This window comes from Streptomyces marokkonensis, from assembly GCF_008312835.1.
Classification (GTDB): Bacteria; Actinomycetota; Actinomycetes; order Streptomycetales; family Streptomycetaceae; genus Streptomyces; species Streptomyces marokkonensis_A.
Genome location: NZ_VSKS01000004.1, coordinates 167,092 through 282,434 on the forward strand (window position 1 = coordinate 167,092; position 115,343 = coordinate 282,434).

At 72.9% G+C, this 115,343-nt stretch carries 93 protein-coding genes, 1 tRNA gene and 3 pseudogenes (2 of these 97 only partly in view); 45 read left to right on the forward strand and 52 right to left on the reverse strand.

Annotated elements, in window-relative coordinates:
* A protein-coding gene (locus tag F1615_RS09165; RefSeq protein ID WP_149548388.1) for a phosphatase crosses the window boundary here: on the reverse strand, positions 1-388 show its beginning. Its footprint begins 404 nt before the window's first position; 388 of the gene's 792 nt are visible here — the first part of the coding sequence; the start codon lies at positions 386-388; the stop codon falls past the left edge of the window.
* A gap of 99 nt (positions 389-487) precedes the next feature.
* Complete coding sequence (locus F1615_RS09170; protein ID WP_208818277.1) at positions 488-2,020, reverse strand: PucR family transcriptional regulator; 1,533 nt, start codon at positions 2,018-2,020, stop codon at positions 488-490.
* A gap of 153 nt (positions 2,021-2,173) precedes the next feature.
* Here F1615_RS09170 and speB point away from each other — a divergent pair, with 153 nt between their 5' ends.
* The 4 genes from speB to F1615_RS09190 all read left to right on the forward strand — a co-directional run bounded on the left by speB (position 2,174) and on the right by F1615_RS09190 (position 7,510).
* Positions 2,174-3,142, forward strand: coding sequence for an agmatinase (gene speB / locus F1615_RS09175; RefSeq protein WP_149548390.1), 969 nt, complete (start codon positions 2,174-2,176; stop codon positions 3,140-3,142).
* Positions 3,139-4,824: a thiamine pyrophosphate-binding protein gene (locus F1615_RS09180; protein WP_149548391.1), complete on the forward strand. Its 1,686-nt coding sequence runs from the start codon at positions 3,139-3,141 to the stop codon at positions 4,822-4,824. Before speB ends, F1615_RS09180 begins: the two co-directional genes overlap by 4 nt.
* A 65-nt stretch (positions 4,825-4,889) precedes the next feature.
* The gene (locus F1615_RS09185; protein WP_149548392.1) at positions 4,890-5,309 is read left to right on the forward strand and encodes a hypothetical protein; all 420 of its coding nucleotides are present in this window, start codon (positions 4,890-4,892) and stop codon (positions 5,307-5,309) included.
* Positions 5,306-7,510 carry a tetratricopeptide repeat protein gene (locus tag F1615_RS09190; RefSeq protein WP_149548393.1) on the forward strand — a complete coding sequence of 735 codons (2,205 nt, stop codon included), beginning with the start codon at positions 5,306-5,308 and terminating at the stop codon, positions 7,508-7,510. Before F1615_RS09185 ends, F1615_RS09190 begins: the two co-directional genes overlap by 4 nt.
* Positions 7,511-7,538: 28 nt before the next feature.
* Here the strand turns inward: F1615_RS09190 and F1615_RS09195 are convergent, their stop codons facing one another.
* On the reverse strand, positions 7,539-8,360 hold the full coding sequence (locus F1615_RS09195) for an endonuclease I family protein (RefSeq protein WP_149548394.1): 822 nt from the start codon (positions 8,358-8,360) through the stop codon (positions 7,539-7,541).
* Positions 8,361-8,598: 238 nt separating this feature from the next.
* Here F1615_RS09195 and F1615_RS09200 point away from each other — a divergent pair, with 238 nt between their 5' ends.
* From F1615_RS09200 to F1615_RS09210, 3 genes are all read left to right on the forward strand, one after another.
* Positions 8,599-12,306, forward strand: a complete 3,708-nt coding sequence (locus F1615_RS09200) for an ABC transporter ATP-binding protein (RefSeq protein ID WP_149548395.1) — start codon at positions 8,599-8,601, stop codon at positions 12,304-12,306.
* 118 nt (positions 12,307-12,424) lie between these two features.
* Complete coding sequence (locus F1615_RS09205; RefSeq protein WP_149548396.1) at positions 12,425-12,811, forward strand: hypothetical protein; 387 nt, start codon at positions 12,425-12,427, stop codon at positions 12,809-12,811.
* 96 nt (positions 12,812-12,907) lie between these two features.
* On the forward strand, positions 12,908-14,341 hold the full coding sequence (locus F1615_RS09210; RefSeq protein ID WP_149548397.1) for a S28 family serine protease: 1,434 nt from the start codon (positions 12,908-12,910) through the stop codon (positions 14,339-14,341).
* A gap of 13 nt (positions 14,342-14,354) precedes the next feature.
* On the opposite strand, the gene F1615_RS09215 is transcribed toward F1615_RS09210, so the two are convergent.
* From F1615_RS09215 to F1615_RS09225, 3 genes are all read right to left on the reverse strand, one after another.
* Positions 14,355-14,999 carry a hypothetical protein gene (locus F1615_RS09215; RefSeq protein WP_149548605.1) on the reverse strand — a complete coding sequence of 215 codons (645 nt, stop codon included), beginning with the start codon at positions 14,997-14,999 and terminating at the stop codon, positions 14,355-14,357.
* Positions 15,000-15,153: 154 nt separating this feature from the next.
* Complete coding sequence (locus F1615_RS09220) at positions 15,154-16,998, reverse strand: glycoside hydrolase family 3 N-terminal domain-containing protein (RefSeq protein WP_149548398.1); 1,845 nt, start codon at positions 16,996-16,998, stop codon at positions 15,154-15,156.
* Positions 16,999-17,352: 354 nt separating this feature from the next.
* Positions 17,353-18,270: a LysR family transcriptional regulator gene (locus F1615_RS09225; protein ID WP_149548399.1), complete on the reverse strand. Its 918-nt coding sequence runs from the start codon at positions 18,268-18,270 to the stop codon at positions 17,353-17,355.
* A 147-nt stretch (positions 18,271-18,417) separates the two neighbouring features.
* Between F1615_RS09225 and F1615_RS09230 the strand changes: the two genes are divergently transcribed.
* Entirely contained in the window at positions 18,418-19,335 is a 918-nt protein-coding gene (locus tag F1615_RS09230) for an EamA family transporter (protein ID WP_149548400.1), read from the forward strand.
* A gap of 335 nt (positions 19,336-19,670) precedes the next feature.
* Here the strand turns inward: F1615_RS09230 and F1615_RS09235 are convergent, their stop codons facing one another.
* A complete protein-coding gene (locus F1615_RS09235) occupies positions 19,671-20,471 on the reverse strand; it encodes a sugar phosphate isomerase/epimerase family protein (protein WP_149548401.1) in 801 nt (266 codons plus the stop codon).
* A gap of 265 nt (positions 20,472-20,736) precedes the next feature.
* Positions 20,737-21,783: a LacI family DNA-binding transcriptional regulator gene (locus F1615_RS09240; RefSeq protein ID WP_149548402.1), complete on the reverse strand. Its 1,047-nt coding sequence runs from the start codon at positions 21,781-21,783 to the stop codon at positions 20,737-20,739.
* 248 nt (positions 21,784-22,031) lie between these two features.
* On the opposite strand from F1615_RS09240, the gene F1615_RS09245 reads away from it, so the two are divergent.
* Genes F1615_RS09245 through F1615_RS09255 form a run of 3 tightly spaced genes read left to right on the forward strand, consistent with a single transcriptional unit; the run spans position 22,032 to position 25,158 of the window.
* Positions 22,032-23,183, forward strand: a complete 1,152-nt coding sequence (locus F1615_RS09245; protein ID WP_167533696.1) for a Gfo/Idh/MocA family protein — start codon at positions 22,032-22,034, stop codon at positions 23,181-23,183.
* Positions 23,180-24,331, forward strand: a complete 1,152-nt coding sequence (locus F1615_RS09250; RefSeq protein WP_149548403.1) for a dihydrodipicolinate synthase family protein — start codon at positions 23,180-23,182, stop codon at positions 24,329-24,331. The genes F1615_RS09245 and F1615_RS09250 overlap by 4 nt, the downstream gene beginning before the upstream one ends.
* Complete coding sequence (locus F1615_RS09255) at positions 24,328-25,158, forward strand: sugar phosphate isomerase/epimerase family protein (RefSeq protein WP_149548404.1); 831 nt, start codon at positions 24,328-24,330, stop codon at positions 25,156-25,158. Before F1615_RS09250 ends, F1615_RS09255 begins: the two co-directional genes overlap by 4 nt.
* Before the next feature lie 201 nt (positions 25,159-25,359).
* Here the strand turns inward: F1615_RS09255 and rbsD are convergent, their stop codons facing one another.
* From rbsD to F1615_RS09280, 5 genes are read right to left on the reverse strand one after another with little or no spacing between them, the layout of a single operon-like run.
* Positions 25,360-25,749 carry a D-ribose pyranase gene (gene rbsD, locus F1615_RS09260; protein ID WP_149548405.1) on the reverse strand — a complete coding sequence of 130 codons (390 nt, stop codon included), beginning with the start codon at positions 25,747-25,749 and terminating at the stop codon, positions 25,360-25,362.
* Entirely contained in the window at positions 25,746-26,651 is a 906-nt protein-coding gene (locus tag F1615_RS09265; protein ID WP_149548406.1) for a ribokinase, read from the reverse strand. The genes rbsD and F1615_RS09265 overlap by 4 nt, the downstream gene beginning before the upstream one ends.
* A 23-nt stretch (positions 26,652-26,674) precedes the next feature.
* Positions 26,675-28,633 (reverse strand): substrate-binding domain-containing protein, encoded by a 1,959-nt coding sequence (locus F1615_RS09270; RefSeq protein WP_149548407.1) that lies wholly within the window; start codon positions 28,631-28,633, stop codon positions 26,675-26,677.
* A complete protein-coding gene (locus F1615_RS09275; protein WP_149548408.1) occupies positions 28,623-30,152 on the reverse strand; it encodes a sugar ABC transporter ATP-binding protein in 1,530 nt (509 codons plus the stop codon). Before F1615_RS09275 ends, F1615_RS09270 begins: the two co-directional genes overlap by 11 nt.
* Complete coding sequence (locus F1615_RS09280; protein WP_149548409.1) at positions 30,149-31,183, reverse strand: LacI family DNA-binding transcriptional regulator; 1,035 nt, start codon at positions 31,181-31,183, stop codon at positions 30,149-30,151. Before F1615_RS09280 ends, F1615_RS09275 begins: the two co-directional genes overlap by 4 nt.
* 512 nt (positions 31,184-31,695) lie before the next feature.
* Here F1615_RS09280 and F1615_RS37070 point away from each other — a divergent pair.
* Positions 31,696-31,866 carry an XRE family transcriptional regulator gene (locus F1615_RS37070; RefSeq protein WP_425385632.1) on the forward strand — a complete coding sequence of 57 codons (171 nt, stop codon included), beginning with the start codon at positions 31,696-31,698 and terminating at the stop codon, positions 31,864-31,866.
* Here F1615_RS37070 and F1615_RS36190 read toward each other — a convergent pair.
* Positions 31,841-32,158: pseudogene (locus tag F1615_RS36190) on the reverse strand (LacI family transcriptional regulator); the annotation flags it as partial. The gene F1615_RS37070 and the pseudogene F1615_RS36190 sit on opposite strands and share 26 nt — an antisense overlap.
* A 74-nt stretch (positions 32,159-32,232) precedes the next feature.
* Positions 32,233-32,718, reverse strand: coding sequence for a carboxymuconolactone decarboxylase family protein (locus tag F1615_RS09300; RefSeq protein WP_149548410.1), 486 nt, complete (start codon positions 32,716-32,718; stop codon positions 32,233-32,235).
* Positions 32,719-32,892: 174 nt separating this feature from the next.
* Here F1615_RS09300 and F1615_RS09305 point away from each other — a divergent pair, with 174 nt between their 5' ends.
* The gene (locus tag F1615_RS09305) at positions 32,893-33,834 is read left to right on the forward strand and encodes an RNA polymerase sigma-70 factor (protein ID WP_167533697.1); all 942 of its coding nucleotides are present in this window, start codon (positions 32,893-32,895) and stop codon (positions 33,832-33,834) included.
* A 1-nt stretch (position 33,835) separates the two neighbouring features.
* Here F1615_RS09305 and F1615_RS09310 read toward each other — a convergent pair whose 3' ends face one another.
* Both F1615_RS09310 and F1615_RS09315 read right to left on the reverse strand, forming a co-directional pair.
* Positions 33,836-35,188, reverse strand: coding sequence for an ankyrin repeat domain-containing protein (locus tag F1615_RS09310; protein WP_149548412.1), 1,353 nt, complete (start codon positions 35,186-35,188; stop codon positions 33,836-33,838).
* Between the two features lie 57 nt (positions 35,189-35,245).
* Positions 35,246-35,656 carry an ATP-binding protein gene (locus F1615_RS09315; protein ID WP_149548413.1) on the reverse strand — a complete coding sequence of 137 codons (411 nt, stop codon included), beginning with the start codon at positions 35,654-35,656 and terminating at the stop codon, positions 35,246-35,248.
* A 218-nt stretch (positions 35,657-35,874) separates the two neighbouring features.
* Between F1615_RS09315 and F1615_RS09320 the strand changes: the two genes are divergently transcribed.
* The 8 genes from F1615_RS09320 (at position 35,875) to F1615_RS09355 (ending at position 43,477) form a co-directional block, all read left to right on the forward strand.
* A complete protein-coding gene (locus F1615_RS09320; RefSeq protein WP_149548414.1) occupies positions 35,875-36,711 on the forward strand; it encodes a helix-turn-helix domain-containing protein in 837 nt (278 codons plus the stop codon).
* A 7-nt stretch (positions 36,712-36,718) separates the two neighbouring features.
* Positions 36,719-36,928: a DUF397 domain-containing protein gene (locus tag F1615_RS09325; protein WP_149548415.1), complete on the forward strand. Its 210-nt coding sequence runs from the start codon at positions 36,719-36,721 to the stop codon at positions 36,926-36,928.
* Positions 36,929-36,954: 26 nt separating this feature from the next.
* Positions 36,955-37,443, forward strand: coding sequence for a hypothetical protein (locus F1615_RS09330; protein ID WP_244328675.1), 489 nt, complete (start codon positions 36,955-36,957; stop codon positions 37,441-37,443).
* A 34-nt stretch (positions 37,444-37,477) separates the two neighbouring features.
* Positions 37,478-38,020, forward strand: a complete 543-nt coding sequence (locus F1615_RS09335; protein WP_208818278.1) for a DapH/DapD/GlmU-related protein — start codon at positions 37,478-37,480, stop codon at positions 38,018-38,020.
* Between the two features lie 231 nt (positions 38,021-38,251).
* The gene (locus tag F1615_RS09340; protein WP_149548418.1) at positions 38,252-38,995 is read left to right on the forward strand and encodes a hypothetical protein; all 744 of its coding nucleotides are present in this window, start codon (positions 38,252-38,254) and stop codon (positions 38,993-38,995) included.
* Positions 38,996-39,023: 28 nt separating this feature from the next.
* Positions 39,024-39,551 (forward strand): diadenosine tetraphosphate hydrolase, encoded by a 528-nt coding sequence (locus tag F1615_RS09345; protein ID WP_149548419.1) that lies wholly within the window; start codon positions 39,024-39,026, stop codon positions 39,549-39,551.
* Positions 39,552-39,684: 133 nt separating this feature from the next.
* Positions 39,685-41,955: an SF1B family DNA helicase RecD2 gene (gene recD2, locus F1615_RS09350; RefSeq protein ID WP_149548420.1), complete on the forward strand. Its 2,271-nt coding sequence runs from the start codon at positions 39,685-39,687 to the stop codon at positions 41,953-41,955.
* 232 nt (positions 41,956-42,187) lie between these two features.
* Entirely contained in the window at positions 42,188-43,477 is a 1,290-nt protein-coding gene (locus tag F1615_RS09355; protein ID WP_149548421.1) for a citrate synthase, read from the forward strand.
* A 600-nt stretch (positions 43,478-44,077) separates the two neighbouring features.
* Here F1615_RS09355 and F1615_RS09360 read toward each other — a convergent pair.
* From F1615_RS09360 to F1615_RS09370, 3 genes are all read right to left on the reverse strand, one after another.
* On the reverse strand, positions 44,078-46,327 hold the full coding sequence (locus F1615_RS09360) for a heavy metal translocating P-type ATPase (protein WP_149548422.1): 2,250 nt from the start codon (positions 46,325-46,327) through the stop codon (positions 44,078-44,080).
* A 108-nt stretch (positions 46,328-46,435) separates the two neighbouring features.
* Positions 46,436-46,675 (reverse strand): heavy-metal-associated domain-containing protein, encoded by a 240-nt coding sequence (locus F1615_RS09365; RefSeq protein WP_149548423.1) that lies wholly within the window; start codon positions 46,673-46,675, stop codon positions 46,436-46,438.
* A gap of 89 nt (positions 46,676-46,764) precedes the next feature.
* Positions 46,765-47,412, reverse strand: coding sequence for a TetR family transcriptional regulator (locus tag F1615_RS09370; RefSeq protein ID WP_149548424.1), 648 nt, complete (start codon positions 47,410-47,412; stop codon positions 46,765-46,767).
* A 209-nt stretch (positions 47,413-47,621) separates the two neighbouring features.
* On the opposite strand from F1615_RS09370, the gene F1615_RS09375 reads away from it, so the two are divergent.
* Positions 47,622-49,904, forward strand: a complete 2,283-nt coding sequence (locus tag F1615_RS09375; protein ID WP_149548425.1) for an MMPL family transporter — start codon at positions 47,622-47,624, stop codon at positions 49,902-49,904.
* Positions 49,905-49,946: 42 nt separating this feature from the next.
* Complete coding sequence (locus tag F1615_RS09380) at positions 49,947-50,990, forward strand: zinc-dependent alcohol dehydrogenase family protein (RefSeq protein ID WP_149548426.1); 1,044 nt, start codon at positions 49,947-49,949, stop codon at positions 50,988-50,990.
* A gap of 88 nt (positions 50,991-51,078) precedes the next feature.
* On the opposite strand, the gene F1615_RS09385 is transcribed toward F1615_RS09380, so the two are convergent.
* The gene (locus tag F1615_RS09385; RefSeq protein WP_037935437.1) at positions 51,079-51,279 is read right to left on the reverse strand and encodes a helix-turn-helix transcriptional regulator; all 201 of its coding nucleotides are present in this window, start codon (positions 51,277-51,279) and stop codon (positions 51,079-51,081) included.
* Between the two features lie 273 nt (positions 51,280-51,552).
* Complete coding sequence (locus tag F1615_RS09390; protein ID WP_149548427.1) at positions 51,553-52,086, reverse strand: hypothetical protein; 534 nt, start codon at positions 52,084-52,086, stop codon at positions 51,553-51,555.
* A 228-nt stretch (positions 52,087-52,314) separates the two neighbouring features.
* Between F1615_RS09390 and F1615_RS09395 the strand changes: the two are divergent.
* The 5 genes and pseudogenes from F1615_RS09395 to F1615_RS09415 all read left to right on the forward strand — a co-directional run.
* Positions 52,315-52,407, forward strand: a pseudogene (locus F1615_RS09395) (5-deoxy-glucuronate isomerase); the annotation flags it as partial.
* 197 nt (positions 52,408-52,604) lie between these two features.
* Positions 52,605-54,107: a CoA-acylating methylmalonate-semialdehyde dehydrogenase gene (mmsA, locus tag F1615_RS09400; protein WP_149548428.1), complete on the forward strand. Its 1,503-nt coding sequence runs from the start codon at positions 52,605-52,607 to the stop codon at positions 54,105-54,107.
* A gap of 131 nt (positions 54,108-54,238) precedes the next feature.
* The gene (locus F1615_RS09405) at positions 54,239-56,893 is read left to right on the forward strand and encodes an alpha/beta fold hydrolase (RefSeq protein WP_149548429.1); all 2,655 of its coding nucleotides are present in this window, start codon (positions 54,239-54,241) and stop codon (positions 56,891-56,893) included.
* Positions 56,890-57,780 carry an ABC transporter permease gene (locus F1615_RS09410; RefSeq protein WP_149548430.1) on the forward strand — a complete coding sequence of 297 codons (891 nt, stop codon included), beginning with the start codon at positions 56,890-56,892 and terminating at the stop codon, positions 57,778-57,780. The genes F1615_RS09405 and F1615_RS09410 overlap by 4 nt, the downstream gene beginning before the upstream one ends.
* Positions 57,781-57,944: 164 nt before the next feature.
* The gene (locus F1615_RS09415; protein WP_244328676.1) at positions 57,945-58,880 is read left to right on the forward strand and encodes a chaplin; all 936 of its coding nucleotides are present in this window, start codon (positions 57,945-57,947) and stop codon (positions 58,878-58,880) included.
* Positions 58,881-58,985: 105 nt separating this feature from the next.
* On the opposite strand, the gene F1615_RS09420 is transcribed toward F1615_RS09415, so the two are convergent.
* Together F1615_RS09420 and F1615_RS09425 are read right to left on the reverse strand one after the other, a co-directional pair.
* On the reverse strand, positions 58,986-60,251 hold the full coding sequence (locus F1615_RS09420) for an NAD(P)-binding domain-containing protein (protein ID WP_149548609.1): 1,266 nt from the start codon (positions 60,249-60,251) through the stop codon (positions 58,986-58,988).
* A gap of 2 nt (positions 60,252-60,253) precedes the next feature.
* The gene (locus F1615_RS09425) at positions 60,254-61,516 is read right to left on the reverse strand and encodes an ATP-grasp domain-containing protein (protein WP_149548431.1); all 1,263 of its coding nucleotides are present in this window, start codon (positions 61,514-61,516) and stop codon (positions 60,254-60,256) included.
* Between the two features lie 169 nt (positions 61,517-61,685).
* On the opposite strand from F1615_RS09425, the gene F1615_RS09430 reads away from it, so the two are divergent.
* Positions 61,686-62,999, forward strand: coding sequence for a glycoside hydrolase family 26 protein (locus F1615_RS09430; RefSeq protein WP_149548432.1), 1,314 nt, complete (start codon positions 61,686-61,688; stop codon positions 62,997-62,999).
* A gap of 32 nt (positions 63,000-63,031) precedes the next feature.
* On the opposite strand, the gene F1615_RS09435 is transcribed toward F1615_RS09430, so the two are convergent.
* From F1615_RS09435 to F1615_RS09470, 8 genes are all read right to left on the reverse strand, one after another.
* On the reverse strand, positions 63,032-63,682 hold the full coding sequence (locus F1615_RS09435) for a lipopolysaccharide biosynthesis protein (RefSeq protein ID WP_149548433.1): 651 nt from the start codon (positions 63,680-63,682) through the stop codon (positions 63,032-63,034).
* A gap of 15 nt (positions 63,683-63,697) precedes the next feature.
* Positions 63,698-64,834, reverse strand: coding sequence for a glycosyltransferase (locus tag F1615_RS09440; protein WP_149548434.1), 1,137 nt, complete (start codon positions 64,832-64,834; stop codon positions 63,698-63,700).
* On the reverse strand, positions 64,834-65,595 hold the full coding sequence (locus F1615_RS09445) for a polysaccharide deacetylase family protein (protein ID WP_149548435.1): 762 nt from the start codon (positions 65,593-65,595) through the stop codon (positions 64,834-64,836). Before F1615_RS09445 ends, F1615_RS09440 begins: the two co-directional genes overlap by 1 nt.
* Positions 65,579-67,246: a lipid II flippase MurJ gene (locus F1615_RS09450; RefSeq protein WP_149548610.1), complete on the reverse strand. Its 1,668-nt coding sequence runs from the start codon at positions 67,244-67,246 to the stop codon at positions 65,579-65,581. The genes F1615_RS09445 and F1615_RS09450 overlap by 17 nt, the downstream gene beginning before the upstream one ends.
* 458 nt (positions 67,247-67,704) lie before the next feature.
* On the reverse strand, positions 67,705-69,048 hold the full coding sequence (locus F1615_RS09455) for an O-antigen ligase family protein (protein ID WP_149548436.1): 1,344 nt from the start codon (positions 69,046-69,048) through the stop codon (positions 67,705-67,707).
* Positions 69,049-69,054: 6 nt separating this feature from the next.
* Positions 69,055-70,482 (reverse strand): exopolysaccharide biosynthesis polyprenyl glycosylphosphotransferase, encoded by a 1,428-nt coding sequence (locus F1615_RS09460; protein WP_149548437.1) that lies wholly within the window; start codon positions 70,480-70,482, stop codon positions 69,055-69,057.
* A complete protein-coding gene (locus tag F1615_RS09465) occupies positions 70,479-71,681 on the reverse strand; it encodes a glycosyltransferase (RefSeq protein ID WP_149548611.1) in 1,203 nt (400 codons plus the stop codon). The genes F1615_RS09460 and F1615_RS09465 overlap by 4 nt, the downstream gene beginning before the upstream one ends.
* A gap of 86 nt (positions 71,682-71,767) precedes the next feature.
* Entirely contained in the window at positions 71,768-72,853 is a 1,086-nt protein-coding gene (locus F1615_RS09470; RefSeq protein WP_149548438.1) for a DUF3344 domain-containing protein, read from the reverse strand.
* 320 nt (positions 72,854-73,173) lie between these two features.
* On the opposite strand from F1615_RS09470, the gene F1615_RS09475 reads away from it, so the two are divergent.
* Positions 73,174-73,929 carry a hypothetical protein gene (locus F1615_RS09475; RefSeq protein ID WP_149548439.1) on the forward strand — a complete coding sequence of 252 codons (756 nt, stop codon included), beginning with the start codon at positions 73,174-73,176 and terminating at the stop codon, positions 73,927-73,929.
* Between the two features lie 158 nt (positions 73,930-74,087).
* A complete protein-coding gene (locus F1615_RS09480) occupies positions 74,088-74,360 on the forward strand; it encodes a hypothetical protein (RefSeq protein WP_149548440.1) in 273 nt (90 codons plus the stop codon).
* A 158-nt stretch (positions 74,361-74,518) separates the two neighbouring features.
* Here the strand turns inward: F1615_RS09480 and F1615_RS09485 are convergent, their stop codons facing one another.
* Positions 74,519-74,758: a chaplin gene (locus F1615_RS09485; protein ID WP_149548441.1), complete on the reverse strand. Its 240-nt coding sequence runs from the start codon at positions 74,756-74,758 to the stop codon at positions 74,519-74,521.
* Between the two features lie 314 nt (positions 74,759-75,072).
* Between F1615_RS09485 and F1615_RS09490 the strand changes: the two genes are divergently transcribed.
* The 4 genes from F1615_RS09490 to F1615_RS09505 all read left to right on the forward strand — a co-directional run bounded on the left by F1615_RS09490 (position 75,073) and on the right by F1615_RS09505 (position 76,625).
* Entirely contained in the window at positions 75,073-75,345 is a 273-nt protein-coding gene (locus F1615_RS09490) for a hypothetical protein (protein WP_149548442.1), read from the forward strand.
* A 139-nt stretch (positions 75,346-75,484) separates the two neighbouring features.
* Positions 75,485-75,796 (forward strand): hypothetical protein, encoded by a 312-nt coding sequence (locus tag F1615_RS09495; protein ID WP_149548443.1) that lies wholly within the window; start codon positions 75,485-75,487, stop codon positions 75,794-75,796.
* Positions 75,797-75,957: 161 nt separating this feature from the next.
* The gene (locus tag F1615_RS09500; protein ID WP_149548444.1) at positions 75,958-76,227 is read left to right on the forward strand and encodes a hypothetical protein; all 270 of its coding nucleotides are present in this window, start codon (positions 75,958-75,960) and stop codon (positions 76,225-76,227) included.
* Between the two features lie 122 nt (positions 76,228-76,349).
* Positions 76,350-76,625, forward strand: coding sequence for a hypothetical protein (locus tag F1615_RS09505; RefSeq protein WP_149548445.1), 276 nt, complete (start codon positions 76,350-76,352; stop codon positions 76,623-76,625).
* A gap of 75 nt (positions 76,626-76,700) precedes the next feature.
* Here the strand turns inward: F1615_RS09505 and F1615_RS09510 are convergent, their stop codons facing one another.
* The 4 genes from F1615_RS09510 to F1615_RS09525 all read right to left on the reverse strand — a co-directional run bounded on the left by F1615_RS09510 (position 76,701) and on the right by F1615_RS09525 (position 80,094).
* Positions 76,701-77,669: an alpha/beta fold hydrolase gene (locus F1615_RS09510; RefSeq protein ID WP_244328678.1), complete on the reverse strand. Its 969-nt coding sequence runs from the start codon at positions 77,667-77,669 to the stop codon at positions 76,701-76,703.
* Positions 77,670-77,742: 73 nt separating this feature from the next.
* The gene (locus tag F1615_RS09515) at positions 77,743-78,927 is read right to left on the reverse strand and encodes a cation:proton antiporter (protein ID WP_149548447.1); all 1,185 of its coding nucleotides are present in this window, start codon (positions 78,925-78,927) and stop codon (positions 77,743-77,745) included.
* A 3-nt stretch (positions 78,928-78,930) separates the two neighbouring features.
* A complete protein-coding gene (locus F1615_RS09520; RefSeq protein WP_244328679.1) occupies positions 78,931-79,473 on the reverse strand; it encodes a cation:proton antiporter regulatory subunit in 543 nt (180 codons plus the stop codon).
* A gap of 545 nt (positions 79,474-80,018) precedes the next feature.
* Positions 80,019-80,094, reverse strand: a tRNA-Arg gene (locus tag F1615_RS09525).
* 320 nt (positions 80,095-80,414) lie between these two features.
* On the opposite strand from F1615_RS09525, the gene F1615_RS09530 reads away from it, so the two are divergent.
* The 4 genes from F1615_RS09530 to F1615_RS09545 all read left to right on the forward strand — a co-directional run bounded on the left by F1615_RS09530 (position 80,415) and on the right by F1615_RS09545 (position 86,247).
* Positions 80,415-82,025: a dynamin family protein gene (locus F1615_RS09530; protein ID WP_149548448.1), complete on the forward strand. Its 1,611-nt coding sequence runs from the start codon at positions 80,415-80,417 to the stop codon at positions 82,023-82,025.
* A gap of 4 nt (positions 82,026-82,029) precedes the next feature.
* Positions 82,030-83,844, forward strand: a complete 1,815-nt coding sequence (locus tag F1615_RS09535; protein ID WP_149548449.1) for a YfjP family GTPase — start codon at positions 82,030-82,032, stop codon at positions 83,842-83,844.
* Positions 83,845-84,075: 231 nt separating this feature from the next.
* Positions 84,076-84,555, forward strand: a complete 480-nt coding sequence (locus F1615_RS09540; protein WP_149548450.1) for a single-stranded DNA-binding protein — start codon at positions 84,076-84,078, stop codon at positions 84,553-84,555.
* Positions 84,556-84,834: 279 nt separating this feature from the next.
* Entirely contained in the window at positions 84,835-86,247 is a 1,413-nt protein-coding gene (locus F1615_RS09545; RefSeq protein WP_149548451.1) for a Cys-Gln thioester bond-forming surface protein, read from the forward strand.
* A 19-nt stretch (positions 86,248-86,266) separates the two neighbouring features.
* Here F1615_RS09545 and F1615_RS09550 read toward each other — a convergent pair whose 3' ends face one another.
* Complete coding sequence (locus F1615_RS09550) at positions 86,267-86,827, reverse strand: hypothetical protein (protein ID WP_208818279.1); 561 nt, start codon at positions 86,825-86,827, stop codon at positions 86,267-86,269.
* A gap of 361 nt (positions 86,828-87,188) precedes the next feature.
* Between F1615_RS09550 and F1615_RS09555 the strand changes: the two genes are divergently transcribed.
* On the forward strand, positions 87,189-88,292 hold the full coding sequence (locus F1615_RS09555; protein WP_208818280.1) for a zinc-binding dehydrogenase: 1,104 nt from the start codon (positions 87,189-87,191) through the stop codon (positions 88,290-88,292).
* 327 nt (positions 88,293-88,619) lie between these two features.
* On the opposite strand, the gene F1615_RS09560 is transcribed toward F1615_RS09555, so the two are convergent.
* Positions 88,620-88,829: a hypothetical protein gene (locus F1615_RS09560; RefSeq protein WP_149548452.1), complete on the reverse strand. Its 210-nt coding sequence runs from the start codon at positions 88,827-88,829 to the stop codon at positions 88,620-88,622.
* Between the two features lie 1,634 nt (positions 88,830-90,463).
* Between F1615_RS09560 and F1615_RS09565 the strand changes: the two are divergent.
* The 4 genes and pseudogenes from F1615_RS09565 to F1615_RS09580 all read left to right on the forward strand — a co-directional run.
* Positions 90,464-90,940 (forward strand): annotated as a pseudogene (locus F1615_RS09565) (helix-turn-helix domain-containing protein); the annotation flags it as partial.
* Positions 90,941-91,084: 144 nt separating this feature from the next.
* A complete protein-coding gene (gene ettA, locus F1615_RS09570) occupies positions 91,085-92,749 on the forward strand; it encodes an energy-dependent translational throttle protein EttA (protein WP_149548453.1) in 1,665 nt (554 codons plus the stop codon).
* 4 nt (positions 92,750-92,753) lie between these two features.
* Positions 92,754-93,182 carry an acyl-CoA thioesterase gene (locus tag F1615_RS09575; RefSeq protein ID WP_149548454.1) on the forward strand — a complete coding sequence of 143 codons (429 nt, stop codon included), beginning with the start codon at positions 92,754-92,756 and terminating at the stop codon, positions 93,180-93,182.
* Positions 93,179-93,844 (forward strand): hypothetical protein, encoded by a 666-nt coding sequence (locus F1615_RS09580; protein ID WP_149548455.1) that lies wholly within the window; start codon positions 93,179-93,181, stop codon positions 93,842-93,844. Before F1615_RS09575 ends, F1615_RS09580 begins: the two co-directional genes overlap by 4 nt.
* 21 nt (positions 93,845-93,865) lie before the next feature.
* On the opposite strand, the gene F1615_RS09585 is transcribed toward F1615_RS09580, so the two are convergent.
* The 4 genes from F1615_RS09585 to F1615_RS09600 form a co-directional block, all read right to left on the reverse strand.
* On the reverse strand, positions 93,866-94,834 hold the full coding sequence (locus F1615_RS09585; RefSeq protein ID WP_149548456.1) for an ATP-binding cassette domain-containing protein: 969 nt from the start codon (positions 94,832-94,834) through the stop codon (positions 93,866-93,868).
* Between the two features lie 55 nt (positions 94,835-94,889).
* A complete protein-coding gene (locus tag F1615_RS09590; RefSeq protein ID WP_149548457.1) occupies positions 94,890-97,646 on the reverse strand; it encodes an FtsX-like permease family protein in 2,757 nt (918 codons plus the stop codon).
* A 1-nt stretch (position 97,647) separates the two neighbouring features.
* Complete coding sequence (locus F1615_RS09595; RefSeq protein ID WP_149548458.1) at positions 97,648-100,923, reverse strand: FtsX-like permease family protein; 3,276 nt, start codon at positions 100,921-100,923, stop codon at positions 97,648-97,650.
* 274 nt (positions 100,924-101,197) lie between these two features.
* Positions 101,198-101,611 carry a globin gene (locus F1615_RS09600; protein ID WP_149548459.1) on the reverse strand — a complete coding sequence of 138 codons (414 nt, stop codon included), beginning with the start codon at positions 101,609-101,611 and terminating at the stop codon, positions 101,198-101,200.
* Positions 101,612-101,660: 49 nt separating this feature from the next.
* Here F1615_RS09600 and F1615_RS09605 point away from each other — a divergent pair, with 49 nt between their 5' ends.
* Complete coding sequence (locus F1615_RS09605; protein ID WP_149548460.1) at positions 101,661-102,647, forward strand: methyltransferase domain-containing protein; 987 nt, start codon at positions 101,661-101,663, stop codon at positions 102,645-102,647.
* 8 nt (positions 102,648-102,655) lie between these two features.
* Here F1615_RS09605 and F1615_RS09610 read toward each other — a convergent pair whose 3' ends face one another.
* The 9 genes from F1615_RS09610 to F1615_RS09650 form a co-directional block, all read right to left on the reverse strand.
* A complete protein-coding gene (locus tag F1615_RS09610; RefSeq protein ID WP_149548461.1) occupies positions 102,656-103,918 on the reverse strand; it encodes an FHA domain-containing protein in 1,263 nt (420 codons plus the stop codon).
* A gap of 83 nt (positions 103,919-104,001) precedes the next feature.
* The gene (locus F1615_RS09615; protein ID WP_149548462.1) at positions 104,002-105,348 is read right to left on the reverse strand and encodes a vWA domain-containing protein; all 1,347 of its coding nucleotides are present in this window, start codon (positions 105,346-105,348) and stop codon (positions 104,002-104,004) included.
* 111 nt (positions 105,349-105,459) lie between these two features.
* Positions 105,460-107,010, reverse strand: a complete 1,551-nt coding sequence (locus tag F1615_RS09620; RefSeq protein WP_149548463.1) for a PP2C family serine/threonine-protein phosphatase — start codon at positions 107,008-107,010, stop codon at positions 105,460-105,462.
* 3 nt (positions 107,011-107,013) lie between these two features.
* Positions 107,014-109,572, reverse strand: coding sequence for a serine/threonine-protein kinase (locus F1615_RS09625; protein WP_149548464.1), 2,559 nt, complete (start codon positions 109,570-109,572; stop codon positions 107,014-107,016).
* Positions 109,573-109,591: 19 nt separating this feature from the next.
* Positions 109,592-110,929, reverse strand: coding sequence for a hypothetical protein (locus F1615_RS09630; RefSeq protein ID WP_149548465.1), 1,338 nt, complete (start codon positions 110,927-110,929; stop codon positions 109,592-109,594).
* A 90-nt stretch (positions 110,930-111,019) separates the two neighbouring features.
* Positions 111,020-112,075, reverse strand: a complete 1,056-nt coding sequence (locus tag F1615_RS09635) for a glutamate ABC transporter substrate-binding protein (RefSeq protein ID WP_149548466.1) — start codon at positions 112,073-112,075, stop codon at positions 111,020-111,022.
* Between the two features lie 53 nt (positions 112,076-112,128).
* Entirely contained in the window at positions 112,129-113,571 is a 1,443-nt protein-coding gene (locus tag F1615_RS09640) for a hypothetical protein (RefSeq protein ID WP_208818281.1), read from the reverse strand.
* Positions 113,572-114,081: 510 nt separating this feature from the next.
* A complete protein-coding gene (locus F1615_RS09645) occupies positions 114,082-115,053 on the reverse strand; it encodes an N-acetylglucosamine kinase (RefSeq protein WP_149548467.1) in 972 nt (323 codons plus the stop codon).
* Positions 115,044-115,343, reverse strand: the end of a protein-coding gene (locus F1615_RS09650) for a 6-phospho-beta-glucosidase (protein WP_149548468.1). 966 nt of this gene lie beyond the right edge of the window; 300 of the gene's 1,266 nt are visible here — the last part of the coding sequence; its start codon lies off the right edge, out of view; its stop codon occupies positions 115,044-115,046. The genes F1615_RS09645 and F1615_RS09650 overlap by 10 nt, the downstream gene beginning before the upstream one ends.

Genomic DNA, 115,343 nt, shown 5'->3' on the forward strand with positions numbered 1-115,343 from the left:
CGGCCGTCGCGCGGTGCACGTCGAGCAGCCCGCCCGGGTGGCCGGTGGCGAACAGCACCCGCTGCCGCCCCTCCGCCGCCTTGCGCAGCCGTCCCGCCATCCGCTCCAGGCCCGCGACGGTCAGCTCCGGGTCGATGGTGTCCTGCCCGTACCGGTACTCGGGATCGTCGTTGACGCCGACCCGCTCCGCCATCACCGCGAGCACGTCCTGCTCGTCGGTCCAGCGGTCACCGAGCTCCAGGCCGAGCCAGTAGTGGCGGTCGCCGTTCGCCAGTTTGCGGTAGTGGGAGAGGTTGTTCTCGCGCGGCGTGGCGACGTCGCCCGCGATGCGGGTGGCGACCAGGTGTTCGACGAGTTCGGCGCGGCTGGGTGTCCCGGATATCGGCATGCCCCCCATTGTGGAGCAGCGCCCTGTGGGCGTCCCTGGCGTATCGCGCGCTGGGACGTGCGTCACGTACTCAGGCGGCTGCGTACGGATACTCAGTGCTCAGGTGCGGCGCAGCGCGAACCACAGCTCCATCCGTACGTCCGGATCGTCCAGGTCGGCCTCCAGCAGCGCCGCGCACCGCGCGATGCGCTGCCGCACGGTGTTGCGGTGCACGGACAGGGCCACCGCCGTGCGGTCCCAGCTGCCGTGCAGCGAGAGCCAGGTGCGCAGGGTGTCCGTGAGGGCGGGGGCGGCCGCTATCGGCGCGAGCAGCGCCCGGGCGTGGGCGTCCGCGTCCTGCGGCGGGACCAGGTCGGTGAGGGCGGGACGGTCGCCGTGCCGGACCAGCGGGGCGCGGGTGGCGCGGGCCCGGGCCAGGGCGCGGGCGGCCTGCGTGTCGGCGGCCGGCCAGTCGGGCGGGCCGGCGGCGGCGCTGACCCCGAGGGTCCAGCCGGGCAGCGGCTCGACGGGCCGGTCGGCCGGCACCAGCACGCGGACGATGCCGTCCGCCGGGTCCACCAGCGCCGATCCGAGGGCGGTGCCGAGTGTGGCGGCGGCCAGGGCGTCGGGGGGCGCCTGTCCGGCCGGCCGTGCGTGCACCACTCGCCACCGCTCTCCGCCGAGCAGGGGGGCGACGTCCCCGGGCGGGCTGCCCAGGAGGAGCCGTACGAGTGCGGAGGCGCGGGCCGCGCCGGTGCCGCTCTGTCGCCGGCCGGTGAGGAGGGTGAGCAGGGCGGCCGCGACGGAGGCGATGGTGTGGTCGCCGGGGGAGCGGTGGGGTGAGGCCACGCCGAGGACGAAGCCGGGGCCGGGGGCGAGGGCGTAGGCGGCCAGGTGGGTACCGCTGACGGTGTCGCTGGCCGAGGTCGGGGCGGGCGTCGGCTCGCGGCGCTTTCCGAGGCCCTTTCGGGCTCCGGGGGAGGCACGACTGTCCGCAGCTGGGCCGGTGGTGCCGGGGCGTACCCGCTCGGCCAGGTCGGAGAGGGCCTCCCTCGCCTCCGGAAGGGGGGCTGCTCCCGACTCGGCGATCTCGGAGGCGTCCGGGGCGAAGAGGACCGCCCAGCCGCCGATGCGCTGCGCCAGCTGGTGGAGCACCGGCCGGACCGGGTCCGGGCGGGCCGCCGCCGTGGCGAGGCTCTGCTGGGCCTCCGTGACCCGGCGCAGCTCCGCCAGCCGGGCCTGCGCCATCAGCTGCCAGACCGCCCGCGCCACCCCCGAGAACGTGGTCCGCGGCGGCACCTCCAGCAGTGGCAGCCCGTGCATCTCGCACGCCTCGGCCAGCGCCCCCGGCACCGTGTCGTGGACCGGTGCCACGCCGAACCCGAGCGCCGCCCCGCCCGCCGCCACGATCCGTGAGACGTACGCGTCGAAGTACCCCGCGCCCGCCCCGTCCGGGATGTGCACCCCCGCCGACAGCAGCAGCTCCCCGCCCAGCAGGTACGGGTACGGGTCCGCCATCTCCGAGGCGTGCGCCCAGTGGACGACGGTGCCGGGATCGTCGGGTCCGGCGATCCGGCGCAGTCCGAGGTCCTCGCGGGCCAGGAGCGCGTCCAGGCGCACGGGCGGCGTGGGCGGGACCATGGGATCCGGCATGCTGGACGCTTCCTCCACTCCGTACGGTGAGAATGGATGAAACGTACACTTCGCAGATGCTTTCCGCCCCCCTAGGGTCGGGACGGACCGGCGGCCCGCGGGTACGGGCGGACGCACGAGCAAGGCGAAGAGCAGGAAAGAAGGCAGTTCCCCATGACCAGCAACGAGACGCCCCGCGGCCCCGTCGACTCCTCGCGCGTCCCCCGGTACGCCGGCCCCGCGACCTTCGCCCGGCTGCCCCGCCTCGACGAGGTCGGCCGCGCCGACGTCGCCGTGGTGGGCGTGCCGTTCGACTCGGGCGTCTCGTACCGGCCGGGCGCCCGCTTCGGCGGCAACGCGATCCGTGAGGCGTCCCGGTTGCTGCGCCCCTACAACCCGGCGCAGGACGCCTCCCCGTTCGCGCTGGCGCAGGTCGCGGACGGCGGCGACATCGCCGTGAACCCGTTCGACATCAACGAGGCCGTGGACACGGTCGAGGCGGCGGCGGACGACCTGCTGGGGACGGGCGCGCGCCTCATGACCCTCGGCGGCGACCACACCATCGCCCTGCCGCTGCTCCGTTCGGTCGCGAAGAAGCACGGCCCGGTCGCCCTGCTCCACTTCGACGCCCACCTCGACACCTGGGACACCTACTTCGGCGCCGAGTACACCCACGGCACCCCGTTCCGCCGCGCGGTGGAGGAGGGCATCCTCGACACCTCCGCCCTCTCCCACGTCGGCACCCGCGGTCCCCTCTACGGCAAGCAGGACCTCACCGACGACGAGAAGATGGGCTTCGGCATCGTCACCTCCGCCGACGTCTACCGGCGGGGCGCCGACGAGGTCGCCGACCAGCTCCGGCAGCGCATCGGCGACCGCCCGCTGTACATCTCCATCGACATCGACTGCCTGGACCCGGCCCACGCGCCCGGCACCGGCACCCCCGAGGCCGGCGGCATGACCTCCCGCGAGCTGCTCGAGATCCTGCGCGGCCTCGCCTCCTGCAACCTGGTCTCGGCGGACGTCGTCGAGGTGGCCCCCGCGTACGATCACGCGGAGATCACCTCGGTCGCCGCGTCCCACACGGCGTACGAGCTGACCACGATCATGTCCCGCCAGATCGCGGAGGCCCGCGCGAAGTGACCCACGACCACGACCTGGTGCTCCGCCCGACCGCCGCACAGACGGAGGCGGCCCTGAATCCCCCTCCCGGCCGCATCGGCGGAGACCTCGTCGTGGAGACCCTGGCCGGGCTCGGCGCGACCACCGTCTTCGGCCTGCCCGGCCAGCACGCCCTCGGCGTGTTCGACGCCCTGCGCCGCTCGGACCTGCGCTACATCGGCCTGCGGGTGGAGAACAACGCCGCCTTCGCGGCGGACGCGTACGGCCGGATCACCGGCGAGGCGGCCCCGCTGCTGCTGTCGACCGGCCCCGGAGCGCTGACCTCGCTGGCCGCGCTCCAGGAGGCGGCGGCCGCCTCCGCTCCCGTGCTGGCGATCTGCGGCCAGGTCCCGACGGCCGGGCTCGGCGGCGGCCGCCACGGCTATCTGCACGAACTCCCCGACCAGTCGGCCTCGTTCCGGGGCGTGGTGAAGTCCGTCCACACGGTGCGCACGGCGTCCCAGATCCCGTCGGCGATCGCGGAGGCGTGGAAGTCGGCGCTGACCGTCCCGCACGGGCCGGTGTGGGTGGAGATCCCGCAGGACGTCCTGCTCGCGGAGACGGTCCTCCCGGTGGTCACGGCGATGGACGCCACCCCGGACGAGCTGTCCCCGCGTCCCGAACTGACCGCCCTGGCCGCCCACCTGCTCGCGCACGCCGAACGCCCGGCGATCATCGCGGGCGGGGGAGTGGTCCGCTCCGACGCCTCCGGCAAGCTGAGGCAGCTCGCCGAACGCATCCAGGCCCCGGTGGTCACCACCCCCGGCGGCAAGGGCGCCTTCCCCTGGACGCATCCGCTGTCGCTCCAGTCCTGGCTGGAGGACCGGCACACCACCGACTTCCTTCAGGACGTGGACGTCCTCCTGGTCGTCGGCTCCGGTCTCGGTGAACTCTCCTCGAACTACCACACGTTCGAGCCCCGCGGCCGCGTCGTCCAGATCGAGGCCGACCTCGGCAAACTGGAGTCCAACCACCCGGGCCTCGGCATCCACGCGGACGCCCGCCTCGCGCTCCAGGCGCTCCTGGAGACGGTGCGGCCGCGCGAGGACGCGACGGCCCCGGAGCGGGTACGGAACCTGCTGGACCGCGTACGCGCACGCATCGCGGCCCAGGACCTGACCCTGGAACAGCAGGTCCTGACGGCCGTCCGCCGCGCCCTGCCCGCCGGCTCGCCGTCCTTCTGGGACATGACGATCCTGGCCTACTGGGCCTGGTCCGCCTTCGACGCCAAGGGCCCCAACCACCTGCACTCCGCGCAGGGCGCCGGAGGACTCGGCTACGGCTTCCCCGCCGCCCTCGGCGCGGCGGTCGCCGACCCCACCCGCCCGGTCCTGGCGGTCTCCGGGGACGGCGGCGCCCTCTACTCCGTCGCCGAACTGGCCACCGCCCGCCAGTACGGCCTGGACGTCACGTGGCTGATCGTCGACGACGGCGGCTACGGCATCCTCCGCGAGTACATGACCGACGCCTTCGGCGAGCCCACGGCGACGGACCTGACCCGCCCGGACTTCGTGGCCCTGGCGGAGTCCTTCGGCGTCCCGGGCCGGCGCACGACCCCCGAGGCCCTGGAACAGGACCTCGCGCGGGCCCTGTCCACCCCGGGCCCGTCGGTCGTCGTCCTCCCCGCGGTCCTGCGCATGTTCGCGCCGACGCACGGGGAATGAACCCTTGTGCCGCCAGTGGCCCGGGGATCTAAGATCGGGAGCCGGCCGTAGGGGGGACCAGGACCATGGATCCGGAGATCGCCGCACTGGCAGGGACGGCGGGTACGACCGTCGTCACGTTGATGGTGACGACCGCCTGGGAATCGGCGAGGGACGGCATGGTCGCCCTGTGGCGCCGTTTCCAGCCGGCCAGAGCCGAGAGCATCGGTGAGGAACTGGAAGCGGGCCGTGCGGAGCTGCTCCTCGCGCGCCAGGCAGGTGACGCCGAATCCGAGGCCGAGCTGACCGCCGAGTGGCAGGGCCGCGTACGGCGCCTGCTGCTCGCCCGACCGGATGTCGCCGACGAACTGCGAGGGCTCCTCGACGAGTTGGCCCCGTCGCTCCCGGATGAGCCGGAGACGGGGCACATCCACTTGCAGGCCCGCGCGTCGGGCAGTGCCCGGATCTACCAGGCCGGGCGCGACCAGCACATCACCGAACGATGAGCGTGCCGAGGCCGATGGAGGGCCGCGCGTCGGGCAGTGCCCGGATCTACCAGACCGGTGGCGACCAGTACATCGAGGAACACGTCCACCACTACGCGCCGGGCTCCGCCCCGCTGTTCGGGCACCCGTGGACGGGCCCGGCCGAACCCCGCGGAACCGCTCCCGACTCTGTCCGCACGCCCCAGGCCGGTCGCGCGCCCGGCATCCTGCGGGACCGCACCGACCTCATGGAGCGCCTACGGGCCGCCGTGGCCGGGCCCGGCGGTGACATCCAGGTCCTGCACGGAATGGGCGGCTGCGGCAAGACGGCCGTCGCCCACACCCTCTTCACCGAGGCCGTACGCGACCACGGCCGCGTCGGCCTGTGGGTCAACGCCTCCGAACGGGTGTCCCTGCGCGCCGGCATGCTCGCCGTCGCCGGTGACCGCGGTGCCGCAGACGGCGAACTGGCTGCCGCAGCCGGCGGCCAGCGCGCCGCGGCCGACCTGGTCTGGCACTACCTGGACCACTCGGCGCGACCCTGGCTGCTGGTCCTCGACAACGCCGACGACCCCGGCATCCTGGAGGAAGGCGCCTGGTTACGCCCGAGCCCCGCGGGGACGGTGCTGGTGACCACCCGCCACGCGGCCTCCCCGCTCTGGCACACCCCGGAGGTGAGCAGCCACCGGCTCGGTGTGCTTCCCCTGGAGGACGCGACCCTGGTCCTGCGTGATCTGGCTCCGGAGGCGGGTACGCGGGAGTCCGCGCGCAAGGTCGCCCGGCGCCTGGGCTGCCTGCCCCTGGCGCTGACCCTGGCCGGGGCACATCTGGCCCACCAGCTGCTGGAGTCGTGGTCCATGGACGAGTACGACCGGAAACTGAGCGAGGAGTCGACGGCCCTGGTCGACCGGGGGGCTCCGGCGACCGGCGGTGGGCAGTCCCGCCACCTCGTGGGCCGGACGTGGCAACTGTCGCTTGACGGCCTGGCGGAAGGTGGCCTGCCGGAGGCGACCGCCCTGTTGCGGCTGCTGTCCTTCTGGGCGGCGGATCCCGTTCCGCTGTCGCTGTTGCTGCCGGCGGCACAGGGCAGGGTCGACGGCCTCGAACACCTTGATCCGCCGCTGACCGCCGGCCGGGTCGAACCGGCCCTGCGCGCGCTCCTCGACCACTCGCTGATCGACCTGGTCGAGACGGACGGGCACCGCTGCGTGAAGGCCCACGGGGTCCTGCTGGACAGCGTCGCCGTGGGCGTGCCCGACGCGGAACGGGAACTCCTGGCGCAAGCGGCGGGCCGGCTGCTGCGGGCGGCGCTGCCGCAGGAGGACGCCGCGTCACCGCGGGCCCGCTCCCAGGTGCGGCTCCTGGCGCCGCACGTGACCGGTCTGCTGCACCGGTCCCGCCGCCACGCCCTCGTGACGGCGGAATCCGTACGGATCGCGGCGCGCGTCGCACGCCTGGTGTACGAGGCGGGGGACTGGACCGCCGCGCTGGCGCTGGCCGCCACCGCCGCGCAGACCGCCGCGGAGCACCTGGGGGACGAGCACCCGGCGACCATCGAGGCACGGTCGGGCCAGGGCCCCGTCCTGTTCCGGCTCGGCCGGTACGCCGAAGCCGCCGACCTCCTGCGGCCGGTCCACCGGGACGCGCTGCGCACGCTCGGCCCCCATGACGCGCGCACCCTGGACGCGGCCTACGAACTACAACGGGTGCTGCACCGCCTGGGTGAGCTGGCACAAGCCCGTACCCTGCTGGAATCAGTCCTGGACGGTCGCCGCCGCGCGCTCGGCGAGGACCATGTCGCCACCCTCAAGACCCGCTGCGAGATGCTGGAACTCCTCCTTGCGCAGGACGAGTTCGACGGTTACACGGCGGCGGCCGAGGAACTGGCGGGGGACTGCGAACGCCGCCTCGGCCCCGAGCACCTCGTGACCGTGTGGGCGCGCGACGCGCTGGCGCGGGGGCTCCTGCGCTCCGGCCGGGGCGCCGAGGCGGAGGCTCTCTTCCGCCGGGTACTCGCCGGACAGCGGGCCGGGTACGGGGACGACCATCCGCTCGTCCTCGGAGTGCTCATCCAGCTCAGCCGCGCCCAGCACGCGCAGGGCAAGCGGGAGCAGGCCGCCGGGAGCGCGCGCGAGGTGGCCGAGCAGCGGGCCGCGATTCTCGGTGAGGACCACCCGGAGACGGTCGCGGCCCGCGCCTGGTACGCCGAGGTCCGGGCGTAGCGCTCCCGGACGGGTCTTCTGCCGCGGCCTACCAGATCGACTCGACCCACTCCGGGTGGTCGATGAACGGGTTGCGGTTGTGCTGGTAGGAGTCGTAGATGACCTCGTTGCGGTTCTTCTCGAACGCGCTCGGCGGGTCCTCCTGGTGCCACTGCTTCAGGACCGGGAGGCGGCCGTGGTACGGGTTGCTGCCGTTGGTGACGGAGTCGTTGGGCTCCAGGTCGGGCCAGCCGTCGGTGCCCTCGTAGCGGACCGCCATGTAGAGGATCATGCGGGCCACGTCGCCCTTGACGGCGTCGCGGGGCTCGAAGGAGTTCGAGTCGGTGAGGCTGCCGCCGCTGTTGGTGAACGAGCTGCCGCCGTTGTCGAAGTCCTTGTTGCTGCGGATCGAGTTGACCTGCACGTCCTCGGGACGCAGGTGGTGCAGGTCGGTGCCGGGGCCGGTGGAGGTGCCGAAGTCGCCGTGCGACTTGGCCCACACGTGTTCGCGGTTCCAGTCGCCGACGTCACCGCCGTTGAGGGACTTGCTGCGGGAGATGCCCGAGTACAGCAGGATCACGTTGTTGCTGTTGTTCGGGTCCTGGTCGGTGACCTTCAGGGCGTCCCAGACCGCCGAGTACGACAGCTTCGTCTGGTCGCTGATGATCGTGTGGAGGGCGGTCTTGAGGGCTTCGCCGGTCTTGCCGGCCGCGTCGTCGTAGTACGCCGGGTCGTAGGACGTCGCCGCCGTCGTGGCCGTCTCCGTCGCCGTGGCCGGGGTGGCGGTCACGGCGGGGGCGGCGAGGCCAGCGAGTACGGCGGCCGTGGCGAGCGCCACGGCCTTGCGGTGCGGTATGCGTATGGCGAGCATGTGGGGTGTCCGATCTACGCGGGTTGCACGAAGGTGATACCCGCGAGAGTGACATGCACATGCAGTCCGGAGGGTGTAGGGAACGTGGCGATTGCGTGACGGCTCCTCGTCCGGCGGAGCTCCAGACCACCCGCTTCTACGCTCTGCGCGTACGCCTCCGGTCACCGCGGCGGGATGAAATCCGCTGCTGGTCGCGTTGGTGCCTTCCGGTAGAGCAGGACGATCGGAGGGCACCCGCGTGACACCGCAACGGGGATGGGCACGGCGACTGGCCGCATACGCGTGGCGTCATCCCAGGGACGTCGTCCTCGCGCTGGGCTCGTCCCTCGGCGGCATGGCCGTCATGGCGCTGGTCCCCCTGATCACCAAGGTGATCATCGACGACGTCATCGGCGACAAGACCAAGGACATGGCCACCTGGGCCGGGCTGCTCGTCGGCGCCGCGCTCGTCGTCTACGTCCTCACCTACGTCCGCCGCTACTACGGCGGCCGGCTCGCCCTCGACGTCCAGCACGACCTGCGGACCGAGATGTACGGGACGATCACCCGCCTCGACGGCAGACGTCAGGACGAGCTGTCCACCGGGCAGGTCGTCGGACGCGCCACCAGCGACCTCCAGCTCATCCAGGGCCTGCTCTTCATGCTGCCGATGACCATCGGCAACCTCCTGCTGTTCCTGATCTCCCTGGTGATCATGGCGTGGCTGTCCCTGCCGCTCACCGTCGTCGCCCTCGCCGTCGCCCCCGCCCTGTGGTGGATCGCCACGCGCAGCCGCACCCGGCTGCACCCGTCCACCTGGTACGCGCAGGCGCAGGCGGGAGCGGTCGCCGGGGTCGTCGACGGAGCGGTCAGCGGCGTCCGCGTGGTCAAGGGCTTCGGGCAGGAGGAGCAGGAGACCGGCAAGCTGCGGGAGGTCGGACGGCGGCTGTACGCCGGGCGGCTGCGCACCGTCCGGCTGAACTCCCGGTACACCCCGGCGCTCCAGGCCGTCCCCGCCCTCGGCCAGGTGGCGATGCTCGCGCTCGGCGGCTGGCTCGCGGTGGGCGGGCACATCACGCTGGGCACGTTCGTCGCCTTCTCCACCTACCTCGCCCAGCTCGTCGGCCCGGTCCGGATGCTCGCCGTGGTCCTCACCGTCGGCCAGCAGGCCCGCGCCGGCACCGAGCGCGTCCTGGAGCTGATCGACACCGAGCCGTCCCTGACCGACGGCGCCAAGGAACTGCCCGCCGACGCCCCGGCGACCGTCGAGTTCGACGACGTCTCCTTCGGCTACGACCCCGGCCGGCCGGTCCTCGACGGTCTCTCCTTCGAGATCCGCCCCGGTGAGACCCTCGCCGTCGTCGGCGCCTCGGGCTCCGGCAAGTCCACCGTCTCCCTCCTCCTGCCGCGCTTCTACGACGTCACCCGCGGTGCCGTGCTCGTCGGCGGCCACGACGTGCGGGAGCTGACCACCGAGTCCCTGCGCGCCGCGATCGGACTGGTCCCTGAGGACTCCTTCCTCTTCTCCGACACCGTGCGCGACAACATCGCGTACGGCCGCCCGGACGCCACCGACGAGCAGATCGCCGCCGCCGCCCGCGCGGCCCAGGCGGACCGGTTCATCGGCGAGCTGCCCGACGGCTACGACACCACCGTCGGCGAGCACGGCCTGACCCTCTCCGGCGGCCAGCGCCAGCGCGTCGCCCTGGCCCGCGCGATCCTCACCGACCCGCGCCTGCTGGTCCTGGACGACGCCACCTCCGCCGTGGACGCCCGCGTCGAGCACGAGATCCACGAGGCGCTCAAGAGCGTCATGCGGGGCCGTACGACGCTGCTCATCGCCCACCGCCGCTCCACCCTCAACCTCGCCGACCGCATCGCCGTCCTCGACGGCGGCCGGCTCGCCGACATCGGCACCCACGACGAGCTCCAGCGCCGCTCCGCCCTCTACCGCCGGCTGCTCACCGACCCCGACGAGCTGGGCGCCGTCTCCCCGGGCCACACCCCGCCCGCCTCGCCGCAGGAGGAGGACACCTCCGTCCGCGAGGAACTGGACGCCGAGTTCGACGCCGAGCGCGGGGTCACCCCACGGCTGTGGACCGGGGACCGCGAACCCAGGGACGCCGCCCTGGCCGGCACCCCGGCCACCCCGGAACTCCTCGCCCAGGTGGACGCCCTGCCCCCGGCGGACGACGTCCCCGACATCGACGAGGCCCGCGCCGTCCGCCCGGAGGACTCCTACGGCCTGCGCCGTCTCCTGCGCGGCTTCGGAGCGCCCCTCCTCATCAGCCTCGGCCTGGTCGCGGTGGACGCCGGCATGGGCCTGCTGCTGCCGGTGATGATCCGGCACGGCATCGACCAGGGCGTCACCCAGGCCGCCCTCGGCGCGGTCTGGGCGGCCTCCCTGCTGGGCCTGCTCACCGTGATCGCCCAGTGGGCGGCGCAGACCGGCGAGATCCGGATGACCGGACGCACCGGCGAACGGGTTCTGTACGCGCTGCGGTTGAAGATCTTCGCCCAGCTCCAGCGGCTCGGCCTCGACTACTACGAGCGCGAGCTGACCGGCCGGATCATGACCCGGATGACGACGGACGTCGACGCGCTCTCCACGTTCCTGCAGACCGGCCTGGTCACGGCGTTCGTCTCGGTGGTCACCTTCTTCGGCATCATGGTGGCCCTGCTGGTGATCGACCTCGGGCTCGCGCTCGTCGTCTTCGCCACCCTGCCCCCGCTGATCCTCGCCACGTACTTCTTCCGCCGGGCCAGCGTGAAGGCGTACGAACTGGCCCGTGAGCGGGTGTCGGCGGTCAACGCCGACCTGCAGGAGTCGGTGGCGGGGCTGCGCGTCGTGCAGGCGTTCCGCCGCGAGCGGGACGGCGGACGCCGGTTCGCCGACCGCAGCGCGAGCTACCGCAGCGCACGCATCAGGGGCCAGTGGCTGATCTCGGTGTACTTCCCGTTCGTGCAGTTCCTGTCCTCGATCGCGGCCGTGGCGGTGCTGGTCGTGGGCGGCGGCCGGGTCGACGACGGGACGCTGGCGATCGGCTCGCTGGTGGCGTACCTCCTCTACATCGACCTGTTCTTCGCGCCCGTGCAGCAGCTCTCCCAGGTCTTCGACGGCTACCAGCAGGCGTCCGTCTCGCTGGGCCGCATCCAGGAGCTGCTGCGGGAGCCGGCCTCCACCCGGGTCCCGGAGAAGCCCCTCCCCGTCACCTCCCTGCGCGGCGAGATCGCCTTCGAGGACGTCCACTTCGCGTACGGCGACGGCGAGGAGGCCCTGGAGGGCATCGACCTCACCGTCCCCGCCGGTCAGACAGTCGCCTTCGTCGGCGAGACCGGCGCGGGGAAGTCCACCCTGGTCAAGCTGGTCGCCCGGTTCTACGACCCGACGGGCGGGCGGGTCACCGCCGACGGCACGGACCTGCGGGACCTGGACCTCACCGCCTACCGGCACCGGCTCGGGGTCGTACCGCAGGAGGCGTACCTCTTCCCGGGCACGGTCCGCGACGCCATCGCCTACGGCCGCCCGGACGCCACCGACGCCGAGGTGGAGGCGGCGGCCCGCGCGGTCGGCGCGCACGAGATGATCGCCACGCTGGACGGCGGCTACCTCCACGAGGTCGCCGAGCGCGGCCGCAACCTGTCCGCCGGACAGCGCCAGCTGATCGCGCTGGCCCGCGCCGAACTCGTCGACCCCGACGTGCTGTTGCTCGACGAGGCCACGGCCGCGCTGGACCTGGCCACCGAGGCACAGGTCAACCGGGCGACGGACCGTCTGACGGGACGCCGTACGACCCTGGTGGTGGCCCACCGCCTCACCACCGCCGCCCGCGCGGACCGGGTGATCGTCATGGACCACGGCCGGATCGTGGAGGACGGCACGCACGAGGAACTGCTGCGGCTCGGCGGCACGTACGCCGCGTTGTGGCGGACGTTCGTCGGCGAGGACGTGCCCGCACCGGCGTGAGGGGGCGGCCCCCGGGCCGGGGGCCCTCCGTGGCCCCCGCGCAACCATCCGGCATACGTCATGCGTCCGTACACGCGTACGCCGCCTGGCGCGGCAGGTGCGGTACGGGAGGACGACTGTGGGCAGTGGAGCGATACGCCGGCGACTCGCGCTGGGCCTTGCGGTGCTGACCGCCTCGGGACTGCTCGCCGTCGCCGCGCCGGCCGAGGCGCAGGCGGCCGCGCACTGCCCGGGGCGCAAGGTGCGCACCCTGCCGTTCTCCACGGGGTCGGTGGTCGTCTACAAGCGCGGCGGCTACGTCTGTTCCGTCACGCTCGCCAAGAAGCCGGGCGTCAAGCGGAAGATGTCGGTGAGCGTGCGGGCGCGCGGTGGGCGGCCGGTGGTCGACGAGGGGCGCTACCGGCACCACGCGGGGCCGGTGACCGTGCACGCCGGCCGCCGCTGCGTGTGGGTCAAGGGCAGGGTCGGCTCAGGGTCCGTCAGCTCCGGCTGGATCCTGTGCTGAGCCGTCGGTGACCGAGGGTTATCCCTATGTCCCCTGGTGCTGTGGGGAGTTGGTCGAGTAGCTTCCGGCGCACATCTGTCTCACAGGGGAGTGCGCATGCGCAAGGCGCTCAGATGGCTGCTGGCGCTCACGGTGCTCATAGGCACACTGAGTACGGCCGGGGCGGCCACCGCCGCCGAGCCGGAGGCCACCGGCAGCACTGACATCAAGGAGAGACTGCTCTCCGTACCGGGCATGAGCCTGATCGAGGAGAAGCCGTACACCGGGTACCGGTTCTTCGTCCTCAACTACACCCAGCCGGTCGACCACCGCAGGCCCTCCGCGGGCACGTTCCAGCAGCGGATCACCGTGCTGCACAAGGACACCGCGCGGCCGACCGTCTTCTACACCAGCGGCTACAGCGTCTCCACGACGCCCCGCCGCGCCGAGCCGACCCAGATCGTGGACGGCAACCAGGTCTCCATGGAGTACCGCTTCTTCACCCCGTCGCGGCCCGAGCCCGCCGACTGGTCGAAGCTGGACATCTGGCAGGCCGCCAGCGACCAGCACCGCATCTTCAAGGCGCTGAAGGGGATCTACTCCGAGAACTGGATCTCCACGGGCGGTTCCAAGGGCGGTATGACCGCCACCTACTACGAGCGCTTCTACCCGCGTGACATGGACGGTGTGGTCGCCTACGTCGCCCCCAACGACGTGGTGAACAGGGAGGACTCGGCCTACGACCGCTTCTTCGCGGGCGTCGGCACCAAGGAGTGCCGCGACCGGCTGAACGCGGTCCAGCGCGAGGCGCTGGTGCGCCGGGAGCCGCTGAAGGAGAAGTACGAGGCGGCCGCCGCCGAGAACGGCTACACCTTCACCACCATCGGCAGCCTGGACCGGGCCTACGAGGCCGTCGTCCTCGACTACGTGTGGGGCTTCTGGCAGTACAGCACCCTCGCGGACTGCGCGGACATCCCGGCGGACGCCAGGAACGCCACCGACGACGAGATCTGGACCTCGATCGACACGATCTCCGGCTTCGGGTTCTACACGGACCAGGGCCTCAGCCCCTACACGCCGTACTACTACCAGGCCGGTACGCAGCTGGGCGCGCCGACCATCCGGTTCCCGCACATCGAGAAGAAGTACATCCGCTACGGCTACCAGCCGCCGCGCAACTTCGTGCCCCGCTCGATCGACATGGAGTTCGAGCCGTGGGTGATGCGCAGTGTCGACACCTGGGTCCGCGACAACGCCCGCCACATGCTGTTCGTGTACGGCGAGAACGACCCGTGGGGTGCCGAGCCGTTCCGCCTGGGACGCGGCGCGCGTGACTCCTACGTCCTCACCGCGCCCGGCATGAACCACGGCGCGAACGTGGCCGGTCTGGTCGCCGAGGAGAAGGCGTTCGCCACGGCCCGCATCCTCGACTGGGCGGACGTCGCCCCGAGCGCGGTCCAGGAGAACCCGGCGGCGGCGAAGCCGCTGGCGAAGTTCGACGCGAAGCTCGACAAGCGGGACGTCGAGAAGCAGCGCACGCTGCGACCGTAGGGCCGGGGCGGGACTACACCGGGCGGGCGCAGCCCACCGGTGCGGTCCCGCCGAGCCGTACGTACAGGGCCGTGGACGCCGGGCACTCGGACCGGGCGTCCACGGCCTTCGTCACCTTGAACTCCGGCTCGCGCCGGCCGCTGCCGTCGCAGGCCGTCTCGCGGACCTTGCCGTCGCCGAGGTCGTAGACGCAGTCGCCGACGATGGTGCGCGGCCCGCCCCCGCCGCCCGGGTCCCCGGGGTGCGGCGGCTGGAGGTGGCGCATGCAGGCGTAGCCGCGCGGCACCGCCCCGTCGCCGTCCTCGTCGGCGGAGGGGCGCTGCTCGCTGATGTGCAGCACGAAGTCCGTGGTCGCCGGGCAGCGCGGCCCGTCGCGCGCCGTCCCGTCGTGGCGTGCGACCACCCGGGCCGCCGCGCGTTCACCGGCGCAGGACACCTCGGTGAAGCTGGTGCGGCCGAAGGAGCTGCACTCGTCGACCGCGAGGAACACCGCCCCGTACCCGGACGGCCGGGCCGGCGCCGGCGACACCGCGGCCGCCTGCCCGTCCGGCCGGTCCCCTCCGGTACCGCCGCCCGGCCCGCTCTGACAGCCGGTGAGCAGCGCCGCGCACACCGCCGCGAACGCGGCCGGCGACCGCCACCTGTTTCCCACGTGCATCGTCATCCCCCGGACACCCCCGTCCAGCGTGACCCGGTCCGACGGGGCACGCCAGACACCCGGGGTACTTTCACCCCATTGGGGAGGGTGCGCCGGGCGTGTGACGTACGGGCGCTACGTCCGACGGGGGAGGGGCGGTGCCCGTCCGCGGCGGCTAGTACCTCAGCCCGTGCCCGACCGGGTACAGCACCGTCGCCGGGTCGTCGGCCCGCTGCACCGGCACCGGCAGCGTCCCGCGCGGGTCCACCTTGCCCGCGATGACCCGGGCCGCGGCCCGCAGTTCGACGTCGGTCCAGGAGTACGACGCCAGGTACGCCCGCACGCCGGGCAGGTGGGCCACGTCGTAGGGGTTGCGGATCGCGACCGCCACGACCGGCTTCCCGGTCGCCAGCAGCTGCTCCACGAGCGTCTTCTGGCTGCTGGAGGCGCTGACGTTGTACGTCCCGACGACCACCGCGTCCGCCTCCTGGGCCGCCGCCACCGCCTTGGCGACGGTCGCGGAGGACGGTGCCGTGCCGGTGGACAGGGCGGTGGCCGTGAAGCCCAGCTCGGTCAGGGCGCCGGCGAGCACCCCGGTCGGCGGTCCCGTCGTACCGGACGGGGAGGCCGGGTCGGCGCCGACCACCAGCAGCTTGGGCCGGCTGCGCCGGGACAGCGGCAGCAGTCCGCCCTCGTTGACCAGCAGGGTGGTGGTGCGCTCGGCGATCCGGTCGGCGCCGGCCAGGTGCGCACGGGTGCCGACGGTGCGGTCGACGCCGGCGTGGGAGACGTACGGGTCCGTGAACAGGCCCAGTCGCGCCTTCAGGCGCAGCACCCGCAGGATCGACTCGTCGAGCCGGTCCTCGGTCAGCTCGCCGTCCCGCACCGCCCGCAGAACGGCGTTCCAGGCGACGTCCAGGGAGGGCGGGTTGAGCAGCTGGTCCACGCCCGCCTTGAGGGCCAGCACGGGCACCCGGTCGTCGCCGTACTTCGTGCGGACGCCCTCCATGCCGAGGGAGTCGGTGACGACCACGCCGTCGTAGCCGAGTTCCTCCCGGAGGATGCCGGTGAGGATGGGGCGGGAGAGGGTGGCGGGGTCCTCGGAGCCGTCGAGGGCCGGGACGACGATGTGCGCGGTCATGATCGAGTCGATGCCCGCGGCGATCGCCGCACGGAACGGCGGCGCGTCGAGCCGCTCCCACTCCTCGCGGGTGTGGTGGATGTACGGCAGCTTGGCGTGGCTGTCGTCGACCGTGTCGCCGTGTCCAGGGAAGTGCTTGGCCGTCGCCGCGACGTGCGACGACTCGTAGCCCTTGACCTCCGCGGCGACGAGAGAGGCGACGGCCTCCGGGTCGGCGCCGAAGGAGCGGACGCCGATGACGGGGTTGGCCGGGTTGACGTTGACGTCGGCCACCGGGGAGTAGTTCTGGCGGATGCCCAGGGCGCGCAGTTCGCGGCCCGCGATCCGGCCGAGACTGCGGGCGTCGGAGCGGGAGCCGCCCGCGCCGATGGCCATCGCCCCCGGGAACAGGGTCGCGGGCTCGCCCACGCGGGCCACGATGCCGTGCTCCTGGTCGGTGGAGATGAGCACGGGCAGCCCGCGCGGCAGGCCCAGGGAGGCCTTCTGGATGCCGTTGGACAGGTCCGCGATCTGGTGCGGGGCACGGGTGTTGTGCGCCCAGGCGAAGTAGATGATGCCGCCGACCCGGTACTTGGCGAGCAGTTCGGCGGCCGTGCGGACGCCGATCTCCTTGAGGTTGGCGTCGATGTCGGCCTGGTCCGGGTCGGTGGCGGAGTGGCCGTAGACCCGCATCACGAACAGCTGGCCGACCTTCTCCTCCAGGGTCATGCGGGAGATGAGGGCGCGCAGCTTTCTGTCGTCGGGGGCCTGGGGGCCGGCGGCCGCGTGGACGGTCCCGCCGGCCGCCAGCGCGGTGGTGACGCCCGCCGTCGCGGCGATGACGGCGCGTCTGGACGGACGTGCGGTGCTTCCCGTGCTTCCGGTGCTGCTGTCGGGCACGTGCGCTCCTTTGGAAGGTGAATCCGCGGGGGGCCGGGGATCCGCTGAGGACATCCTTGAAGGAAACTGCCAGGGGGTCACCAATATCCGGGAAGTTTCTGCCAGTCAAGGGAATGCGCAGCGGCCGGGGGAGGGGCCGTCATCGGCGCGCTGGGAGGGGGCGCGCGCCGATGACGGCGTGCTGCCGGCCGCGGCGCGGCGGAGAGGGTGGGTCGGCGATCGCTGCCGGCAGCGAGGCCGACACCGCACCACAGGGACTCGTCCGGCAACCTGCCCATGGGACGGACCGCGGCGGCGACGGGTTCCCCCGCCGGCCCGGAATCCCCGAAGTCGGGACCAGGGGGCCCGGCGGGCTCAGCGGGGCGTGTGCGCCGACACCTCGGGCCAGTGCCCGCGCAGCGTGCGGACGGTCTCCGCGATCGCCGGGCGGCGGGCCGCGCCGGTGCGCCACAGCGCGTACAGCCGCCGTACGGGCATGGGGTCGAGCGGCACCTCCACCACGCCCGCGGGCAGCGGGCCGCGCCCCAGCCGGGGGATCAGCGCGATGCCGAGACCGGCCGCGACCAGGGCGACGAGGGTCGGGTTCTCGTCGGCCTGGTGGACGATCTCCGGCTCGTGCCCGGCCGCGCGCAGGGTGCGCACCAGCCACTCGTGGCAGACCCGACCCGGCGGCTGGCAGATCCACCGCTCACCACCGAGCTCCTCCCGCCGCACCGCCGTACGTCCCGCGAACGGATGCCCCTCGGGCACCAGCAGGTCGCACAGGTCGTCCCCGATGACCGCCTGCTCCACGCCCGCCGGGGCGGGCAGCGGCGCGATGTCCCAGTCGTGCGCGATCACGAGGTCGACGGCGCCCTTGGCGACCAGGTCCACGGAGAGATGGGGGTCGATCTCGGTGAGCCGGGTGTCGAGCGCGGGATGACGGCGGGCCAGGTCGGCCAGCACGGTCGGCATCAGACCGCGCGCCGCCGAGGCGAACGCGGCGATCGCCAGCCGCCCGGCCGGCACCCCGCGCCGCTCCTCCAGCTCCGTCTCCGCCCGCTCCACGATGACCATCAGCTCCCGGGCGGCGCGCACCAGCTGGTGCGCCTCGTCGGTCAGCCGTACGCCGCGGCCCTCCCGCTCCAGCAGCACGGTCCGGGTCTCCCGCTCCAGCTTGGCGATCTGCTGGGACACGGCGGACGAGGTGTACCCGAGCGCCACGGCGGCGGCACCGACGGTGCCGTGGACCGAGACGGCGTGCAGGGCGCGCAGACGCTGGAGGTCGAGCATGACGGCGGCTCCCCGTCGGTCGGCGGTGCTTCGTCGGTTGGCAGTGCTTCATCGGTTGGCGATGAGATCATCGGTTAGCGATGCTTCATCCAACCATGCAGGAATCGTCGCTGGTGCTGAAGTGTGGCGGGCGGTGATCCTCGACGTATGCGACCTTCCCACGTGCTCCTCGCCGTCCTCGTCACCGCCGTGTGGGGGGTGAACTTCACCGTCATCGAGGTCGGACTCGACCACTTCCCGCCGCTGCTCTTCTCCGCCCTGCGCTTCCTCGTGGCGGCGCTGCCCGCGGTGTTCCTGGTGGGACGGCCCAAGGTCGCGTGGAAGTGGATCGTGGGGGTGGGACTGGCGCTGGGGGTGGCCAAGTTCGGGCTGCTGTTCGTCGGCATGGACGCCGGGATGCCGGGCGGGCTGTCGTCGCTGGTGCTCCAGATCCAGGCGGTGTTCACGGCCCTGTTCGCCTTCGCGCTCCTCGGTGAACGCCCCACGCGCGTCCGTCTGGTGGGCATGGCGGTGGCGCTGGCCGGCATCGGCGTCGCGGCGGTCGACGAGGGCACCTCGGGCCCGCTGGCCGGCTTCGCCCTGGTCGTCGCGGCGGCGGCCTGCTGGGGCGTCTCCAACATCCTCACCCGCAAGGCGGCACCCCCGGACGCCCTGAACTTCATGATCTGGGTGAGTACGGTGCCGGTGCTCCCGCTGCTCGCCCTCTCCCTGCTGCTGGAGGGCCCCTCGGCCGGCCTCGACGCGCTGCGCGGCCTGGACTGGCCGGGCGTGGGCACGGTGCTCTTCGTCGCCTGGGTCGCCACGGTGTTCGGCTTCGGCGCCTGGGGGTGGCTGCTGCGCCGCCACCCCGCCTCCACGGTCGCTCCGTTCTCCCTGCTCGTCCCGGTCTTCGGCATGTCGTCGGCCGCCCTGTTCCTGGGCGAGTCGGTGACCCCGCTGCGGTGGTGCGCGGCGGCCCTGCTGGTGGGCGGGGTGGCACTGGCGTCGGTGACGTTCCGCCGGCCGGCGGCGGTGCCGGTCCACCGGGCGGAGACGCCCGCGGAGCCCTCCCGGGCCGCCCGGTGAGGAGAACCGGTCGCCCCGGCGAACGAAACACCCTGGGGGCGCGGGGAACGGCGCGACCGGCCACGACGCATCCGCACCCGGCCACGCGGCCACCGCTCCGGGTTCTCCTCCGCACCCCCCGGAGGGTCAGGCGGCCTCGTTCAGCAGCCGTGCCAGGTGCTCGCGCCCCGGCGTGAGCAGCCCCGGTGCCGCGTCCGGCTGGAGCGGCGGGTGGCGTCGAGGACGCCGGGGAACGAAACACCCTGGGGCGCGGGGAACGGCGCGACCGGCCACGACGCATCCGCACCCGGCCACGCGGCCACCGCTCCGGGTTCTCCTCCGCACCCCCCGGAGGGTCAGGCGGCCTCGTTGAGCAGCCGTGCCAGGTGCTCGCGCCCCCGCGTGAGCAGCCCCGGCAGCGGCGCGGCACCCTCGTACCAGCGCTTCTCGTACTCCCAGCAGAGCCAGCCGTCCCAGCTGTGCCGGGAGAGGACCTCCACGACGTCGGTCAGCGGCAGGACACCGGCGCCGAGCGCGAGGGGGGTCCTGTCGTCGGCGGAGGCGATGTCCTTGACCTGGACGTAGCCGAGGTGGGGGGAGAGCGCCGCGAAGCTCTCCACGGGCTGCTCACCGCCCAGCCAGGTGTGCATCACGTCCCACAGGGCGCCCACCTGGCGGTGGCCGACCAGTCCCAGGACCCGCATCGCGTCGGCACCGGTGCGGTGCGAGTCATGGGTCTCCAGCAGGATGCGTACGCCGAGGTCGGCGGCGTACTCGGCGGCGGTGCCCAGCCGCCGCGCGGCCGTCGCGTCCGCCTCCTCGGGGCTCTGCCCGGCGTCACCGCCCGGGAAGACCCGGACGAAGGGCGCGCCGATGTCCCGGGCGAGGCCGAGGAGGGCCCGCAGCTCGGCGAGGACGGGTTCGTCCTCACCGGGCGCGGCGACCCGGGTGTACCCGGCGAGGCCCAGGATCTCGACGCCGGCCGCCTTGAACCCGGCGGCGACATCGGCACGTTGCCCGGGGGTGAGACCCGGGTGGACGGGTTCCTCGGGGTGGGCGCGCAACTCGACGCCGTGGTAGCCGTGCGTGGTCGCGAGGGCCGCCACCTCGGAGAGGGGCAGACCGGGAACGCCGAGAGTGGAGAACGCCAGCTTCATGGAAACGGACCCTACCCGCGACCCCGGCCCCGACTCCTCCTTGCCACTCCGTTGTCGCAGCCCACGCACGCCGGACGCGCCGGCCGCGGATCTGCGCGCCCTCAGGACCACCCCGCGCCGGCCCCCTGGAACCCCGGCACGGACACTCCCCGGGGGCGCGGGGAACTGCGCGACGAGCCCCCACGACCCGCACCCGGCGACGAACAAGCCCCCACCCCCGCCCCCCACCTCCGCCCGCCGCCCCCGAGCGACGGGCCCGGCCCGGTTACTCCCGCGGCCCCGCCGTCGACCCCCGCACCATCAACTCCCCGCGCACGACGGCGATCCCACCCGCCGGCGCCTCCTCCCGCCCCATCGCGATCCGCCCGGCCCGCGCCCCCGCCTCCGCCAGCGGCAACCGCACCGTCGTCAGCGCCGGCACCGCGTCGATGCTGAAGGGCAGATCGTCGAACCCGGCCACCGACACGTCGTCCGGAATCCGCAGCCCCGAGTCCCGCAGCGCCGCGCACGCCCCCAGCGCGACGGAGTCGTTCGCGGCGACCACGGCCGTCAACGACGGATCACGGCGCAGGAGTTCCAGCGTGGCCTCGTAGCCCGACCGCCGGTCGTACCGCCCGTGCACGGTCCACCGCGGGTCCTCCTCGATGCCGTGCGCGGCCAGCGCGGCCCGGTGGCCCTCGAGCCGGTGCCGGGTGGTCGTGCGTTCCTGGGGCCCCGCGATGTACCCCAGCCGCCGGTGCCCGAGGCCGATCAGATGCCCGGTGAGTTCCTGCCCGCCGCCGCGGTTGTCGAAGGTCAGCGCGATCGCCCCGGTCTCCGGTGCCTGCGGCCGCCCGCACAGCACCACCCGCGTCCCGGCGTCCGCCAGCTTCCGCAGCTTCGCGTCCATCGCGGCCTGGTGCGGCGCGTCCTCGATCGCACCGCCGGTCAGTACCACCGCCGCCGCCCGCTGCCGCTGGAGCAGTGTGAGATAGGTGAGTTCGCGCTCGGGCGAGCCGCCCGTGTTGCACACGACCGCGAGTCTCTCCCCGCCCGCGCGCCCGCCCGGCCCCCCGATCTCCGCCTGGATCGCGCCGGCCATGATCCCGAAGAACGGGTCGGCGATGTCGTTCACCAGGATTCCGACCAGATCGGACGTGGCGGCGGCCAGGGCGCTGGCGGGTCCGTTGAGCACGTAGTCCAGTTCGTCCACGGCCTTCAGCACCCGCTCGCGGGTGGACGCGGCCACGGGGTAGTTCCCGTTGAGCACGCGCGACACCGTCGCGGGTGAGACCTGTGCGCGCGCCGCCACGTCCGCCAGGGTCACCGTCATGTCTCGTCCTCCGGTCGCGCGTCTCGTCGTGGTTCCGAGCAGACCCTACGGCTCCACGCCCGTTCGTTCGCCCCCTCGAACAAGTCAGGGGGCGTGACGGTCTTGTCCGGAGCGCCGTTCAGAGGCTAACTTCTCACTACATAGAAAGCGCTTGCTGTGACGTTCACCAGTCGCCCGTCCCGCGACGGCCCCCGCCGCGTGACAGGTGGGGCGTACGCGGCGCGCGGACCGCGTACGAAGGGAACGACGTGACACGCAAGACGGTGCGTATCGCCATGAACGGTGTGACCGGACGCATGGGTTACCGGCAGCACCTCGTCCGCTCCATCCTGGCCCTGCGCGAGCAGGGCGGACTCGACCTCGGCGACGGCACCGTGCTGTGGCCGGAGCCGGTCCTGGTCGGCCGCCGCGAGCACGCGCTGAGGGCGCTCGCCGAACGCCACGGCCTCGACCACGTCTCCACCGACCTGGACGAGGTCCTCGCCGACGACAGCATCGACATCTACTTCGACGCACAGGTGACCTCCGCCCGCGAGGACGCCCTCAGGAAGGCGATCGCCGCCGGCAAGCACCTCTACACCGAGAAGCCCACCGCCACCGGCCTGGACGGCGCCCTGGAGCTCGCCCGCCTGGCGAACGCCGCCGGCGTCAAGCACGGCGTCGTCCAGGACAAGCTGTTCCTCCCCGGCCTGCTCAAGCTGAAGCGCCTGATCGACGGCGGCTTCTTCGGGCGGATCCTGTCCGTGCGCGGCGAGTTCGGCTACTGGGTCTTCGAGGGCGACTGGCAGGAGGCCCAGCGCCCGTCCTGGAACTACCGCGCCGAGGACGGCGGCGGCATCGTCGTCGACATGTTCCCGCACTGGGAGTACGTGCTGCACGAGCTGTTCGGCCGCGTGAGGTCCGTCCAGGCCCTCACCGCCACCCACGTCCCGCAGCGCTGGGACGAGAACGGCAAGCCCTACGACGCCACCGCCGACGACGCCGCCTACGGCGTCTTCGAACTGGACGGCGGCGCGATCGCCCAGATCAACTCCTCCTGGGCGGTCCGCGTCAACCGCGACGAACTCGTCGAGTTCCAGGTCGACGGCACCGAGGGTTCCGCCGTCGCCGGGCTGCGCAACTGCCGCGTCCAGCACCGCTCCGCCACCCCCAAGCCGGTCTGGAACCCGGACATCCCCGTCACCGAGACCTTCCGCGACCAGTGGCAGGAGGTCCCCGACAACCAGGAGTTCGACAACGGCTTCAAGGCCCAGTGGGAGCTGTTCCTCAAGCACGTCTACGCCGACGCCCCCTACCACTGGGACCTGCTGGCCGGCGCCCGCGGCGTCCAGCTCGCCGAACTGGGCCTGAGGTCCTCGGCCGAGGGCCGCCGCCTCGACGTACCGGAGATCGCGCTGTGACCCTCCACCTGCCCGACGCGAACGGCACCCTCAGGGCCTACGAGCCCCGCACCGAGCCCTTCGCCCCGACCCCCGGCGCCCCCTTCACCTCCCGCACGGTCTTCTCGGCAGCGCACGTCGTCGCCGACCCGTACGCCGACACCACCCCCGACTCGCCGGCGGCCGTCGACTGGGACGCCACCCTCGCCTTCCGCCGCCACCTGTGGTCGCACGGCCTGGGCGTCGCCGAGGCCATGGACACCGCGCAGCGCGGCATGGGCCTGGACTGGGCGGGCGCGGCCGAGCTGATCCGCCGCTCCGCCGCCGAGGCGAAGGCGGTCGGCGGCCGCATCGCCTGCGGCGTCGGCACCGACCAGCTCACCGGCGGCACCCTCGCCGAGGTCCGCGCGGCCTACGAGGAACAGCTCGCGGTCGTGGAGGAGTCGGGCGCGCAGGCCATCCTCATGGCGTCCCGCGCCCTCGCCGCGACGGCACAGGGCCCGGACGACTACCTGGAGGTCTACGGCCACCTGCTCCGCCAGTCCGCCGAGCCCGTGATCCTGCACTGGCTCGGCCCGATGTTCGACCCGGCGCTGGAGGGCTACTGGGGCTCGTCCGACCTCGACGCGGCCACCGGCACCTTCCTGGAGGTCATCGCCGCCCACCCCGACAAGGTCGACGGCATCAAGGTCTCCCTCCTGGACGCCCGCCGCGAGATCGACCTGCGCCGCCGCCTGCCGCGGGGCGTGCGCTGCTACACCGGCGACGACTTCCACTACCCCGAGCTGATCGCCGGCGACGAGCAGGGCTTCAGCCACGCCCTGCTCGGCGTCTTCGACCCGCTCGGCCCGCTCGCGGCGGAAGCGGTCCGCGTGCTCGACACCGGGAACACCGAGGGCTTCCGCGCCCTCCTCGACCCGACCGTCGCACTCTCCCGCCACCTCTTCCAGGCGCCCACCCGCTTCTACAAGACGGGCGTGGTCCTCCTCGCCTGGCTCGCGGGCCACCAGTCGCACTTCACGATGGTCGGCGGCCTGCAGTCGGCCCGCTCCCTGCCGCACCTCGCCCGCGCCTACGAACTCGCCGACGGACTCGGCCTGTTCCCCGACCCGAAGCTGGCCGAGGAGCGGATGAGGACCCTGCTGCACCTGTACGGAGTGACCCCGTGACCGACCTCTCCCGCTTCAGCATCAACCAGATGACGGTCAGGCAGCTGTCCCTGCCGGACCTCGTCGACGCCTGCCGGGACCTCGGCGTACCGGGCGTCGGCCTGTGGCGCGAGCCGGTCCAGGAGTACGGCGTCGGGGCGGCCGCGAAACTGGTCCGCGACGCGGGTCTGACGGTGACGACACTGTGCCGCGGCGGCTTCCTCACCGCGAGCGACCCCGACGAGCGGGCGGCCGCCCTGGCCGACAACCGCCGCGCCGTCGACGAGGCGGCGACCCTCGGCACCGACACCCTGGTCCTGGTCTCCGGCGGGCTCCCGGCCGGTTCCAAGGACCTGCGCGGCGCCCGGGAACGCATCGCGGACGCGCTCGCCGAACTCGGCCCCTACGCCGGGGAGCACGGGGTGAGACTGGCCATCGAGCCGCTGCACCCCATGTTCGCCTCCGACCGCTGCGTGGTCTCCACCCTCGCGCAGGCCCTCGACCTCGCCGAGCGCTTCCCCGCCGGCCAGGTCGGCGTCACCGTCGACACGTACCACGTCTGGTGGGACGACACCGCGCCCGCGCAGATCGCCCGCGCGGGCGCCCAGGGCCGCATCCACACCTTCCAGCTCGCCGACTGGACCACCCCGCTGCCCGCGGGCGTCCTCAACGGCCGCGGCCAGATCGGCGACGGCGCGATCGACATGCGGGAGTGGAAGGCCCACGTGGAGGCGGCCGGGTACACGGGCCCCATCGAGGTCGAACTCTTCAACGACGCGCTGTGGGCCCGGGACGGCCGCGAGGTCCTCGCCGAAACGGCGGCACGCTTCGTGGAACACGCGGCGTAGGGACCCGCTCCCCGCCGTGCACGGCCCCACGGAAAAAATCACCCGCGGACCGTGCAACCCTCCCCGCACCTCGCGGGTCGTACTTCGCGTCAGGACTTCTGGGAGGGGACCCGGGGGGGACTCGAGGGGTTCTGACGGGGGAGGGACCGAGGGGGCCCGGTCGACGGACCGGGCCCCCTCGAGAGTGCGTCGGGCGGTGCCTCAGAAGAACACCCCGCAGCGCAGCAGCACGTTCGCGTACGGCCGTGCCTCACCGGTGCGGACGACGAGCCGCGCGCCGGCGCTCAGCTCCTTGAGCCGCTCGTGCGGCACCAGCGCGAGACCGGGGAAGTGGCCCGTCAGCAGGTCGGCCGCCGCCGGATTGGCGTCCCGTACCTCGGCCGCGGCCGTCGCGCCCTCCACCACCAGCTCCGCCAGCAGACCCTGGAGCACCTCGGCGAAGGAGGGCACCCCCGCCCGGAAGGCGAGGTCCACCACGCGCGGCCCGTCGGGAATCGGCATCCCGGCGTCGCACACCAGCACCCCGTCGCCGTGCCCGAGTTCGGCCAGGGCGCCGGAGAGGTGCCGGTTCAGGATTCCGTGCCTCTTCACAGCCCGGCGACCTCCGCCGCCGTCGGGAAGGACACCTGCGCCCCCTCCTTCGTGACCGTCGCCGCACCCACCCGGGCCGCGTACGCCGCCGCCTCGGCGAGCGGCTCGCCCGCGCCCAGCCGCCAGGCCAGCGCCGCGGTGAACGCGTCACCCGCACCGGTGGTGTCCACGGCGTGCACCGTGACGGAAGGAACCCGGGCCACGCCGTCCGCGGAGGCCACCAGCGCGCCCTCGCCGCCCAGCGTCACCACCACCGAACGGGGCCCCTTCGCCAGCAGCAGCCGCGCCCAGTCCTCCGGTTCGTCGCTCACCCCGGCGGCGTCGCCCAGAACGACCTTCGCCTCGTGCTCGTTGACGATCAGCGGGTCGCAGGCCGTCAGCACCTCCGCGGGAAGCGGACGCGGCGGGGACGGGTTCAGCACGAAGCGGCTGCCCGGCGCCAGGTTCCGCACCACCTCCACCACCGTCTCCAGCGGGATCTCCAGCTGCGTGGACACCACCCGGGAGGCGTGGAAGAGGCTCGCGGCCGTCCGCACGTCCTGAGGTGTCAGCCGGCCGTTGGCGCCCGGGGAGACGACGATGCTGTTGTCCCCCGACGGGTCCACCGTGATCAGCGCGACCCCGGTCGGCGCCCCGCCCACCAGCACCCCCACCGTGTCCACCCCGGCCGCCCGCTGCGAGTCGAGCAGCAGCCGCCCGTGCCCGTCGTCGCCGACCCGGGCCAGCAGGGCCGTACGGGCACCGAGCCGGGCGGCCGCGACCGCCTGGTTCGCGCCCTTGCCGCCCGGGTGGACGGCCAGGTCGGAGCCGAGCACGGTCTCCCCGGCGCCCGGCCGGCGCTCGACACCGATCACCAGGTCGGCGTTGGCCGATCCGACGACCAGGAGGTCGTAGTCGTACATGAATCGCTCCCCGATCCCGGACGTCAGCCCTCGAAGCCGGCGACGTTCTCCTTGGTGACCACCTTCACGGGCACCTTCACCATCTTCTCCACGTTCTTGCCGTCGGCGGCGCGCAACGCGTTCCTCACCGCGATCCTGCCGAGTTCCGACGGCTGCTGCGCGACGGAGGCGTACAGCGTGCCGGCCTCGACCGCCTTCAGCCCGTCCGGCGTGCCGTCGAAGCCGACGACCTGGACCGACTTCCCGGCCTTGGAGCCGAGCGCCTTGATCGCGCCGAGCGCCATCTCGTCGTTCTCCGCGAAGACGCCGCTGATGCCGGGGTGCGCCTGGAGCAGGTTCGTCATCACGTCCAGGCCCTTGGTGCGGTCGAAGTCCGCGGGCTGCTTGGCGACGACCTTGATGCCCGGGTAGTCCTTCAGGCCCTCGGCGAAGCCCGCGCCGCGCTCCCGGCTGGCGGAGGTGCCGGCCTGGCCCTGCAGGATGACGATCGTGCCCTTGCCGCCGAGCTTCTCGGCGAGCGCCCTGGCCCCCAGCGCGCCGCCCTCGACGTTGTCGGAGGCGACCAGCGCGGCCGTGTCCGCCTTGTTGACGCCGCGGTCCACCGCGACGACCGGGATGCCGGCCTTGTTCGCGCCGCGCACCGCGGGACCGGCGGCGTCGGAGTCCACCGGGTTGACGACGACGGACGAGAGCGAGCCGCTGGTGAAGTTCTGCAGCTGGTTGGCCTGCTGGGAGGCGTCGTTCTGCGCGTCGGTGACCGTCAGGTCGACGCCCAGCCTCTTCGCCTCCTCCTCGGCCCCGGCGCGGATCTGCACGAAGAACGGGTTGTTGAGCGTCGACAGCGACAGGCCGATCTTCTGCGTCTTCGCGGCCGAGGATCCGTTGTGCAGCAGCGAGGTCGCGCCGACGACCGCGACGGCGACGACGGCGGCGATGACGTACGTGAGTGCCTGCTTGCCCCGGTCGCCGCCCCCGGACGCCCCGGCCGCCGGAGTGGTCGCGCCCGCCTTGCGGCGCAGCGTGTCGAACAGCACCGCCAGCGCGATCACGACACCGATGACGACCTGCTGCCAGAACGCGGACACCGACAGCAGGTTGAGGCCGTTGCGCAGCACCGCGAGGATCAGCGCGCCGATCAGCGTGCCCGATGCCTTGCCGGTGCCGCCCGCGAGGGAGGCGCCGCCGATGACGACGGCGGCGATCGCGTCCAGTTCGTAGCCCTGCGCGGCCTGCGGCTGCGCGGAGGACAGCCGGGAGGCGAGCACGATGCCCGCGGCGGCGGCGAAGAGGCCGGAGAACGCGTAGATCGCGAGCTTCTGCCGCTTCACGCGCAGGCCCGACAGCCGCGCGGCCTCCTCGTTGCCGCCGATGGCGTACATGGAGCGTCCGATGTACGTGCGTCCGAGCACGAAGGCGGTGAGCAGCCCCATGACGACCATCACGAGCACCGGCACCGGCAGCCAGCCGCCCAGCGTGTCACCGAGGTGGGAGACCGAGTCGGGGAAGGCGATGGGCGAGCCCTGGGAGATGACGAGCGACAGACCGCGCCCCACCGACAGCATGGCCAGCGTCGCGATGAACGGCGGCAGCTTCCCGTACGAGATGAGGAAACCGTTCACCAGACCGCAGGCGATGCCCGTCGCGACGGCGAGGAGGACCGCCAGGGCGACCGGGATCCCGGCCTCGGTGGCGCTCCACGCCAGCACGGTGGCGGACAGCGCGGCGACCGAGCCGACCGACAGGTCGATGCCCGCCGAGACGATCACGAAGGTGACGCCGAAGGCGAGGATCGCCGTCACGGCGGCCTGGACGCCGACGTTGAGGAGGTTGTCGGCGGTCAGGAAGTCCCCGGACAGCGCCGACATGGCGATCACGAGGACGATCAGCGCGGTCAGCGCGCCGTTGTCGAGGAGCAGGCGGCGCAGGCCGCCCGTGGCGCCGCCCTGCGCGCCCGGCTTGCTCTTGAGCGTGTCAGTGGCCACCGGAGGCCTCCGTTCCGTTGCTGTGGGGAGTACTGACGGCGAGGGCCATCACGGCGTCCTGGGTCGCCTCGCCGGCGGCCAGTTCGCCCGCGACGCGCCCCTGCGCCATGACGACCACCCGGTCGCTCATGCCGAGCACCTCGGGCAGATCGCTGGAGATCATGAGCACCGCGGCACCCGCGGCCGTCAGTTCGTTGATCAGCTGGTAGATCTCGACCTTCGCGCCGACGTCGATGCCGCGCGTCGGCTCGTCGAGGATCAGCACCTTCGTGTTCGCCAGCAGCCACTTGCCGATGACGACCTTCTGCTGGTTGCCGCCGGAGAGCGTCCGCACGTGCTGCCCGAGGCCGGCCATCCGCACCCCGAGCTGCCCGGCGATCCGCTCGGCGGCCTCGTACTGCCCCTTGAGGTCGACGAGCCCCGCGCGGGAGCTGGACCGCAGGGTGACCAGGCCGAGGTTCTCCGCCACGGAGGCGTCGAGCACGAGCCCCTGCCCCTTGCGGTCCTCGGGCACCAGCCCGATCCCGGCCGCCATGGCGGCGTTCACGTCGTGGCGCCGCAGCGGGGTTCCCGCGACGTGCACGGCCCCGGCGTCGTACGGATCGGCGCCGAACACGGCCCGGACGACCTCGGTCCGCCCGGCACCGACGAGCCCCGCGATGCCGACGACCTCACCGGCCCGCACCTCGAAGCCCACGTCGTGGAAGACACCGTCCCGGGTCAGCCCCTCGACCGTGAGCAGCGCGTCACCGGCGGCGGCACGCTCGCGCGGGTACTGCTGCTCGATGGACCGCCCGACCATGAGCCGGACCAGCTCGTCCTCGGGGGTGGAGGCGGGCACCTGCCCGACGCTCCTGCCGTCCCGGATGACGGTGACGCGGTCCCCGAGGGCGGCGATCTCCTCCAGGTGATGGGTGATGAAGACGATCCCGACCCCGTCCTCGCGCAGCCGCCGCACGATGGCGAACAGCTTCTCGACCTCCTCGGAGGTCAGTACGGCGGTCGGCTCGTCCATGACGAGCACGCGCGCGTCCAGGCTGAGCGCCTTGGCGATCTCGACCATCTGGAGCCGCGCGATGCCGAGTTCGCGCACGCGGGCTCGGGGGGAGACGCTCACGCCCACCCGCTCCAGCAGCACCTCGGCGTCGGCGTCCATCTTCTTCCGGTCGATCATCCCCAGCCGGCGCGGCTGGCGCCCGAGGAAGATGTTCTCGGCGACCGTCAGATCGGGAACGAGGTTGAACTCCTGGTAGATGGTGGCGATCCCGAGCCGCTCGGAGTCCTGCGCACCCTGGATGCGCACCTCCTCGCCGCCGACCACGATCCGGCCGACGTCGGGCGTGTAGGCGCCGGAGAGCATCTTGATCAGCGTGCTCTTGCCCGCGCCGTTCTCACCGAGGAGCACGTGCACCTCGCCCCGGCGGAGGTCGAAGTCGACGCCGTCGAGCGCGACCACGCCGGGGAAGGTCTTGCGGATGCCCTCGATGCGCAGCAACTCGTCCGGACTGCGGCTGCTCACGGCGTACTCCTTCGTACGGGGGACGGGGGTTCTTGGGAGGCCGGCTCACCGCAGGAACGGCGGACGACCAGCCGTGCCGGGAGGGTGACGGACTCACCGGTCCGTCCCTCGATCCGGTCGACCAGCGCGCGCACGGCGGCGCGTCCCAGCTCGCCGGTCGGCTGGGCGATGGCGGTGATCGGCGGATCGGTGTGCACGAACCAGGGGATGTCGTCGAACGCGGCCAGCGCGATGTCGTCGGGGACCCGCAGCCCGCGCGCCCGGATGGCGTCCAGGGCGCCGAGCGCCATGAGGTTGTCCGCGGCGAACACGGCCTCGGGCGGCTCGTCCAGGCCGAGGAAGCCCTCGGTGACCCGGCGCCCGCTGCCGGCCCGGAAGTCACCCTGGCCGACGTAGGCGTCGGGCAGGGCGAGCCCGTACGCGCCGAGCGCCTCCCGGAAGGCGTCCACGCGCTCGCGGCCGGTGGTGGTGGCGGCGGGCCCGGCGATGATCGCCAGCCGCCGGTGCCCGAGCTCGTACAGATGCGCGACCAGGTCCCGTACGGCGGCCCGCCCGTCCGACCTGACGACCGGCACGTCGACGCCGGGGATCCAGCGGTCGACGAACACCATGGGCGTCCCGGCCCGCGCGGCACCCAGCATCCCGGGCGACCCGCCGTCGGTGGGGGAGACGAGCAGCCCGTCGATACGCCGGTCCAGCAGGGTGGTGACGTGGTGGTCCTGGAGATCGGGCCGCTCGTCGGCGTTGCCGATGATCACGCTGTAGCCGAGCGCGCGGGCCTCCTCCTCGACGGAGCGGGCCAGCTCGGTGAAGTACGGGTTCATCACGTCGCTGATGACCAGCCCGAGCGTGCGGGTCTGGTCGGTGCGCAGCGACCGGGCGACGGCGTTCGGGCGGTAGCCCAGCGCCTCGACGGCGGCCAGCACGCGCGTACGGGCGTCCGCGCTGACCGACGGATGGTCGTTCAGGACGCGCGACACCGTGGCGACGGACACCCCGGCCCGCGCGGCGACGTCCTTGATGCTCGCCATCGCCGTTCCACCTCCTCGTGGAATCGATTACACGAGGGATTGGAATCGATTACACGGGTGGCTGGCAAGGGGCTGCCGGGTGGCCGAAACCGAATCGTGACCGGCTGGCGGTCCGGACTTCTTCAGGCCGGGGCCACCTGCTGGCGTGCGGGGAGCGGCTCGTGTGTGCCGGGCGCCACTCGCCGGTCGGGGGCGGAGACCGTCCCGTCGCCGGTGCCGTGTACCGGGCAAAGGTGAAGGGGAGGACTGAGGTAGGCGAAACTGGCGTCGGCTTTCGATCCGGTGCGCCGGGCAGTCCTGCTGGTGGCCGGCGACAAAGCCGGAAACTGGCAGCGCTGGTACGACATCAACATTCCGCTTGCTGAAGAGCGGTACCAGGCACATCTGGCTGATCTTGAAACCAGGGAGTACGAATGAGCACCGTGGGCTGGGAGGAGACCAAGCGCAGGGCGCGCGAGCGGCGTGCGGCCTCGGGGCTGCCGGTGCGGTCGCCTCAGGAGAAGCAAGCGGCCATGGACCGGTTGACCGCCGAAGTGCGTGCTCACAAGCTCGCGGAGGTCAGGCGTGAACAGGCGTTGACTCAGCGCCAAGTGGCAGCGTCGATGGGGGTCTCGGCACCTCGGGTCTCCGCCATCGAGCACGGTGAGCTGGATCGCGCGGAGGTCGCGACTTTCCGGGCGTAAGGGGAAGCGCTCGGCGGTCGCTTGCGGCCTGGAAGTCATCCTGGCCGACGTAGGTGTCGGGGAGGTCGAGCCCGTACGCGCCGAGCGCCTGCCGGAAGGCGTTCACGCGATCGCAGTCGGTGGTGGTGGCGGGCCGTGCGATGATCGCCAGCCGCTGGCCGAGCCCGTGCAGGTGCGCGACGAGAACCCGTACGGCTTCGCGCCCGTCCGACCTGACGACCGGCACGTCGACGCCGGGGATCCAGCGGTCGACGAACACTGGTTCGGTGTCGGGCCGCACGAAAGAGGCCATAGCCGCCGCCCAGGGCGGTACACCGGGCACCGTGCCGAGCCCGGGGGCCGGTGGGGCGGCCCCCGGACCGCGGCTCAGCCCAGCGCGGCGGCGAACATCCCCGCCTCGTACGCGCCTCCCCGCTGGTGTGTGATCACGGCGAGCCGGTTGGCCGCGTTGATCAGGGCGACCAGGGCGACCAGCGCGGCGATCTGGTCGTCGTCGTAGTGCTCGCGCACCCGGGCCCAGGTCGCGTCGGACACGCCCTGGCTGGCGTCGGCGAGCCGGGTGCCCTCCTCGGCGAGCGCCAGCGCGGCCTGCTCGGCCTCGGTGAACACCGTGGACTCGCGCCAGGCGGCGACCAGGTGGAGCCGGACCGCGCTCTCACCGGCGGCCGCGGCCTCCTTGACGTGCATGTCGATGCAGTGACCGCAGCCGTTGATCTGGCTGGCGCGCAGCGACACCAGTTCCTGCGTGGACCTGGGCAGCGGTGAGTCGTGGATCACCAGGCCGGCGCCCGCGAACCGCTTGGCGAACCTGAGGCCGATCTCGTTCTCGAACAGGTTGATGCGGGTGTCCATGGCTCGGGCTCCTCTTGCTCGTGTCGGGTCGGACGGACACGAGACGCCGGTGACCCGCCCCCCGTGACGGAAACGGTGGTGTGACGTGCGCCATGGAGCAGGGATGTCACAGAACCGCGCGGGCCGGCGTCTCGTGCGTGTGGTGTCGTCGAGAGCGGACAGGCGGGAGTGGACGTGACCAGCGAGCACGACGGGGGCGACGGGCGGGCGACCGGGCGGCCCGCCGGCACGGGACGTACGGACCCGGCCACCGAGGCCTTCGTCGCCCACCGCAACCTCCTCTTCACCGTCGCCTACGAGATGCTCGGCTCGGCGGCCGACGCCGAGGACGTCCTCCAGGAGACCTGGCTGCGGTGGGCGGGAGTCGATCTCGACGACGTACGCGACCACCGTGCCTACCTCGTCCGGATCACGACCCGTCAGGCACTGACCCGGCTGCGTACGCTCGGCCGCCGCAAGGAGTCCTACGTCGGTTCCTGGCTCCCCGAACCGCTGCTCACCACCCCCGACGTGGCCGAGGACGTCGAGCTCGCCGACAGTGTCTCGATGGCGATGATGCTGGTCATGGAGACGCTCACGCCGACCGAGCGGGCGGTGTTCGTGCTGCGCGAGGTCTTCGGCATCGGCTACGACGAGATCGCCGAGGCCGTCGGCAAGAGCCCGTCCGCCGTCCGCCAGACCGCACACCGGGCCCGCGCCCACGTCGCGGCCCGCCGGCCGCGCGGGACGGTCTCCCCTGCCGAGACCCGTGACGCGCTCGCCGCGTTCCAGCGGGCCGTCGAGACGGGGGACCTGCAGGGCCTGCTCGACGTCCTCGCGCCGGACGTCGTCCTGCTGGGCGACGGCGGCGGCATCAAGCAGGCCGTCCTGCGCCCCGTCCGGGGGGCCGACAAGGTGGCCCGCCTGATGCTCGGGGGCCTGCTCAAGGTGCCCGCCGAGGTCTCGATGGACCCGGTGCAGGTCAACGGCTTCCCCGGCCTGCTCGTCCGGCTCGACGGCGAGCTCGACACGGTGGTGGCGGTACGCCTCGACGACGGCCTCATCACCGGCCTCTACGCCGTACGCAACCCGGAGAAGCTGACGCGGATGCGGCGGCGGACGGCCCTGCACCGCTGAGTCACCCGGCGGGCGGGTGTTCTTTGTCGTACTGCCAGCGCCACAGCGCGCACCACCGGTGGTCGTCCGCGAAGGTGTCGTGTCCGATCCGCCCGATGGCCTCGGCGGTGCGCGGGTCGTCGCGCAGGGCGAGGCCGTAGGCGGCCTCCAGGCGGGTGAGGTGGTCGTCCTCGTCCAGCAGCGCGAACAGGGTCTCGGCGACTGCGGGCGTACGGTCCCGGCAGGAGGCCAGGAGTGCCGCGGCCTCGCCCCGCAGTCCGGTGTCCGGGCCCTCGGCCAGTGCGAGCAGCGCCTGCACGGCGGGGGTGAGCAGGGCGTCGTCGCCGACGGCCACCCGGCAGGCGAGAAGCCGCACCCCGGCGTCCGGGTCGCGGGTGAGGGTGAGCAGCGCGGCCTTGGCCGGGGGCGTCAGGGAAGCGTTCTCGGAGGGCCGGAAGAGCCCGGGCACCTGTCGGCGGACCCGTGCGTCGGAGTGACCCGCGTGGCGCAGCCCGGCAGCCTCCAGACCGGAATGGCCGTACTCGGCGAAGGCTTCGAGCACCTTCGCGAGCATCTCCGCATCCGTCTCCTCCGCCGCCCAGGCGGTCAGGAAGTCACCCTCCTGCTCCGCGTACGGGGAGTCGTACACGAGGACGCCCCGGGTCCGCAGGTACTCCACCACGAAACGGCGGTGTGCCGGATCGGGGTGGTGGCGGTGGGCCACCACCGCCGACCAGGTCTCGAAGCTGCGGCGCTGGAGGAGAACCCGGATCACCTCCCACCACACGGCGTGCTCCTCGTCCGGCTGGCCGGCCGCCCGGGCGACCAGTTCGCCGACCGGGGTCAGGACGCGGAAGGCCCACTCCAGGGCGGTCAGGATGGCGCCGTGCCCGTCCCGTACGACGAGCCCGCCGAGCGAGACCTGGTGGACCTGGTGGTACGCGTCCGCGTCGTCCGGAACGCGGACCGTTTCGGCCGGTCCCGGGGCGTCGGTCCGGCGCCGCAACTCCTCGGCCGCGCCCGTCTCGTACCAGTTACTGGCCAGGGCGAGCAGCCGCTCGCGGGTCTCCCCCGGCAGCCGCAGCCGGGGTTCGGTGCCGAGCACGGCGGTGAGGACGGCGGGGGAGCCGCCGTCGACGGCCCGCCACAGCGGCGTGGTCCCGTCGGGCAGCAGCCGGTCGGGGTCGGCCCCGCCCTCGACCAGTACATCGGCGACGGCGGAGTCGAACGCCGCGACGGCCGTGCACAGCACCGGCAGCCCGTCGTCACCCGGCGCGTCCGGGTCGGCACCTGCGTCCAGCAGCGCCCGCACCGCTTCGACGTCCCCGGCCTGGACCGCCGTTACGAGCCGCCGGTCGACTTCATCCCCGCTCATGAGTGCCGAGCATCCGTGGGAAGCCGCGTACGGACAACTCAATTGTCTGCGATCCCGTCATGCCGCCGACAGCTCGCACCACACGTATTTGCCCCGGCTGCCGTCCCTGGCCAGCGGCTGCCAGCCCCACAGGTCGGCGCACGCCCGCACCATCGCCAGGCCCCGCCCGTCCTCCGACTCGACGTCCGCCTCGAACGGCCTCGGCGGCTGGGGCGGCTCGGGGTCCGCGTCCCACGCCCCGATGCGCAACGTGCCCGGCGGCGACCAGCGCACGCGCAGGGCGGCGGGGCCCTTGGTGTGCCGTACGGCGTTGGAGACGAGCTCGGTCGCGAGCAGTTCGGCGACGTCGACGAGGCGGATCAGCCCATGCATCGTGAGGATCAGACGCAGGGTGCGGCGACTGACGGTGACGGCGCGGAGGTCGTTGGGGATGTACAGGGAGTACTCCCACGGATCGTTTTCGGGCATGCGGAACTCCGTTTCGGGTGTGGGGAGTTGGAGTCGAACCCCGGTGTCGATGCCGCACCCGCCATGGCAGGACGGAGCGGTGCGCTTCCGGTGGCTCGGTGCCGCACGGTGTGCGTCGCGTCACTGAACGTAGATCTAAATATAGGGACGCTGCAAGCCGATCGCGTAATCTGAAGCCGAACGAGTTGCATCAACAGGCGTGTGAGGAGAGCCAGTCGATGGTGAAGAGGCGCGAGCCCACGGCACGCCAGATGCGACTGGCCACTGAACTGCGCAGGCTTCGTGAGGCGGCGGGCCTCAACTCCCGTCAGGCGGCCGCGCTGCTCGGTGTGGCCCCTGCCCAGATCACCCATATCGAGTCCGCACTCGCGGGCGTGAGCGAGCAGCGGCTCCGCCGCCTGGCATCCCACTATGCCTGTACGGACGAGGAGTTCATCGACGCCCTGGTCGCCATGGCCGCCGACCGGACACACGGCTGGTGGGAGGAGTACCGGGGTTTCCTGCCCACATCGTTCCTGGACCTGTCCGAGCTGGAGTACCACGCCCGGTTCCTCCGGCATGTGGCCATCCTGTACGTGCCGGGCCTGCTCCAGACCGAGGACTACTCGCGTGCCGTCTTCTCGTCCAGGTTGCCGGAACTGACGAGTGCAGAAATGGAGTTGCGCATCCAGCACCGCAAGGCGCGCCAGAAGTTCACCATCCCCTACGAAGCGGTGATCCATGAGGCGGCACTCCGGATCAGAGTCAGCGACCGTGCCACCGCAAGGGCCCAACTCGCCCGACTCCTTGAGCTCTCCGACGCGGACCACATCACCGTGCGAGTCATCCCCCTGGACCTGGACGGTTTCGCCAGAGCCTCCAGCACCATGACGTACGTCGGCGGTCCCCTGCCCAAGCTGGACACTGTGGTGCGCGACGCGCTCCACGGATCGGCCTTCATTGATTCCGAGGCCCAGCTCAACACCTATCGAACGAGTTTTCATAAGGTGGAGGCCGTGTCGCTCGACCCCGAACGGTCGCGTGACTTCATCCGCAGCCTGGCGAAGGAGCTGTAGGAACCCCATGGACAACTGGCGAAAGTCGTCCTACTCGGGTCCGGGCGACGGCAACGAGTGCGTCGAGATCGCGACCTCACCCACCCGCACAGCCGTCCGCGACTCCAAGGCCCCCGCCCGGGCCACCCTCACCTTCCCCGCCCCCGCGTTCGCCTGTTTCCTCGCGGGGCTGAAGGGGACCGGACCGGTGGGGACCGGCACGACGTCCTCCGTATGAGGCCGCTGGCGGGTACCGCAGGCCCGTTGTCCCTGCTCCTGTCGGCCGTGGTCGCCGCCGGAACGCTGACCGGCTGCGCGCTGCAGGAACTCGCCGGGGACTGTGAGGGGACCGACGGCCGGGTCAAGGAGATGGCAGGGCTGGACATCCTCGGCTCCCGGCCCGCCGGGGCGACGGTCGCCCGCGGCTTCGAGGAGGTGGACGCCGGCTGCTGGGCGGACAGCGGCGACGTCTCGGTGTACGCCTCCCGGACCTACGCGTTCCCCGGAACTCCGGCCGAAGTGGCCGCGTACTACCGGACGACGGCGGTACGGGACGGATGGCAGCCGGACCCCGAAGCCGTGTCCGGCGACCTGTGCTTCGTCAAGGAGGGGATGGTCTTGCGGATCGTCTTCCTCACCGCCGAGGGCCTCGCGGAGGACGGTCACGGAAGCCGCCCCGACCTCACCACCGGGGCCGGTTACTCGGTCGAGGCCGACACGGTCGTGAACAGCGGCGCGGAGGCGGGCTGCTAGATGACCGATCCGGTATGCAGAAAGGGTCTGTGGCATGTCCAGTGACCGTCTCATGCGCATCCGCAGCGCCGAGTTCCAGGCCATGGCGGAGAGGGTCCTGCGGGTCACCGAGCTCACCTCCCGCCTGAACGTCCTGCCCTTCGAAGACGAAGCGGGCAAGGCGGAACTGTTCGAGCAGATCCTCGGCAAGCCACTGCCGCCGAGAGTCACGGTCTATCCGCCCTTCTACACGGACCACGGCCTGAACCTCGACCTCGCCGAGCGCGTGTTCATCAATCAGAACTGCACGTTCCTGGACTATGCCGGTATCCGGCTCGGCGAGCGCGTGATGATCGGACCGAAGGTCACGTTCATCACGAGCGGTCACCCGGTTGATCCCGAGGAGCGGCGGCTGTACCTCACCGGCGCACCCATCGACGTGGCGGAGAACGTGTGGATCGGTGCCGGTGCCACGATCCTGCCCGGCGTCAGCATCGGCCGTGACGCCGTGATTGCCGCCGGCGCGGTCGTGGCCGATGACGTTCCGCCGGCCAGCTTGGTGACCGGCAGCAAGGCAACCGTGCACCGAACGTGGTGACGGCCGTCCGGATCCACGCCGAGCCCCACCGCGGGCCTCGCTCCTCGACTCCACGAGGTTGATCACCCAGGCGCGCGGACAGGGTAGTGCGACGGCTGGTGGACCATCCGATTATTTCAGTCTTTGCCCTCTGTATCGCTCAAGGCCCGCTACGCTCGCGTGATTCACAAAAGCTGCGATGCGATGGACTGTTGGGGGCCGTGCGCATCCGCTCAGCAGCCGGGGGGAACCGTGCCTGAACCAGATGGCGTGAGATCAAGTGGCAACGCATCGGGGGGAACGACGCCGGACGGCGATGGCCCCGCAGGCGTGCCCGGCCCCGCGGACGGGGAGCGCGGTGGTCATCCGCGTCACCGCTCAGAACAGGTTCGAGCCGCTGCGTTGACCGCGACGGCAACGGTTCTCGCGGCAGCGATCACCGCAGGAGTCGCCATCCTGACCAACACCGTCCGCGTCGATGTGGGTGCACCCGAACCCACGCCCACGGTGACGGTCACCGAAACCAAGCAGGCGAGATCGTCGTCCGAACCCACAACGGAGCCGACGACAGGCGATCCCGTCGATGACGTCGTGCCGGCCCAGGACTCCGTCCTCCGCTCCGGTGAGGGAATCGACATGGTGGCGGACACCAGCCTCGATCTCGATTCGGACGCCCCCAACTGGGACGCCAGGACCTTCACCCACAAGGGAGCGGACCTCTACCTGGACCCGAACAGGTTCATCGGAGGGCTGGACGCTCCCCGGCTGATCGTGACGACGGGAAAGGAGCGCTCCCCGGCGACGTGCAACGCACAGACGGCGCTGGTGGGGACGATCAAGTGGGACGACCTGAGGTCGGGTGTCACGGCCTGTGTGGTGACGTCGGAGCGGCGCTGGGCCTGGGTCGAAGTGCGAACGTATGCCCCCGATCCCTTGAAGCTCACCGTGGACGTGGTCGTCTGGAATGCGGTGGCCTCCACGCCTGATGAGACGTGACCCGAGAGCGCGGGTACGGTGGTGGGCGATGGGCAGCCGCAGCGAGAACCGGCCGAGCACTGACGCTCCGACAGTCGGGGACTGGCGGACGGATCGGATCGGGACCGCGTTGCGGGGCGAGAACCCGACCGTGATGCGCCGGTTGACGTCGGGGTTCGCGGTAATCGGGGATGTGCAGTTCCTGCCGGGCTACTCGGTTCTGCTCGTGGACGAACCGGGTGTGCAGCGGCTGTCCGACCTTCCGAGGGCGAAGCGGCTGTCGTTCCTGTCCGACATGGACCACCTCGGTGAAGCGGTCGAGCGTGCCTGTCGGCGACTGGACCCGGCTTTCCGCCGGGTCAACCTGGAGATCCTGGGGAACACGGACCCGTTCCTGCACGCGCATGTCTGGCCGCGGTTCGAGTGGGAGCCGGCCGACGTGGTGGGTGCTCCGGTATGGCTCTATCCGCCTGAGCGGTGGAGCGACGAGCAGGTCCGACTCGGTCCGCGGCACGACGTGCTGCGGGACGCGATCGGCAGGGAGCTGGACCAGCTCCGTGCGCCATTGCGCCACTGACCAGGACGCAACCCCGCTCAGCACTCGCGGCGCCACAGCTCCAACCCGGAAAGCCGGTCCCCTGATGACCACGGCCGGGTGAGCAGGGAATCGGGCCTGCCGCCCTGTCACACCGCACCGGTACGGTCGGATCATGTCCAACCAGCCATCCGCGGCCCCCGGTGAACGCCGACTCGCCACGCTCGAAGGCGTGCTGGAGCGCATCACGTACGCCAACGAGGAGAACGGCTACACGGTCGCCCGGGTCGACACCGGCCGCGGCGCCGGCGATCTGCTCACCGTCGTCGGCGCGCTGCTCGGGGCCCAGGTGGGGGAGTCCCTGCGGATGGAGGGGCGCTGGGGGTCGCACCCGCAGTACGGGAAGCAGTTCCACGTCGAGAACTACACGACCGTCCTGCCCGCCACGGTGCAGGGCATCCGCCGTTACCTGGGCTCCGGACTGGTCAAGGGCATCGGCCCGGTCTTCGCCGACCGCATCACGCAGCACTTCGGCGTCGACACCCTCACGGTCATCGAGGAGGAGCCCAAGCGCCTCATCGAGGTCCCCGGTCTCGGCCCCAAGCGGACCAAGAAGATCGCCGACGCCTGGGAGGAACAGAAGGCGATCAAGGAGGTCATGCTCTTCCTCCAGACCGTCGAGGTGTCCACCTCCATCGCCGTGCGCATCTACAAGAAGTACGGCGACGCGTCGATCTCCGTCGTGAAGAACCAGCCCTACCGGCTCGCCGCCGACGTCTGGGGCATCGGCTTCCTCACCGCCGACAAGATCGCCCAGTCCGTCGGCATCCCGCACGACAGCCCCGACCGCGTGAAGGCCGGACTGCAGTACGCGCTGTCGCAGGCCACCGACCAGGGGCACTGCTATCTCCCCGAGGAGAAGCTGATCGCCGATGCGGTCAAGCTGCTCCAGGTGGACACCGGACTGGTGATCGAGTGCCTCGCCGAGCTGGCCGCCGAGCCGGAGGACCCCGGAGAGGACCCCGGCGTCGTCCGCGAGAAGGTCCCCGACCCGCAGGGCGGCGACCCGGTCACCGCCGTCTACCTCGTCCCCTTCCACCGCGCCGAGGTCGCCCTCTCCGCTCAGCTGCTGCGGCTCCTGCGCACCGACGAGGACCGGATGCCGGCCTTCCGGGACGTGGCCTGGGACAAGGCGCTCGGCTGGCTCCGCAGCCGCACCGGCACCGACCTCGCCCCCGAGCAGGAGGCGGCGGTCCGGCTCGCGCTCACCGAGAAGGTCGCCGTCCTCACCGGCGGACCGGGGTGCGGCAAGTCGTTCACCGTGCGGTCCATCGTGGAGCTGGCCCGTGCCAGGAAGGCCAAGGTGGTGCTCGCCGCCCCCACCGGCCGCGCCGCCAAGCGGCTCGCCGAGCTGACCGGGGCCGAGGCCTCCACCGTCCACCGCCTGCTGGAGCTCAAGCCCGGCGGCGACGCCGCCTACGACCGGGACCGCCCGCTCGACGCCGACCTGGTGGTGGTCGACGAGGCGTCCATGCTGGACCTGCTGCTCGCGAACAAGCTGGTCAAGGCGGTTCCCCCGGGTGCCCACCTGCTCTTCGTCGGCGACGTCGACCAGCTGCCCAGCGTCGGCGCGGGGGAGGTCCTGAGGGACCTGCTCGCCGCCGGCGGCCCCGTCCCGGCCGTCCGGCTCACCCGCGTGTTCCGCCAGGCCCAGCAGTCCGGCGTGGTGACCAACGCCCACCGGATCAACGCCGGGCAGCACCCCGTCACCGACGGCATGAAGGACTTCTTCCTCTTCGTCGAGGACGACACCGAGGAGGCCGGCCGCCTCACCGTGGACGTCGCGGCCCGCCGCATCCCGGCGAAGTTCGGCCTCGACCCGCGCCGTGACGTGCAGGTGCTCGCCCCCATGCACCGGGGCCCGGCAGGTGCGGGCACGCTCAACGGGCTGCTCCAGCAGGCCGTCACCCCCGGGCGCCCCGATCTCGCCGAGAAGCGGTTCGGCGGCCGGGTCTTCCGCGTCGGCGACAAGGTGACCCAGATCCGGAACAATTACGAGAAGGGGGAGAACGGAGTCTTCAACGGCACCGTGGGCGTGGTCACCTCGCTCGACCCGGTCGACCAGCGCCTGACGGTGCTGACCGACGAGGACGAGGAGGTGCCGTACGACTTCGACGAGCTGGACGAGCTGGCGCACGCCTACGCCGTGACCATCCACCGTTCCCAGGGCAGCGAGTACCCGGCGGTCGTCATCCCCGTGACCACGGGCGCCTGGATGATGCTCCAGCGCAACCTGCTCTACACGGCGGTCACCCGGGCCAAGCGGCTGGTCGTCCTCGTGGGCTCCCGCAAGGCGATCGGGCAGGCGGTGCGCACGGTGTCGGCGGGCCGCCGGTGCACGGCACTGGACTTCCGCCTCGCCGGTTCCCGCCTCTCAGGGGCGTGACGGACCGCTGTGAGCGGTCCGTCACCAAAAAATGATCGATCAAATGAGTCACGAAGGTCACAGAGGCCTTCCGGATCGCGAACACAAGGGGCAGGATGGGCAAGTTGGCGGCACTCAGTGCCGCCAATAGGCCCGATGGTCGACCCCGAGTGCACTCTCCTGAGCCGAGTGGGGGATGGTAGAGACAGTCAGGGCACCTCGAAGATGAGGCACAACGTCGGTGAGGGAAGACGTGAGCGACAACTCTGTAGTACTGCGGTACGACGGCAGCGAGTACACCTACCCGGTGATCGACAGTACTGTCGGTGACAAGGGCTTCGACATCGGAAAGCTCCGCGCCCAGACCGGTCTGGTGACGCTGGACAGCGGCTACGGCAACACCGCCGCCTATAAATCCGCGGTCACCTATCTCGACGGCGAGGCCGGCATCCTCCGGTACCGCGGCTACCCGATCGAGCAGCTGGCCGAGCGCTCCACCTTCCTGGAGGTCGCCTACCTGCTGATCAACGGCGAGCTGCCGACCGTCGACCAGCTGGCGGGGTTCAAGGACGAGATCACGCAGCACACCCTGCTGCACGAGGACGTCAAGAACTTCTACCGGGGCTTCCCGCGCGACGCCCACCCGATGGCCATGCTGTCGTCGGTCGTCTCGGCGCTGTCCACCTTCTACCAGGACAGCCACAACCCGTTCGACGAGCAGCAGCGCAACCTCTCCACCATCCGTCTGCTCGCCAAGCTCCCGACGATCGCGGCCTACGCCTACAAGAAGTCGGTCGGTCACCCGTTCGTCTACCCGCGCAACGACCTCGGCTACGTCGAGAACTTCCTGCGCATGACGTTCTCGGTTCCCGCGCAGGAGTACGACCTCGATCCGACCGTCGTCTCCGCCCTCGACAAGCTGCTGATCCTGCACGCGGACCACGAGCAGAACTGCTCGACCTCCACGGTCCGCCTCGTCGGCTCCTCCCAGGCGAACATGTTCGCCTCGATCTCCGCCGGTATCAACGCCCTGTGGGGTCCGCTGCACGGCGGTGCCAACCAGTCGGTGCTGGAGATGCTGGAGGGCATCCGCGACTCCGGCGGCGACGTCGACTCCTTCATCCGCAAGGTGAAGAACAAGGAGGACGGCGTCCGGCTGATGGGCTTCGGCCACCGGGTCTACAAGAACTTCGACCCGCGCGCCAAGATCATCAAGGCTGCCGCGCACGACGTGCTGTCCGCGCTCGGCAAGTCCGACGAGCTGCTGGACATCGCGCTGAAGCTGGAGGAGCACGCGCTCTCCGACGACTACTTCGTCTCGCGCAGCCTCTACCCCAACGTCGACTTCTACACCGGCCTGATCTACCGGGCCATGGGCTTCCCGACCGAGATGTTCACGGTCCTGTTCGCCCTCGGCCGCCTGCCGGGCTGGATCGCCCAGTGGCACGAGATGATCAAGGAGCCGGGCTCCCGCATCGGCCGCCCGCGCCAGATCTACACGGGCGTCGTCGAGCGCGACTTCGTCCCGGTCGAGGAGCGCTGACCTCCGCTCCGGGCCGCGAACGCATCGGGCCCCGCACACGCCGACGGCTGTGTGCGGGGCTTCGTCGTCGAACACGCGTGCCAAAACACGCGCATGGAAAAGGCGCCCCGGCCGCCGGTCCCCCCACGGGCCGACGAACCAGGGCGCCTTCCATGTCCCGGTGCGGATTCCCCCCACGGGATCCGGCCGGGCGCCTGTGAGGACAGCGCCTGAATCGCTGTATGAGTACGGACGGACCTGAACCCGCCGCACTCGTCGGTGTGCGGTCTGCCGGGACAGCGCACGGTCGGGAGGGCCGCTCAAAGCTTCCCGCTGGTACGTGCCCCGGCAACGCAATCTCTGGGAAAGTCCCCCAAGACATCCCCAGCTGTCAGGAAGCGCCCCCCAAGACGCTGCCCGACATCGCCAACTTAGACCTTCGAACCCCTTCGATGGTTACGTTCAGATCACTGTGATCTGCGTCTCTTGCATAAGTCCTCAAGCTACGCAAGAGTCCGCAAACCGCTCACGGGACTCAAGCGTAGAGAAGATGCGCGAGCCTTGTGAAGAGCTTATGTGAGGGTCGTACCGGACTCCAGGGGTGCACCCCAACTTGAGACCTCAATGAAATGCCCGCAGCCGCAGGCTGTTCGTCACCACGAACACCGAGGAGAAGGCCATGGCGGCACCGGCGATCATGGGGTTCAGCAGTCCGGCGGCGGCCAGCGGCAGCGCGGCGACGTTGTAGCCGAAGGCCCAGACGAGATTGCCCTTGATGGTGGCCAGGGTCCGGCGGGACAGCCGTATCGCGTCCGCCGTCACCCGCAGGTCGCCGCGGACCAGGGTGAGGTCGCCCGCCTCGATCGCCGCGTCCGTGCCGGTGCCCATCGCGAGACCCAGATCAGCGACAGCCAGCGCGGCCGCGTCGTTGACGCCGTCGCCGACCATGGCGACGCTGCGCCCCTCCTTCTGCAGCCGGCGCACGACGTCGGCCTTGTCCTCGGGCAGCACCTCGGCGATCACCTGGTCGATGCCCACGGCCCGTGCCACCGCCTCGGCCACGGTCCTGTTGTCGCCGGTCAGCAGCACCGGCGTGAGCCCCAGCGCACGCAGGTCGCGCACCGCCTCCGCGCTGGTCTCCTTCACGGCGTCGGCGACGGCGAGGACACCGCGCGCCACGCCGTCCCAGCCGGCCAGTACGGCCGTACGCCCCGCGCGCTCGGCCTCCTCCCGCGCCCGGGCCAGCTCCGGGGGCACCTCGTCGAAGAGGCGTCCCACGGCGACCTCATGGCCCTCCACGCGCCCGCGCACGCCCCGGCCGGGGACGTTCTCGAAGTGGTCGGCCTCCGGAAGCGCACCGGCCCGTTCCTCGGCGCCCGCGGCGATCGCCCGGGCGACGGGGTGCTCGGAGGCGTGTTCCAGGGCGCCCGCGAGCCGCAGCAGCAGCCGCTCGTCCGTGCCCTCGGCGGTGGACACCTCCTGCAGGGACATCCGTCCGGTGGTCACGGTGCCGGTCTTGTCCAGGACGACGGTGTCGACGCGGCGGGTGGACTCCAGGACCTCGGGGCCCTTGATGAGGATGCCGAGCTGGGCGCCGCGCCCGGTGCCCACCATCAGCGCGGTCGGCGTGGCGAGCCCGAGGGCGCAGGGGCAGGCGATGATCAGCACGGCGACGGCAGCGGTGAACGCGGCGACCGTGTCGCCGGTGGCGCCGAGCCACCCGCCGAAGGTGGCGACCGCGATCAGCAGCACCACGGGGACGAAGACACCGGAGATCCGGTCGGCGAGGCGCTGCACCTGCGCCTTGCCGTTCTGCGCCTCCTCCACCATCCGCGCCATCCGCGCGAGCCGGGTGTCGGCGCCGATCCGGGTGGCCTCGACGACGAGCCGGCCGCCCGCGTTGACCGTGGCGCCGGTGACGGTGTCGCCCTCGGTGACGTCCACCGGCACGGACTCGCCGGTCAGCATGGAGGTGTCCACGGCGGAGGTGCCCTCCAGCACCGTGCCGTCGGTGGCGATCTTCTCCCCGGGGCGCACGACGAACCGGTCGCCCACGGCCAGCCGCTCCGCCGGGATCCGCACCTCGCGTCCCTCGCGGAGCACCGCCACGTCCTTGGCGCCCAGCTCCATCAGCGCCCGCAGCGCCGCCCCCGCGCGCCGCTTGGAGCGGGCCTCGAGGTAGCGGCCGAGCAGGATGAAGGCGGTGACGCCCGCGGCGACCTCCAGGTAGATCGTGGAGGCGCCGTCGGCACGCGAGACGGCGAGCTCGAAGGGGTGGCGCATGCCGGGCATGCCCGCGTCGCCGAGGAACAGCGCCCACAGGGACCAGCCGAACGCGGCGAGCGTGCCGACGGAGACCAGGGTGTCCATCGTGGCCGCGCCGTGCCGGAGGTTGGTCCAGGCGGCCCGGTGGAAGGGGGCGGCGCCCCAGACCACGACGGGTGCGGCCAGGGTGAGCGAGAGCCACTGCCAGTTGTCGAACTGCAGGGGCGGGACCATCGCCAGCAGGACGACCGGGAGGGCGAGCAGCGCGGAGACGGTCAGGCGCCGGCGCAGGGCCGCCAGTTCGGGGTCGGCCTCCGCGGCGGAGGTCTCGTCGCTCTCGTCCCGCGGGGGCGCGGGCTCCTCGGCGGTGTACCCGGTGCGCACCACCGTGGAGATCAGGTCGGTGACCTCGATGCCCGGCGGGTAGGTGATCCGGGCCCTCTCCGTCGCGTAGTTCACCGTGGCGGTGACGCCGTCCATGCGGTTGAGCTTCTTCTCGACGCGGGCCGCGCAGGAGGCGCAGGTCATCCCGCCGATGAGCAGCTCGACCTCCGAGACCGCCGGCTGCTCGGCGGCCGGTGCCTCGGGGGCGGTGGTGCTGGTCATGTCCGTACTCCAGAAACGTCCGGGATCCGGTGCGGGCGGCGGCCGGGCCGCAGGGGACGGGTGGCCGGTACGGCCCGGTTCACGCCACGCGGTGGTTCCGCCGGGGGCTCAGACCGTGCCGGCCAGCTCATAGCCGGCCTCGTCGACGGCGGCGCGCACGGCCTCCTCGTCGAGGGGTGCCGCGGAGACCACGGTCACCTCGCCGGAGGCGGCGACGGCCGCCACCGAGCTGACACCGGGGATCGCGGAGATCTCGCCGGAGACGGCGCCCTCGCAGTGCCCGCAGCTCATCCCGCTCACCTTGTAGACGGTGGTGACGGAACCCTGGGTGTCGGTCTGGGAGGTCATGTCGTTACTCCTCGTCGGGCGTAGGGCTTGTGGCGGGATCGGTGGGGCCCATGGGGGCCACACTCTTCAGGCTATACCCCTAGGGGGTATTAATCCACGACGAGCGCGCCGAGATACCGGACGAGCACGTTCTTCAGCTCCTGGACGTACGCCTCGCGCTCGGCGCCCTCGTGGGCGAGGACCAGTTCCAGGCCGGCCTTGTAGATCCCCACACAGACCTGGGCGACGCGGTTGACCTCGGCGGTGGGCATCCCGGGCACGAACGGGGTGAGCAGCGTCTCGACCCTGGTGATCAGGGTGGCGTGCAGGGCGTCGTGCTCCTCGGCCATGCGGCCGGGGATGTCGGGGCCGTGCATCAGCGCGAAGAAGACCGGATTGCGGCAGTTGAAGTCGATGAACCGGTCGACGGCCGCCGTGACGGCCTCCTCCAGCGGGGTGGCGGGATCCAGCGGCGCGAGTGCCTCGCCGTACGTCTCCCGCATCCGGTGCATGAGCCTGCTGCCCAGCTCGATGGCGATCGCTTCCTTGTTCGGGAAGAACTGGTACAGCGTGCCCGGTGAGACGCCCGCCTCGCGCGCGATGGCGTTGGTGCTGGCGGCCGTGTAGCCGGTCGTGCAGAAGACGGAGGCGGCGGCTTCGAGCAGTTGCGCGATACGGCGTTCGCCGCGCGCCTGCCTGCGGACCGGCCGCTCGTCGGCCGCCTGCTGCTTCCCGGGCTTCTCGGTCTTGTCGGGCACGCGTTATCCCCAGCTCTCGGCACGCGATTGACAAACACGAGCGGCCACTCGCATTCTTGTGAAACGCGAGCGATCTCTCGTGTTTGCCAGTCTATGGCAATGGCACAGCCATGCCGCCCGCCCGCGAGCGTCCGGGGCCGCACAGGCCCGGGAAGGCGCGGGACACCCGGGGCACGCGGCATGGTCCACGGTGAAGGGGACACCGCAGGATGACCGAAGTCAACGAGGGGCCGCGCGTGGGGGGCTGGACCCGCTTCGTGACCGCCCGGCCCCGCCTCGCCCTGCTGGCGGCCCTGGTGCTCACCGTGCTCGCGGTCCTGGCCGGCGGCGGCGTCGCCGACCGCATGGGCAGCGGCGGCTGGGAGGACCCGGACGCCGAGTCCAGCTATGCGACCAAGGCGCTCGAGCGCGAGTTCCCCGAGGCCCAGCCCAACCTCCTGCTGCTGGTGGACGCGGGGGACGCCTCGGTCGACGATCCGGCCGTCGCCGCCGAGGCCGGGCGGCTCGCCGAGCGCCTGGCCGGGGAGCGGGGCGTCACCGGCGTCGGATCCTACTGGCAGTCGCGGTCGCCCGCCCTGCGCGCCGAGGACGGACACGAGGCGCTGATCGCCGCCCGCCTCACGGGCGACGAGACCGCCATGGGCAGGACGCTGGACCGCATCGCGCCGTCCTTCCGGGGCGAACAGGGCGTCGTGGAGGTGAGGGTCGGCGGCCCGGTCGCCGTGCGGCACGAGATGCAGGCGATCATCCAGGAGGACCTGCTGCGGGCCGAGCTGATCGCCCTGCCCGTGACGCTCGTGCTGCTGGTGATGGTCTTCGGCAGCGCCGTCGCGGCCCTGCTGCCCCTCGGCATCGGCATCGTCGCGATCCTCGGCACCAACGCGGTGCTGCGCGGCCTCACCGAGTTCACCGACGTCTCGGTCTTCGCGATGAACCTCACCACCGCCCTCGGACTCGGCCTGGCGATCGACTACGCCCTCTTCATCGTCCGCCGCTTCCGCGAGGAGCTGTCCACCGGCGCCGAACCGCTCACGGCCGTCGGCACCACCCTGCGCACCGCCGGCCGCACGGTGCTGTTCTCCGCCCTCACCGTCGCGGTGTCCCTGGCGGCGATGCTGCTCTTCCCGCAGTACTTCCTGCGCTCCTTCGCCTACGCCGGGATCGCCGTGGTGCTGCTGGCCGCGGCGGCCGCCCTGATCCTGCTCCCCGCCGCCCTGGTACTGCTGGGCCACCGGGTCAACTCCCTCGACCTTCGCACGCTGCTCCGGCGCGGGCGGCCGGCCGGGAAGCGGCCCGACGAGGAGGGCGCCGCCTGGGGCCGTGCGGCCACGCTGGTGATGCGCCGCGCCCCGTTCTTCGCCCTCGGCACCACGGCCGTGCTGGTGCTGCTGGGGCTGCCCTTCCTCGGCGTGAGGTTCGGCACCGCGGACGACCGCCAGCTGCCCTCCACCGCCGAGTCGCACACGGTGCAGCAGCACATCCGCGAGGGATTCCCGGGCAGCCCCGGCGGCGGCCTCGACGTCCTCGCCGAGGGCCCCGCGACACAGGCGCAGTACGCCGCCTACAAGGAGCGCGTCGCCGCCCTGCCCGAGGTGGTGCGGGTCGACGGGCCGCTGGTGAAGGGCGACACGGCCTACTTCACCGTCCTGCCCGAGGGGGAGGCGGTCGACGACCCCGCCCAGCGGCTGGTGGGCGATCTCCGCGCGGTGGACGCCCCGTTCGACACCAGCGTGACCGGTGCGGCGGCCGTCCTGGTCGACTCCAAGGACGCCCTCGGCGACCGCATCCCCGCGGCGGCCGCCTTCATCGTGGTCGTCACCCTGCTCCTGGTCTTCCTGCTCACCGGCAGCGTGCTGATACCGGTGCAGGCGGTGGTGCTCAACGCGCTCAGCCTCACGGCGATGTTCGGCGCCGTGGTCTGGGTCTTCCAGGACGGTCATCTCTCCGGCCTGCTCGGCTTCACCACCACCGGCTCGATAGAGACCACGCTCCCGGTCCTGATGTTCTGCGTGGCCTTCGGACTCTCCATGGACTACGGCGTGTTCCTGCTGTCCCGCATCAAGGAGGAGCACGACCACGGCGGCGACCACGAACAGGCGGTGCGGCACGGGCTGCAGCGCACGGGAGGGCTGATCACCGCGGCGGCGGTCATCCTCGCGGTGGTCATGGTCGCGATCGGCACCTCGCGCGTGACCAACACCAAGATGCTCGGCCTGGGCATCGCGCTGGCGGTGCTCATGGACGCGATGATCGTCCGCAGCCTCCTGGTCCCCTCGGTCATGCGCCTCACGGGCCGCGCGACCTGGTGGGCCCCGGGCCCGCTGCGCCGGTTCCACGAGCGGTTCGGGCTGAGCGAGGGGGAGTCGGTGCGGACACCGGCGGGCACCGCGGAAGCCGCGGCCGGCTCCGACACCGACCCGGACAAGGAGTCCGCCACCGGCCACGACAAGGAGACGGAGGGCGCCCGCGACACGGTGGAGGCCCGGGGATAGCGTTCCGTGGGAAGCGACGATCACCGGAAGGCGGGACCAGACATGCGGGCGGTGGTGTTCGAGCGGTACGGGGAACCGGCCGGGGTGCGGGAGGTCGCGGACCCGGAGCCCGCGGAGCACGGAGTCGTGGTCCGCGTCGAGGCCACCGGCCTGTGCCGCAGCGACTGGCACGGCTGGCAGGGCCACGACCCGGACATCGCGCTCCCGCACGTCCCCGGTCACGAACTCGCCGGCGTCGTCGAGGCGGCCGGCGCGCGGGTCACCGGCTGGCGTGCCGGGGACCGGGTCACCGTCCCGTTCGTCTGCGCCTGCGGTTCCTGCCCCGCCTGCGCGGCCGGCGACCAGCAGGTGTGCGAGCGGCAGACCCAGCCCGGCTTCACGCACTGGGGTTCCTTCGCCCACTACGTGGCGCTCGACCACGCCGACGTGAACCTGGTCGCGGTACCCGAGGGGATGTCCTTCGCGACGGCCGCCTCCCTCGGCTGCCGTTTCGCCACGGCCTACCGGGCCGTGGTGCAGCAGGGCCGGGTGGCGGCGGGGGAGTGGGTCGCCGTGCACGGCTGCGGCGGGGTCGGACTGTCGGCCGTGATGATCGCGGCGGCGGCCGGCGCGCGCGTCGTCGCCGTCGACGTGTCACCCGGGGCGCTCGACCTGGCGCGGCGGTTCGGCGCGGCGGAACGCGTGGACGCCTCCGCCGTGCGGGACCCGGCCGAGGCGGTCCGCGACCTCACCGGCGGGGGCGCCCACCTCTCGCTGGACGCCCTCGGCGCGCCCGCCACCTGCGCCGCCTCGGTGGGCTCCCTGCGCCGCCGCGGCCGTCACGTCCAGGTCGGCCTGCTGCCCTCACCGACGGGCACCACACCCGTCCCCATGGCCCGCGCCATCGCGCTGGAACTGGAACTCCTGGGCAGCCACGGCATGGCCGCGCACACCTACCCCCCGATGCTGGAACTGGTCCGCGCGGGCGTGCTCCGCCCCGACCTGCTGGTGACGTCCACGATCGGACTGGACGCCGCCCCGGCGGCCCTGGCCGCCATGGGGACGGCCCCGGGCGCGGGCGTGACGGTCATCGAGCCGTGGAGCTGAGCGCGGCCGGCCCCACGGACGAGCAGCCGTGCCCCGCCCACCGGGCGGGGCACGGCTGCTCATGTCCGGGGGGTCCGCCGGACAGGGCCTAGTCGGCTCTGCGGCCCCGGTTGCCCGGGCGGGCGGCGACCCAGGTGCGGACGGTGTCGGCGTACCAGTAGGGCTTGCCGCCCTCCACATGGTCCGGCGGGGGCAGCAGACCGTGCTTCCGGTAGGAACGCACGGTGTCCGGCTGCACCTTGATGTGTGCCGCGATGTCCTTGTAGGACCACAGCCGTCGGTCGGTCATGGCTTTCCTCCCCGCGCGCACCGCGGAGGCGGCCGGGAGCGGCCGTCAGGGGGAGCCGGGTGCGGCGCTGGTGATCAGGCATGCGTTGTGACCGGTGAACGAGACCGGCCGACGGCAGGGCAGGGGCTGTGCGCCGGGTGTGACGGAAGGCCCGCGCAGGCGTGACGTCCGTGACAGCACGGGAGTGTTTGTGACAAGAGTGACGCACAGGCGCACACCGGCTCACCGGCGGGGCGCATTGACATCCGCCGCGTTCCCTGGCAGCGCGCGGTGTCACGCGGTGCGCGACTCCCGTACCAGCGCGTTCAGTTCGGCGGCGGACTCCGGGGCCAGCCGGTAGATGCCGTGCACGCTCACCGCGCTGCGCAGTTCGCCGTCCACCACGTGCCTGATCTGCCGCTCGCCCCGTCGTGACCGGTAGGTGAGCCGGGCCAGCAGGTCGGGCGGGACGGGGCGGTCGAAGGTGAGCGGGCTGCCGGGCGGCCCGACGACGACCTCGCTGACACAGCCTGCCTTCAGCGGTTTCCAGTGGATGAGCCGGAGGTAGTCCTCCATCGCCAGTTCCTCGCCCACGGTGTCGTAGTCCAGGACGCGCCCCACCTCCATCGCCCCGAGCACCCACATCCGCTTGCGGAAGACCCGGATCGGATGGATCACGTCGCCCGGGCGCACCCCGGCGCGCAGAAAGCTCGGCAGCGACTGGTGCGGCCCGCCGAACATCACGGTCAGGCGCTCACCCGCGTAGCCCTCGCGGGCAAGGGCCTTGCACAGGTCATTGGTCCACAGGGCGGTGTACGCGTTCGGCATGCCACCGCACGTTATCCGCGGGCACTGACAACCGGATCCGGAAGAGACCTCCATGTTTTCGTCCGAATGTCCGGACAAAACATTGACAGGGCTTCGCACCCGGGGCTAGAAACCGGGGAGAGCCGTACGAGCGAAGGGACCACGATGGCGTACGGGCGTCGTGGGACCGAGCCGTACGTCTCCCCTGTCCGTACGTCCCCGGGGAGCGCCCTCCCCGGGACCCCACCGATCGCCTCCGGCGCGGGAGACCGCTTCGCTTTGGCAGGAGCGAAGTGCGAGCGACGACTCCCCGCCCGCCGCGGCCCCGCGCCGGAGGTTCCGCCGACATCGCCGAGGTCCCATGTGTCCACTCTCCGACCCGAACGGCCGACACTGTGTCGGGCCCGTCCGGGGCGTGGGGACTGGTGGGATGGAGGCACGGCCCGGGCCGCGGCACGCGTGTCCGCGGCCGGAACGCATGAGCTGTACGAACGGCACGTCTCCACCCGACGCCGCCATCTGTGAAGGAGTTCTGGGTCATGACGAAGATCGTCAACCACTGGATCGGCGGCAGGACCGCCGAAGGCGCCTCGGGGAACTACGGGCCGGTCACCGACCCGGCGACCGGCGAGGTCACCACCAAGGTCGCGTTCGCCTCGGTCGAGGAGGTGGACGCCGCGGTCGCCGCCGCCAAGGAGGCGTACCTGAGCTGGGGCCAGTCCTCGCTGGCCGCCCGCACCTCCATCCTCTTCGCGTTCCGCGCGCTGCTCGACGCCCACCGCGACGAGATCGCCGAGCTGATCACCGCCGAGCACGGCAAGGTGCACTCCGACGCCCTCGGTGAGGTCGCGCGCGGCCTCGAGATCGTCGACCTGGCGTGCGGCATCAGCGTGCAGCTCAAGGGCGAGCTGTCCACGCAGGTCGCCACCCGCGTCGACGTCGCGTCGATCCGCCAGCCGCTGGGCGTGGTCGCGGGCATCACGCCGTTCAACTTCCCGGCCATGGTGCCGATGTGGATGTTCCCCCTCGCCATCGCCTGCGGCAACACGTTCGTGCTCAAGCCGAGCGAGAAGGACCCCTCCGCCTCCATCCGCATCGCCGAACTGCTGGCGGAGGCCGGACTGCCGGACGGCGTGTTCAACGTCGTCCACGGCGACAAGGTGGCCGTCGACCGCCTCCTGGAGCACCCCGACGTCAAGGCCGTCTCCTTCGTCGGCTCCACCCCGATCGCCCGCTACATCCACACCACCGCCTCCGCGAACGGCAAGCGCGTCCAGGCCCTCGGCGGCGCCAAGAACCACATGCTGGTCCTGCCCGACGCCGACCTCGACGCGGCGGCCGACGCGGCCGTCTCCGCGGCCTACGGCTCGGCCGGCGAGCGCTGCATGGCGATCTCCGCGGTCGTCGCCGTCGGCGCGATCGGCGACACGCTGGTGGAGAAGATCCGCGAGCGCGCCGAGAAGATCAAGATCGGCCCCGGCAGCGACCCGGCCTCCGAGATGGGTCCGCTGATCACCAAGGCCCACCGCGACAAGGTCGCCTCCTACGTGGCCGGCGCGGCGGACGAGGGCGCCGAGGTCGTCCTGGACGGCACCGGCTACACGGTGGACGGGCACGAGAACGGCCACTGGATCGGCATCTCGCTCCTCGACAGGGTGCCGACGTCCGCCAAGGCCTACCAGGACGAGATCTTCGGCCCCGTCCTGTGCGTGCTGCGCACCGAGACCTACGAGGAGGCCCTGGACATCGTCAACGGTTCGCCGTTCGGCAACGGCACCGCGATCTTCACCCGGGACGGCGGCGCGGCCCGCCGCTTCCAGATGGAGGTCGAAGCCGGGATGGTCGGCGTGAACGTGCCGATCCCGGTCCCCGTCGGCTACCACTCCTTCGGTGGCTGGAAGGACTCCCTCTTCGGCGACCACCACATCTACGGCAACGACGGCACGCACTTCTACACCCGCGGCAAGGTCGTCACCACCCGCTGGCCCGACCCGGCGGACGCCCCGGCCGGCGTCGACCTGGGCTTCCCGCGCAACCACTGAACGGGACGGCCCCGCACCGCCGCGTACCACGGACGCGGTACGCGGCGGTGGGCACGTACGCCTGTCGGAGGTGCCGCGGTTCGGTCTCCGGTCGACACCTGGGCGACAGGTCGACCCCGTACCGTTGACGCATGGATCTTCGACTGCCCGGATCGCGGTGGCTGCGGTCACGGCGGCCGCGACGGCTCACCGCCGCCGCGGCCGCCGTCGTCGTGCTCGCCGGCGCCGGTACCTGGACCGCCGTCGCCTCGGACGACGTACCCGCGGTCCGCCGTGCCGACCGGGTCATGGCCGTGGGCGACGGGGTGCGGATCGACACCTCGTACTTCACCGCCGGACCCGGCGGCCGCCGCCCCGCCGTCCTGCTCGGGCACGGCTTCGGCGGCAGCAAGGACGACGTGCGGCGGCAGGCCGAGGACCTCGCGCGCGACGGCTACGCCGTGCTCACCTGGTCCGCCCGCGGCTTCGGCGGGTCCACCGGGAAGATCGGGCTGAACGACCCGGAGGGCGAGGTCGCCGACGTGTCCCGGCTGATCGACTGGCTGGCGGACCGTCCCGAGGTGCGGCTCGACGGGGACGGCGACCCGCGCGTCGGCATGGCCGGCGGCTCCTACGGCGGCGCCATCGCCCTGCTCGGCGCCGGGTACGACGACCGGGTCGACGCCATCGCCCCGGCGATCACCTACTTCGACCTCGCCGACGCGCTCTTCCCGAACGGCGTGTTCAAGCAGCTGTGGGCCGGCGTCTTCGTCAACTCCGGCGGCGGCTGCGAGAAGTTCGAGCCGGCGCTGTGCGAGATGTACGAACGGGTCGCGGAGTCGGGCGTCCCGGACGCCGAGGCGCGCGAGCTCCTCGAGGCGCGTTCGCCGTCCGCCGTCGCCGACCGCATCGACGTGCCCACCCTCCTGGTGCAGGGCCAGTCGGACTCCCTCTTCCCGCTCGGCCAGGCCGACGCCGCCGCGCGGGCGATCCGCGCCAACGGCGCCCCCGTCGACGTGGACTGGATCGCGGGCGGACACGACGGCGGCGACCCGGAGACGGACCGCGTGCGCCAGCGGGTGCGCACCTGGTTCGACCGCCATCTGAAGGGCGAGAAGAACGCCGACACCGGCCCCGCCTTCCGCGTCACCCGCACCGGGGGCGTCGACTCCACCGACGGACAGGCCGTGCTGAACGGCGCGAGCGCCGACACCTACCCGGGGCTGACGAACGGCCCCCGGTCCCTCCCCCTCACCGGACGCGAACAGAGCTTCGCCAACCCGGCCGGCGCCAGCCCGCCCGCCGTCTCCGCCCTGCCCGGCCTCGGCGGCTCCGGCGGACTCGCCCAGCTCTCCTCGCTCGGCGTCGGGATCTCCCTGGACTTCCCCGGCCAGCACGCCCGCTTCGAGTCCGCCCCGGTCACCGGCGACCTGCGGATCACCGGATCACCGACCGTCACCGTGCGCGTGAAGTCCACCAGCGACGACGCCGTCCTGTTCGGCAAGGTGTACGACGTCGGCCCGGACGGCCGCCAACAGGTGCTGCCCTCGCAGCTGGTCGCGCCGGTCCGCGTCGAGGACGCCCGGTCCGGCAGGGACGTGACCCTCACCCTCCCCGCCGTCGACCACGAGGTCCAAAAGGGCCACCGCCTGCGCCTCGTCCTCGCCTCCACCGACCTCGGCTACGCCTCACCGGCCACCCCGGCGACGTACACCGTGTCCCTGAAGAGCGACCTCACCGTGCCCACCGCGCCGGACGTGAGCACCGCCGCCGCCCCGCTGCCCGCGTGGGTGGTGTGGCTGCCGGTCACCGGCGCCCTGATCGCCCTCGCGCTGCTGCTGACCGGCCGCCGCCGCACCACCGCCCCGGCCCCCGACTCCGCACTGGCCGGCGTCCCGCTCCAGATCACCGGCCTGAGCAAGCGCTACGCCCGTTCCTCTGACCGGTACGCGGTGCGGGACCTGTCGTTCCGCGTCGAGAAGGGCCAGGTACTCGGCCTCCTCGGCCCGAACGGCGCGGGCAAGACCACCACCCTGCGCATGCTGATGGGCCTCATCGGGCCCGACGACGGCGAGATCCGTGTCTTCGGCCACGCCATCCGCCCCGGCGCCCCGGTGCTGTCCCGGGTCGGCGCGTTCGTCGAGGGCGCGGGCTTCCTGCCGCACCTGTCCGGCCGGGAGAACCTGGAGCTGTACTGGCGGGCCACCGGCCGCCCGCCCGAGGACGCGCATCTCGAGGAGGCCCTGGAGATCGCCGGCCTCGGCGACGCCCTCGCCCGCGCGGTGCGCACCTACTCCCAGGGCATGCGGCAGCGCCTCGCCATCGCCCAGGCCATGCTCGGCCTCCCGGACCTGCTCATCCTTGACGAGCCGACCAACGGCCTCGACCCGCCACAGATCCGCGAGATGCGCGAGGTGATGATCCGGTACGCCGCGGCCGGGCGCACGGTGATCGTCTCCAGTCATCTGCTGTCCGAGGTCGAACAGTCCTGCACCCACCTCGTCGTCATGGACCGCGGGCGGCTCGTCCAGGCCGGCCCCGTGCATGAGATCGTCGGCTCCGGCGACACCCTGCTCGTCGGCACCGTGACCCCCGTGGACGAGCCGGTCGCCGAGAAGATCGCCGCGCTGCCGGGCGTCGCCTCGGCCGTCCGCACCGACGAGGGGCTGCTGGTCCGGCTCGACGCCGACGGCACCGCCCCGCGCCTGGTCGCCGAACTGGTCCGGCTCGAGGTGCCCGTGGCGTCGGTCGGCCCGCACCGCCGCCTCGAGGACGCCTTCCTCACCCTGATCGGAGGTTCCGCATGAGCACGCTCACCGAGCGGAACGAGCCCGCCCGGCCGGCCGGTCCCGTCGAGGTGGCCGACGGCTACCGCGCGGGCCGCACCCTGCCGTTGCGGGTGGAGCTGGTCCGCCAGCTGAAGCGCCGCCGCACCTTCGTCATGGGCGCGATCCTCGCCCTCCTGCCGTTCGTGCTGGTGATCGCCTTCGCCATCGGCGGCGAGCCCGACCGTCCGGGCGGCCGGGTGAACCTGATGGACACGGCCACCGCGTCCGGCGCCAACTTCGCCGCCGTGAACCTGTTCGTGTCGGCGGGCTTCCTGCTCGTCATCCCCGTCGCCCTGTTCTGCGGGGACACGGTCGCCTCGGAGGCCGGCTGGTCCTCCCTGCGCTACCTGCTCGCCGCGCCCGTGCCCCGGATGCGGCTGCTGTGGTCCAAGCTGATCGTCGGACTGGGGCTGAGCCTCGCCGCGATGGTGCTGCTCCCGGTGGTGGCGCTCGCCGTCGGCACGGCCGCCTACGGCTGGGGCCCGCTGCAGATCCCCACCGGCGGCGCGCTGGACCCGGGGACGGCGGCGCAGCGGCTCGTCGTGGTCGTGGCGTACCTATTCGTGTCGCAGCTGGTCACCGCCGGGCTCGCGTTCTGGCTGTCCACCCGCACCGACGCCCCGCTGGGCGCGGTCGGCGGCGCCGTCGGCCTGACCATCGTCGGCAATGTGCTGGACGCCGTCACCGCCCTCGGCGACTGGCGGCACTTCCTGCCCGCGCACTGGCAGTTCGCCTGGGCGGACGCCGTCCAGCCGAGCCCGGAGTGGTCCGGCATGATCCAGGGCGCGGCGGTCTCCGTGACCTACGCACTCGTGCTGTTCGCGCTGGCGTTCCGCGGGTTCGTGCGCAAGGACGTGGTGTCCTGACGAACCGCCCCGTGGTGCCCCGGCGCAGGACCGCGGGCGGGCCAACCGGGTGAACCTGCGCAACCGATTCCGCCGAGTCGGGTTGATGAGGGAGTAGGCCATGCGGCAGCGGAGGGCCAGAACGCGTGGCCGCTCCCAACTCTTCAAGCAGGAAGACAACCACATTGCGACAGAATCTGAGCAGGGGAGTGTTCGCGGCGGCCGCCGCCGCCACGGGCATTCTGTCCCTGTACGGAACCCCCGCCCTCGCCGACTCGTTCGCGGGGGGCGGTGCCGAGGATTCTCCCGGTGTGCTGTCCGGGAACAACGTGCAGGCACCGGTCCACGTGCCGGTGAACGCCTGCGGCAACACCGTCACCGCGTTCGGCGCGCTGAACGAGGCGTCCGACAACACGTGTGTCAACAGCTCCGGCACGTCCGGTGACAAGCACGGTGAATCCGCGGGCGGCGGTGCCCACGCGGTCGGCGGCACCAAGGGCTCGCCCGGTGTGATCTCCGGGAACAACGTGCAGGCACCGGTCCACGCTCCGGTGAACGCCTGCGGCAACTCCGTCAACGGTGCCGCGGCGCTCAACAGCGCGACCGACAACACCTGCGCCAACATCTCCGACGGCTCCCACGGCGAGAAGAAGTCCGCGGACCGCTCGGCGCACTCCTCCTACGGGGAGCCCGCGTCGGACGCCTCGCACGCCGAGAGCGGCGGCGCGCACGCGGTGGGCGCCGCCAAGGGCTCGCCCGGCGTGCTGTCCGGGAACCTCATCCAGGCGCCCATCGACCTGTCGCTGAACGCCTGCGGCAACAGCGTCAACCTCGTCGGCCTGTTCAACGACGCCAGCGGCAACACCTGCGTCAACGAGTCGGGTCACAAGGAGGAGAAGGACAAGGAGAAGGAGAAGGACAAGGAGAAGCCCGAGCCTCCCGCCAAGGTGAAGACGCCTCCGACCCGCGAGGAGGAGCCGCCGGCCGAGCAGGAGCCCGGGAACCCGCCGCACCTGGCGGAGACCGGCAGTGACGGCCTGATGGCCGCCTCGGCCGCCGGTGCCGTGCTGCTCACGGGCGGTGCGATGCTGTACCGCCGCGGCCGTCCCGCCCGCCGGTAGCCGTCGTCGGGTGCCGGACCCGCCCCCGCCCGGCACCCGCCCCCTTCCAGCGAGAACGTCCCCCGGACCGACCAGGTCCGGGGGACGTTTCGTCGTGCTCCCGCCTCAGCCGCGCACCGGCGACGGCGTCCCGCTGCGGTGGCCGCTCCCCGGCACGGGAACCGTGCCGCGCACCGGGGCCGCCCCGAGCCGCCGGCGCACCCCCTGGACCAGCGTCGACGCCGTGAACGTGGCGCCGTGCACGAAGCGCATCGCCGGGCCGAAACCGGACGCGGTCACCAGGCCGGCGAAGAACAGACCGGGGTGCGAGGACTCGAAGCTGTGACCGAGTGCCGGGGAGCCGTCGGGCAGCGCCGCCAGCGTCCCGCGCAGCTCCGCGGAGAGCAGTCCGAGCCGGTCGCGGTGCGCCTTGAACCCCGTGGCGGCGATGACGTGCTCGGTCTCCAGGCTGCGCCGGGCACCGGCACGGTCGGTGAGGTCCAGCCGCAGCCCGCCCGGCACCGCGGCGGCCGCGGTCACCTCGTGGCCCGGCAGCAGGTCCACCGCCCGCTCCACGCGGTCCCGCACCCACCACGCGCCGGCCGGGCCCAGCGCCGTGGCCGCGATCCGTGAACGCGTCGCCTCCGGCAGCCGCCGGAACAGACCGGGGCGCTCGGAGTAGAACCAGTTCCGCCAGCCGGGACCGAGGCCGCTGTGCGGCGAGCGGACCGACTGCCACCAGGAGCGCTCCCAGGCCGGCGGGACGTCGTTCCACCGCAGACGCTCCGCCCGTGCCAGCACCCGGACCCGCGTGCCCTGTTCGGCGAGGAGCGCCGCCGTCTCCAGGGCCGCCTGGCCGCCGCCGATCACCGTGACGTCCTTGCCCTGGAAGTGGCCCAGATCGCTGTGGTGGCTGCTGTGCGTCACCAGCGTGGGGTGCAGCCCGCGCAGGGCGGCCGGCACCTCGATGAACGGCATCACCCCGACCGCCAGCGCCACCGCCCGCGCGTGCAGCGACTCCCCGTCCTCGGTGACCGCCGTGAAACCGTCCGGGCCGGACGACACCCGCGTGATCGTGCGCTCGTCCACCGCCGGCACGGCGTTGCGGGCGAACCACAGGCCGTACGAGGCGAACGCCTCCACCGGGATCGGTTCGGCGTGACGCGCCGTCATGCCCTGCTCCGCGCAGTACGCGTCCAGCCGCCAGCGTCCGGCCGGGTCGGAGAGGTTGGACGCCCACGGCTCCGACTTCAGGAACATGCCGGCGGGCATGTGGTCACGCCAGGACGCCATGGGCCGGCCGAACACACGCAGGTTCAGTCCGGCGGCCGCGGCGTGGGACGCGATCGACAGACCGTACGGACCCGCGCCCACCACCAGGAGGTCATGCATCATCAGCTGCTCGCTTTCTCGTTGTCGGTAGGGGAGTTCGGGGAGGGCGTGGCCGCCCCGGGGATCGGACGCGGCGCCGGTACCGGAGCCGTCGTGCCCAGCCGCCGGCGCAGCCGGCCGGACACGTGGCGGGCCCACAGGGCCCACATCGCCCAGCCGGGGACGCGGTCGTCCCGGGCGTACCAGGCCAGCTCGCGTCCGCCGGGCGCCGTGCGCAGCGCGGCGAACGGCGCGTAGTTCTCCACCACGAACGACCGCCCGGCCACCGGATCCCCGTCCGGCAGCGGACGGCCGGTCAGGTCCAGGTGCAGGGCGCGTACGACGTCCAGTCCCGCGCTGTCCGCGAAGAGCCGGAACTGGGCGCCGGGGCGCGGGTTGAAGTCGAGGAGGTGGTAGCGGCCCGTGGTGCCGCAGCGGCGGAAGTCGAGGTCGAAGACGCCGCGGTAGCCGAGTTCGCCGGTGAGCCGTTCGGCGAGCGCGCACACCTCGGCGTTGGGTGCCCAGTGGCCCACCGCGGTCAGCCCCGCGCCCCGCGGCCAGGACAGCCGCTTGCGGCCGGGGCCGCCCGCGCGGACCGTGCCCGAGTGGTCGGCGTAGCCGTGGAAGAACCAGTCCCGGTCCTGTCCCGGCGGCAGATACGCCTGGAGCAGCAGCGGGCTGCCCGCCTCCCCGGTGCGCGCGTACAGCTCGCGGGCCTGCGGGACGGAGCGCACCAGTTGCGTGCTGCGCAGTCCGCTGCCGGGCGGCAGCAGCCAGGGGCGGCTCCACTTCGCGACCAGCGGCAGCCCGAGCCGGGTCGCGTCGTCGGCGGCCCGGCCGGGGCTGTCCGGGACGAGCGTCCGCGGGTGCGGGATCCCGGTGGCGGCGCACAGGCCGGCCAGTTCGGCCTTGTCGGCGACGCGTCCGGGCAGCGTGGCCGGCGTCTCGGGCAGCAGATAGGCCGGTGCGAGCTCGTCGCGCAGGCGCCCCGCGGCGATCGCGGTCGCGTCGTCCATCGGGATCAGGACGGCCGGGCGCCCGACCCCTTCGGCCACGCGGCGCAGCACGGCGAGGATCTCGTCCGCGGACGCTCCCGGGCGCGGCGGGGGATGGATGCGGCGCACATATCGCGACCGCCGCACGGGACTTCCCGCGCAGTCGGCGACGACGTGCACCTCCACACCGGCCCGGCCGAGCGAGCGTACGGCCCCCAGCGTTCCGTGGTGAAAGGGATTCCGGTCGATCCGCACCAATACGGCGGGGACACGGGTGTCAAGCAGTGACACGCATTCTCACTTTCTTCTGGCACCGGCTCACCCACACGGGTCAGCTCGGCACTCGAAAGCCGCAGTGACGGTGGCACCGTCGGTTTTCCTATGACTGACTTCATATGACCGTTCGTCAAAAGCATGGCTTCAGGCAGAAGGCGGACGAGAGCGAGAAGAGGAGCAGCCAATGGCCCCACAGCACAGGCGGGTCCGGGCCCGCGGTATGGCCGTGGGCGCGGCGGTGGTCGTCGTGTCGGCCGCCCTCGCGGCCGGTCCCGCGGCGGGAGCGGGTGCGGTGCGGGCCGACGGTTCCGGCGCAGCGCTGCCGGCCCCGCCGCACCCCGCGGTCACGCCGGCCGTCCCGACGCCCACGATCCCGACGCCCACGATCCCCACGCCCGGCATCCCCACGGCCCCGGCCGTCGACACGCCGTCGCTCACCGTGCCGCCCCTCCCGGTACCGGACCGGGGAGTGCCGGCCTTCGGCGCCTTCCTCGCCTCCGACGAACGCGGCGTGGCCCGCATGGAGCAGTTCAGCCGCTGGCTGGGCGGTGCGGAGCTGCGCGTCGGCCACACCTACCTGCCCGGCAACCGCTGGAGCGACATCGAGGGCGACATCCGGTTCCTCGAGTCGTGGGCGCGCTGGCGCAACGCCGACGACGACCGGATGCTCGTCCTCAACGTCCCCATGCAGGAGCGCAACGAGGCGGGCGTCTCCGACGACGAGGTCCGCCGGCTCCTGCGCAGGGGTGCGGCCGGTGAGTTCGACCACCACTTCCGCGCCCTCGCCGAGCGGCTCGTGAAGCTGAAGGTGCCGGACACGATCCTGGTGCTCGGCTGGGAGATGAACGGCGTCACGTACACCCACCGGTGCGGCCCCGACCCGGCCGCCTGGAAGAAGTACTGGAACCGCATCGTGAAAACCATGCGCGCGGTACCGGGCCAGCGGTTCAAGTTCGATTTCACACCGAGCCGGGGCCGGGACGCCGTTCCCTGGACGGAGTGCTACCCGGGGGACGACACGGTCGACATCGTCGGCATGGATTCCTACGACCAGCCCGCCGGGCGTTCGTTCGACGAACAGGTGAATGAGCCCTACGGACTTCAGGCGCACGTCGATTTCGCCAAGGCGCACGACAAGCCCATCTCCTATCCGGAGTGGGGGCTTTTCCGCAACGGTGACAATCCCGAGTACATGCGGCGCATGCTGGCCTGGATGGACGAACACCGGCCGCTCTACAACACGGTGACCGACTACTGCCCGCACGGGGTGTGGCAGTGCGACGACAACCCGGACTCCTCCCGCGTCTACAGGAGCGTGCTCCACGGCCGCACCCACGACGAGGACCCGGACACCCCGGAGGTCACTCCGGCACCGTCCGCGCCGGCCGGGCAACTGCCCCCGGAGCACTGCTCGCCGCTGGACCTGGGCCGCTGGGTGGAGTACTGGCTCGGCGGGAAGCTCTGCCTCCGCTTCGACTGGTGGTCGCGCAGCCGCTAGGAGGGCAGCCGTCCCGGCCGGACGCACCGCCGTCACCGCTGCACATCGGCGGCGGTGGCCGGACCGGGCACCGAGGCGGCGGGCACCGGATCGTCGTCCCGGCCGCCCCGCCTCGGCCGCGCGAGCAGGGCGAGGCCGCCCAGCAGCCCGCCCGCGCTCGCACCCACCAGGGCGGTCACCGCCGACGGCACGGACGCCGGCCCGCCCGGCTTCACCGCGCGCGAGAACTGCACCAGCCGCACCTGGGTGCTGCCCTTGGTGTCCTCCGCGTGCCGGGTCAGCGCGCGCGAGACCGCGTTGGCCATGTCGACGGCCTGCTCGGGCCGCGTGGCGGTGGCCGTGACGGAGACCATCGGCGCGTCCGGCGAGGTCGCCGTGCGCACGCTGTCCCGCAGCGTGCGCACCGGCACCCCCGCCCACACCTGCGCGTCGCCGAGTACCGCGAGCTGTGTGGCCACCCGCCCGTAGGCCTGGGCGAAACCGCGGGCGGCGTCCGGTGTCGCCTGCCCGGTCGGCACGGCGACGACATAACTGGTGGCCGTGTACGACGGGGGCGTGAGCAGGCCGTACGCGCCGCCGAGCAGCCCGCCGACGAGCGTGCCTGCCACCAGCGCGGACCAGGCCGGCAGCTTCTTGACGCGGTCCAGCAACGGAAGGCGCCGACGGGTCGGGGTGTCGGTCATGACGGGCTTGCTCCCTTAAGGTGCGGGGGACGGCGACGAGCCGGAGACGGCTGCCTGGTACACGTCCATGAGGCGGGCTGTGCTGCGGGTGATGCTGTAGTGGCGCGCGGCCTCCCGGGCCGTGCGCGGGCCGGGGCCCGCCGCGCCGACCTCGGCGATCGCGCGGGCGTACGCGGCCGGGCCGCCGCGCACCCGCCGCGCCCCGGCGGACGCCGACGCCGGCAGGTCCTCGATCGCCGGGCAGGAGGCGTAGAGCACGGGCAGGCCGGACGCCAGCGCCTCCACGGCCGCGAGCCCGAAGGCCTCCTCCGCGGACGGGGAGGCGAACACGTCCATCGCCGCGGTGAGCGAGGGCAGATCGGGGCCGGGCGAGCCGTCGGGGACACCGGGGCGCTCACCGGTGAACAGGACCCGCCCGGCCACCCCGGCCTCCCGGGCCGTGCGGCGCAGGACGTGCTCCTCGGGACCGCCGCCGACCAGCAGCAGCCAGTGGTTTTCCGGGAGCAGGGCCAGCGCGCGGACGAGGACGTCGAACCGCTTGCCCCGCGCCAGCCGGCCGACGCCGCCGACGACGAACGCGCCCTCCGGCAGCCCGAGACGGCGGCGGGTGCGCTCACGCCGCTCCGGGTCGAAGCGGAAGCGGTCCACGTCGATGCCGTTGGGCACGACCTCGATGCGGGGGGCGGGCACGCCCCAGCGCTTCAGCCGGTCGGCCACCGTCGGGGAGACGGCGACCGTCGCCGAGCCGAGCCGCTCGCTCGCCAGGTACAGCGCGCGCACCCCCGCCGTCAGCCGGCGCCCCTCCATCTGTGAGTCGCCCAGGGAGTGCTCGGTGGCGACGACCGCGCGGACCCCGGCGATCCGGGCGGCCGGCCGGCCGTAGACACAGGCCCGGTACAGGTGGGTGTGCACCAGGTCGTAGCCGCCCGAACGGATCAGCCGTACCAGGCGGGGCAGGGCGGCCAGGTCGCGGTTGCCGCCCATGCCCAGGTGCACGACGCGCACCCCGTCGGCGCCGAGGCCGTCGGCGACCGGACCCGGGTTGGTCAGCGTCACCACGTCGCAGTCGACGGGCAGATGACGCAGCAGCAGCCGCAGCTGCTGCTCGGCCCCGCCGACCCCGAGTCCGGTGATGATGTGCAGCGCCCTCATCACACGCCCTCCACCGGGCGCCGGCGCAACCGGTGCAGCCGGATCTTGAGGAACAGGCGCGGCGCCGTGTCGTTCTGCCCGACGTGCGCACGCGGCAGGGCGTGCGGCCCCGTCAGCGGACCGGGGTCGATGGCGCAGGCGTAGGTGTAGCCGGCCTTCCGTACGGCCTCGACGGCGCGCGCGTCGACCGTGCCGTACGGGTAGCAGAACCCGTCCACCGGGGCGCCGGTCAGCTCGGCGAGCAGCGTGCGGCTCTCGGCGACCTCGGCGGTGAGGGTGGCGTCGTCGGCGCGGGTGAGGTCGACGTGGGTGAGGCCGTGCGAGCCGATCTCCACGCCCTCGGCCGCCGCGCGCCGGATGCCGTCGGCGGTCAGCAGCGGCTTGCGCGGGCCCAGCGGGTCCCAGGCGTTGTCGCCGCCGAGCCGTCCCGGCAGGACGAACAGCGTGGCGCCGCAGCGGAAACGGCGCAGCAACGGCACGGCGGTGAGGAAGTCGGTGTACCCGTCGTCGAAGGTGAGACCGACCAGGTCCCGTCCCCCGCCCCGGGCGCGCGCGGCGAGCAGTTCGCCCACGGACACGCCCCGCAGTCCGCGCCGGCGCAGCCACGCCAGCTGCCGCTCGAGCCGCTCGGGCGTGACGGTGATGCGGTACGGGTCGTCCGAGCAGTCGCCCACCGAGTGGTACATCGCCACCCAGGGGACGGGCGCGGGGCGGGAGGCCGGGGGTCTGCGGGTGCCGGGGGAATCAACGGGAGCGGCCATGTGTGAGCTTTCGTGTGACGGTGCGTACGGAGCGCACGGCGGATGCGGAGCCCCGGGCCCCGAGGACGGACAGGGCGAGCGGGACGAAGACGGCGGTCACGGTGAGACAGCCGGCCGCGAGCGCGGCCACCGGCGACGCGAACCGGCCGGCGGCGTACGCCCCGGCGGCGACGGCGAGGGCCGAGGCGAGCACCGGCCGGCTCAGCTCCGCCAGGACCTTGCGGACGCCGACCGAGACGCCGGTGGCATCGCCGCGGCGGGCCGTGCGCAGCCCCGCCAGCAGCGCGGCGGCCGTGAGGGTGATGCCGGCGGCGTTGGCGGCGGCGATCCCCGCCACGCCCCAGCGACCCACGCCCAGGGCACCGATCAGGGACGTCGCGACGATGCCCGCCGCCATCACGCCGACGGGGTACCAGGTGGGGCGGCCCGCCGAGAAGTAGCAGCGGACCAGGGCGCCCACGAGGGTCTGGCCGAGCAGGCCGAGGGCGTACACGCGCATGACCTCCGCCGTCGCGGCGGTGTCGGCCGCGGTGAACGCGCCCCGCTCGAAGAGCAGTCCGATCATCTGCGGGGCGCAGGCGATCACCGCGCACATGCCCAGCAGCACCACGCAGGAGGCCAGCATCAGGTCCCGCTCCACACGGGCGCGGGCCCGTTCGGTGTCGCCGTCCGCGAGGGCACGCGCCACCACCGGGAAGGTGACGGTGCACACCATCAGCGACAGCGTCATCGGGATCTGGGCGACCTTCTGCGCGTAGTTCAGGTGCGAGATGGCCCCGGCGGGCAGGGACGACGCCAGGAAACGCTCGACGAGGACCTGCGACTGGCGGCACAGCGCGAACAGCAGCACGGTGGCGATCAGGGCGAGCCGCACCGGCCGATCCTCGTCACCGTGGCCGGTGGCCGCGGCGGGCGCCGGGGTGCGTGACGCCAGCTGCCGCCACAGCGACGGCAGTTGCACCGCCACCATCAGACAGCCGCCCACCGCGACGCCGGCCGCGGCGGCACGCACACCCCACTCCCGGCCGAGGAGGAACATCGTCGCGACGATGCCCGTGTTGTAGGCGACGTAGATCGCCGCCGGCGCGAAGAAGCGGCGGTGCGCGCGCAGCGCGGCGCTGCAGTACCCGGCGAGCCCGAAGGCCAGCAGGCTGATCGCGGTGAGCCGGGTGCAGTCGACGGCGAGACCCGGATCGGGAAGCCCCGGCGCCAGCACCCGGACCAGGTACGGGGCCCCGGCGGCGGTCAGCGCGGCCACCGCGGCGAAGGCCAGGCACAGCCGCGGCAGGGTGGCCCTGACCAGCTCCCGGACCGGATCACCGGGAACGCCACGGGCCCGTCGCGCCAGCGCCACGCTGAACGCCGGGATCAGCGCGATCGCGAGACCGTCCTCGATCAGCAGCGTGGCGGCGATCTCCGGCACGGTCCACGCGACCAGGAAGGCGTCCGTGTCGCTCCCGGCCCCGAACAGCCGGGCCAGCGACTGGTCCCGCACCAGCCCGAGCACCGACCCGGCGATCGACAGCACCGCCGTGACCAGCGCGGCCCGCGCGAGGAACCCCCGGGACGCCGCCCCCGCCCCACCTCCGTCGGCACCCCCCGTCCGGGGCGTGCCGGACGGGGTGGTGTCCGGCCGGGGCGTGCGGGCCATGAGCCTGCCGGCCGGGTTCGTGCCTTTCGCGGCCGGGCGGAGCCCGGCGCGTGCGGTCCCGGGTGCGCCGGAGGCGGTCGTCCCCGGAGGGGGTGTGCGTGCCGCGGTGCTGCCGGCCGGGTTCGTGCCGTTCGCGGCCGGGCGGAGCCCGGTGTGTGCGGTCCCGGGTGCGCCGGAGGCGGTAGTCCCCGGACGGGGTGTGCGTGCCTCGCTCCCGCCGGGCGGGTTCACGGCGCGGCCGGTCCGGCCGGTCACGGGGCCGTCCGGGGCGGGGCCGCCGCCCGCGGGCCGGTACGGCGCCGGGCCGCGGAGGTCGCGGCCGGCGGGCGCGGGCGTGTGGGCCCCGGACGCGCCGGTCCCGGGCGCGGGACCGTCGGTCTTGAGACCGCCGGATCCCGCGCCGCCGCCGGACTCCGTGCCGTCCGGGCCGGGGCCCGGGGTCTGCGAAGGCAGCACCGTCATCGCGCCACGGCCTCCTCCAGCCGCCCGGGCACCTCGTCCCGGCACGCGGCGTCCGGCCGTTCGCCGGGGGAGAGGGCCCACCACGCCGTCAGGCCCAGGGCCACGCCGGTCAGCACGGTCGAGGGGCCGCCGATGTCGCCGTACACGAAGTCGGTCAGCAGCCAGAGCAGCAGGCCGCAGGCGACCAGGGCGCAGTCGAGCCCGGGCCCCCGGCGGCGCACCCGCAGCAGCCCGCGCACCGCGCACACCAGCAGCGCCAGCCAGCTCCCGGCGAGCGCGAGCAGCCCGACCAGGCCCTGCTCGCTCAGCACCAGCAGGTACATGCTGTGCGGCGAGAGCAGCGCCTGCTTGTGGTACGTCTCGCCCGCGCCCGCGATGTCGCTGCCCGACGACAGCGCCAGGGTCGCGTGTCCGTCCCGGTACTCGGGGAAGCCCTTCAGCCCCACACCGGTCAGCGGGTGCTCGCGCCACATGCCGGTGGCCGCCGCCCACAGGGTGTACCGGTCGACCACGGACTGGTCCGGGGCGTCGGTGACCTGCGTGATGCTGTCGATCCGCTCCTGCAGCATCGCCGTACCCACCCCGAACCCGCCCACCAGGATCACGCCGGAGGCGACCACGGCCGCCCCCACCTTCAGCGCCCGCCGCAGCCCCGCCAGCACCAGCTGCGCGGTGCACGTCACGGCGGTCGCGATCCAGGCGCCCCGGCTGAAGGACAGCGCCAGCGGCAGCATCAGCACCAGCGCGCACGCGCCGGCGGCCGCCCGCTGCCGGAGCGGCGCCCGGCCCAGCGCGAGACCCGCCGCGCACACCACGCCCAGGGACACCGCCGTCGCCATGCCCATCACGTCCTGCGCCCCGAAGGTGCCGACCGCCCGGATGGTCTCGCCCTGGTAGGAGGCGCCGGTCCCGGTGACGTACTGGTGCACGCCCACGGCCCCCTGCCACAGCGCGAGCCCCACGAACGACCAGGCGAGCACCCGGAAGTCGGCCCGGCCGCGGAGCAGCACCAGCACGGTCGCCGGCACGAGCACGAAGATCTGCAGATAGCGGCACATGCCGCCGATCCCCGCCGCCGGTGAGCCCGCCCCCATGGCGGCGAGCGCGAGCCCCACGACCGGCAGCCCCAGCAGTACCGCCGCGCGGGGCGACAGCGGACGCCGCCGTTCCCGCAGCAGACGGAGCACGCAGTACCCCACCACCAGCGCGGAGACCACGTCGGCGGGCCCCGCGCCGTCCCCCGCCGGCGGCAGGGCCAGCAGGGCGACCACCGCCACCAGCGGCAGGACCGGCACCAGCGCGGCGGCCCGGCGCGGCAGCGGCATCAGGACGTGGCTCACGGGCCGTCAGCTCCCCGTCGGACGGACCAGCGTGGCCGCGGTGCGCAGCAGGATGCAGATGTCCTGCCACAGCGACCAGTCGTCGATGTACGCGTTGTCGAACCGGCAGCGGTCCTCGATCGAGGTGTCACCGCGCAGCCCGTGGATCTGCGCGAGCCCGGTGATGCCGGTGCGCATCCGGTGCCGGGCCGCGTAACCGGGATACGTCTGGCTGAACTGCGCGACGAAAAAAGGCCGTTCGGGCCGCGGGCCGACCAGGCTCATGTCGCCCCTGAGCACGTTCCACAGCTGGAGCAGCTCGTCGAGCGAGGTGCGCCGCAGCATGCGGCAGAACCGCCGCATCTCGTGCTCGTTGGCCACGCTCCACCGGGTCGCCGACTCGTGCTCGTCGACCGGGCGGTGGGTGCGGAACTTCAGCAGCGTGAACGGCTTCCCGTCGCGGCCGATGCGCTCCTGCCGGAACACCACGCCCGGCCCGTCACTCATCCGCAGCGTCATGGCGCACACCAGCAGCAGCGGGCTGACCAGCAGCAACAGCGTGCCCGACACCAGGATGTCGAGCATCCGCTTGCCGATGCCGCCGCCAGGCGCCGGGGCGAAGTCCAGCCGCCGGCAGGGGAACCCGGCCAGCCGTTCCCGCGTCGGGTACGGAGCGGCGTCGGCGTCGACCTCCCAGACGACGCAGCCCGACTCGGCCAGCGACCGCAGCAGCGGCCCCTGTTCGGCCCGGACCGAGGGGTGGACGGCGAGCACCGCGCGTACCCCGTTCTGGATGACCGCCCGCTCGACCTCCTCGTCCGTGCGCAGCACGGGCACGCCCTCACCGCCGTCCGCCTGGCCGGCGACGATCCCCACCGGCCGTACCCCGCACCGCGGGTGGCGCAGTACGGCGGCGGCGACGCGCTGCGCGGTCGCCGCCGGGCCGACGACGAGCGCGGCGTGCGGGTGCCGCAGCAGCGCGGCGCGCCGTCGCCCGTGCACGACCGCGCGCAGCACACAGCCCACCGCCACCTGCACGGCGAGCCCCGCGAGCACGGTCCCGGCGGACAGCGCGTCCTCCGGCCGGTGCGCCGCCCACAGCGCCGCGGTCGCCAGCCAGGCCACCGCGGCGCGCCCGCACACGGCGGGCAGTTCGTCCAGCAGTCCCGGCGTCAGCGGCCGCACGCCGCGCGGACGCAGCAGCAGCGACGCCCCGATCAGCAGTGCGACGAGCAGGGGGTCCGGCCGCGCGGAGGCGAGCACCGGCGCGGCGAGCAGGACGGCGGCACCGTCCGCGACGAGCAGCGGAACCGGAGAGTCCGGCCGTGCCGGGGGCCGCGAGGCGGGCAGCCGGGGGCCGTGGTCGGTGCCGCGCGGCGGCATGACGGAGACGGGCGAGAAGCCGTGGTCCCGTGGCGGTACGCCGGGGGAGGGCACGGTACGTTCGGCGGTCACGAGTGGATGGACTCCCTGTGCTCGGATGGCTCGACGTGCTGTGTCGTCCGGTCGGCCCCGGCGTCCTCGGCCGCCCGGTAGTCGCGCGCCCATGTCGCGGCCGGCCAGGTGCCGAGCAGATCGCGGTAGACGTCGGCGACCGCCCTCGCGGTGTGCCGCACGTCATGGAGGGACAGCACATGGCGGCGGCCCCGGTCGCCGAGGGACGTACGCAGCGGCGGGTCGAGCAGCAGCGCGGCGACCGCGCCCGCCAGGGCCCGCGGGTCCTCCGGCGGCACCACGCACGGGGCGGCGAAGGACCGCGGCAGGCTCTCGCGGGCGCCGTCGACGTCCGTCACCACCACGGGCCGCCCGCAGGCCATGGCCTCCAGCGGGGCCAGCGCCATGCCCTCCCAGCGGGACGGCAGGACGACGAGGTCGGCGGCCTGGTACCAGGGCGCGGCGTCCGCGACGGCCCCCGCGAACAGCACGGACCCGGGGGCGGCGGCGCGCAGCCGGTCGCGGTCCGGCCCGTCGCCGACCAGGACGAGACGGGCGTCGGGCACCTGGCGCAGCACGGCGTTCCAGGCCCGCAGCAGGACGTCCTGCCCCTTCTGCCGGCACAGCCGCCCCACGCACACGGCGAGCGGCGCCTGCGCGCGCAGACCGGCCAGCGGCGCGAGCCCGGCCCGCACGGTGTCCGCGGCGGCCGGGCGGAAGCGCTCGGGGTCGATGCCGTTGGGTACGACGGTCCACCGGCCGGTGATCCCGGCGTGCACGCCGGTGGCGCGTTCGGCCTCGCTCACGCACACCACCCGGGCGGCCCAGCGAGCGGCCCAGCGTTCCCAGCGCAGCGCGAGGGCCGCCGTCGGGCCGTCCACGGCCTCGAACGACCAGGCGTGCGGCTGGAACACGGTGGGGATCCGCCCGCGCACCGCGAGCCGCCCGGCGAGTCCGGCCTTCGCGCTGTGCGCGTGCAGCAGGTCGGGGCGCACCTCGTCGAGCAGCCCGGACAGCTGGCGCACCTCCCCGACCAGCGACGCACCCGGCGACCGGGTCGCCCGCCAGTGCCGTACGTGCGCGCCGAGCGACCGCAGATGGCCGGTGAGCGCGCTGTCCGGGCAGACCGCCGTGACGTCGAAGCCGTCCGCGAGCTGGGCCCGGACCAGGTCCGTCACGACCCGCGCGACCCCGCCGTCCACGGGCTGGGTGAGGTGCATGACCCGTGGCCGGCGGCCGGGCAGCGACACGTCCGTGGGCACGGCTTGCTCGCTCACGCAGTGGTTCGGGACGGCTGACAGCGCGTTCACCGGCGGGCGTCGACGGCGGCGAAGAGCACGCCCGCCCACGCGGCGTCCCGCTGGGACGTGAGCCGGACGGTGGCCAGGTCACCGGCGCGCGGCAGGCCCTGCCCGAGGTCGAACACGTCGGAGTCGTAGCCGAGGGTGTTGGCGTACGCCGGTACCCGGGCCGGGGCGCTCCCGGGGTCGGAGACGGTGGAGTTCAGCACGTCGTCGAGCGGGTTCGCCGCGTCGCCGAACGCGGCGGACGGACCGTCACCCGCGGCGAGGGTGAGGGAGTCACCCGTGGTGCCGGGGTCGCCGTTGTACGCCACCAGCCCCACCCGTCCCCCGGCACCCGCGGCGAACGGCATGTCGCGCAGCGCGACCTCCACGCCCGCGCGGGAGCCGAGCGGCTGGAAGCCGTCCCAGACCGACAGGTGCCGCAGCGGCTCCGCCGGGTTCTCGTACGCCACCACCAGCGTCCAGCCGCCCCAGGCGCCGGCCGCCGATCTGCCGCCGGCCACGTTGAGCTGCGCCACGGTGTACAGGCCCGGAACGCTGTCCCGCACCAGCCGCGTCACGTCCGCGGAGGCCTGGAAGGCGTCCGCGCCGTCCGCGACGCGGTGGCCCACGACGGTGTCCGCGAGCAGCTCCTTGTAGTCCCCGCCCGGTTCGGCGATCAGTACCCGCTCGTTGTCCGCGGCCGGCTTCTGCTCGCCCACGAGCAGGTTGCCGCCCCAGTACAGCCGGGCGTACGTCACGCGGGAGCCGGCGGGCAGCCGGACCTCCGCGCGGGAGGAGTTGTACGTGTTCGGGTCGCCGTCGACATCGACGTAGCCCATGTCGAAGCCGCCGTTCACCCCGGGCGCGCCCGCCTGAACTCCCCGGCACGAGGGCGCCTGGGCACGGCAGGTGGCGGAGGAGTTGGCCGCGCGCACGATGTTTCCGTGCTGGACCGCCCGGTACCGCTCGCCGAAGGCGAGGCTCTCGGCCTCCGGCGCGGGCGCGGCCGGCGCCGCGGCCGCCGCGCCGCAGGGCGCCCACATCGCGGCGAGGGCGAGGACGCCCACCGTCGTACGGCGAAGCAACTGACCCAGGGTTTGACGCATGACCGTCGGAGCCTTTCGGAACGGGTGGCGGCGGCAGGCAGCGGCGACGAGTGCGATGCGTCCGCCCATGAGGGTGCCTCGGAGGTTCGCAACTCTAGTCACCAAACGGACAAATTCGCCGAAATTCGGCGAAGGGTGGCAAGTGTGTTGGAATCGTGAAGTCGGGTTTGCGTCGCGACCGGCTCCGCGCATGGCCTGACCTGGCAGAACGCGCAAGAGAGTGAAGCGGCGGCGAACCGAAAGGCGTACGCCCGGTTGCGGGAGCCCGGAGGCCCTCTCACGGTGAGTTCAAGATCCGGAACCCCGCGAAAGGAACCTCCATGCGCGCTCTGCCGGCACGGCGTATCGCATTCGGCGCACTGTGCGCCGCCCTTCTGGCCGGAACCACCGGACCCGCCGCCATGGCGGCCGGCTCGGCCCCCGGACGCGACCGGGCGGCGTCGTCCGCCGAGCTGCTCACGCGGGCCGGCGAGGCCGGGGCGCACAAGAGTGAACTCGCCCCGGTCGTGGACCTGGTGAAGGCCGTGCTCGAGGCGGACGGCGGCCAGCTGCCACCCGACCGGGTCAGGGAACTCGGCGACGCCGCGAGGGCCGCCGTGGCCGGGGCGGACGACGACGGCCCGTCCACCACGATCAGCATGACGACGGTGACCACGACCACGGCCACGTCCCACACGAGCACGTCCGCGACGTCCGGCACGAGCACACCCGCCACGACCCCGGCCGTCGTCCCGCCCGCGACGGCCGCACCGGCCGTCGCGACCGGTGTGCTCCTGCCGGCGGCCGACACCGCCGACCCCGCGAGCGGCGCGCTGGACGCCGTGAGCGAGGCCCTCGACAACCTCATGGACCTGCTGCTGCCCGAGGACGACACCACGGCCGCCGGCCAGACGGCCGGTCAGGAGCCGTCGGCGGCCGACGACCTGCTGGCCCGGATGGACGACCTCATCGACGCGCTGACCGGCGCGGACGCCGAGGTGTCCACGCTGCCCGCACCGGCCGGGGCGACGACGCCGGCGTCCACCACGCCGGCCACGCCCCCCGCGCTCACCCCGCTCCTCCCGCCGACGTCGTGAACCTCGTTCGCAGCGGCATTCACCCCATCAGTCGTTCATGGATCTCATATGAGGACTCGGCAATCTTCGGCTTCCCGGTTTCCGCCCGGGCCGGGGATCGTTGAGCACGGCGACAGAATTCCCCTCCGGCGACCCGCGTTGCCGAAGAAAGGAACACGATGAAGTCCCTGAAGGCTGCCGCCGTCCTTGCCGGGTCCCTGATCGCCGCCGGTTTCGCCGCTCCCGCACACGCCGCGGACTCCACCGACCTGGCGTCCACCGGCCTCGACACCGGCCTGCGCACCGCGGTCCCCTTCGAGCTCATGCCGCTGCACGACTCGGACTCGCTCGTCGACTCCGAATCGGACTCGCTGCTCGGAACCACGAAGGAAGCGGCGGCCGTCGTGAACGAGGCCAAGCCGGTGCACGGCGATGTGGGTCTGCGCGCCTGAGAACCAGGCCCTGCGCATTCGGCCCCCGGTCCTTGCCGGGGGCCGAATCCTTTTGTGTGACCGTTTCCCGGAAACGGGAAGAGCCCCGGCGCGCGGGGCTGCCGGGGCTCTCGGGGGTACTACGACGGACGTCCGTAGCCGTAAGTCCCTGTAGTGCGTTACTTGTTCACGCAGACGTTGCCGACAGCCGGGTTGAGGAAGCCGACCACGTTCACGGTGTTGCCGCACACATTGACGGGCGCGTGGACCGGAACCTGGACCACATTGCCGGACACGACGCCGGGCGAGTGGACCGCCGCACCCTCGGCGCCGGAGTGAGCCGAGGCCATTCCGGCGCCGCTGAGCACCACGGCGCCCGTGCCGAGAGCCACGGTGGCCGCCTTCGCGATGCGAGACATCACGTTCTCCTTACTGGTCTGTTAAACGCGGCAGCATGAGCGGCCGCACTCCCCGCTCAACGCGGCGACACCGGGTCGGGTCACGGTGATTGTCCCGAGATCACTCTTTGATCCACCTTTGCGGTGAACGACGGCCTCGACCCGCCCGTGTCGTTCGTCCGTCCGGTGCACAGCGCAGGGCGCTGACCTGCCCCTTCACAAGAAACTTACGCAAATGGGCGTTTCGACTGTCAAAAGTCGCAAACGTCGCTTACGTTAGCAACCGTCAGTGACCGGTCCATTACGGACTGAGTCCGCTCAGGAACGGAGAGGTAATGCGCAAGTACCAGAAGGCTGCTGTCGTGATGGCCATGCTCGGCAGCGTCGGCTTCCTCGGCGCCGGCACCAGCTTCGCGGGTGACGGCCCGGAGTTCGAGCTCGACAACAAGCAGGCCAACGCCTGCTCGCAGGAGAACACGATCCAGGGCCTCGTCAACGTCAACGACGTCAACGTTCCGATCGCCGCGCTCCTGGGCCTCAACAACGTCGAGGACGAGACCACCAACGCCGTGAACTGCGCCAACGGCCTGTCGCTCGGCGGTAAGTGACCACCACCAGGTGATCAGGCAGGTCCCGGGGCCCGGATTCACATGTCCGGGCTCCGGGCCTGTCCGGCTCCATGGCTGTTTCGCACGGTCAGGACCGGCCGCCGTCCAGGCGCCGGAGGCGATCGTTGGGAGAAGAAAGATGATCAGGTCGAGAAGCATCGCGTCGGTGGCCGCGGGGGTCCTCGGGGGCCTCGCGCTGATCGGCGCCGGCGCCGTCCAGGCCTTCGGAGCCGAGGAGCCCGGCGGGTGTGTCGACGACGGCAGGGGCACGGTCCGCTGCGTGCAGGTGAGTGAGGAACGGATCACGGTCGACGAGGACGGGACGGTTCACCACTCCACCAATGGGTCCAAGCCGGTCTGCTCCACGTCGGCCGGCAAGATTTCCTGCACCAACGACGTGACCACGGCCCACAAGGAATCGACGCCTCGCCCTCGGCTCGTCGGTTATTAGGCTTATCGAATAGGTGCCTTATTGCGCCACGCGTGCCTATTCGGGGTAATTTCGCGGTTCGGCGTTTCGCCTACTGATTGCCGCAGTCAATTCGCCTAATCTTGGCGAATGTCAGAGGCCGGTCCATTGCGGACTGTGTCAACGCGAGAAATGGAGAGGTAATGCGCAAGTACCAGAAGGCCGCCGTCGTGATGGCCATGCTCGGCAGCGTCAGCTTCCTCGGTGCCGGCATCAGCCACGCCGGCGACGAGCCGAGCGCTGAACTCAACAACAAGCAGACCAACGCCTGCAAGCAGGAGAACACGACTCAGGGTCTCATCAACATCGACGACCTCAACCTCGCGCTGGCCATCCTGGGTCTCAACAACATCGAGGACTCCGACACCGACGCCGTGAGCTGCACCAACGGCCTCGCGCTCGGCGGCGAGTGATCACCTCTGCCAGGTGATCGGGCAGGCCCGGTGCCCGGATTCATCGTCCGGGCACCGGGCCTGCCCCGTTCGTAAGCATGACGACTCCGCCGACCGCGGGGTCGACCGTGAGGAAAAGGTCAATGATCAAGTCGAAGAAGTTCGTGGCGACGGCCGTCGGAATCCTGGGTGGTTTCGCTCTGATCGGCGCCGGCGCCGTCCAGGCCGTGGGTGCCGAGACTGCCGCCCAGTGCGCCTCCGACGGCAAGGGCAACACCCGCTGCGTGCAGCACGAGTACCAGGTCACCACCGACGAATACGGGAAGCTCCGCATCGACAACGAGTCGACGCAGAACTGCACCGGCTCGCACGGGATGTCCTGCGTGTCCACCCTGGTCGTTCCCGGCGAGAAGTCCTGACACCTTCGTCGGCCACGAACAAGGGGCCGGAACCCGTTATCGGGTTCCGGCCCCTTCGGTGTCTCCCGGCCGATGTCAGACCTGCGCGGGCACGCGGCCGGAGCAGGGGACTTCGACGGGAGTGCAGTACGGCAGGTCGTCGACGGGGCGGTCGGTGCAGAACCGGCCGATGAGGTCCGCGGACTCCTGTCTGCGCTCCACCGTGACCAGGTGGTCCGCCTCCTTGACGAGGGTGAACAGCGCTCCGGGCATCGTCGCGGCCAGCTCGCGGCCCATCTGCGGGGTGCACAGGGTGTCGTACTCCCCGGTGAACACCAGGGACGGCACCGTGGGGACCGGCAGGGGCCGGTAACAGCCGTGCGTCACCAGCCGGGTGTTGTGCTCGACCGCCTTCCTGATCTCGTCCGGCGTCTGGTTCACGAACTGCTGCTGGAGCAGCCGCGCCACGGCCGCGTGCCTGCGCACCTTGCCGGCCTCCGGGTTCGACATGAACAGCCGCACCAGTCCGTCGGCGGCCTGCTCGATGTCACCCCGCGCGAGCGTCTGCGACAACTGCGGCACGGCCTCGCTGTAGAGCCCGGGAAGGCGGATCGCCGCTCCGGCGAAGACGACGCGCCTGACGAACTCCGGATGGTGCTGCGCGAAGCGGAGGCCGACGACCTCGCCGAAGCACCCGCCGAACAGGTTCACCTCGCGCACACCGATCTCCGCCAGCATGTGCCGGACCGCGTCGGCGAGGAAATCGATGTCGTAACGGGCCGGGAGGAAGTCCGAGCTGCCGTAACCGGGAAGGTCGACGGTGATCAGCGTGCACAGCGGCGCCAGCCACTTCTCGTGGCCCTGCCAGGAGTACCGGTTCTGCGACGAGCCCCCGAGCAGCAGCAACGGAGCCGTCCGCGGCGCGCTCTGATGGACGATCCGGCAGGTGTACGCGAACCCCCCGAAGACGAGCCCCCGCTCCTCCACCTGCTCCGGCGCTGGGGGGAGGGGCCCGGAGCACCCCGCGCGGGGGGAGTCCTGGGCGGCGATGACGGCAGTGCGCATGAGCGGCTCCGGGAAGGGCGGAACGACGGAGAACCCTCCCATGATTACCAGGAAGCGCGCCATTCGGGCGTAATCACTCAATTGTGGGCGATCCCGAAGAATTGGCATGTCTGCGGGGGATGGCCGTGGGGCGGGTGGGGGCGAGGCGGGTGAGGACCGGGCCGCAGACGGCGAGGAGCATCACGTAGGCGGTGACCAGGGCCCCGAGGCGCTGATCCGCGGAACCGGCGAGGCCGATGATGACGACCGAGAACTCGCCGCGGGCGATGAGTGCCGTGCCCGCCCGCAGCCGTCCCCGCCGGCCGATACGGTCGCGGCCCCCTGCGTACCAGCCGGTGGCCAGCTTGGTCGCCGCGCCGACGACGGCCAGCGCGACGGCCGCCGGCAGCATGGGCACCAGGTCCGTGGGGTCGACGGACATGCCGAGGGCCAGGAAGAAGACGGCCGCGAACAGATCGCGCAGCGGGGCGAGGACGTCCCTGGCCCGCTCGGCCGCCTCGCCGGTCAGGGACAGTCCGATCAGGAAGGCCCCGACGGCGGCGGACACGTGGATCAGCTCGGCCAGGGCGGCGATGACCAGGGTGACGCCGAAGAGCCGCAGCAGCAGCTGCTCGGGGTCGGGAGGGGACAGGACCCGGCCGACGTGGTGCCCCCAGCGGTACGAGCCGGTGACCGCCCCGGCCACCGCCGTGATGGCCACCACGACGGCGAGCAGCGCCTGCCACCATGTGCCCCCGGCCGCCATGACGGCGAGCAGGGGGAGGAACCCGGCCATGGCGAAGTCCTCCACCACCAGCAGGGACAACACCGCCGGGGTCTCCCGGTTGCCGAGCCGGCGCAGGTCGCCGAGCAGCCGGGCGACGATCCCGGAGGAGGAGACGTAGGTGGCGCCGGCCAGTGCCATGGTCCCCACGGTGTCCAGGCCGAGCAGCCATCCCGCCGCCGCGCCGGGCGCGGCGTTGAGCACGAGATCCACGGCGGCGGAGGCGCGGTGGCGGCGAAGACCGGCGGTGAACTCCCGGACGGTGAACTCCAGGCCGAGGACCAGCAGCAGGAGGATCACGCCGATCGCGGCGCCCGTGTCGACGAACTCCCGGGCGGCCGGTACCGGAGCGATCCCGCCCTCGCCCAGGGCCAGTCCGGCCACCAGGTACAACGGCACGGGAGAGAGCGCGAAGCGCCGTGCCAGGGCGCCGAGCCCGCTGAGCGCGGCAAGGATGATCCCCAGCTCCAGCAGCAGGGCCGTCGGCGTGTGCACCGGTCAGTCCTGCACGATGTGCTGGAGGCCCGCGATGCCCTCCCGGGTGCCGACGACCACCAGGACGTCCCCGGGACGCAGGAGCTGGGCCGGCCCGGGCGAGGCGATGACCTCCTCGCCGCGCACCACGGCCACGATCGAGGCACCGGTGCGGGTCCGGGCGCGGGTGTCGCCCAGGACGCGGTCGGCGTACGGGCTGCCGGGATCGATCTGGATCTGCCCCGCGCTCAGGCCCGGCACCTCACGGGTCAGGTCGGCGAACCGTTCGGCGATGCGCGGGGCGCCGAGAATCTCCGCGACGGTGTCGGCCTCCTCGCTGGTGAACCGGAGTACCGGCCGGGCCTCGTCGGGATCCTCGGCCGTGTACACCATCAGCTCGAAATCCCCGGAGCGCCGCGCGACGATCCCCACACGGTCGCCGTCACGGTTGACGAACTCGTAGCGCAGGCCCACTCCGGGCAGCAGGACCTCGTTGACGTCCACCCGCATCATCCCCATCAGCTGTGCGTCGGTGCCGGCGCGGCCGCGGGCCCGGGCCGCCGCCATCGATCTTCGGCACACACCGTCGGCGACTGGAGTCCGGGTCCCTGGGTCCGGCGCCGGTTCAGAATCGGAGAGACCAGTGTGGCGACCGACGGGGCCGTCACGGAAAGGGCCGGAAGCCCCTGGGTGGCGACTGAACGGGCCTTCCCGCCCGGGTCGGGCGGCCGGACAGCGGCGCTGGTGTACGCCTCTGTCCAGGGGCCCCGACGCCGAGGATCAGTGGCACGAGTTGCTGATCCGCACGGCGATTCCGGAGGCCGGGACAGGCACGGTGATGGGGCATCCGGCCCTCACGCGCATCCGGCGGCGGTACGTTCGGGCGAACGGCCGCAGTCCGGCGATCTGCTGTTCCAGGGTGAGTTGGGCGGCGTCCTCGCCGGGCCGGTCATCCCCGGGCGTGCCGCGGTGCGCGCAAGGCCATGCCGCCCCGTCTTCGAGCCGGCGCCCGGCGCCGGCCGCCCCCCCCCCGGCAGAGCACTTCGGTACGCATGCGACACGGCCACCCGCGAAACGCCGGTGAAAGCCCTCCCTGAGGGGAGGACGGAGACTGGCGCCCCCGGCAGGACTCGAACCTGCGGCCAAGCGCTTAGAAGGCGCCTGCTCTATCCACTGAGCTACGGGGGCCGGTGTGGTGGCCTGTCGTCGCGGTGCCCGGGTCGGGCCTGTCCTTGACGTTGCCGGAGACAAGGATAGGGCTCCCGCATCCTTGCCCCTGTCGCCTCGCCTCCGTGGCTCGATGTGGAGGTTCGGTGAAGCGGTCCTGATAATCGCAGGCAGGTACGAATCGTGCATCGCTTTTGGCCTCTCGCGCACCGGGTGTTGTGCACTCGTTATGCCTGGGCTGTGCCCGCGCCTCGGTCGTCCCTTCCGTCCGTTGTGTTCTGTCGGCGCGCAGACATGCTCATATGCTTCAGAATTCCCCTAAAATTGGGCATTCTTCGCATGTGGTGACCTTGGACGTACGGCCTCAGCTGCTCGACGCACTCTCCGCCCTGCGCGACCGTGTCGCCGCCGCACGCTTCCCGCTGCCCCTGGCGGGGGCCGCACGCGCGCGTGCCAACCGCGACGAACTGCTCGCCCAGCTCGACGACTATCTGGTGCCCCGGCTGAGAGATCCCGAAGCCCCCCTGCTGGCCGTCGTCGGAGGGTCCACCGGGGCCGGGAAGTCCACTCTGGTGAACTCCCTCGTGGGCAGGCGGGTCAGCGAGGCGGGCGTGCTGCGGCCGACGACACGCACACCGGTGCTCGTCTGCCATCCGGAGGACCACCACTGGTTCAGCGGGATGAGGGTGCTGCCCGACCTCACGCGCGTGTGGGTACCCCACCACCAGGACCCGGCGGACGACCTGCTCCTCCCCGGCGAGGACCCCGCGCGGGTGCTCCGCGTCGAGACCACCGACACCCTGCCCCCCGGCCTCGCCCTCCTCGACGCACCCGACATCGACTCCCTCGTGTCCGACAACCGCGTCCTCGCCGCCGAGCTCATCAACGCCGCGGACATCTGGATCATGGTGACCACCGCCGCCCGCTACGCCGACGCCGTCCCCTGGCACATGCTGCGTACCGCCAAGGAGTACGCCGTCACCCTGGTGACCGTCCTCGACCGGGTGCCCCACCAGGTCGTCTCCGAGGTGTCGCGGCAGTACGGCGCCCTGCTCACCAAGGCCGGGCTCGGTCACGTACCCCGCTTCACCGTGCCCGAGCTGCCCGAGTCGGCCTGGGGCGGCGGCCTGCTGCCCGCCACCGCCGTGGCGGCGCTGCGCACCTGGCTCGTCCACCAGACGCTGGACCCCGCCGCCCGCCAGCACGTCATGGCCCGCACCGCGTACGGCGTCCTGGACTCCCTCAACGCCCGCCTGCCCGAACTCGCGGGGGCCGCCGCGGCCCAGTACGCCGCCGCCCTGCGGCTCACCGCCGCCATCGAGAGCGCGTACGACAGTGAGCACTCGCGCGTGCGGGGCCGGCTCCAGGCGGGGGCCGTGCTCGCCGGGGACGCGCTCAAGCGGTGGCGTGCCTTCCCCCTGGACTGCACCCCGGGCGAACTCCTCGACACCCTGGTGGAGAGTCTCAGCGCCCTGCTGCTGTGCGCCGTCGCCGCCGCCGACGAGCGCGTCGACGACGCCTGGCGGCGCGAACCGGCGGCGGACGCCCCCGAACTCACCGCCCGCGCCGCCGCCCCGGAGAGCGCCGAACACCGCATCGGGCTGGCCGTACGGCGCTGGCGGCGCGAGCTCGAGGAGTACGCCGAGGACGAGGTGCGGGAGCTGGACCGCGGCCTCGCGCCCGACCCCGAGACGGTCGCCGCGCTGGTCGCCACGGCGCTCCTGGGCGGCCGCCGGGCCCGGACCGCCGGAGAGGGGCTCGCCGAGCGGATCGGCGCGCACGGCGCGCTGCGGCTCCGTGACCGCGGGGGACGGCTGCTCGTGGAGCACGTGGACCGCGTCATGCACGCCGAACGCGAGCGCCGGCTCGCCCCGCTCGACGCGCTCGAGGTGCACGCGGAGCCCCAGCCCGAACTCATCGCCGCGTTGTCCGTACTGCAGAAGGAGAGGTGATCGTGTGACCGCCGTCACGGACCAGGACCACACCGAGCACCCTGAGCGTCCCGAACATCCCGAACAGCCGGAGCGCTCCGCCCGTGACGCCGAAGGCTCCCCCCGCGGGGACGCGAGTCCCTGGGACGACGGGCTGATCGCGCGGCGCGTGAACGGGGGCACCGAGGAGGAGCAGTACCGCGTGACGGAGCCCCGGGCCTCCACGGCGCAGAAGGTGACGCCCCTGACGTACGGCCCGCAGCTGGGGACGCGGCTCGACGCGCTGCGCGAGCTGGTGGGCCTGTCCCGCGCCCGGCTCGACAACCGGACCCTAGCCCAGGCGGGCCGGGTGCTCGACGAGGCCGCCGCGCGGCGCGGACTCTCCGGACAGCACACCGTCGTCGCCATCGCGGGCGCCACCGGCAGCGGCAAGTCGCAGCTGTTCAACGCGCTGGCCGGGGTGCCCATCTCGGAGACCGGCGTACGCCGGCCGACCACCGCCGCGCCCATCGCGTGCAGCTGGAGCGACGGCGCGGCGAGCCTCATCGAACGCCTCGGCATCCCGCCCCGGCTCAGACGGCGCCCCCTCCAGGCGACGGCGGACGCGGACGAACGGCTGCGCGGGCTCGTCCTGGTCGACCTGCCCGACCACGACTCGGCGGCCGTGCAGCACCGCGAGCAGGTGGACCGTGTCCTCGGACTGGTCGACGCGGTCATCTGGGTCGTCGACCCCGAGAAGTACGCCGACGCCATGCTGCACGAGCGCTATCTGCGGCCCATGGCGGCCCACGCGGAGGTCATGTTCGTCGTCCTCAACCAGATCGACCGGCTGCCCGGGGACGCCGCCGAGCAGGTCCTGGACGACCTGCGGCGGCTGCTCGACGAGGACGGCATCGTCCTCGGCGAGTACGGCGAACCCGGTACGGCGGTGCTGGCACTGTCCGCGCTCACCGGTGACGGGGTCGGCGAACTGCGCGAGGCGCTCGGCCGGTTCGTGGCCGAACGCGGCGCCCCGGCCCGCCGGATCTCCGCCGACCTGGACATCGCCGCGGCCCGGTTGTGGCCCGTGTACGCCACCCGCCGCCGCACCGGGCTCAGCGAGGAGGCGCGCGAGGAGTTCTCCGACCGGCTCGCGGACGCCGTGGGCGCCACGGCGGCGGGCGAGGCGGCCGAACGCGCGTGGCTGCGCAACGCCAACCGCGCGTGCGGCACGCCCTGGCTGCGGCTGTGGCGCTGGTGCCGGCAGCGGGGCGAGCCGTCCACCGGCAGGGTCGCCCTGCGCGGGCAGCCCGACGAGGAGGTCACCGCCCGCCAGCGCGTGGAGCAGGCGGTGCGCACCGTGGCCGACCGGGCCTCGGCCGGACTGCCGGCGCCGTGGGCCCAGGCGGTGCGGGAGGCGGCCGTACGCGGCTCCCAGGGGCTGCCCGAGGCGCTGGACGAGCTGGCCGTACGCGCCGGACTGCCCCCGGGCCGGCCGCCGCGGCCCGGCTGGTGGCCGGTTGCCGTGTTCGCCCAGGTCTCGATGACGGCCCTTCAGTTCGTGGGCGGAATCTGGCTGCTGGGGCAGATCATCGGGGTCATGGCGCCGAACCTGGGCGTGCCGGTGCTGCTGATGGTGATCGGCATCGTCGGCGGGCCGCTCATCGAGTGGAGCTGCCGCATGGCCGCCCGGGGGCCGGCCCGGCGGTACGGGCTGGAGGCGGAGAGACGGCTGCGGGACGCGGCCGCGGGGTGCGGGCGGGCCCGCGTGCTGGATCCGGTGGCGTCGGAGCTGCTGCGGTACCGGGAGGTACGGGAGCAGTACGGGCGGGTCGTGGGGGTGGGGACCGGGGGGAGCTGACGCCCGGCCCGTGGCGGAGTCCTTCGTCCGGGTGGCGGATTTCTCCACAGGTCCTCGGTGGTCCACAGCGCTCGGCGGGCCCGGCCCGGCGGAGGCAGTCTGGCTCCACGGCGATCGCGGGACGTCCCGCGGCCGCCGCGCCAGACGGCAGCCGTACGGGACGGGCCCGTACGCGTGTCCGCCCGTCGCCGGCACGGATGACGGCGGGTCCGGGCGAGGGAGGGAAACGCGATGAACGAGACGATGCTGTGCGTGGTGGGGCGCGTGGCGACGCGGCCGGTGTACCGGGAGACCGCCTCCGGCCCCGCGGCGAGGTTCAGGGTCGCGGTCACCGCCCGGTACTGGGACCGGGAGAAGAGCGCCTGGGCGGACGGCCACACCAACTTCTTCACGGTGTGGGCCAACCGGCAGCTCGCCACCAACGCCGCGGCGTCCCTGTCGGTGGGTGAACCGGTGATCGTCCAGGGCCGGTTGAAGGTGCGCACGGAGGCACGGGAGGGGCAGCCGGGCTGGATGTCGGCGGACATCGACGCGGTGGCGATCGGCCACGACCTCGCGCGGGGCACGACCGCCTTCCGCCGCGCGCCGCGACCGGAACAGCCGGCCTCACCCGATCATCCGGAACCCAACTGGGAGACCACGCCCGGCAATTCACCGCCGTCGGGCGAGCAGAACACGCAACGGCCGCCGGAGCACGTTGCTGTGACGTGACGTCAGTGATTCGGGCTCGGCATCGCCCGCCGACCGAAGTGAGGCTTATCGGCAGATGCGTACCGAATCCATCCGGGTGGATTTGTCGATAAGCCCCGCTCGAAAAGGCTCCGGCGATAACGATTCCGAGTCGGATCAGTCCTCCGATGCGATCATCGGCAAGCGCTGTCCGCCGTCTCCTTAGGATGCCGGGCATGGCTCCTGGGTGTTCTCGGGGCCGGAGATTCTGCTGGTGGGACCGCCCCCCACGTCAACGGGTCCTGCTCGGAAGGGAAATCGGTGTCTGTTTCGTTCTCCGCGCGGTCCGCGCGCGGACGTGGGTCGGCCCGCCTCGCCGCGGGAACGCTGGTGTCCGCACTGGTCGCCACCACCGTGCTGGCCGGTGCCGGGACGGCCGCCGCCGACGACGGAACGGCAGCCGGACACAGTGGCGCCGCGGCGACCATCACCGGACTGAAGACCTACGGCGGGGCCGTCATACACGGCGCCGCCGGTGACCAGCAGGTGTCGGCGGGACTGTTCGAGATGTCCGTCGAGGGCGGCGGCATGCTGCAGACGTACTGCGTCGACGTCCACACGCCCACGCAGAAGGACGCGAAGTACCACGAGACCGCCTGGAGCGGGACCTCGCTGGGCACCAACAAGGACGCCGGCCGCATCCGCTGGATCCTGCAGAACTCCTACCCCCAGGTGAACGACCTCGCGGCGCTCGCGAAGAAGGCGGGCGTCCGCGGCCAGCTCACCGAACAGGACGCCGCGGCCGGCACCCAGGTGGCCATCTGGCGCCACTCCGACGACGTGGACGTGGACGCCGTCGACCCCCAGGCCGAGCAGCTCGCCGACTACCTGCAGAAGAACGCCCGCAACCAGCCGGAACCGAGGGCCTCGCTGACCCTGGACCCGCCTGCCGTCTCCGGCCGTCCGGGCGAGCGGATCGGCCCGGTGACCGTGCGTACGGACGCGCGTAGCGTGACGGTGCTGCCGCCCGCGGACGCCGCCACGGGCGGGGTGCGGATCGTGGACAGGAAGGGCGAGCCCGTCACCACCGCCGCCGACGGCGGCCAGCTCTACTTCGAGGTGCCCGAGGACGAGGCGGCGGACACCGTGGAGCTCACCGCGCAGGCCTCGACCACGGTGCCGGTCGGCCGCGCCTTCGTCTCGGACAGCCGGAGCCAGACGCAGATCCTGGCCGGGTCCAGCGAGTCCACCGTCTCGGCGACGGCGAGCGCCACCTGGGCGCTGGAAGGCGCGATACCCGCGCTGTCCGCACGCGAGAACTGCGCCAAGGGCGGAGTGGACGTCACCGTCACCAACCAGGACGACGAGCCGTTCACCTTCGAACTCGCGGGTGCGGAGTACACCGTCGCGGGCGGCGCGTTCCGGACGGTGACGGTTCCGCTGAGCGAGGACCGGCCGTACGACTTCACGGTCAAGGGTCCGGGCGGCTTCGAGCAGCGGTTCACCGGCATGCTCGACTGCCTGACCCGGGCCGCCGAGATCAGCACCACCACCCACACCCTCACCGGCCCGAGCCCCACGCCCGTCGCCGGCACCCCGACCGACACCAACCTCGCCGAGACCGGCGCCGCCGACGTCACTCCGTGGATCGCCGGCACCGCCGTCGCCCTGGTCGTCCTCGGCGGAGCCGGCCTGGTCCTCACCCGCCGCAGGCAGACCCCGCCGGGCAACTGAGGACCGCCGACGAACCGGGTCAGGCGGCGCGTCCGGCCGTGCCGCCTCCACCGGCGCTCACTCCGCCGTGCGGGGCCCGCGCGCCGCGGCCGTCGGTCTCGAACGTCCCGTCCCGCAGCTCGAAGCGCTGAGGGGCCGAACAGCCGATCGACGGGGTGATCAACAGGCTCACGGCGACGGGCGCGGGGTCGGTGCTCGCCGTCGAGAACTCGCAGACCGCGCCCCGCCCGGTGACGGGAAACCAGAACCAGCCGTCCACCGCGCCGACCCGTACCTCGTCCGACGGCACGAACCGGCCGTTCTCCCGGACGGAGGCTTCCAGACGGACGGAGGCCATCAGGGGGTCGGCGGTGGAACGAATCGCGGTCAGGGTGAACCTGACGCCCCCCGAGTCCAGGACCGAGGAGGCGATCTGCCTGCTCTCGGCGGCCCGCCCGCCGTCCGTCCGCCCGTCGTGGGCTCCGGCCTCGGTACCTCCGGCCTCGGTACCTCCGGCAGGGACGGTCAGCAGGGCGGCGGTCGCCGCGGCGGCGACGAGCACCGCACCGCCGCGCACCAGCGCGGCCACGCGTATCGGCATGATTCCTCCCTCGTGCTCATGCGTCTCCTTGACGCACGAGTGCCTCCTTTTCCTTCCACCCGACAACGGTGAAACCGCACGAATCACCCGTCCGCGCGCGCAGCGTCACCCGCTCGTACCGTCGATGTGCGGTCGCGGGACCGGGCCCTATGCGTCTCCGCGTCAGGGGGCGGTACGGCAATGTCGGGTGTCGGGGGGGAGGGAGGGGAGCGGCTGCTGCCGTGATGTGGCCGAACCCGTCGTGGGCGCTCCGCTGGCTTCGCCGTCGGTGTGTGGGGCGACGGCGGACGGGAGGCGAGCCGGACAAGGAGCGAGTGCGGGCAAACGGAACGATGAGGACGCCCGGCATAGGATTCTTCGCATGCACGATCCGATGACGGCTGCTGTGCTTACCGGCCACGGAGGCCTGGACAAGCTGGAGATCCGCCGCGACTGGCCGGTACCCGTTCCAGAACCGCATCAGGTGCAGGTCCGGGTCACGGCCGCGGCGGTGAACAACACGGACATCTGGACGCGGGAGGGGGCCTACGGCAGCCCCGGCGATCCGAAGAACGCCGTGTCCGGGTGGCTGGGGACCGTCGACTGCCCTCGGATCCAGGGTGGCGACATCGCGGGCGTGGTCAGCGCCCTCGGCCCGGGAGTCCCGCCGGACATACTGGGACGGCGAGTCCTGGTCGACCCCGGGCTCTACCGTGACGGCAGTGCCGACAAGCCGCCCGTGGGATTCTTGGGCAGCGAGGCCGATGGCGGCTTCGCCGAGTTCGTCGTCGTCGACGCCGATCACGTGCACGATATGACCGACAGTCCCCTGACGGACGAACAGTTGGCGTGTCTGCCCGTCGCTTACGGCACTGCCACCGGGATACTCGACCGCGCCGGGTTGCGCTCCGGGGAACGGCTGCTGGTCACCGGCGCCTCCGGAGGCGTGGGACTGGCTCTCGTTCAGCTGGCGTCCGCACGAGGCGCCGAGGTGGTGGCCGTCACGAGCGCGGACAACGCTGAGGCAGTACGGGAATCCGGAGCCGCGCACGTCCTCCTGCGGGATGCGGAGGATCTGGCCGCGCAGGTGAGGGCCCTCGCCCCGGACGGCCTGGACGCGGTGGCGGATGTCGTCGGCGGGCCGCTCATCGGTACGCTGATGCCTATGGTGCGGGACGACGGCCGCTGGGTGATCGCGGGGGCCGTGGCCGGCAGGGTCGTAGAGTTCGATCTTCGCCGACTCTATCTGCATAACATCACGCTCATCGGGTCCTCGATGCACACACGGGCGCACTTTGCTGCTCTGGCCGAGGCGGCACGGGCAGGTGTTCTGGCACCTCGCATCGCCGCGCGCTTTCCGCTGACCCGTCTGCATGACGCACAGCGAGCCTTTGCCAAGACCCGCCACGCCGGGAAGATCGTCGTCAACATGACCGAAGTGAGCGACGCCCCCGTCGAAAGGCGTACCGACCAGGGCACGGGCTGACGTGCGGTCCGACGGCTACGCGCGGTCGCACTTGGGTTCGGTGATACTGCGGTACAGCAGCGGAGTGCAGCACCCCCAGCAACCGGCCCTGACCGGCAACCGCCCAGGGCGCCCGAGGCAGACCGACTGTGACAGTCGGGTCCGAGTCGCCAGGGGTGTACGCGGGGAACTCCCATCCCGTCCACCGCCGCGCCCGCTCCACGAGGTGTGGGTCGACGGCGGACGGGATGGAAGCTGGGGATGGTGGTGGGTCGAGGAGGTGAAGAAATGCGAATTCTTCTCGCTCGGCCGAACCAGTCAGATGGACTTCCCGCAAAGCGATTTTGGTCAGGCTGCTTTTCCGCCGATCAGACCCAGTAGTGCGCCGAATCCGGATTTCACTATCCAGTTGCACAATTCGAGAACGTCCTTCGTTCCCTCGCTTGGGTGATCTTGCAGGACGACCAGCAGAATGTACACTGCCAGAGCTGGCATGGTCACGGCGAGAATTCCAAGAAAGGCATACTTAAACACCGGAGTGACAGTCTTGGCCGACACTTCTAGAGCGTCGATTTGAGGCATCGAAACGCTATTCATGGCGCTATGCCCTTACGGTGGTGCCATCCCTGCCGCTAGCCGATGCATCAGTGTCGCGATTTTCCGCTTCTTTCACGACTGCTTCGCGGACTTGGCCTACTGCCGGCTTGTGGTTGAAATCTACAGATTTGGCGCCATCAGGCGTCTGAATGATGAGGGTGTGCCTATTTGGTCGACCGAATATTGAGGCAAGGATCTCCCTGACCGTGCTCATCTCATAACCTCTGCACTAAGACAATCGCTCCCTTCCTGACCTGGCTCCGGCTGGCAAACTCCGCACCTTGGCGTCGCAGGGGGTCACCCCCACCGGGGCCCTGAAGTGTCGACGCACCCGCAGCCGTGGCTGACTGTCGTCGGCTGAGGCACAGACGCCCCACTGAAGTGTCGGCCCACCTGCTCTGCTATTGCTGTGACGCGCCGGGTTGGCGGTCATGGTGGTTTGAAGTGGGGTGACGTCCGATCCGACCGCTGGAGGTGTGCGGCCGAGCCTGTCCGTGTGCGCAGACTGGCCGACCAAGTGGGCAGAAGCTACAGCAGATCGTGCGCTCACCTACATGGCGCAAGGTGAGGGGCGTCGAGTTGCCCAATCTAGCCAGAGCATTAACCATGATGTTGACATCTCGTCGCACCGGGCCGACGGGGAATATCCGATCCGCCGAATCCGAAGGAGAGCGCATGTCTCCCATTTTCGCCACTGCGCGGCTTACAGATGGTCGAGCGCAAGTCTGGTTCGCGAGCAACGGGCACCTCTTCACGAATTGGGCAAAAGGGCTCGCACCTACGGATGATTGGTCAGGGTGGTCGCGGTTCCAGCAGCCGCCCGGAACCCTGCTGGCCATGGAGAGCGTCACCATTGGAGACGGCCGCCCCCAACTGTGGGCTGTGACCGACCAAGGTCTTTTCGCTTGCTGGAAGGCAAGTAGCAGCCCGAAGGAGGCCAGCGCGCAGTGGACGAACTGGGACAAGCTCCCGTCTCCACCCACTTCCTGACGAGCCGCTCAAGTCCGACAGGGCGCGGGTGCCAGCCGGATTTCTGTCGGTACTGAGGCGACCGAGCCAAACGCCGTAGTCCAACAGCACGGCGAGAACTGGAGATGACCTCGCCGCCGACGGACCATTACCGTTAAACGGCTGTGACGGCAGTACTGACGGCGGACGGCGGTGGTCATCGGCGGTCGGTCACGGCGTGACACCAGCCGAGTGGAGTGCGCCGCAGGGCGGTGCCCGCGTCTTCTAAGCGCCTGTGCCGCGGCAGGCGCGAGCCCGATGGGATCAGGCGCGGTGTGGCCGTCAGCATGCTCGTCCGAACCGCTGACCAAAGTGATGCTCCGGCAACGGTCCGCTATCGCGACTTGGCCAGTCAGGTCCCGTAGCCGGTCCGCCGCAGTTCAGCGTGGCAACCATGCGCAGAGAAATTCAGCTTCCCAAGCTGAGAGCGCGAGTTCGACCTCGTCACCCGCCTCAAGGGGGCCTAGGTGTTCTGTCCCGGGAGGTTGTGGACGGGTGAGCCAGGTCTCGGCTGAGGGATCTTGAACAGGTGAGGGCCTTCCGGTTCGGTGTGGATTGCGACGTCTACACCTGACCGAAAGGCCCTCGTGCCCCACCGTAATGCACCGCTGACCGAGACCGGACGGCTGCGCCTGGCCCGCTGCGTGGTCGAGGACGGCTGGCCCCTTCGACGAGCCGCGGAACGCTTCCAGGTCTCGTCGACCACGGCCCAGCGCTGGGCCGACCGCTACCGGCAGTCCGGCGAAGCCGGCATGCGCGACCGCTCCTCCCGTCCGCGCACGAGCCCGCGCCGGACCCCGACCCGCACCGAGCGCCGGATCATCGAGGTGCGCGTCCTGCGCCGCTGGGGACCGGCCCGTATCGCGCACCTGCTGCGGCTGGTGCCCTCGACCGTGCACCGGGTGCTGACCCGCTACGGCCTGGCCCGCCTCACCCACCTGGACCGGGCAACCGGCCGCGTCATACGCCGCTACGAACGTGAACGCCCCGGCGAACTGGTCCACGTGGACATCAAGAAGCTCGGCAACATCCCCGACGGCGGCGGCCACAAGGTGCTGGGCCGACGGTGACAGGCGACGTGCGGGTGCCGTCCGTGAAAGTGCAGGTCGGGACGCCTGGACCGTATGCGTTTCCGCGCAGGGGTGGCGGTACGGCAAGATGGGGTGTATCTGCCCACTGCCTGATTTCAAGCTGCCGGACGGTTTCTCTTGGCTGAGTTCATTTACACCATGCGCAAGGCGCGCAAAGCGCACGGCGACAAGGTGATCCTCGACGACGTCACCCTGAGCTTCCTGCCGGGGGCGAAGATCGGTGTCGTCGGTCCGAACGGTGCCGGTAAGTCGACCGTTCTGAAGATCATGGCGGGCCTGGAGCAGCCGTCGAACGGTGACGCCTTCCTCACCCCCGGTTACACCGTGGGCATCCTGCTCCAGGAGCCCCCGCTGAACGAGGACAAGACCGTCCTGGAGAACGTCCAGGAGGGTGTCGCCGAGGTCAAGGGCAAGCTCGACCGGTTCAACGAGATCGCCGAGCAGATGGCGACCGAGTACACCGACGAGCTCATGGACGAGATGGGCAAGCTGCAGGAGCAGCTCGACCACGCGAACGCCTGGGACCTCGACGCGCAGCTCGAGCAGGCGATGGACGCCCTCGGCTGCCCGCCCGGCGACTGGCCGGTCGCCAACCTCTCCGGTGGCGAGAAGCGCCGGGTGGCGCTGTGCAAGCTGCTCCTGGAGGCGCCCGACCTGCTGCTGCTCGACGAGCCCACCAACCACCTCGACGCCGAGTCGGTGAACTGGCTGGAGCAGCACCTCGCCAAGTACGAGGGCACCGTCGTGGCCGTCACCCACGACCGGTACTTCCTGGACAACGTCGCCGGGTGGATCTGCGAGGTCGACCGCGGCCGGCTGCACGGCTACGAGGGCAACTACTCCAAGTACCTGGAGACCAAGGCCGCCCGCCTCAAGGTCGAGGGTGCCAAGGACGCCAAGCGGCAGAAGCGGCTCAAGGAAGAGCTCGAGTGGGTGCGGTCCAACGCCAAGGGGCGGCAGGCCAAGTCCAAGGCGCGTCTCGCCCGGTACGAGGAGATGGCCGCCGAGGCCGACAAGATGCGGAAGCTGGACTTCGAGGAGATCCAGATCCCGCCGGGCCCGCGCCTGGGCAGCGTCGTCGTCGAGGTCAACAACCTCAGCAAGGGGTTCGGGGAGAAGCTCCTCATCGACGACCTGTCGTTCACGCTGCCGCGCAACGGGATCGTCGGCATCATCGGGCCGAACGGCGCCGGCAAGACGACGCTGTTCAAGATGATCCAGGGGATCGAGGAGCCGGACTCCGGTTCCATCAAGGTCGGCGAGACCGTCAAGATCTCCTACGTCGACCAGAGCCGCGAGAACATCGACCCGAAGAAGACCCTGTGGGCGGTCGTCTCCGACGAGCTGGACTACATCAACGTCGGCCAGGTCGAGATGCCCTCGCGGGCCTACGTCTCCGCCTTCGGGTTCAAGGGACCGGACCAGCAGAAGCCGGCCGGCGTGCTCTCCGGCGGTGAGCGCAACCGGCTGAACCTCGCGCTCACCCTCAAGCAGGGCGGCAACCTGCTGCTCCTCGACGAGCCGACCAACGACCTCGACGTCGAGACGCTCAGCAGCCTGGAGAACGCCCTCCTCGAGTTCCCCGGGTGCGCCGTGGTCGTCTCCCACGACCGGTGGTTCCTGGACCGCGTCGCCACGCACATCCTCGCCTACGAGGGCGACTCCAAGTGGTTCTGGTTCGAGGGCAACTTCGAGTCGTACGAGAAGAACAAGATCGAGCGGCTGGGGCCGGACGCGGCGCGCCCGCACCGTGCCACCTACAAGAAGCTGACCCGGGGCTGATCTCTTGCGGCACATCTACCGCTGCCCGCTGCGCTGGGCGGACATGGACGCGTACGGCCACGTCAACAACGTGGTGTTCCTCCGCTACCTGGAGGAAGCACGCATCGACTTCCTGTTCCGCCCGGAGAAGGACTTCAAGCAGGGGTCCGTGGTGGCGCGGCACGAGATCGACTACAAGCGGCAGCTCGTCCACCGGCACACGCCCGTGGACATCGAGCTGTGGATCACGGAGATAAGGGCGGCGTCCTTCACCATCACCTACGAGGTGAAGGACGGCGACGACCAGATCTACGTCCGCGCCTCGACGGTCATCGTGCCGTTCGACTTCGAGACGCAGCGTCCGCGCCGGATCACCGAGGAGGAACGCGAGTTCCTCCAGGAGTACATGGACGAGGCCGTGGACAAGAAGAAGGAGGAGGCCGTCGCCGCATGACGGCGCTCCACCTCGCCGACGAGGGGGAGGCCGCGGGTCTCGCGGCCTTCCTCTCCCGGCTGCTGCACTACGACCGTTCCGCCGCGGTGCGCCTGCAGGCGGCCGGTACGGCTCTGGCCGTCTTCGGCCGTCCGCCCTCCTTCGAGGTGCTCGCGATCCGCGCCGTACGGCTGGCGAAGCCGTACGAAAACGGGCTCGACGTCACGCTCGACGTGACCGTGTCCGCGGGTGAGCTGCTGGAGTCGGTGGACGAGTCCGCCGCCACGGCGGCCGTACCCGGTGCGGTGACCGGACCGCCGTGGGCCGGTGTGCTGCCGCCGCGCGGCGGCTGGCGGGCCGAACCGGGGCTGCCGGCACCCCAGGAACTGCGGGGGCTCGTCGCCGTGTCGGTCGCGGAGTTCCGTTCCCGCACGGAGGCACTGGCGCCCGAGCGGCGTACCCGCGCCGAACTCGACCGGGTCGGGCGGGAGATCTGGTCCCGCACGGTCGCGGAGACCGGCCTTCCGGTGCGCGCGGTGCACGCCGCGCAGTCGCTGGGGTTCCTGCGGGGCGCCGAGCAGACCCTGCTCTCCTCGGGGTCCTGGCTCCGGCTGCGTACGCCCTACGGCTCGGTCGCCGTGCGCCGGGCGGGGCTCGGGGCGCTGGGCCTCAGCGTGCGCTGAGGCCGGCTTGCGCGCGACCGCTCACTCCGGGTCGCTGTCGTCCGGCCGGACGGCGATGTGGTCGGGTTCCAGTTCCAGTGCGACGCGGTCGCGCATGCCCAGGGCCCGGGTGTACTCGGCGGGCAGTTGGAGGCGGCCCGCGCGGTCCAGCATGGCGTACTCGCGCGCGACCACCGTCTCGTGGCCGGTGACGGCGTCCACCTCGCTGCGGCGCAGCACCTCGGTGGAGGTGCGTCCGTCACGGATGGCGACCGTGCGGCGGACCTCGCCCGCCACCGCCTGGTCGTGGGTGACGATCACGACGGTCGTGCCGAGCCGTTCGTTCGCGGTGCGGAACGCGGCGAAGATCTGCTCCGCGGTGTGGGAGTCCAGCTCGCCGGTGGGCTCGTCCGCGAGCAGCACCGAAGGATCGCCCGCGAGGGCCACGGCGACGGCGACGCGCTGCTGCTGGCCGCCGGACATCTCGTGCGGGCGGCGGCCCCGGCAGTCGGCGACCTCCAGCAACTCCAGCAGTTCCAGAGCGCGTTCGGCGCGGGCCCGGCGCCCGGACCGGGAGCGGCCGCGGTGTCCGGCCAGCTGCATCGGCAGCGCGACGTTCTGCGCCGAGGTCAGGTAGGGCAGCAGGTTGCGGGAGGTCTGCTGCCACACGAAGCCGACGACCTCCCGGCGGTAGGCGAGACGGTCCTTCGCGTTCATCGTGAGCAGATCACGGCCGGCCACCCGCGCCGCGCCGGCCGTCGGGGTGTCCAGACCGGCCAGGATGTTCATCAGGGTCGACTTGCCGCTGCCGGAGGCGCCCACGAGAGCCATCAGCTCGCCCTCGCGCACCAGGAGGTCGAGTCCCTGGAGCGCCTGCACCTCCACGCCGTCCGCGGTGAACACGCGGACCAGCCGGTCGCAGGTGATGAGCGCGTCATGGCCGTAGGCCGGGCGGTTGCGGTCGGCGGTGACGCGGTCGGCGAGATCCGCCAGGGTGGGGTTCGAGGTCATCGGGAGCCTCCTGCGGGGAGAAGTCGACGCGACACGACGGCGGACAGGGGCGGGTTCACCGGGCGTCCCCGGCCCGTAGCTCGCGCACGGAACCCCTGCGCCCCGACCACCAGGCCTGGGCCGCGGAGATCCCGACGGTCAGGGCGACCACGGCCAGCGCCGGCACCACCAGCGACACCGGGTCGGTGCGCAGGGCCGCCCGGCCCGCCGGGGACGAGGACGCCGAGACGGCGATGGTCGTCAGGTCGATGCCGGGCGACAGCAGCCGGACGGCGGCCCAGGCCGTGAGGATGCCGCCGGCCGCCGCGAGCAGCGCCTGCGGCAGCGACTCCAGGACGAGCAGCCGACGGCCCTGCGCCCGGGTGAGGCCCATGGTGCGCAGCCGGGCCAGCAGGGCGGCCCGTTCGGGGGCGGCCCGCAGCAGGGTCAGCAGCAGCGCGAGCACGGCGTACCCGGCGCCGGCCGCCACCGCCGCGATGTAGACGCGCTCGGCGCCGGACTGCAGCGGCGAGTCGACGAACCCCGCGAGCCTCTCCGTGCGGAGCTGGACCCGCGCGGCACCGCCCGCCGCCTCGCGCAGCGCGCCCGCGTCGGGACGGTCGCCGGTGACCAGCAGCGCGGTCGGACGGGCGGAGTCCCCGGGCAGCCCCGACCGGTCCACGAGCAGGAACTCCTGCCCGGCCAGCACCGGCGTCCGCTCCCGCACCGCCACGATCCGTACGGTGATGGAGCCGCCCGTGTCCAGACGCACCGGGAACGGCCGGGTGCCGTAGCGGTCGGCGACCGCGGGGGAGGCCAGGGCGGGCAGTGCCCCGGAGCCGGGAGCAGCGGACGCCTCCAGTTCGGCGGCGTCGAACGTCCCGATGCCCGTGTGCCGGGTGAGGGCCGCGTAGCCGGCCGGGTCCACACCGGCCACCGGTACGGTCAGCCTGCCGTCCGAGGGATAGGAGTAGTAGGCGACGCTCACGGCGGTGACGTCCCGCACGCCCGGTGCGCGCCGGACCTTCCCGGCGAGCTCCGACGGCAGTGCCCGCAGCCCCTCGACGCGGGCGTCGGCGCCGACGGCGACCGTGGCCGCGCGGTCCCGGGCGTCGGCCACACCGGTGAGGACGGAACCGCCGAAGGCGGCGGTGGTCAGCGCGGTCAGCAGCGCCAGCAGGGGCAGTACCGCGGAATCCGGCGTACGGCCCGCGCGGGCCAGCGACAGCGGTCCGACCACGCCGCGCAGCCGCGCCGCCGGACGGGCCAGTCCGCGCAGCGGCAGCGGGTGGAGGCGCACCAGCACCAGTGCGGCGATCACCCCGACCAGCACCGGCGCCAACGACACCAGCTCGTCCCCGGACGCCGCCCCGCCGTCCCCCGCCCCCCGCGTGCGCAGCGTCACGACCGCGCCCACCGCCAGGGCCAGCAGCGTGAGTTCGGCGACCGTGCGCCGCCGCGACGGACGGGCCGAGGCGATGTCGTCGCGGGCGGCGTGCACGCGTACCGCGCGGTGCGCGGCGACGGCCCGCAGCGGCAGCGCCGCACACGCGAGGAGGGCGACGGCGCCGGCGGCGGCCACGGCGTACGGCAGCCGGGCCCCGGGGACCGTGAGCCGGGCGGCGGCCAGCCCCAGCGCGGCGGCGGGCACGGTGACCACCGCCGTCTCCGCCAGCAGCCGGCCGGTGAGACCGCGCAGGGAGGCGCCGCGGGCCCGCAGCAGGGTGAGTTCGGCACGGCGCCGGCCGGCGGCGAGAGAGCCCGCCATGAGCAGCACGACGGCCGCGACCGTGCCGGTGCCGAAGGCGGCGACGGAGACGACCGGGCCGATGGCCGCACGCAGCCCGGCGTACTCGCCGAACACGTCGTCCAGCGAGGTCTCCGCGAGCAGGGTGGAGGAGGCGGCCGTGCCCGCCCGCCGGAGCAGCGGACCCGCCTCCAGGGAGGCCACGGCCGACTTCAGTTCCGGCAGGTCGTGGCCGTGCAGGGCGGAGGCCTCGGGCGCCAGCATCCAGTACCGCTCCGGCACCCCGCCGGTGCCCAGGAGGGCCGGACCCGCGTCCGGGGGGAGCAGCAGCGCGCCGACCCAGAACCGGTTGCGCGACGGGTCGTCGGGGCGGGTCGTCAGATGGGGGCCGCGCAGCACGGGCGTGGTCGACCAGTACGCCTCCCGAGGGGCGCGCGGTTCGACGACGCCGGTGACCCGCACCGTGAGCGGGGCGCGCTCCACGCCCGGCACGTGGAGGACGGAGCCCACCTCGATGTTCAGCTTGCGGGCCGTGTCACTGCTGACGGCGGCCTCGACCGCCGTCGTCGCGGCCGTGACGTCGTCCGGGGCCTTCGGCAGCCGGCCAGCCCGCAGCCGGGAGTGGCCGGCGAGCCCGTTCTGGGCGACGAGGTGGAACTGCGGGGACACCCCGTCCGGCCGGGACAGCCAGGGGTCCGGGACCTCCAGGCGCCGGGTGGTGCGCACCCCGTAGGACGACTGGTCCGTGTCGAGCGGGAGCGCGCGCCCGGCCTGCGCGAGGATCCTGTCGTAGGGTCCGCGCGCGGCGTCCCGGCGCAGTTCGGCCTCCCGCGTCTCCTGCGGCACGATGACGTTGGCGTGGGAGGTGTACAGCTGGACGGTGGTGCGGCCGGGCCCGGCCACCTCCATCGCCCGGCGCAGTCCCGCGTCGCCGTACCGGTCCACGGCGAGCGGCAGCGCGGCGGCCAGGAACGCGGTCACCGCGACCAGTACCGCGAGGGCCACCGCGGCCCCGGGCGCCGCCCGCAGCCGCGTGCGCACCCAGGGCGCGACCGCGCGCGGTCGCCTCGCCGTCCGGACGGTCACGTCACTCGCCTCCCCGGTCGCGCAGTGAGGTCACCGGGTCCGCCCTGCGCAGGGACAGCACGGCCGTGATCAGCAGCGGGGCCGCGGCCACGGCGGCCAGCAGGGCGGCCACCCGGAGGGGAGGCAGGTGCACCAGGACCTCGGGGACCGGGCGGCCGGCCTCCGCGGTCAGCATGATCAGGGGGATCACGGCACGGGTCAGCACCGCGCCCAGCACCACGCCCACCACCAGCGCCAGACCGACCAGCACCCCGTGCTCGACGAGCACCACCCGGGCCAGCCGCCGCCGGGAGGCGCCCAGGGCGCGCAGCACCGCGAACTCGGCGGACCGCTCACGCAGCGAGCCCGCCGCGCTCACCGCGAACCCGACCGCCGTCAGCGCCGCCGCCGCGAGGGCCGCCGCACCGAACGCCGTGCCCGGTCCGGCGCCGAACGGGTCGTCGCGCAGCGCCTCGGCGATCTCGTCCCGCACGACCACGCGGGACGGATCCATGTCGGGCCGGCCGCGCAGCGCCGCGGCCACCCGCTCCGTGCCGCCGGGCTCGGTCGCGAGCCACCACTCGTTCGGCGGCACGGTCTCGTCCTGGCGCGCCTGGAGCACCCGGTTGACGGACCGCAGATCGACCAGCAGGGCGCCCCCGTCGTCCTTCCCGCCGCCCGGCGCGGACGGCAGCGCCCGCACCGCCCGGACGATCCGCACCGGCACGGTGGCCCCGCCGATCCGCACGTCCAGCCGCTGCCCGGGCCGCGCGCCCGTGGAGGCGAGGTAGCGGTCCGTGGCCACGCCGGTGACCTCGGACGCCGCCGGCTGCGGCACCCGGAGGCCGATGGTGAGGGGCGAGGGCTGCCAGGTCAGGTCCGGCGGGAGGTACCCGGTGGCGTAGGCGATGGTCGTCGGGTCGCCCGGGACCACGCGGGGCGTGGTCGGACTCGTCCTCGCGCCGGGGGAGGACACCGCGCCGTCCGCGCGGGCCGACAGTTGCCACTCGGCCGGCAGCGGCAGCCTCCGCTCCCGGCCGCCGGTGTCCGTGGCGGTCAGCGCGGCCAGGGTCAGACGGTGCCGCTCGCCCTTCCCGGCCGGCTGGAGCAGGTCCAGCCGGAGACCGGTCAGCGTGAGTGCGCCGGGCGGTGCCTCGGTGACCGCCGCGAGGTCGAGGGTGAGCGCGTGGGGCCGCCCGTCGGTGCGCAGTCCGCCGAGGCCGAGCGTGTACGGGGTGCCGGAGGAGTCCTCCACGGTGGCACGGACGTCGACCGCGGTCTCCGCGGCCGCGCCCCGCATCCGGGCGGTGAGCGTCAGGCGCGCGGTGCCCGCCGGGACGCGCACCCCCGCCGAGGTGTCCTCCGGCGACAGTCCGGCGACCGCCGTGCGCACCGGCACCCGCGCCAGGTCGGGGCGCATCAGCATCGCGTCCGCCGCGTGCGCGGTGTCCAGCGCGAGCACGGTCGCGGTCCTGCCGCCGGACAGCGGCACGGTCGTACGGGAGGCGGGGGCGGCCCGGCGCACGCCGGGGACGGCCGCGTACGTCTGCGTGCGGCCGAACTCGCTCTCCCCGGCGGCCAGTACGCGCACCTGTGCGCCGGCCCGGAAGTCCGCCTGGTCGTCCTGCGAGCGCTCCCACGAGGAGCCCTGGCCGATCGCCAGCATGCCCAGCGCCACGGCGAGCACCAGCAGCAGCACCGGTCCCGCGCCGCGTGTCGGGCGGCGGCTCAGCTGCCAGCCCGCCAGCGCGCCCGGCAGTCCCCGGCCGGCCGCCGCCCGGTGCTCGGCGAGCCTCGCCAGCGGCGGCAGCAGCCGCAGCGTCAGCACCGTGCCGGCGAGCAGCGCAAGCGCCGGGGCGGCCACGAGCAGCGGATCGACCCCGAGGTCCTCGCCGACGGCACCGGAGGGCCGGCGGCTCAGCTGCCAGTACGCCACACCGGCCACCACCAGCAGCCCCACGTCCGCACCGGCGCGCACCACGCCCGGCAACGGCTTGGCACGGCGGGCCGTGAAGGAGGAGGCCAGTGCCGGAACGGTGACGGCGAGCGCGCAGCCCAGCGCCACCGCCGCCGACACCAGCCACACGGAGCCCCGTCCGGCGACCGCCCCCACGGAGGCGTCCAGGCGCAGTCCGATCCGGGCCAGCGCGCCCTGCCCGGCCAGCAGCCGGGTGAGCGGTCCCGCCAGCAGCGGGGCGCAGGCCGCCGCGGGCACGGCGAGGAGCAGCGCCTCCAGCGCGGCGAGCCGCGCCACCTGGGTCCGGGAACCGCCACGGGCCCGCAACAGCCGGGTCTCGCCCGCCCGTTCGGCGCTCAGCAGCCGGGCCACCAGCAGCAGGGCGCACGCGGCGAGAAGGGCCAGCTGGAGGGCGATGACCAGCAGCGTGGAGCGGGAGACGAGCAGGGAGCGTTCGAGGCGGTCCAGCGCGGCGGGCAGCTCGCTCGCGGCGGTCGCCGTGCCGCCCAGTGCCCCGGCCTTCGGCAGGGCGGCGGTGCCCTCGCGTGCCGCCTCGCGCAGCGCGTCGACGCGCTCGCCGGTCATCGCCGAGAAGTCGGCCGAAGCCAGCCAGCCCGACGCGCCCGCGCTGACCCGGTTCCCGGTGAACACGGCGGGGTCGGCGAGCAGGGGGCCGTACGTCGTGAAGTGGAGTGTGACGATGCCGCGACCGTTCAGCTCGTCAAGTCGCCAGTACGGTGCCGCGGTGTCGACCGGCCGGTACAGACCGGTGACGCGCACCGTCGCAGGCGGTCCCTCGAGCCGGTTGTCCAGGGTGAGCCGGGTGCCCGGCTCCACGCCGAGGGCACGGGCGGCGGACTCCGGGAGGGCGGCCTCGATCTCCGTGCCGGTGTTCCCCCGGGGCATTCGGCCCTCGGTGACGCGTACCTGGGCCGGGTCGAGCGCCGCGAAGTGGGTGAGGTCGGGGTCGTCCGACGTCGCGCGCTCCTCCGGTGGGCGCAGGGAGCCGGGCAGGGCGTACGGGCCGGAGCGGGTCAGCGTGCGCAGGGTCACCGGGAGTCCGTCGAAGGCCTTCCGCGCGGCCTCGCGCACGGCGCGGTCCGCGGCGGCGCGGCGGCCGGCGGGGACCTCGGCCTCGACGGTGAGGGTGGTGCCGGCGGCCTGGCGGGGGTCCGACAGGGCGTGCCGCAGGGCGGCGTCACCGATCGTGGTGGAGTAGGCGGTGAGGGTCGCCAGGACCGCCGTGGTCAGCAGGACCGTGAGGAGGGCGGCCGCGAGCAGGGGGCGGTGTGCGTGCGCGCGGGCGAGAACCAATCTCGCCGAGCCTCCTGCGGCAGTCACCGCAACCCCCCGTGGTTGTCCGGACCTCCGGGTGATGTTGTCAGAGAGGGTGGGGCGGAGGTAACCGTTCAGGGTGGGGGCTTGACCGATTTGTGATCGGAATGCGGTGAGGGGTGATCGGAATGCGACTCCGGTGGGAGCGGGGGGAGTTCGCCCCCGCCGCCCCTTCCCTTCCCGTTCCGTCCCCGGGGGCGCTGCCCCCGGACCCCCGCTCCTCGGACGCCGGACGGGCTGGATCGGACGCCGGACGGGCCGGTCCTACCGGAAGGGCCCGTCAGTCCGCGGAGTTGATCATGGACGCCGCCGCGTACGTCAGGTACTTCCACAGGGTCTGTTCGTGTTCCTCGGACAGGCCCAGTTCGTCCACGGCGTCGCGCATGTGCTTCAGCCACGCGTCGTGGGCCGCGCGGTCGACCTTGAACGGGACGTGCCGCATCCGCAGCCGCGGATGGCCGCGGTTCTCGCTGTAGGTGGTCGGGCCGCCCCAGTACTGCATGAGGAAGAGCGCGAGCCGCTCCTCGGCCGGGCCCAGGTCCTCCTCGGGATACATGGGCCGCAGCAGCGGATCGTCCGCCACGCCCTCGTAGAAACGGTGGACGAGCCGGCGGAAGGTGTCCTCCCCGCCGACCTGCTCGTAGAAGGTCTGCTCCTGAAGCGTGCCGCGCCGAATCTCTGTCACGCCGTCCATGGTCTCAGACACGACGGCGTAGGACTCAAGGCCTAAGTACTGTGGAGACATGGGCGGCCACGACCGTGAGGCGCGGGACGATCCCGCCGCGGCGGCGCGGGCGGCGCTCGTGCGGGAGATCGGCGCGAGCGGGGCCTTCGACGCCGATCCGGTGTGGCGGGAGGCCTTCGCCGCCGTACCGCGTCATCTGTTCGTGCCGTACTACTACGTGGGTGTCGTCGGCGGATACGAACGCCGGTGGGGTGAGCACCCCGATCCCCGGGAGCGCGAGCGGTGGCTGCGCGGTGCCTACGAGGACACCCCGCTGGCGATCCGGCTGCGGGACGGCGAGCTGCTCTCCTCCAGCAGCCAGCCCTCCCTCATGGCGCTGATGCTGGCCGGACTGGAGGTCCGGGACGGGCAGAAGGTCCTGGAGATCGGCACCGGCAGCGGCTACAACGCCGCCCTGCTCGCCCACCGGCTCGGCGACGACGACCTGGTCACCACCGTCGACCTCGACCCGGAGATCACCGAGTCGGCCCGCCGGCACCTCGACGCCGCCGGACACCGTCCGGCCGTCGTCACCGGCGACGGCGCGCGCGGGGCGCCCGCACGCGCCCCCTACGACCGGATCATCGCCACCTGCGCCCTGCCGTCCGTGCCGCGCGCCTGGCTCGCCCAGTGCCGCCCGGGCGGCCGGATCCTCGCCCCGTTCGCCACCGGACTCGTCACCCTCACCGTGCGCGACGCCGGGCACGCCGAGGGCCGCTTCCTGCACACGCCCGCCTACTTCGTGCCGCTGCGCGGCGCGGGACGGTCGTGGCGGGAACAGCCGGACCTGGACGGGCTGCCGCCCGCGGCCCGGGGGAGCGATCTGTTCCGGTTCCTGCTGGCGCTGACCGCCGGCGCCCTCGACCCGCGCCAGGCGTACGAGCTGTGGGAGGACGCGGGCAGGCCGCAGCGCGAACGCTACGGCCTGACCGCCGACGCCGGGGGCGACCGCGCCTGGCTGGACGGCCCCCGGGGGCCGCACGTCTGGCCGGTGCCCGCCGGGTAGGGCTCCGCTCAGCCCCGGCGGATGGTGATCGTCGTCCAGGCGCCCACGTGGACGCGGTCGCCGTCCTGGAGCGGGACCGGGACGAACGGCTGGATCGGCTCGTCCGAGCCGTTGACCGTCGTGCCGTTCGTCGAGTTCTGGTCGACGACCGCCCAGGTGCCGTCCGGCTGCTGGACCAGTACCGCGTGCTGGTGCGAGACGCCCGGGTCCTCCGGCGGCGTGGACAGATCGATGTCGGGGGTGTCGCCGGTGGAGTGGCGGCGGCGGCCGATGGTGATCTGGTTGCCGGTGAGCTGGCGCTGCTGCTCGGGCGAGTACGCGGGCAGGTTCAGGCCCGCGGCCTCGGGGCCGGAGCGCTGCATCATCGCCATGAAGTACTCACGGTCCGGGCCGACGGTCGCGGTCCAGGTCGCCGGGCCCTGCGGGGGGCGGGGCTGCTGCGGGAAGCCGCCGGGCCCGGGCGGCGCCTGGGTGCCACCGGGCTGAGGGTAACCGTAACCGCCGCGCTGACCGGGGCCGTTCGGGCCGCCGGGACCACCAGGGCCGCCAGGGCCGCCGGGGCCACCAGGGCCGGGCGGGGAGATCACCCAGTCGTCGTCACCGCCGCCGAAGGACGGTCCGCCCTGCTGGGGGCGGCCGGTGTCCTGCGGGAACCCGGGCGGGGCCGGCGGTCCGGGCTGGAACGCCTGCGGAGCGCCGGGACCACCGGGTCCGCCCTGACCACCGGGTCCGCCGTGACCACCGTGACCGCCGTGACCACCGTGGCCACCCGGTCCGGGCGGCGGCACCGGGCGCGAGGGGTCGCCGCCGAAGCCGGGCGGGCCCGGCGGGATCGGCTCGGCGGGCCGGTTCATCTGCGAGGGACGCGAGCCCTGGTAGTCGTAGGAGTCACCGCCGCCGTACGACGGGCCTGGCGGCTGCTGCTGGAAGGGCCCGCCCGGGCCGGGGGCCGGACGCGGGGCGGCCGGGGTGTACGACGTCGCCGTGTTCGTCAGGAAGTTCCAGCGGCACTCCTCGCAGAACGGCGCACCGCCCTCACGCGGCGTGCGGCACTGCGGGCACAGCTCCGCCCGGCCGCCGGGACCACCGGGGCCGCCGTAACCGCCGGGGCCTCCCGGGCCGCCGGGGCCGCCGGGCGGCGGGAAGCCGTAACCGCCACCGGGCGCCGGCGGCGGGGGAGGAGGTGGGGGCACGGCACCCGTCATGCGGTGACCGCACACCTCGCACCAGTCGTCGGAACCCGACTGGTGTCCGTTCGGGCAGGTCGGCATGTCGGCGCTTCCCCCTCTCCTTGTCCGGTCGGTTCCGACCGGATTTCTCCGACCCCGAGGGGTCAGGCTCGATTACTTACAGGTCACTTCTTTACACGAACGGTCTTGGTCGACCGGGTCTCGAGTGTCATCTCGTCGGCCTCCTCCACCTTCGCCTTCAGTCGCACAGTACCGGTCGCGGCGTCGACGACGTCCACCACCTTCGCAAGCAGTTTCGCAGTATCCGCGTTGCCGGACGCACTCGCGAGCTGAACGGCACGGCCCAGTTTGGCTGTTGCTCCGTCGAAATCGCCCTCTTTGCGCAGATCGAGCCCCTGTTGGATGACCTGGGCCAGTTCGGCCTGCCCGGTGTAGTGGGCGACCTGGGGGTTGATCGACGTCGACGCGGCCATGTCGTCGGTCCACACGGCCCGCACCAGACCCTGCGCCCCGAGGTTCTGCACAGTCCTGTCCGGTTGCGGAATCACCAGCGACAGCCGGGCCGCCAGCATCTCCCGGCCGATGCCCGCGGGCGGGACCTCGACGCAGACGTGGTAGTCACGGGACTCGTCTCCCCAGGAGCCGAGCGGGTAGTCGCCCGCCCGCGGGCCCGCCTCGGTGCGGCGGCCGGTGAGCTCCTCGACCGTCGGCGCGACCTGTTTGACGAATTTCACGGTCGTGCCGACCGGGGTCCACAGCCGCAGCGAGACGTCCGCGACCTCCTTGCCCATCGCCGTCTCCATCATCCGCGTGAAGTCGGCGGCGAGACCGGCCGGGTCGGCGACGATGTCGGCGGTGCCGAGGAGCGCGGAGGCGACGCCTGTGACTTCTTTCACTTCCCAGTCGGTGCCCACTCCGCGCGCGTCACAGGTGAACCGGCCGGCGCAGGAGTCCAGCGCCGCCTTCAGGTCCTCCGGCGACTCGTGCTCGTTGCGGCCGTCGGTGAGCAGGATGCCGTGCCGGATGGCCACGTCCGCCGACGCCAGCAGCCGGTCGGCCAGCCGCAGCCAGGTGCCGATCGCGGTGCCGCCGCCCGCGCTCAGCCTCCGCAGCGCCTGCTTGGCCTGCTCACGGGTGGTGGCGTCGGCGACCGCGAGCCCGCCGGCACCGGGGTAGACCTCCCTGGCCACGTGGGTGCCGCCGACCACCGCGAAGTGCACGCCGTCGCGCAGGGCGTCGATCGCGGCGGCCGTCGCGTCGCGGGCGTTGCGCATCTTGGTCGGCGGACAGTCCATCGAGCCCGAGCAGTCGACCATGAGGACCACGGCCGCCGACGGTCCCTCGCCCGGCGAGTAGAGGTGGGGCGCCGCCACCGCGCTGCCGATGGTGCCGCCGCCGGTCGCCGTCACCGTCACGATGGCGTTGACCTCGCGGCCGTCCTCCGGCAGGTACTCGTTCTGGTAGACGTCCACCGCGAACTGCGGCACGTTCGATTTCGAGAAGATGGCCATGCCTGTTCGCTCCCCCTCGGATGCCCCGACGGCGCGGGGCGACGACGGATGACGGACCGGTCCCCTCCGGTCCGTTGAGGCTTCCCCGTAAGACGCGTCCCGTACGCGGCCTCAGGCCGATCCTGCCCCCTGCGGGACGGCGGGGAACGGCACGAGGGCCACTGTTACGTTGTCGTGGCCCCCGCCGTCGAGCGCGTGACCGACCAGCACCCGGGCGCTGTGCAGCGGCCGGTCGGCCGCGTCGGCCGGGACGACCCCGGCCATCTCGTCGGCCGACTCCGCGTAGTTCCACAGGCCGTCCGTGCAGACCACGATCACCCCGGGCCGGTCCGGCTTGAAGGACGCGGTGTGCGGCTCCAGTTCGTAGGCGTCGGCGCCGAGCCAGCCGGTGATCGCGTGGGCCCGGTGGTCGGCGTACGCCTCGGCCTCGCCCATCAGGCCCGCGGCGACCATCTGCGCGGCCCACGAGTCGTCCTCGGTGAGCCGGGCCGCCGGGGCGGAGCGGTCCACCGGGACCCAGTAGGCGCGGCTGTCGCCGACCCAGCCGACGACCAGCAGACCGGCCGTCACCACCGTGCCGACGATCGTGCACGCCGGGGCGTTCTGGTGCGGGGCGTGCTCGCGGGCGGCCGCGTCCGGCTCGTCGGCCAGCGCGTTGACCGCGTCGGAGGCGGCGATGATCGCGTCGTGCATCGCCTGCTGCGGGTGCGTGCCCCGCGGCAGGGCCGCCAGCAGCGACTCGCTCGCCGCGCGGGACGCCGCCAGGGACGCCTCGTCGGGGCGGGTCGCCGAGGAGACGCCGTCGCAGACGATCGCCACGGAGACGGGCGAGCCGTCGGGCAGCGTGGTGGTGCCGACGCCGAAGGCGTCCTCGTTGCGGTGGTGGCGCAGTCCGCGGTCGCTGACCGCGGCCACGGGCCCGCATTCCTGTTCCATGTGGTCCCGTTCGCGCGGCTGGGCGTGGCCGCAGTTCTCGCAGTAGCCGTCGTTGTCCACCCTGCCCGCACGACAGGCCACGCACACCGCCGTGGCACCGGCGATCTGCTGAGCCGGCTCGGTGGTCACCCGCGGGTCGGGCGCCTGGAGCGGGTACTCGTCGGGCTGCGCCGGCTGGTGGACGCCGCCGGGGTGCCCGTCCGGGGCGGGGGCCGCGTCCGGCTGGGTGCGGCGGTCGAAACGCACACCGGACGACGGGGCGGGGGGCCCCGCCGGCGGGGGCGGCGGTACGGCGGTGCCCTGGGCCGGGGGCGGCGGTACGGGCGCGCCCGGGGGCGGCGGCGGTACGGGGCTGCCCGCCGCCGGGGCTCCGGCGGCGGGGGCCGGCGGCAGGACCGCCTCGCCGGACAGCGGGGAGCCGTCCGAGTGCGTGCCGGGGACGTCCGTCGGCCGGTGGGTCGCGGGGCCGTCGCCGGAACCGTCCGGGCCGGGCGCGGGCCAGGCCGGTGCGGCGGGCGGGGCCGACGGGGGCCGGGGGTGGGCGCGGCCGGCCGGCGCCTGGAGCGGCACCGAGCCGTTCAGGGCGATCGTCGGCTCGTCCGTCGGCCGTGCGGGAACCGCGGACAGGTCGTATCCGCACGCACCGCAGAAACGATCACCCGACTCGAGGGGCTCCTCGCAGCTCGGGCATTTGGACAGAGCGGCCTGCTGAGGCATCTGCGACATCAACTACACCCACGTCCGGGGGCGGTAACGATTGGCACGTTCCACCAGGTCGATCCTCTCCTCGCCGCTCCGCGCCAGCCGGGCCAGCGTGCGGTACGAACGCTCCAGGCCGAAGCGCAGGCCCCGCTCGTCCAGGCCGCTGCCGAGCAGCGTCCGGCCCCCGGCGGCGGGAGGGGCGGAACCCCGGCCCCCGGAGAGTACCCAGTCGAGCCCGCAGCCGAGGACCTCGGCCGACAACAGCTCGCGCCGTGCCGGATCCAGACCGTACGCCTCCAGGGCCTCGACCTGCCCGGCGGCGGCGGTCAGATCGTCCAGGAACGGTACGTCACCGGGGGTGACCGCGCGTCCCCGCAGCCGCGCCCGGACGGCCGCCACCCGCGCGGCCGTGTAGTGGATGGAGGACTCCGGAACCGACTCCAGCGTCCGTACGGCACCACCGCGGTCCCCGGCCGCCAGCTGGACGCGGGCCAGACCGAACGCGGCGCTCACGTAACTCGGGTCGGTCGACCACACCAGGCGGTAGTACTCGGCGGCGTTGTCCAACTGGCCCAGCACCTCGGCGCACAGGCCCAGCGCCAGCTTCGGCGCGACCTCGCCCGGGAAGGCGTCGTAGACCGCGTCGAAGGCGAGCGCGGCGCCCTCGTGGTCGCCGGTGACGAGGGCGGCCACACCCCGGTACCAGACCACCCGCCAGTCGTCGGGATCCTGTTCCTCCACCGTGCGCAGCGCCTGCAGCGCGATGGCCCACTCACCGGTCTCCAGCCGGGCGCGGATCTCGCGCAGCCGGGTCTCGGCCGACGGGGCGGGCGCCGCGGCCAGCGCGTTGATCAGCTCACCGGGGGCGGACGTCAGCAGGCCCGCGAGGAAACCGGCGTTGGGGTCGGAGGGGTGGACGTGCGGCACGGGGAGCGCGAGCGCCGCGGTGGCGCAGTCGACCGGCTTGACGAGGGTGACGGGCGGGGCGAGGGTGGCGGCGGGAGCGCCGCCGGCGGGCAGGGCGGGCCGGCCCTTCCGGGGGGCCGGCGTCCTGGTGCCCAGGCGGGACACGTCCCCCTCCAGCGCGGGGAACAACTCCGTGTCCGTCACCCGCAGTTCCGGGCCGAACAGCGTGGACAGCGCGGGACGGGCCCGTCCCGTCTGGAGCGAGACGACCTCCCGAAGGACGCCCGTCAGCTGCTCGGTCATCTCCTGCGCCGAGGCGAACCTGCGGGCCGGGTCCGGGTCGGTGGCGCGGACCAGCAGCCGGTAGAACGACTCGTACTGCCGGAAGACCTCGATGGTGTCCGGGTCGGGCAGCGAGTCCACGAAGACGTTCGTGTACCCCTGGAAGTCGAACGTGAGGACGGCGAGGGTACGGGCCACCGTGTACAGGTCGGACGCCACCGAGGGGCCCGCCTCGGCGACCTCCGGCGCCTGGTAGCCGACCGTGCCGTAGATGGCCGACTCCTCGTCGTCCGTCCGGCGCACCGCGCCCATGTCGATCAGCTTCAGCTGGTCCTCGGTCTGGATGGCGTTGTCGACCTTGAAGTCGCAGTACAGCAGGTTCCGGCTGTGCAGGTGGCCGAGTGCCTCCAGGGCCTCGATGCCGTAGGCACACGCCTGCTCAACCGGCAGCGGGTCCCGCCTGCCCTCCGGTGTGCGGCGGGCGTTGGCGATCTCCTTGAGGGACTTGCCGCCGACGTACTCCATGACGATGTAGCCGTCGAGCGAGCCGGTGCGCTGGTCCAGGTGCTCCACGAAGTTGTGGATCCCCACGATGTTGGCGTGCTCGATCTCCGCGAGGAAGCGCCGCTCGGAGATCGCCGCCGCCATCGCGTCCTGGTCGCCCGTGTCCAGCAGGCCCTTGAGGACCACCCAGCGGTCCGAGACCGCCCGGTCCACGGCGAGGTAGATCCAGCCCAGACCGCCGTGCGCCAGACAGCCGGCCACCTCGTACTGGCCGTGCACCACGTCCCCGGACCGCAGCTTCGGCACGAACGAGTACGGATGGCCGCACTTGGTGCAGAAACCCTCCGTACGTCCCGGCCGGCCGCTGCGGGCGCGGCCCACCGGCGCCCCGCAGTCCGCACGCGAGCAGAACCGCTTGCGCTCGGGCACCTCGGGGTTCTCCAGCACCATCGCGCGCGGATCGGGGCGCGGGATCGGCGGAACCTGCACCAGTCCGGCGCCGAGGCGGCCCCGGCCGGACGACCCGGTACCGGCACCGGAGCTGCGCACCGACACCGAACGGCCCGACGTCCGGCCCGAGAGGGAACGGGAGAGCCGTCCGGAGACCGAGCGGCGGGACTTCGACGACTGGGACGACGTACGGGAACTGCGGCCGCTGGAACGGGAGCCGCGGGAGCTCCCGCTGTTCGAACCGCGCGAGTCGCGGCCCCCGACCGTGACGCCGGTGGGGGGCGAGGCGACCAGGCCCGTCGGCGACACGACCGGGGCGAGACCGCAGGTGTCGCAGTACAGTTCGCCGCCGCCGACGTCCTCGTACGTGCCGCCGCAGTCGGGGCGCTGACAGGCGCGCGGTGCCCGGCCGGCATCGGGCTGCTCGTTCTCCGGCTCGCTCATGACGCCTCCCCCTTGTCGCTCACGCGCCCGGCCCCCTCCGGTCGTCGGACCCGCCCTGGCCCGGCACCCGCGGTGCGGTGCCGAGCTGCTCGGAGGCCGCCTGCTGGTAGCGCAGCACCGCCTGTTCGGCGGCGCGCAGATCGCAGGGCGCGCTCCACAGCATGCGGCGCGCCTTCTCGTACCGCTCCACCAGGAGAGGGTCCTCCGCCAGACCGTGCCGGGCCACCTTCGCCTTGTACGCGTCCAGCCGGCCGCGCAGCTCGGCCCGGACCGCCAGCGGCGCCGTCACCGCCGTCAACGACTGCCGGGCGCGCAGCAGTTCGTCCTCCGCCTTCTGCTCCAGGGACTCCAGGAGCGGGGACAGCCGGTGCCACTGCGCGTGTCTGCGGTACTCGGCCGCCGTCGACAACTGCTCCTGCAGGGCCGTCGGCGGACCGCTGACCACCGGCACCTCCGTCGCCGCGATCTTCGCCAGCACCTCGCCGCGCGCGGTGCGGGCCTCGGCGAGCGTGCGGTCGGCCCGGGACAGCACGTCGCGCAGCCTGACGATCCTCTTCTCGGCGTCCTGGCGCACCGTCAGCACCGCGTCGATCTCCCGGCGCACGTCCTCCAGTGCGCGTGCCTCCCGGTCGTAGACCGTGGTGTCCGGTCTGCCACCGCCCGGCGCGGAACTGCCCTCCGCCGGCTTCCAGAAGGCCAGCGGGTCGGACACCACCTGCTCGCGCAGCTTCGTCAGCGTCCGGGTGATCCGCTCCAGGTCGTCGCCCGCCGGGTGCTCGCCCGGGCGTACGCCCACCGAGTGCGCGAGCCGGCTCGTGCGCTGGAGCTCGGCGGCCAGCAGATCGATCCGCGCGGGCAGCGCCGACCACACCGCGTCCGCGGCCACGACCATGTCCAGCGAGGTCGCGTACAGCTCGTTCATCCGGTCGACGAGCGTGGCGAGCGAATAGCGCTCGCTGAGCCTGCCCGGGCGGCCGCCGTGCGGCGCCGTCGCGCCGGCCGCCGCCGTCGCGCCGCCGGGCAGCGTCACCGACTCGCCGCGCAGCAGCTCCGTCAGCTCCACCAGGTCCTCCCGGCTGGACCAGCGGCGGCGGGACCGGATGTCGCGGGCGGTGCGCAGCGCGTCCGTGTACGCGTCGAAGCAGGTCCACAGCAGCGTGATCGACGCCTCGGTGACCTTCCAGCGCTCGGCGGTGAGCCCGGTGAGCTGCGCGCCCTCCAGGAGTCTTCGGCCCGCGTGGTCCTGCAGGGCGAGGAGCGAGGTCTCGATCGCCTCGTGCTCCGCGCCGAGCCGCGCCAGCGCACGGTCCACCTCGTCCCGGTCCAGCACCGGCCCGGTGGGATCCGTGTCGGCCATCGATCACCTCTCGCTGCGGGGGTATTGACGGTTGTGGAGGTTGTGGAGGTTGTGGAGGTTGTGGGGGTGGTTGGGGTTGGGGGAGTGTGGTCAGCTCTTTCGCAGGTATTCGGGGGCCGGGGGCTTCGACGCGGAGGGGTCGTCGCCGAGTGTGGCCGACAGCCAGTCCGCGTACGAGGACTCCCAGCCGTCCGAGGTGTCCTCGCGGAAGTCCACCAGGATCTGGTTGACCCGGCGGACCAGATCGTCCGCGTCCTTCTTCATCGCCACGCCGTAGTACTCGGCCGTGAAGGCCTCACCCTTGAGCTCGATCGTCGGATCCTGCGCGGCCTGGCTGGCCGCGAGCGCGCCGTCGGTCACCACCGCGTCGACCTCGCCGAGCTGCAGCCGCACCAGGCAGTCGAGCTGGTTGGGGACGGTCGTGCGGATGTCGGTGGACTCCGGGAGCCGGCCCGTCTTCTGGTCGGCCTCCAGCGTCGAGTGCGCCGTGGAACCCGTGGCCGTGCACACCTCCCGGTCCGCGAGGGTCTCGTCGTACCCCTCGACCGGCGAGGACTTGGGGGCCAGGACCTGCTGGCCCGTTTTGAAGTACGGCGCGGAGAACGCGACGTCCTGGAGCCGGTCGCAGTTGATCGTCATCGTGCGCACGACCATGTCGACCCGGCCGGCCTCGATCGCCGGGATGCGCTGGTCGGTCGGGATCGCCTTGAACTGGACCGCGTCCCGGTCGCCGAGTATGTCCTCGGCGATGCGGTGCACCAAGTCGATGTCGAATCCCTCGAGTTCGCCGCTCTCACCACTGTTGGGGTCGCGGTAGCCCCAGCGGTAGCTGTTCTGGTCCACCCCGACGATCAGCTTGCGCTTCTCGCCCTGACGGTTCTTGATCTCCTCGATCGTGGGGCCGTCGGCGCCGGAGGGGGAGAGGGTCTGCTTCTCCGGGGCCGTGCATTCCTCTTCGCCCCGGGTCTGGGTGTGTGCTCGCGCTTCTTCGCTGTGGGACACCGGTCGGCCGGTCGCCGCGTCGCTGTTCAGGGATCCGGTGCAGGTCAGGAGCAGAGCGAAGACCAGGGCCAGGGCGCAGGCCGTCGCCATCGCGCCCACTCCGCCCCAGCCCTTCAGCCGGGCCCGCAGGCGTGGTGCGGTCATCTTCGGTGCCCCCTTCGGCTCGGTCGCCCCCTCCGGGCCCGGCACGCGCGCGTTCATCGGTACTCCGACAGCCTGCGGCCGATGCCCAGCAGCGCGCCGGCCGCGCCCAGCACGGCGAGGACCGCCGCGCCGATCGGCAGGCCCGTCAGCGCGTCCCTGCCGTCGCCGGCCGCCTGCCGGAACTCGGTCTCCTCGTGGTCCAGCGCGGTGGCCAGGTTCTTGTCGACGCTGTCGAAACACTCGCCCGTCGCGCCCTTGTCACCGATCACCATGTCCAGCGCCCGCTGGTAGTTGCCGTTCTCGTCCTGCTCACGGGCGGCCTCGTGGCGCTTCTTCCACTCCGTCATGTTGCCCACCGCCGCGGTGACCGGCTTGGCGCCGTCGTCGTCGTCCGCGAGCCGCTCCGCGCCGGCCAGGCCCTTGGCGAGGGTGTCCATGTCGCGCCCGAAGTCGAAGTCGTAGGCGTCGTACGTCTCGTCGCCCACCTTCTTCGTCTCCGCGCCGCGCGCCACCAGGGTCAGGTTCTCGTTGCCCCGTGCCTTCAGGGAGGCGATGCGCGCGTCGTGCAGCACGTTGAGCGAGCGGACACCGTGGTCGTAGGAGTCGTCGAGGTTCGAGCGGGCGAGGGTGTGGCCGACCGTCAGCCACAGCAGGACGACGCTCGCCGTCGCCGTCGCCGCCACCAGGCCGTGGTTCAGTACGCGGTTGGTGCGCAGGTAGTTGCGGCGCTGGGCCCAGGCGAGCGCCGCGAGCGTGACGACGCCGAGGGCCATCGCGGGCCAGGGGTACGGGGTCGCGTCCGCGTAGTCGGAACGGAGGCGCTGGTTCTCCTTGGTGTAGAGGTCCTCCGCCGCCGGGAGCATCTCCTCCTGCATCTTCTCGTTCGCGTACCGCAGGTAGGCGCCGCCGACGGGGTAGCCCTGGCGGTTGTACGTGCGGGCGCGTTCCACCAGGCCCTTGTACTCCGGGAGCAGGCGGTTGAGCTTGGCGATCGTCTTCGCGGAGGGGGAGCCGGGGTCCGAGTTGGCGGCGGCGTTGACGAGTTTGGCGGCGGCGGTGCGGATGTCCCGCTCGTAGCGCTCCCGGGAGGCGGCGGTCTCCTGACCGCCCGCGAGGAAGCCGCTGGAGGCCGTGGTGTTGGCGTCGGCGAGGGAGCGGTAGATGTCGGCGGCGTCGGAGGTGAGGGGCTGGCTGCTGGTGAGGACGTCGTCCGCGGCCGCGGCCCGGTCCGTCATCTGCCAGGCCGTCACGGCGCCGAAGGCGACGACGAGGGTGGCCAGGACCGCGCCGATGACGCGGAGGCGGCCGGGTTCCGTGGTGGCGGCCTTGCGCAGGCGGTCGACGCCCTCGGCGAAGGCGGTGCGGCGGGGGGCGGTCGGTGGGGTGGTGGGGGGTGGGGTGGGCGCCGGGGTGGTGCGCTGCGGTGGGACCGCGGGCAGGGTGGACGTGGCGTTGCCCGGTGGTGGTGGTGCCGTGCTGTTCGGTGTGTGTGTCATGTGACCTCCCCCATGGTCATCCTCCGCGGCAAGTATCGCCGCCGGGGCTGACATATGCACCGGCCTTGGCACGATCTTGATCCGATTGCGGCGCGATTGCCGGGAATTCGGCCACCGCCGACCCCACCCTGCCCAGGAACACGCCCGGGAATTCGGTTCGGTTCCATGTGCGGGTGGTGGTCGTATGCCTGCGGCGCCACTTCCTGTGGTGGGGGTGCGCGTAGCGCCTACGGGTGGTGGGTGGGTCGGGGCCGGGTCGGGGGTGTACGTCCTCGGACTGGCGCGACCGCGTTGCCCGGTGGAGGTGCGGGGCGTTGACTCGCGCCAGCCGCTGCGGGCGCACACCCCCGCCCCGACCCCTCCGCGCCGTAGGCGGCCAACCCCGCTCCCGCGGCCAATCCCGCTCCCGCGGGCAGTCGTGCCGCTGGGGCGGCACGGGTGGGCGCGACGGCACCCCGTAGGCGCCGGGCTGCGCAGACTCCCCCCGGACCACACAAGCCCCGGGCTCGCTCACCCCCCGTAATGCCCGCGCAGCCGCTCCCGCGCGGACCACGGTGCCGACAAGTGGTCCAGTCCCAACAGCCCCGCCCCCAGCACAGGGCTCGCCGTGACCACCCGGGGCACCGCCTTGGGCGCCCGCTCGGCGAGGAGGGCGTGGATACGGTCGTTCAGCAGAGCGTGCCGCGCCGCCAGCACACCCCCGCCCAGCAGCACGGGCGTCTCCTCGTCCAGCAGATCCAGCCGCGTCAGCGCGACCACCGCCATCGTCACGATCTCCTCCGCCTGCCGGTCCACGATCGCCCGCGCGACCCCGTCCCCCTCCGCCGCGGTGGCGAAGAGGACCGGGGTGAGCTCGTGGCGCCGGGCCGGGGCCACCTTCTCCAGGTGCAGCGCCTCGATCAGCGCGGGCATGTCGGGGAGCCCGAAGTGCGCCGGGAGCGCACCGGTCAGCGCCGTGGGCGCACCGCGCCCGTCGTCCGCTCGGGCCGCGTGCCAGAGGGCCTCCTCGGCCAGCGCCCAACCCCCGCCCCAGTCACCGGAGACGCGACCGAGCGCCGGGAAGCGCGCCGTACGGCCGTCGGGACGCATGCCCACGCAGTTGATGCCCGCGCCGCAGACGACGGCCACGCCCCGGGGCTCGGTCACCCCCGCGCGCAGGATCGCGAACGTGTCGTTGCGCACCTCGACGGTCCTGCCCCAGCCGCACGCCGTCAGTGCCGCCGTCAGCTGTTCCTCCTCGACGGGCAGGTCGGCGTTGGCCAGGCAGGCCGAGACGTGGGCGACGGTGGGGGCTTCGGCTTCGGTCAGGGCCCGGGTGACGGTGGTGGTGAGGGTGCCCATCGCCGTGTCCAGGCCCACGGCCGGGGGACGGAAGCCCTCCCCCCGGGCCGTCGCCAGCACCGTTCCGTCGTGGGCGACCACCGCCACGTCGGTCTTGCTGTTGCCGGCGTCGATGGCGAGGACGCCCGCGGTCAGGCCCACGTGAGGTGCTCCCGGTTGTGTGCGATGAGGTCGTCGGTGAGGGTGTCGGCGTACTCGTACTGGGCGATCAGGGGATGGGCCAGGAGGGCGCGGAAGACACGGTCGCGGGTGCCGTGGAGGGCCGCTTCCAGGGCCAGGTCCTCGTAGGCGGTGACGTTGGCCATCAGCCCTGCGAAGAGGGGGTCCACGGGGGTGACGGGGAGGGGGGTGGCGCCCTTCGGGCCCACTGCCGCCTGGACCTCGACGACCGCGTCGTCGGGGAGGAAGGGCAGCGTGCCGTTGTTGCGGGT

Excerpts from the sequence above, each read along its gene's own strand:
- F1615_RS09170 (WP_208818277.1), bottom strand. The coding sequence starts at position 2,020 with ATGCCGGATCCCATGGTCCCGCCCACGCCGCCCGTGCGCCTGGACGCG.
- speB (WP_149548390.1), top strand. The coding sequence starts at position 2,174 with ATGACCAGCAACGAGACGCCCCGCGGCCCCGTCGACTCCTCGCGCGTC.
- F1615_RS09185 (WP_149548392.1), top strand. The coding sequence starts at position 4,890 with ATGGATCCGGAGATCGCCGCACTGGCAGGGACGGCGGGTACGACCGTC.
- F1615_RS09190 (WP_149548393.1), top strand. The coding sequence starts at position 5,306 with ATGAGCGTGCCGAGGCCGATGGAGGGCCGCGCGTCGGGCAGTGCCCGG.
- F1615_RS09195 (WP_149548394.1), bottom strand. The coding sequence starts at position 8,360 with ATGCTCGCCATACGCATACCGCACCGCAAGGCCGTGGCGCTCGCCACG.
- F1615_RS09210 (WP_149548397.1), top strand. The coding sequence starts at position 12,908 with ATGCGCAAGGCGCTCAGATGGCTGCTGGCGCTCACGGTGCTCATAGGC.
- F1615_RS09215 (WP_149548605.1), bottom strand. The coding sequence starts at position 14,999 with ATGCACGTGGGAAACAGGTGGCGGTCGCCGGCCGCGTTCGCGGCGGTG.
- F1615_RS09225 (WP_149548399.1), bottom strand. The coding sequence starts at position 18,270 with ATGCTCGACCTCCAGCGTCTGCGCGCCCTGCACGCCGTCTCGGTCCAC.
- F1615_RS09230 (WP_149548400.1), top strand. The coding sequence starts at position 18,418 with ATGCGACCTTCCCACGTGCTCCTCGCCGTCCTCGTCACCGCCGTGTGG.
- F1615_RS09235 (WP_149548401.1), bottom strand. The coding sequence starts at position 20,471 with ATGAAGCTGGCGTTCTCCACTCTCGGCGTTCCCGGTCTGCCCCTCTCC.
- F1615_RS09240 (WP_149548402.1), bottom strand. The coding sequence starts at position 21,783 with ATGACGGTGACCCTGGCGGACGTGGCGGCGCGCGCACAGGTCTCACCC.
- F1615_RS09265 (WP_149548406.1), bottom strand. The coding sequence starts at position 26,651 with ATGTACGACTACGACCTCCTGGTCGTCGGATCGGCCAACGCCGACCTG.
- F1615_RS09280 (WP_149548409.1), bottom strand. The coding sequence starts at position 31,183 with ATGGCGAGCATCAAGGACGTCGCCGCGCGGGCCGGGGTGTCCGTCGCC.
- F1615_RS37070 (WP_425385632.1), top strand. The coding sequence starts at position 31,696 with ATGGACCGGTTGACCGCCGAAGTGCGTGCTCACAAGCTCGCGGAGGTC.
- F1615_RS09300 (WP_149548410.1), bottom strand. The coding sequence starts at position 32,718 with ATGGACACCCGCATCAACCTGTTCGAGAACGAGATCGGCCTCAGGTTC.
- F1615_RS09310 (WP_149548412.1), bottom strand. The coding sequence starts at position 35,188 with ATGAGCGGGGATGAAGTCGACCGGCGGCTCGTAACGGCGGTCCAGGCC.
- F1615_RS09315 (WP_149548413.1), bottom strand. The coding sequence starts at position 35,656 with ATGCCCGAAAACGATCCGTGGGAGTACTCCCTGTACATCCCCAACGAC.
- F1615_RS09320 (WP_149548414.1), top strand. The coding sequence starts at position 35,875 with ATGGTGAAGAGGCGCGAGCCCACGGCACGCCAGATGCGACTGGCCACT.
- F1615_RS09325 (WP_149548415.1), top strand. The coding sequence starts at position 36,719 with ATGGACAACTGGCGAAAGTCGTCCTACTCGGGTCCGGGCGACGGCAAC.
- F1615_RS09335 (WP_208818278.1), top strand. The coding sequence starts at position 37,478 with ATGTCCAGTGACCGTCTCATGCGCATCCGCAGCGCCGAGTTCCAGGCC.
- F1615_RS09345 (WP_149548419.1), top strand. The coding sequence starts at position 39,024 with ATGGGCAGCCGCAGCGAGAACCGGCCGAGCACTGACGCTCCGACAGTC.
- recD2 (WP_149548420.1), top strand. The coding sequence starts at position 39,685 with ATGTCCAACCAGCCATCCGCGGCCCCCGGTGAACGCCGACTCGCCACG.
- F1615_RS09360 (WP_149548422.1), bottom strand. The coding sequence starts at position 46,327 with ATGACCAGCACCACCGCCCCCGAGGCACCGGCCGCCGAGCAGCCGGCG.
- F1615_RS09365 (WP_149548423.1), bottom strand. The coding sequence starts at position 46,675 with ATGACCTCCCAGACCGACACCCAGGGTTCCGTCACCACCGTCTACAAG.
- F1615_RS09375 (WP_149548425.1), top strand. The coding sequence starts at position 47,622 with ATGACCGAAGTCAACGAGGGGCCGCGCGTGGGGGGCTGGACCCGCTTC.
- F1615_RS09380 (WP_149548426.1), top strand. The coding sequence starts at position 49,947 with ATGCGGGCGGTGGTGTTCGAGCGGTACGGGGAACCGGCCGGGGTGCGG.
- F1615_RS09385 (WP_037935437.1), bottom strand. The coding sequence starts at position 51,279 with ATGACCGACCGACGGCTGTGGTCCTACAAGGACATCGCGGCACACATC.
- F1615_RS09390 (WP_149548427.1), bottom strand. The coding sequence starts at position 52,086 with ATGCCGAACGCGTACACCGCCCTGTGGACCAATGACCTGTGCAAGGCC.
- mmsA (WP_149548428.1), top strand. The coding sequence starts at position 52,605 with ATGACGAAGATCGTCAACCACTGGATCGGCGGCAGGACCGCCGAAGGC.
- F1615_RS09405 (WP_149548429.1), top strand. The coding sequence starts at position 54,239 with ATGGATCTTCGACTGCCCGGATCGCGGTGGCTGCGGTCACGGCGGCCG.
- F1615_RS09410 (WP_149548430.1), top strand. The coding sequence starts at position 56,890 with ATGAGCACGCTCACCGAGCGGAACGAGCCCGCCCGGCCGGCCGGTCCC.
- F1615_RS09420 (WP_149548609.1), bottom strand. The coding sequence starts at position 60,251 with ATGCATGACCTCCTGGTGGTGGGCGCGGGTCCGTACGGTCTGTCGATC.
- F1615_RS09430 (WP_149548432.1), top strand. The coding sequence starts at position 61,686 with ATGGCCCCACAGCACAGGCGGGTCCGGGCCCGCGGTATGGCCGTGGGC.
- F1615_RS09435 (WP_149548433.1), bottom strand. The coding sequence starts at position 63,682 with ATGACCGACACCCCGACCCGTCGGCGCCTTCCGTTGCTGGACCGCGTC.
- F1615_RS09440 (WP_149548434.1), bottom strand. The coding sequence starts at position 64,834 with ATGAGGGCGCTGCACATCATCACCGGACTCGGGGTCGGCGGGGCCGAG.
- F1615_RS09445 (WP_149548435.1), bottom strand. The coding sequence starts at position 65,595 with ATGGCCGCTCCCGTTGATTCCCCCGGCACCCGCAGACCCCCGGCCTCC.
- F1615_RS09450 (WP_149548610.1), bottom strand. The coding sequence starts at position 67,246 with ATGGCCCGCACGCCCCGGCCGGACACCACCCCGTCCGGCACGCCCCGG.
- F1615_RS09465 (WP_149548611.1), bottom strand. The coding sequence starts at position 71,681 with ATGCACCTCACCCAGCCCGTGGACGGCGGGGTCGCGCGGGTCGTGACG.
- F1615_RS09470 (WP_149548438.1), bottom strand. The coding sequence starts at position 72,853 with ATGCGTCAAACCCTGGGTCAGTTGCTTCGCCGTACGACGGTGGGCGTC.
- F1615_RS09475 (WP_149548439.1), top strand. The coding sequence starts at position 73,174 with ATGCGCGCTCTGCCGGCACGGCGTATCGCATTCGGCGCACTGTGCGCC.
- F1615_RS09480 (WP_149548440.1), top strand. The coding sequence starts at position 74,088 with ATGAAGTCCCTGAAGGCTGCCGCCGTCCTTGCCGGGTCCCTGATCGCC.
- F1615_RS09485 (WP_149548441.1), bottom strand. The coding sequence starts at position 74,758 with ATGTCTCGCATCGCGAAGGCGGCCACCGTGGCTCTCGGCACGGGCGCC.
- F1615_RS09490 (WP_149548442.1), top strand. The coding sequence starts at position 75,073 with ATGCGCAAGTACCAGAAGGCTGCTGTCGTGATGGCCATGCTCGGCAGC.
- F1615_RS09495 (WP_149548443.1), top strand. The coding sequence starts at position 75,485 with ATGATCAGGTCGAGAAGCATCGCGTCGGTGGCCGCGGGGGTCCTCGGG.
- F1615_RS09500 (WP_149548444.1), top strand. The coding sequence starts at position 75,958 with ATGCGCAAGTACCAGAAGGCCGCCGTCGTGATGGCCATGCTCGGCAGC.
- F1615_RS09505 (WP_149548445.1), top strand. The coding sequence starts at position 76,350 with ATGATCAAGTCGAAGAAGTTCGTGGCGACGGCCGTCGGAATCCTGGGT.
- F1615_RS09510 (WP_244328678.1), bottom strand. The coding sequence starts at position 77,669 with ATGCGCACTGCCGTCATCGCCGCCCAGGACTCCCCCCGCGCGGGGTGC.
- F1615_RS09520 (WP_244328679.1), bottom strand. The coding sequence starts at position 79,473 with ATGGCGGCGGCCCGGGCCCGCGGCCGCGCCGGCACCGACGCACAGCTG.
- F1615_RS09540 (WP_149548450.1), top strand. The coding sequence starts at position 84,076 with ATGAACGAGACGATGCTGTGCGTGGTGGGGCGCGTGGCGACGCGGCCG.
- F1615_RS09550 (WP_208818279.1), bottom strand. The coding sequence starts at position 86,827 with ATGCCGATACGCGTGGCCGCGCTGGTGCGCGGCGGTGCGGTGCTCGTC.
- F1615_RS09555 (WP_208818280.1), top strand. The coding sequence starts at position 87,189 with ATGCACGATCCGATGACGGCTGCTGTGCTTACCGGCCACGGAGGCCTG.
- F1615_RS09580 (WP_149548455.1), top strand. The coding sequence starts at position 93,179 with ATGACGGCGCTCCACCTCGCCGACGAGGGGGAGGCCGCGGGTCTCGCG.
- F1615_RS09585 (WP_149548456.1), bottom strand. The coding sequence starts at position 94,834 with ATGACCTCGAACCCCACCCTGGCGGATCTCGCCGACCGCGTCACCGCC.
- F1615_RS09600 (WP_149548459.1), bottom strand. The coding sequence starts at position 101,611 with ATGGACGGCGTGACAGAGATTCGGCGCGGCACGCTTCAGGAGCAGACC.
- F1615_RS09605 (WP_149548460.1), top strand. The coding sequence starts at position 101,661 with ATGGGCGGCCACGACCGTGAGGCGCGGGACGATCCCGCCGCGGCGGCG.
- F1615_RS09610 (WP_149548461.1), bottom strand. The coding sequence starts at position 103,918 with ATGCCGACCTGCCCGAACGGACACCAGTCGGGTTCCGACGACTGGTGC.
- F1615_RS09615 (WP_149548462.1), bottom strand. The coding sequence starts at position 105,348 with ATGGCCATCTTCTCGAAATCGAACGTGCCGCAGTTCGCGGTGGACGTC.
- F1615_RS09620 (WP_149548463.1), bottom strand. The coding sequence starts at position 107,010 with ATGTCGCAGATGCCTCAGCAGGCCGCTCTGTCCAAATGCCCGAGCTGC.
- F1615_RS09625 (WP_149548464.1), bottom strand. The coding sequence starts at position 109,572 with ATGAGCGAGCCGGAGAACGAGCAGCCCGATGCCGGCCGGGCACCGCGC.
- F1615_RS09630 (WP_149548465.1), bottom strand. The coding sequence starts at position 110,929 with ATGGCCGACACGGATCCCACCGGGCCGGTGCTGGACCGGGACGAGGTG.
- F1615_RS09635 (WP_149548466.1), bottom strand. The coding sequence starts at position 112,075 with ATGACCGCACCACGCCTGCGGGCCCGGCTGAAGGGCTGGGGCGGAGTG.
- F1615_RS09640 (WP_208818281.1), bottom strand. The coding sequence starts at position 113,571 with ATGACACACACACCGAACAGCACGGCACCACCACCACCGGGCAACGCC.